At 73.1% G+C, this 111,754-nt stretch carries 110 protein-coding genes, 1 pseudogene and 2 riboswitches (2 of these 113 running past the window's edge); of the genes and pseudogenes, 36 read left to right on the forward strand and 75 right to left on the reverse strand.

The window, feature by feature from the left end:
* Positions 1-54, reverse strand: the 5' portion of a protein-coding gene (locus HNR61_RS13630; RefSeq protein WP_182843501.1) for a WS/DGAT/MGAT family O-acyltransferase. The gene continues 1,401 nt to the left of window position 1, outside the view; 54 of the gene's 1,455 nt are visible here — the first part of the coding sequence; its start codon is at positions 52-54; its stop codon lies beyond the left edge, outside the window.
* A 263-nt stretch (positions 55-317) separates the two neighbouring features.
* On the opposite strand from HNR61_RS13630, the gene HNR61_RS13635 reads away from it, so the two are divergent.
* Positions 318-992 carry a uracil-DNA glycosylase gene (locus HNR61_RS13635; protein WP_182843502.1) on the forward strand — a complete coding sequence of 225 codons (675 nt, stop codon included), beginning with the start codon at positions 318-320 and terminating at the stop codon, positions 990-992.
* Between the two features lie 26 nt (positions 993-1,018).
* On the opposite strand, the gene HNR61_RS13640 is transcribed toward HNR61_RS13635, so the two are convergent.
* Complete coding sequence (locus HNR61_RS13640; RefSeq protein ID WP_220509303.1) at positions 1,019-1,879, reverse strand: hypothetical protein; 861 nt, start codon at positions 1,877-1,879, stop codon at positions 1,019-1,021.
* 142 nt (positions 1,880-2,021) lie between these two features.
* On the opposite strand from HNR61_RS13640, the gene HNR61_RS13645 reads away from it, so the two are divergent.
* A complete protein-coding gene (locus HNR61_RS13645) occupies positions 2,022-2,801 on the forward strand; it encodes a lysophospholipid acyltransferase family protein (protein ID WP_182843504.1) in 780 nt (259 codons plus the stop codon).
* A 43-nt stretch (positions 2,802-2,844) separates the two neighbouring features.
* A complete protein-coding gene (locus tag HNR61_RS13650) occupies positions 2,845-3,996 on the forward strand; it encodes a DUF5925 domain-containing protein (protein WP_182843505.1) in 1,152 nt (383 codons plus the stop codon).
* 76 nt (positions 3,997-4,072) lie between these two features.
* Here the strand turns inward: HNR61_RS13650 and HNR61_RS13655 are convergent, their stop codons facing one another.
* Positions 4,073-4,663, reverse strand: coding sequence for a helix-turn-helix domain-containing protein (locus HNR61_RS13655; protein WP_312897896.1), 591 nt, complete (start codon positions 4,661-4,663; stop codon positions 4,073-4,075).
* Between the two features lie 112 nt (positions 4,664-4,775).
* Here HNR61_RS13655 and HNR61_RS13660 point away from each other — a divergent pair, with 112 nt between their 5' ends.
* The gene (locus tag HNR61_RS13660) at positions 4,776-6,191 is read left to right on the forward strand and encodes an MFS transporter (RefSeq protein WP_182843506.1); all 1,416 of its coding nucleotides are present in this window, start codon (positions 4,776-4,778) and stop codon (positions 6,189-6,191) included.
* Positions 6,192-6,575: 384 nt separating this feature from the next.
* On the opposite strand, the gene HNR61_RS13665 is transcribed toward HNR61_RS13660, so the two are convergent.
* A complete protein-coding gene (locus tag HNR61_RS13665; RefSeq protein WP_246442657.1) occupies positions 6,576-7,130 on the reverse strand; it encodes a CGNR zinc finger domain-containing protein in 555 nt (184 codons plus the stop codon).
* Between the two features lie 56 nt (positions 7,131-7,186).
* On the opposite strand from HNR61_RS13665, the gene HNR61_RS13670 reads away from it, so the two are divergent.
* A complete protein-coding gene (locus tag HNR61_RS13670; protein ID WP_220509304.1) occupies positions 7,187-8,392 on the forward strand; it encodes an MFS transporter in 1,206 nt (401 codons plus the stop codon).
* Here the strand turns inward: HNR61_RS13670 and HNR61_RS13675 are convergent.
* Complete coding sequence (locus HNR61_RS13675; protein WP_246442658.1) at positions 8,356-9,114, reverse strand: DUF2470 domain-containing protein; 759 nt, start codon at positions 9,112-9,114, stop codon at positions 8,356-8,358. The genes HNR61_RS13670 and HNR61_RS13675 overlap by 37 nt on opposite strands.
* Before the next feature lie 71 nt (positions 9,115-9,185).
* Between HNR61_RS13675 and rpsD the strand changes: the two genes are divergently transcribed.
* Positions 9,186-9,794, forward strand: a complete 609-nt coding sequence (gene rpsD / locus HNR61_RS13680; protein WP_182843509.1) for a 30S ribosomal protein S4 — start codon at positions 9,186-9,188, stop codon at positions 9,792-9,794.
* 120 nt (positions 9,795-9,914) lie between these two features.
* Positions 9,915-10,802 carry a TauD/TfdA dioxygenase family protein gene (locus tag HNR61_RS13685; RefSeq protein ID WP_182843510.1) on the forward strand — a complete coding sequence of 296 codons (888 nt, stop codon included), beginning with the start codon at positions 9,915-9,917 and terminating at the stop codon, positions 10,800-10,802.
* 140 nt (positions 10,803-10,942) lie between these two features.
* On the opposite strand, the gene HNR61_RS13690 is transcribed toward HNR61_RS13685, so the two are convergent.
* From HNR61_RS13690 to HNR61_RS13730, 9 genes are all read right to left on the reverse strand, one after another.
* A complete protein-coding gene (locus HNR61_RS13690; RefSeq protein WP_182843511.1) occupies positions 10,943-11,452 on the reverse strand; it encodes a hypothetical protein in 510 nt (169 codons plus the stop codon).
* Between the two features lie 58 nt (positions 11,453-11,510).
* Positions 11,511-11,954: a MarR family winged helix-turn-helix transcriptional regulator gene (locus HNR61_RS13695; RefSeq protein ID WP_182843512.1), complete on the reverse strand. Its 444-nt coding sequence runs from the start codon at positions 11,952-11,954 to the stop codon at positions 11,511-11,513.
* A 99-nt stretch (positions 11,955-12,053) separates the two neighbouring features.
* Positions 12,054-13,040 (reverse strand): hypothetical protein, encoded by a 987-nt coding sequence (locus HNR61_RS13700; protein ID WP_182843513.1) that lies wholly within the window; start codon positions 13,038-13,040, stop codon positions 12,054-12,056.
* Between the two features lie 27 nt (positions 13,041-13,067).
* Positions 13,068-14,399 (reverse strand): MCE family protein, encoded by a 1,332-nt coding sequence (locus HNR61_RS13705; protein WP_182843514.1) that lies wholly within the window; start codon positions 14,397-14,399, stop codon positions 13,068-13,070.
* Positions 14,396-15,484, reverse strand: coding sequence for an MlaD family protein (locus HNR61_RS13710; protein ID WP_182843515.1), 1,089 nt, complete (start codon positions 15,482-15,484; stop codon positions 14,396-14,398). The genes HNR61_RS13705 and HNR61_RS13710 overlap by 4 nt, the downstream gene beginning before the upstream one ends.
* Positions 15,481-16,548: an MCE family protein gene (locus HNR61_RS13715; RefSeq protein ID WP_246442660.1), complete on the reverse strand. Its 1,068-nt coding sequence runs from the start codon at positions 16,546-16,548 to the stop codon at positions 15,481-15,483. The genes HNR61_RS13710 and HNR61_RS13715 overlap by 4 nt, the downstream gene beginning before the upstream one ends.
* Complete coding sequence (locus HNR61_RS13720; RefSeq protein WP_182843516.1) at positions 16,548-17,612, reverse strand: MlaD family protein; 1,065 nt, start codon at positions 17,610-17,612, stop codon at positions 16,548-16,550. Before HNR61_RS13720 ends, HNR61_RS13715 begins: the two co-directional genes overlap by 1 nt.
* Positions 17,612-18,700 (reverse strand): MCE family protein, encoded by a 1,089-nt coding sequence (locus HNR61_RS13725; RefSeq protein WP_182843517.1) that lies wholly within the window; start codon positions 18,698-18,700, stop codon positions 17,612-17,614. Before HNR61_RS13725 ends, HNR61_RS13720 begins: the two co-directional genes overlap by 1 nt.
* Entirely contained in the window at positions 18,697-19,773 is a 1,077-nt protein-coding gene (locus HNR61_RS13730; RefSeq protein ID WP_182843518.1) for an MCE family protein, read from the reverse strand. The genes HNR61_RS13725 and HNR61_RS13730 overlap by 4 nt, the downstream gene beginning before the upstream one ends.
* Positions 19,774-19,868: 95 nt before the next feature.
* On the opposite strand from HNR61_RS13730, the gene HNR61_RS13735 reads away from it, so the two are divergent.
* Positions 19,869-21,128, forward strand: a complete 1,260-nt coding sequence (locus tag HNR61_RS13735) for an RNA-guided endonuclease InsQ/TnpB family protein (protein WP_312897897.1) — start codon at positions 19,869-19,871, stop codon at positions 21,126-21,128.
* On the opposite strand, the gene HNR61_RS13740 is transcribed toward HNR61_RS13735, so the two are convergent.
* A complete protein-coding gene (locus tag HNR61_RS13740; protein WP_067810959.1) occupies positions 21,098-21,952 on the reverse strand; it encodes an ABC transporter permease in 855 nt (284 codons plus the stop codon). The two genes, HNR61_RS13735 and HNR61_RS13740, sit on opposite strands and share 31 nt — an antisense overlap.
* Positions 21,952-22,767, reverse strand: a complete 816-nt coding sequence (locus HNR61_RS13745; RefSeq protein ID WP_182843519.1) for an MlaE family ABC transporter permease — start codon at positions 22,765-22,767, stop codon at positions 21,952-21,954. Before HNR61_RS13745 ends, HNR61_RS13740 begins: the two co-directional genes overlap by 1 nt.
* A gap of 254 nt (positions 22,768-23,021) precedes the next feature.
* Between HNR61_RS13745 and HNR61_RS13750 the strand changes: the two genes are divergently transcribed.
* The 3 genes from HNR61_RS13750 (at position 23,022) to HNR61_RS13760 (ending at position 25,075) form a co-directional block, all read left to right on the forward strand.
* The gene (locus HNR61_RS13750; protein WP_312897898.1) at positions 23,022-23,558 is read left to right on the forward strand and encodes a MarR family winged helix-turn-helix transcriptional regulator; all 537 of its coding nucleotides are present in this window, start codon (positions 23,022-23,024) and stop codon (positions 23,556-23,558) included.
* 88 nt (positions 23,559-23,646) lie between these two features.
* Positions 23,647-24,366, forward strand: a complete 720-nt coding sequence (locus tag HNR61_RS13755; protein WP_182843520.1) for an aggregation-promoting factor C-terminal-like domain-containing protein — start codon at positions 23,647-23,649, stop codon at positions 24,364-24,366.
* Positions 24,367-24,439: 73 nt separating this feature from the next.
* Positions 24,440-25,075 (forward strand): TetR/AcrR family transcriptional regulator, encoded by a 636-nt coding sequence (locus HNR61_RS13760; RefSeq protein ID WP_182843521.1) that lies wholly within the window; start codon positions 24,440-24,442, stop codon positions 25,073-25,075.
* Positions 25,076-25,138: 63 nt separating this feature from the next.
* Here HNR61_RS13760 and HNR61_RS13765 read toward each other — a convergent pair whose 3' ends face one another.
* The 3 genes from HNR61_RS13765 to HNR61_RS13775 all read right to left on the reverse strand — a co-directional run bounded on the left by HNR61_RS13765 (position 25,139) and on the right by HNR61_RS13775 (position 29,123).
* A complete protein-coding gene (locus HNR61_RS13765; protein WP_182843522.1) occupies positions 25,139-26,263 on the reverse strand; it encodes a hypothetical protein in 1,125 nt (374 codons plus the stop codon).
* Between the two features lie 171 nt (positions 26,264-26,434).
* Positions 26,435-27,664, reverse strand: coding sequence for a PucR family transcriptional regulator (locus HNR61_RS13770; protein ID WP_220509305.1), 1,230 nt, complete (start codon positions 27,662-27,664; stop codon positions 26,435-26,437).
* A gap of 223 nt (positions 27,665-27,887) precedes the next feature.
* Positions 27,888-29,123 carry a PucR family transcriptional regulator gene (locus tag HNR61_RS13775; RefSeq protein ID WP_182843524.1) on the reverse strand — a complete coding sequence of 412 codons (1,236 nt, stop codon included), beginning with the start codon at positions 29,121-29,123 and terminating at the stop codon, positions 27,888-27,890.
* A gap of 346 nt (positions 29,124-29,469) precedes the next feature.
* Here HNR61_RS13775 and HNR61_RS13780 point away from each other — a divergent pair, with 346 nt between their 5' ends.
* Both HNR61_RS13780 and HNR61_RS13785 read left to right on the forward strand, forming a co-directional pair.
* Entirely contained in the window at positions 29,470-30,345 is an 876-nt protein-coding gene (locus tag HNR61_RS13780) for an RNA polymerase sigma-70 factor (protein ID WP_182843525.1), read from the forward strand.
* 75 nt (positions 30,346-30,420) lie between these two features.
* Complete coding sequence (locus tag HNR61_RS13785; RefSeq protein ID WP_182843526.1) at positions 30,421-31,518, forward strand: NAD(P)/FAD-dependent oxidoreductase; 1,098 nt, start codon at positions 30,421-30,423, stop codon at positions 31,516-31,518.
* On the opposite strand, the gene HNR61_RS13790 is transcribed toward HNR61_RS13785, so the two are convergent.
* From HNR61_RS13790 to HNR61_RS13810, 5 genes are read right to left on the reverse strand one after another with little or no spacing between them, the layout of a single operon-like run.
* Positions 31,460-33,289, reverse strand: a complete 1,830-nt coding sequence (locus tag HNR61_RS13790) for an ABC transporter ATP-binding protein (RefSeq protein ID WP_182843527.1) — start codon at positions 33,287-33,289, stop codon at positions 31,460-31,462. The genes HNR61_RS13785 and HNR61_RS13790 overlap by 59 nt on opposite strands.
* Positions 33,286-33,723, reverse strand: coding sequence for a lasso peptide biosynthesis B2 protein (locus HNR61_RS13795; RefSeq protein WP_182843528.1), 438 nt, complete (start codon positions 33,721-33,723; stop codon positions 33,286-33,288). Before HNR61_RS13795 ends, HNR61_RS13790 begins: the two co-directional genes overlap by 4 nt.
* Positions 33,720-33,977 carry a lasso peptide biosynthesis PqqD family chaperone gene (locus tag HNR61_RS13800; RefSeq protein WP_182843529.1) on the reverse strand — a complete coding sequence of 86 codons (258 nt, stop codon included), beginning with the start codon at positions 33,975-33,977 and terminating at the stop codon, positions 33,720-33,722. The genes HNR61_RS13795 and HNR61_RS13800 overlap by 4 nt, the downstream gene beginning before the upstream one ends.
* On the reverse strand, positions 33,977-35,809 hold the full coding sequence (locus HNR61_RS13805) for an asparagine synthase-related protein (RefSeq protein WP_182843530.1): 1,833 nt from the start codon (positions 35,807-35,809) through the stop codon (positions 33,977-33,979). The genes HNR61_RS13800 and HNR61_RS13805 overlap by 1 nt, the downstream gene beginning before the upstream one ends.
* 23 nt (positions 35,810-35,832) lie before the next feature.
* On the reverse strand, positions 35,833-35,940 hold the full coding sequence (locus HNR61_RS13810) for a keywimysin-related RiPP (protein WP_182843531.1): 108 nt from the start codon (positions 35,938-35,940) through the stop codon (positions 35,833-35,835).
* Between the two features lie 1,089 nt (positions 35,941-37,029).
* On the opposite strand from HNR61_RS13810, the gene HNR61_RS13815 reads away from it, so the two are divergent.
* Entirely contained in the window at positions 37,030-37,401 is a 372-nt protein-coding gene (locus HNR61_RS13815; protein WP_182843532.1) for a nuclear transport factor 2 family protein, read from the forward strand.
* A 47-nt stretch (positions 37,402-37,448) separates the two neighbouring features.
* On the opposite strand, the gene HNR61_RS13820 is transcribed toward HNR61_RS13815, so the two are convergent.
* The 3 genes from HNR61_RS13820 to HNR61_RS13830 form a co-directional block, all read right to left on the reverse strand.
* Entirely contained in the window at positions 37,449-38,147 is a 699-nt protein-coding gene (locus tag HNR61_RS13820; RefSeq protein WP_182843533.1) for a hypothetical protein, read from the reverse strand.
* Between the two features lie 66 nt (positions 38,148-38,213).
* Positions 38,214-38,969 (reverse strand): hypothetical protein, encoded by a 756-nt coding sequence (locus tag HNR61_RS13825; RefSeq protein WP_182843534.1) that lies wholly within the window; start codon positions 38,967-38,969, stop codon positions 38,214-38,216.
* Complete coding sequence (locus HNR61_RS13830) at positions 38,966-39,595, reverse strand: RNA polymerase sigma factor (protein ID WP_182843535.1); 630 nt, start codon at positions 39,593-39,595, stop codon at positions 38,966-38,968. The genes HNR61_RS13825 and HNR61_RS13830 overlap by 4 nt, the downstream gene beginning before the upstream one ends.
* 221 nt (positions 39,596-39,816) lie before the next feature.
* Here HNR61_RS13830 and HNR61_RS13835 point away from each other — a divergent pair, with 221 nt between their 5' ends.
* A complete protein-coding gene (locus HNR61_RS13835; RefSeq protein ID WP_182843536.1) occupies positions 39,817-40,287 on the forward strand; it encodes a hypothetical protein in 471 nt (156 codons plus the stop codon).
* 220 nt (positions 40,288-40,507) lie between these two features.
* Here the strand turns inward: HNR61_RS13835 and HNR61_RS13840 are convergent, their stop codons facing one another.
* The 16 genes from HNR61_RS13840 to HNR61_RS13915 all read right to left on the reverse strand — a co-directional run bounded on the left by HNR61_RS13840 (position 40,508) and on the right by HNR61_RS13915 (position 56,849).
* Positions 40,508-41,329, reverse strand: a complete 822-nt coding sequence (locus HNR61_RS13840; protein ID WP_182843537.1) for a hypothetical protein — start codon at positions 41,327-41,329, stop codon at positions 40,508-40,510.
* A 107-nt stretch (positions 41,330-41,436) separates the two neighbouring features.
* Positions 41,437-43,530, reverse strand: coding sequence for a hypothetical protein (locus tag HNR61_RS13845; RefSeq protein ID WP_182843538.1), 2,094 nt, complete (start codon positions 43,528-43,530; stop codon positions 41,437-41,439).
* A gap of 82 nt (positions 43,531-43,612) precedes the next feature.
* Positions 43,613-44,254 (reverse strand): hypothetical protein, encoded by a 642-nt coding sequence (locus tag HNR61_RS13850; protein WP_182843539.1) that lies wholly within the window; start codon positions 44,252-44,254, stop codon positions 43,613-43,615.
* Between the two features lie 641 nt (positions 44,255-44,895).
* The gene (locus HNR61_RS13855) at positions 44,896-45,426 is read right to left on the reverse strand and encodes a hypothetical protein (protein ID WP_182843540.1); all 531 of its coding nucleotides are present in this window, start codon (positions 45,424-45,426) and stop codon (positions 44,896-44,898) included.
* Between the two features lie 14 nt (positions 45,427-45,440).
* The gene (locus HNR61_RS13860) at positions 45,441-46,091 is read right to left on the reverse strand and encodes a hypothetical protein (RefSeq protein ID WP_220509306.1); all 651 of its coding nucleotides are present in this window, start codon (positions 46,089-46,091) and stop codon (positions 45,441-45,443) included.
* Positions 46,092-46,110: 19 nt separating this feature from the next.
* Positions 46,111-46,689 carry a hypothetical protein gene (locus HNR61_RS13865; protein ID WP_182843541.1) on the reverse strand — a complete coding sequence of 193 codons (579 nt, stop codon included), beginning with the start codon at positions 46,687-46,689 and terminating at the stop codon, positions 46,111-46,113.
* Positions 46,686-47,237 carry a hypothetical protein gene (locus HNR61_RS13870; RefSeq protein WP_182843542.1) on the reverse strand — a complete coding sequence of 184 codons (552 nt, stop codon included), beginning with the start codon at positions 47,235-47,237 and terminating at the stop codon, positions 46,686-46,688. The genes HNR61_RS13865 and HNR61_RS13870 overlap by 4 nt, the downstream gene beginning before the upstream one ends.
* Positions 47,234-48,484 carry an MCE family protein gene (locus HNR61_RS13875; protein WP_182843543.1) on the reverse strand — a complete coding sequence of 417 codons (1,251 nt, stop codon included), beginning with the start codon at positions 48,482-48,484 and terminating at the stop codon, positions 47,234-47,236. The genes HNR61_RS13870 and HNR61_RS13875 overlap by 4 nt, the downstream gene beginning before the upstream one ends.
* 1 nt (position 48,485) lies before the next feature.
* Positions 48,486-49,697: an MCE family protein gene (locus HNR61_RS13880; RefSeq protein WP_182843544.1), complete on the reverse strand. Its 1,212-nt coding sequence runs from the start codon at positions 49,695-49,697 to the stop codon at positions 48,486-48,488.
* On the reverse strand, positions 49,697-50,899 hold the full coding sequence (locus tag HNR61_RS13885; protein ID WP_182843545.1) for an MCE family protein: 1,203 nt from the start codon (positions 50,897-50,899) through the stop codon (positions 49,697-49,699). Before HNR61_RS13885 ends, HNR61_RS13880 begins: the two co-directional genes overlap by 1 nt.
* Positions 50,899-51,933 (reverse strand): MCE family protein, encoded by a 1,035-nt coding sequence (locus tag HNR61_RS13890; protein WP_067826237.1) that lies wholly within the window; start codon positions 51,931-51,933, stop codon positions 50,899-50,901. Before HNR61_RS13890 ends, HNR61_RS13885 begins: the two co-directional genes overlap by 1 nt.
* Positions 51,930-52,988: an MCE family protein gene (locus HNR61_RS13895; RefSeq protein ID WP_182843546.1), complete on the reverse strand. Its 1,059-nt coding sequence runs from the start codon at positions 52,986-52,988 to the stop codon at positions 51,930-51,932. Before HNR61_RS13895 ends, HNR61_RS13890 begins: the two co-directional genes overlap by 4 nt.
* Complete coding sequence (locus tag HNR61_RS13900; RefSeq protein ID WP_182843547.1) at positions 52,985-54,262, reverse strand: MCE family protein; 1,278 nt, start codon at positions 54,260-54,262, stop codon at positions 52,985-52,987. The genes HNR61_RS13895 and HNR61_RS13900 overlap by 4 nt, the downstream gene beginning before the upstream one ends.
* Positions 54,262-55,098 carry an MlaE family ABC transporter permease gene (locus tag HNR61_RS13905; protein WP_067826209.1) on the reverse strand — a complete coding sequence of 279 codons (837 nt, stop codon included), beginning with the start codon at positions 55,096-55,098 and terminating at the stop codon, positions 54,262-54,264. The genes HNR61_RS13900 and HNR61_RS13905 overlap by 1 nt, the downstream gene beginning before the upstream one ends.
* Positions 55,099-55,101: 3 nt before the next feature.
* Positions 55,102-55,890, reverse strand: coding sequence for an MlaE family ABC transporter permease (locus HNR61_RS13910; protein ID WP_067826204.1), 789 nt, complete (start codon positions 55,888-55,890; stop codon positions 55,102-55,104).
* Positions 55,887-56,849 (reverse strand): ABC transporter ATP-binding protein, encoded by a 963-nt coding sequence (locus HNR61_RS13915; protein WP_376770254.1) that lies wholly within the window; start codon positions 56,847-56,849, stop codon positions 55,887-55,889. Before HNR61_RS13915 ends, HNR61_RS13910 begins: the two co-directional genes overlap by 4 nt.
* A gap of 508 nt (positions 56,850-57,357) precedes the next feature.
* Here HNR61_RS13915 and HNR61_RS13920 point away from each other — a divergent pair.
* Complete coding sequence (locus HNR61_RS13920) at positions 57,358-58,629, forward strand: PucR family transcriptional regulator (protein WP_182843549.1); 1,272 nt, start codon at positions 57,358-57,360, stop codon at positions 58,627-58,629.
* Between the two features lie 37 nt (positions 58,630-58,666).
* Here HNR61_RS13920 and HNR61_RS49895 read toward each other — a convergent pair whose 3' ends face one another.
* Positions 58,667-60,262 (reverse strand): lysyl oxidase family protein, encoded by a 1,596-nt coding sequence (locus HNR61_RS49895; RefSeq protein WP_220509307.1) that lies wholly within the window; start codon positions 60,260-60,262, stop codon positions 58,667-58,669.
* Positions 60,263-60,664: 402 nt separating this feature from the next.
* On the opposite strand from HNR61_RS49895, the gene HNR61_RS13930 reads away from it, so the two are divergent.
* Entirely contained in the window at positions 60,665-61,321 is a 657-nt protein-coding gene (locus HNR61_RS13930) for a TetR/AcrR family transcriptional regulator (protein ID WP_067826197.1), read from the forward strand.
* Positions 61,322-61,385: 64 nt separating this feature from the next.
* Here the strand turns inward: HNR61_RS13930 and HNR61_RS13935 are convergent, their stop codons facing one another.
* Positions 61,386-62,846, reverse strand: a complete 1,461-nt coding sequence (locus HNR61_RS13935) for a flavin-containing monooxygenase (protein WP_182843550.1) — start codon at positions 62,844-62,846, stop codon at positions 61,386-61,388.
* Positions 62,847-62,931: 85 nt separating this feature from the next.
* Here HNR61_RS13935 and HNR61_RS13940 point away from each other — a divergent pair, with 85 nt between their 5' ends.
* The gene (locus HNR61_RS13940) at positions 62,932-63,540 is read left to right on the forward strand and encodes a TetR/AcrR family transcriptional regulator (protein WP_245681873.1); all 609 of its coding nucleotides are present in this window, start codon (positions 62,932-62,934) and stop codon (positions 63,538-63,540) included.
* Here the strand turns inward: HNR61_RS13940 and HNR61_RS13945 are convergent, their stop codons facing one another.
* The gene (locus HNR61_RS13945; protein ID WP_182843551.1) at positions 63,541-64,191 is read right to left on the reverse strand and encodes a TetR/AcrR family transcriptional regulator; all 651 of its coding nucleotides are present in this window, start codon (positions 64,189-64,191) and stop codon (positions 63,541-63,543) included. It abuts the gene before it with no gap.
* 110 nt (positions 64,192-64,301) lie between these two features.
* Between HNR61_RS13945 and HNR61_RS13950 the strand changes: the two genes are divergently transcribed.
* Positions 64,302-65,423, forward strand: coding sequence for a ferritin-like domain-containing protein (locus HNR61_RS13950; protein WP_182843552.1), 1,122 nt, complete (start codon positions 64,302-64,304; stop codon positions 65,421-65,423).
* A gap of 32 nt (positions 65,424-65,455) precedes the next feature.
* Positions 65,456-66,319 (forward strand): SDR family NAD(P)-dependent oxidoreductase, encoded by an 864-nt coding sequence (locus tag HNR61_RS13955; protein WP_182843553.1) that lies wholly within the window; start codon positions 65,456-65,458, stop codon positions 66,317-66,319.
* Positions 66,320-66,372: 53 nt separating this feature from the next.
* On the opposite strand, the gene HNR61_RS13960 is transcribed toward HNR61_RS13955, so the two are convergent.
* Positions 66,373-67,044: a 4'-phosphopantetheinyl transferase family protein gene (locus HNR61_RS13960; RefSeq protein ID WP_182843554.1), complete on the reverse strand. Its 672-nt coding sequence runs from the start codon at positions 67,042-67,044 to the stop codon at positions 66,373-66,375.
* A gap of 335 nt (positions 67,045-67,379) precedes the next feature.
* Positions 67,380-68,177 (reverse strand): hypothetical protein, encoded by a 798-nt coding sequence (locus HNR61_RS13965; protein WP_182843555.1) that lies wholly within the window; start codon positions 68,175-68,177, stop codon positions 67,380-67,382.
* A 120-nt stretch (positions 68,178-68,297) separates the two neighbouring features.
* On the opposite strand from HNR61_RS13965, the gene HNR61_RS13970 reads away from it, so the two are divergent.
* Positions 68,298-69,827: an ATP-dependent DNA ligase gene (locus tag HNR61_RS13970; RefSeq protein ID WP_182843556.1), complete on the forward strand. Its 1,530-nt coding sequence runs from the start codon at positions 68,298-68,300 to the stop codon at positions 69,825-69,827.
* A 685-nt stretch (positions 69,828-70,512) separates the two neighbouring features.
* The gene (locus HNR61_RS13975) at positions 70,513-70,710 is read left to right on the forward strand and encodes a hypothetical protein (protein ID WP_182843557.1); all 198 of its coding nucleotides are present in this window, start codon (positions 70,513-70,515) and stop codon (positions 70,708-70,710) included.
* A gap of 9 nt (positions 70,711-70,719) precedes the next feature.
* On the opposite strand, the gene HNR61_RS13980 is transcribed toward HNR61_RS13975, so the two are convergent.
* Both HNR61_RS13980 and HNR61_RS13985 read right to left on the reverse strand, forming a co-directional pair.
* Positions 70,720-71,481, reverse strand: coding sequence for a bestrophin-like domain (locus HNR61_RS13980; protein WP_182843558.1), 762 nt, complete (start codon positions 71,479-71,481; stop codon positions 70,720-70,722).
* A gap of 48 nt (positions 71,482-71,529) precedes the next feature.
* The gene (locus HNR61_RS13985) at positions 71,530-72,411 is read right to left on the reverse strand and encodes a hypothetical protein (RefSeq protein WP_246442663.1); all 882 of its coding nucleotides are present in this window, start codon (positions 72,409-72,411) and stop codon (positions 71,530-71,532) included.
* An 89-nt stretch (positions 72,412-72,500) separates the two neighbouring features.
* Here HNR61_RS13985 and cds1 point away from each other — a divergent pair, with 89 nt between their 5' ends.
* Positions 72,501-73,586, forward strand: coding sequence for an L-cysteine desulfhydrase Cds1 (cds1, locus tag HNR61_RS13990; RefSeq protein WP_376770257.1), 1,086 nt, complete (start codon positions 72,501-72,503; stop codon positions 73,584-73,586).
* A 180-nt stretch (positions 73,587-73,766) separates the two neighbouring features.
* Here the strand turns inward: cds1 and HNR61_RS47660 are convergent, their stop codons facing one another.
* Complete coding sequence (locus tag HNR61_RS47660) at positions 73,767-76,271, reverse strand: AfsR/SARP family transcriptional regulator (RefSeq protein ID WP_182843560.1); 2,505 nt, start codon at positions 76,269-76,271, stop codon at positions 73,767-73,769.
* A 96-nt stretch (positions 76,272-76,367) separates the two neighbouring features.
* Between HNR61_RS47660 and HNR61_RS14000 the strand changes: the two genes are divergently transcribed.
* A complete protein-coding gene (locus tag HNR61_RS14000) occupies positions 76,368-77,849 on the forward strand; it encodes an MFS transporter (protein WP_182843561.1) in 1,482 nt (493 codons plus the stop codon).
* Positions 77,850-77,916: 67 nt separating this feature from the next.
* Here the strand turns inward: HNR61_RS14000 and HNR61_RS14005 are convergent, their stop codons facing one another.
* On the reverse strand, positions 77,917-79,224 hold the full coding sequence (locus HNR61_RS14005; protein WP_182843562.1) for a M50 family metallopeptidase: 1,308 nt from the start codon (positions 79,222-79,224) through the stop codon (positions 77,917-77,919).
* A 138-nt stretch (positions 79,225-79,362) separates the two neighbouring features.
* Complete coding sequence (locus HNR61_RS14010; protein WP_182843563.1) at positions 79,363-80,130, reverse strand: FadR/GntR family transcriptional regulator; 768 nt, start codon at positions 80,128-80,130, stop codon at positions 79,363-79,365.
* 154 nt (positions 80,131-80,284) lie between these two features.
* On the opposite strand from HNR61_RS14010, the gene HNR61_RS14015 reads away from it, so the two are divergent.
* The 4 genes from HNR61_RS14015 to HNR61_RS14030 are packed head-to-tail and all read left to right on the forward strand — an operon-like array spanning position 80,285 to position 85,335.
* On the forward strand, positions 80,285-81,817 hold the full coding sequence (locus HNR61_RS14015) for an amino acid permease (RefSeq protein ID WP_312897900.1): 1,533 nt from the start codon (positions 80,285-80,287) through the stop codon (positions 81,815-81,817).
* An 18-nt stretch (positions 81,818-81,835) separates the two neighbouring features.
* Positions 81,836-83,206, forward strand: coding sequence for a glutamine synthetase family protein (locus HNR61_RS14020; RefSeq protein ID WP_312897901.1), 1,371 nt, complete (start codon positions 81,836-81,838; stop codon positions 83,204-83,206).
* Positions 83,203-84,570: an aldehyde dehydrogenase family protein gene (locus tag HNR61_RS14025; RefSeq protein ID WP_182843564.1), complete on the forward strand. Its 1,368-nt coding sequence runs from the start codon at positions 83,203-83,205 to the stop codon at positions 84,568-84,570. The genes HNR61_RS14020 and HNR61_RS14025 overlap by 4 nt, the downstream gene beginning before the upstream one ends.
* Positions 84,571-85,335, forward strand: a complete 765-nt coding sequence (locus HNR61_RS14030; RefSeq protein ID WP_182843565.1) for a 3-oxoacyl-ACP reductase — start codon at positions 84,571-84,573, stop codon at positions 85,333-85,335.
* A gap of 46 nt (positions 85,336-85,381) precedes the next feature.
* Here HNR61_RS14030 and HNR61_RS14035 read toward each other — a convergent pair whose 3' ends face one another.
* On the reverse strand, positions 85,382-87,160 hold the full coding sequence (locus HNR61_RS14035) for an ABC transporter ATP-binding protein (RefSeq protein ID WP_246442665.1): 1,779 nt from the start codon (positions 87,158-87,160) through the stop codon (positions 85,382-85,384).
* Between the two features lie 74 nt (positions 87,161-87,234).
* Here HNR61_RS14035 and HNR61_RS14040 point away from each other — a divergent pair, with 74 nt between their 5' ends.
* On the forward strand, positions 87,235-87,819 hold the full coding sequence (locus HNR61_RS14040) for a TetR/AcrR family transcriptional regulator (RefSeq protein WP_182843566.1): 585 nt from the start codon (positions 87,235-87,237) through the stop codon (positions 87,817-87,819).
* Between the two features lie 52 nt (positions 87,820-87,871).
* Here the strand turns inward: HNR61_RS14040 and HNR61_RS14045 are convergent, their stop codons facing one another.
* The gene (locus tag HNR61_RS14045) at positions 87,872-89,011 is read right to left on the reverse strand and encodes an alginate lyase family protein (protein WP_182843567.1); all 1,140 of its coding nucleotides are present in this window, start codon (positions 89,009-89,011) and stop codon (positions 87,872-87,874) included.
* A 678-nt stretch (positions 89,012-89,689) separates the two neighbouring features.
* Positions 89,690-89,786: riboswitch (glycine riboswitch) on the forward strand.
* 4 nt (positions 89,787-89,790) lie between these two features.
* Positions 89,791-89,873: riboswitch (glycine riboswitch) on the forward strand.
* Between the two features lie 77 nt (positions 89,874-89,950).
* Between HNR61_RS14045 and gcvT the strand changes: the two genes are divergently transcribed.
* The 4 genes from gcvT to HNR61_RS14065 all read left to right on the forward strand — a co-directional run bounded on the left by gcvT (position 89,951) and on the right by HNR61_RS14065 (position 94,163).
* Positions 89,951-91,045 carry a glycine cleavage system aminomethyltransferase GcvT gene (gene gcvT, locus HNR61_RS14050; protein ID WP_182843568.1) on the forward strand — a complete coding sequence of 365 codons (1,095 nt, stop codon included), beginning with the start codon at positions 89,951-89,953 and terminating at the stop codon, positions 91,043-91,045.
* Positions 91,046-91,066: 21 nt separating this feature from the next.
* Positions 91,067-91,456, forward strand: a complete 390-nt coding sequence (gene gcvH / locus HNR61_RS14055; protein WP_067829343.1) for a glycine cleavage system protein GcvH — start codon at positions 91,067-91,069, stop codon at positions 91,454-91,456.
* Between the two features lie 2 nt (positions 91,457-91,458).
* Positions 91,459-92,715 carry a serine hydroxymethyltransferase gene (glyA, locus tag HNR61_RS14060; protein WP_182843569.1) on the forward strand — a complete coding sequence of 419 codons (1,257 nt, stop codon included), beginning with the start codon at positions 91,459-91,461 and terminating at the stop codon, positions 92,713-92,715.
* A gap of 74 nt (positions 92,716-92,789) precedes the next feature.
* Positions 92,790-94,163, forward strand: a complete 1,374-nt coding sequence (locus HNR61_RS14065) for an L-serine ammonia-lyase (RefSeq protein WP_182843570.1) — start codon at positions 92,790-92,792, stop codon at positions 94,161-94,163.
* 25 nt (positions 94,164-94,188) lie between these two features.
* Here the strand turns inward: HNR61_RS14065 and HNR61_RS14070 are convergent, their stop codons facing one another.
* Complete coding sequence (locus tag HNR61_RS14070; RefSeq protein WP_182843571.1) at positions 94,189-94,467, reverse strand: hypothetical protein; 279 nt, start codon at positions 94,465-94,467, stop codon at positions 94,189-94,191.
* A 353-nt stretch (positions 94,468-94,820) separates the two neighbouring features.
* Between HNR61_RS14070 and HNR61_RS14075 the strand changes: the two genes are divergently transcribed.
* Both HNR61_RS14075 and rox read left to right on the forward strand, forming a co-directional pair.
* Entirely contained in the window at positions 94,821-95,537 is a 717-nt protein-coding gene (locus HNR61_RS14075; protein WP_182843572.1) for an SAM-dependent methyltransferase, read from the forward strand.
* A 199-nt stretch (positions 95,538-95,736) separates the two neighbouring features.
* Entirely contained in the window at positions 95,737-97,164 is a 1,428-nt protein-coding gene (gene rox, locus HNR61_RS14080) for a rifampin monooxygenase (RefSeq protein ID WP_182843573.1), read from the forward strand.
* A gap of 82 nt (positions 97,165-97,246) precedes the next feature.
* Here rox and HNR61_RS14085 read toward each other — a convergent pair whose 3' ends face one another.
* The 4 genes from HNR61_RS14085 to HNR61_RS14100 form a co-directional block, all read right to left on the reverse strand.
* Positions 97,247-98,257, reverse strand: a complete 1,011-nt coding sequence (locus HNR61_RS14085; RefSeq protein ID WP_182843574.1) for an MvdC/MvdD family ATP grasp protein — start codon at positions 98,255-98,257, stop codon at positions 97,247-97,249.
* 3 nt (positions 98,258-98,260) lie between these two features.
* Complete coding sequence (locus HNR61_RS14090) at positions 98,261-98,560, reverse strand: hypothetical protein (RefSeq protein WP_182843575.1); 300 nt, start codon at positions 98,558-98,560, stop codon at positions 98,261-98,263.
* 137 nt (positions 98,561-98,697) lie between these two features.
* The gene (locus HNR61_RS14095) at positions 98,698-99,009 is read right to left on the reverse strand and encodes a hypothetical protein (protein ID WP_157420461.1); all 312 of its coding nucleotides are present in this window, start codon (positions 99,007-99,009) and stop codon (positions 98,698-98,700) included.
* Positions 99,010-99,119: 110 nt separating this feature from the next.
* Positions 99,120-99,596, reverse strand: coding sequence for a MarR family winged helix-turn-helix transcriptional regulator (locus tag HNR61_RS14100; protein WP_182843576.1), 477 nt, complete (start codon positions 99,594-99,596; stop codon positions 99,120-99,122).
* Positions 99,597-99,687: 91 nt separating this feature from the next.
* On the opposite strand from HNR61_RS14100, the gene HNR61_RS14105 reads away from it, so the two are divergent.
* A complete protein-coding gene (locus HNR61_RS14105; RefSeq protein WP_182843577.1) occupies positions 99,688-100,812 on the forward strand; it encodes a GDSL-type esterase/lipase family protein in 1,125 nt (374 codons plus the stop codon).
* Between the two features lie 13 nt (positions 100,813-100,825).
* On the opposite strand, the gene HNR61_RS14110 is transcribed toward HNR61_RS14105, so the two are convergent.
* The 15 genes and pseudogenes from HNR61_RS14110 to HNR61_RS14180 all read right to left on the reverse strand — a co-directional run.
* The gene (locus HNR61_RS14110; protein ID WP_182843578.1) at positions 100,826-101,317 is read right to left on the reverse strand and encodes a carboxymuconolactone decarboxylase family protein; all 492 of its coding nucleotides are present in this window, start codon (positions 101,315-101,317) and stop codon (positions 100,826-100,828) included.
* Entirely contained in the window at positions 101,314-102,387 is a 1,074-nt protein-coding gene (locus tag HNR61_RS14115) for an NAD(P)H-dependent amine dehydrogenase family protein (RefSeq protein ID WP_182843579.1), read from the reverse strand. The genes HNR61_RS14110 and HNR61_RS14115 overlap by 4 nt, the downstream gene beginning before the upstream one ends.
* 25 nt (positions 102,388-102,412) lie before the next feature.
* Positions 102,413-104,044, reverse strand: a complete 1,632-nt coding sequence (gene pgm, locus HNR61_RS14120) for a phosphoglucomutase (alpha-D-glucose-1,6-bisphosphate-dependent) (RefSeq protein WP_182843580.1) — start codon at positions 104,042-104,044, stop codon at positions 102,413-102,415.
* A 53-nt stretch (positions 104,045-104,097) separates the two neighbouring features.
* The gene (locus HNR61_RS14125) at positions 104,098-104,547 is read right to left on the reverse strand and encodes a winged helix-turn-helix transcriptional regulator (RefSeq protein WP_182843581.1); all 450 of its coding nucleotides are present in this window, start codon (positions 104,545-104,547) and stop codon (positions 104,098-104,100) included.
* A 9-nt stretch (positions 104,548-104,556) separates the two neighbouring features.
* Positions 104,557-105,720 (reverse strand): thiolase family protein, encoded by a 1,164-nt coding sequence (locus HNR61_RS14130; RefSeq protein ID WP_182843582.1) that lies wholly within the window; start codon positions 105,718-105,720, stop codon positions 104,557-104,559.
* 398 nt (positions 105,721-106,118) lie between these two features.
* Positions 106,119-106,928, reverse strand: coding sequence for a maleylpyruvate isomerase family mycothiol-dependent enzyme (locus HNR61_RS14135; RefSeq protein ID WP_182843583.1), 810 nt, complete (start codon positions 106,926-106,928; stop codon positions 106,119-106,121).
* 53 nt (positions 106,929-106,981) lie between these two features.
* On the reverse strand, positions 106,982-107,575 hold the full coding sequence (amaP, locus tag HNR61_RS14140) for an alkaline shock response membrane anchor protein AmaP (RefSeq protein WP_182843584.1): 594 nt from the start codon (positions 107,573-107,575) through the stop codon (positions 106,982-106,984).
* Positions 107,576-107,580: 5 nt separating this feature from the next.
* On the reverse strand, positions 107,581-108,180 hold the full coding sequence (locus HNR61_RS14145; protein ID WP_182843585.1) for a DUF6286 domain-containing protein: 600 nt from the start codon (positions 108,178-108,180) through the stop codon (positions 107,581-107,583).
* Between the two features lies 1 nt (position 108,181).
* Complete coding sequence (locus tag HNR61_RS14150; protein ID WP_182843586.1) at positions 108,182-108,565, reverse strand: Asp23/Gls24 family envelope stress response protein; 384 nt, start codon at positions 108,563-108,565, stop codon at positions 108,182-108,184.
* The gene (locus HNR61_RS14155; protein ID WP_182843587.1) at positions 108,562-108,777 is read right to left on the reverse strand and encodes a hypothetical protein; all 216 of its coding nucleotides are present in this window, start codon (positions 108,775-108,777) and stop codon (positions 108,562-108,564) included. Before HNR61_RS14155 ends, HNR61_RS14150 begins: the two co-directional genes overlap by 4 nt.
* A 34-nt stretch (positions 108,778-108,811) precedes the next feature.
* Positions 108,812-109,057, reverse strand: a complete 246-nt coding sequence (locus HNR61_RS14160; RefSeq protein ID WP_182843588.1) for a hypothetical protein — start codon at positions 109,055-109,057, stop codon at positions 108,812-108,814.
* The gene (locus HNR61_RS46815; RefSeq protein WP_220509309.1) at positions 109,050-109,478 is read right to left on the reverse strand and encodes a hypothetical protein; all 429 of its coding nucleotides are present in this window, start codon (positions 109,476-109,478) and stop codon (positions 109,050-109,052) included. The genes HNR61_RS14160 and HNR61_RS46815 overlap by 8 nt, the downstream gene beginning before the upstream one ends.
* A gap of 107 nt (positions 109,479-109,585) precedes the next feature.
* Positions 109,586-110,008 (reverse strand): annotated as a pseudogene (locus HNR61_RS47665) (Asp23/Gls24 family envelope stress response protein); the annotation flags it as partial.
* Between the two features lie 322 nt (positions 110,009-110,330).
* Positions 110,331-111,071, reverse strand: a complete 741-nt coding sequence (locus HNR61_RS14175; RefSeq protein WP_220509310.1) for a response regulator — start codon at positions 111,069-111,071, stop codon at positions 110,331-110,333.
* Positions 111,068-111,754, reverse strand: the final stretch of a protein-coding gene (locus HNR61_RS14180) for a sensor histidine kinase (protein ID WP_182843590.1). It continues 960 nt past the right edge of the window; 687 of the gene's 1,647 nt are visible here — the last part of the coding sequence; its start codon lies beyond the right edge, outside the window; it ends in the stop codon at positions 111,068-111,070. Before HNR61_RS14180 ends, HNR61_RS14175 begins: the two co-directional genes overlap by 4 nt.

The raw sequence follows: 111,754 nt of genomic DNA on the forward strand, positions 1-111,754 counted from the left end.
GGTGGGCGTCTCGGCGTTCAGGAAGGTCGCGTCCACGGTCGTCAGCTGGCTCATCTCGTCCCGCTCTCGCTGCTCTGGGTGCTCTTCGCCTACCTCTCTAGGAGTTACGGACTACGGCACGGTAGGTCAACGGAGGTGGTGAGGAAGTAACGCGGACTTAACAGGACGTTCCGGGCACCCAGACAGCACGTTTCCCCGGTTTCGTACAAAATTTTCCAACCGACAAACGTCCCATATCGGTCAAGACCTTCCGTCCGGAACGTTCCATGAGTAAGAGGGCCGCGCCCTGTCGGCCCGGCGGCGTAAGGTAAAGCGCCATGACGGGACGACCACTCTCGGAGATCGTTGAGGCGGGCTGGGCGCAGGCGCTGGAGCCGGTCGCCGACCGCATAGCGGCCATGGGCGAGTTCCTGCGCGCCGAGGTCACGGCGGGCCGCCGCTACCTGCCCGCCGGATCCCACATCCTGCGCGCGTTCCAGCAGCCGTTCAACGAGGTCCGCGTGCTGATCGTCGGCCAGGACCCCTATCCCACACCCGGCCACCCGGTGGGTCTGAGCTTCTCGGTGGCCCCCGGCGTCCGGCCCCCGGAAAGCCTGATCAACATCTACCGGGAGATGCGCGTCGACCTGGACCTGCCCTGGCCGACCAGCGGCGACCTCACACCGTGGACGCACCAGGGCGTCCTGCTGCTCAACAGGGTGCTGACGGTCGAGCCGCGCAGGTCCGGCTCGCACCGGGGCAAGGGCTGGGAGGAGGTCACCGAGCAGGCCATCCGCGCCCTCGCCGCCCGCGACAAGCCCCTGGTGGCGATCCTGTGGGGCCGCGACGCCCGCAACCTGCGGCCGCTGCTGGGCAGCGTCCCGGCGATCGAGTCGGCCCACCCGAGCCCCCGCTCGGCCGACAAGGGGTTCTTCGGATCCCGCCCGTTCAGCCGGGCCAACGCCCTGCTGGAGCAGCAGGGCGCCGCCCCGATCGACTGGAAGCTGCCCTGAGGCGCCCGCCGCGCTAGCCCTCCGCGTCAGCCCTCCGCGGGCAGGCGGCGCAGCAGCGCGGCGAACTCGCCGGACCCGTCCGGTCCGGCGTCCGGCCGCAACGGCGTCAGCCGCCGCCGCTCGTGCCCCCAGTACACGCCGGGGGCGCACGGGTCGTCGGCGTCGGCGTGCATCTCGGCGACCACGTCGGCGAACACCGGCAGCACCTCCGCCACCGACCGCGACGCGATCGGGTACAGCAGCAGCGTGCTGTGGCACGGCGCGCCCACCAGCGCCCCGTGGACGTTGTCGGCGGGCAGGAACTGGTGGATCTCGCTGAGCAGCGCCGACACGTAGCGGCTGCCCGGCTTGGTGATCACCCGCACGTTCCGGCCCGGCAGCAGCGGCTGGTCGCGGACCTGCACGTCGGCCAGCTCGCGGTCATGGGTGTTGGTCATGACGTACCCGAGCCGGTGCAGCCCCAGCAGCCCCGCGCGGGCCTTGGTCAGCGGCCCGCCGTACCGGGGGTGCTCGATCATCACCATCGCGTCGAAGTGGTCCCCGGCGGGGACGACCACCAGGCCCTCCCGGTCGCGCGGCGCCAGCTTCGGCACGATCCGCAGCCGCAGCAGCTCCCGGACGTCGCCGAACAGCTCCATCTCGCCGACCGCCCGCACCGCGCGGTCGTCGACCTCGCGCAGCCACTCGTCCACCAGCCGCGGCCACGCCGCCGGGTCGTCGCGCGCGCACCGCTCCAGCACCGTCCAGGTGGAGGCCCGCGCCTCGGACCGCCCCAGCGGCAGCACCACCTCCGAGGTGCCCTCGTCGAACCAGGCCGACGGGACCACCACGGGCAGCAGATCGCGGATGAGCGCGTGCACGTCCCCCGCCGCGTCCAACGGTTCCAACACCCATCCCCTCTCACTCGTCACCGGTTCACGTCCGTCTCCCTACCTTCTCAGAGTTCCGACTAACTGTGTGATCTATCGCCGGTGTTCGTCTCGCCTCGTGCCGGTCGCCGCGAGCGGCGATCCCCAGTACGGTGCACGCATGGCCGAAATCGTGTACCCGCCGGTGATCAAGGCGGCTAAAGGGCTGTTCAAGGCCCTGAACCTGAAGTTCCGCCTGGAGGGAACGGAGAACATCCCCGCCACCGGCGGCGCGGTGCTCGTCAGCAACCACGTCAGCTACCTGGACTTCATCTTCGCCGGGCTCGGGGCGTACCCGGCGGGGCGGCTGGTGCGGTTCATGGCGAAGAAGGAGATCTTCGACAACCGGATCGCCGGGCCGCTGATGCGGGGCATGCACCACATCCCGGTGGACCGCCAGGCGGGCGCGGCCTCCTACAAGGCGGCGCTGAACGCGTTGAAGTCCGGCGAGGTCATCGGGGTGTTCGCCGAGGCGACGATCAGCCGGTCGTTCACGGTGAAGGACATCAAGAGCGGCGCGGTGCGGATGGCGGTGGCGGCGAACGTCCCGCTGGTCCCGATGGCGATCTGGGGGCCGCAGCGGCTGTGGACCAAGGGGCGGCCGCGCCGGCTGTTCCAGCGGGGCGTGCCCATCACGATCCTGGTCGGCGAGCCCATGCACCCCAAGCGCGGCGACGACTACGACCAGGTCACCAAGGAGCTGCGGCAGCGGATCTCGGACCTGCTGGAGAAGGCGCAGCGCGAGTACCCCGACATCCCGGCGGCCGACGAGAAGTGGTGGCAGCCCGCCTACCTGGACGGCGCCGCCCCGACGCCGGAGGAGGCCGAGGCCCTCGACGCGGCCGAGGCCGAGGAGCGCGCCGCCCGCCGGGCCGCCCGCGAGGCGCGGGAGCAGGGGTAAATTCGATGGACTCCGGCGGGACCACGGGCTGATCATCGAAGGCATGACCACGTCACGGCGCCCGCCGGAGATCCTGCAGCTCGTTCCGGCGCCGGAGGTCCCCGAGGCCGATCCGAGCCCGTCGATCCTGCCCGTCGTCTTCAACCTCGACGAGAACAGCACGCCCGGCGAGGTGCTGGAGGTGCTGGCGCTGCGGCCGTTCGCGTCGGGCGAGCAGCCCTGGGCGCGGTCCACCCGGCTGGAGCACGTCAAGCCGGACGCCCCGCTGCGCCCCCCGGGCGCGCGGCTGGTCCGGTCGGCCCGCGAACGCGGCCAGGAGACGGTGCTGGCGACCGGGGACGGCTGGACGCTGCTGGTCAACCGGTGGAAGGGCGGCGGCGCCTACGTCGCGGTCACCGCCACCGCCGAGGACCTCGCCGAGGAGATCTTCGAGGAGTCGGTCCGGGACGCGACCGACCCGCCCCAGACCGACGACACCAACGTCGAGATGGGCTTCTGGCACCTGTCCGCCCGCGGCCCGCAGCGCAACGAGCGCGCGATCTCCGCCGACCACTGGTCCGACATCCGCCGCAACTACTCGGCCCCGGTCGCCACCGCCCTGGAACGGATCATGACGCTGTCCCCGGACGACGTCTCGGGCCGCCTGCTGCTGCACGGCCCGCCCGGCACCGGCAAGACGACGGCGCTGCGCGCGCTGGCGCGGGCGTGGAAGGACTGGTGCGACGCCGACTGCGTGCTGGACCCCGAGTCGCTGTTCGGGGCGCCGAGCTACCTGATGGAGGTGGCCGTCGGCGACGACGACGAGGAGAAGCGCCGCTGGCGGCTGCTGATCCTGGAGGACTGCGACGAGCTGATCCGCGGCGAGGCCAAGCAGTCGGCGGGGCAGGGCCTGTCGCGCCTGCTGAACCTGACCGACGGGATGCTGGGCCAGGGCCGCGACGTCCTGGTGGCGATCACCACGAACGAGGACCTGACCCGGCTGCACCCGGCGGTGGTGCGGCCGGGACGCTGCCTGGCGCAGGTCGAGGTGGGGCCGCTGACGCAGGCGGAGTCGGCGGCGTGGCTGGCCGAGGCGGGCGCGGAGGCGGAGGTCGGCCCGGACGGCGCGACGCTGGCCGAGCTGGTGGCGCTGTCGAAGGGCGAGCGGCCCGCCGCCGACCGCCCGTCCGGCACCGCCACCGGTTTCTACCTCTAGTCCGTGCTTCGCAGCCCTGGCCCGCGGGTCGGACGACGCGCTCGCGTGCGTGGCGAGGCCCACGTCGGAACGGGCCCTAGTCCTGGTGGCCGGGTGGGCCCTCCGGGCGTGCCCGCACGCGGGCCTTGTCGCCCTGCGGGCCGAAGATGTGCAGGATCTCCACGGGGCGGTCGCCGTTCGGGCCGAACCAGTGCGGCTCGGCCGTGTCGAACTCGGCCACCTCGCCGGGCCCCAGCGTGATCTCGCGTTCCCCGAGGACGAGCAGCAGCTCCCCGGCCAGCACGAACAGCCACTCGTAACCGTCGTGGGCGACGAGCCTGCGGGGGCAGGGCGCGATCACCTGCTTGAAGACCCGCAGGCGGCCCGGGTACCGCGTCAGCGGCACCAGGACGCTGCCCGCGCGGCGCCGCAGCGGGGTGAGGTGGACGCGCGGGTCGCCGGTCGCCGGGGCGGCGATGAGCTGGTCGAGCGCGACGCGGTGGGCGCGGGCGATCGGGATCAGCAGTTCGAGGGTGGGGCGCCGCAGTCCCGACTCGAGCCGGGACAGGCCGCTGACCGAGATGCCGGTCGCCTCCGACAGCGCCGCCAGGGTCATGCCGCGGTCGCGGCGCAGCGAGCGCAGCCGGGGTCCGATGGCGGCGAGCAGTTCTTCCATTTCGGCGTCCACGCCCGCCAGTCTGGCCTGGCCCGGGATTTTTTGCAGTCTTCGCAAATCTCCTGGCCGGGCGGGTTTCGGCGGCCCGACAGTGTTGCTCCCTCGACCATGCGAAGGAGTGACGATGGACAGACGCTGGACGGTGCTGGCGACCTGCTGCCTGAGCCTGTTCCTGGTGGGCCTGGACACGACGGCCGTGAACGTCGCCCTGCCCGCGATCGGCGCCGGGCTGGACGTCGGGACCCGCGGCCTGGAGTGGACGGTCGACGCCTACACGCTCGTGCTGGCGAGCCTGCTGATCACGTCCGGCGCGCTGGCCGACCGGTTCGGGCGGCGCCGCGTGTTCCGGCTCGGGCTGGTCGTCTTCGGCGTCGCGTCGGTCGCCTGCGCGCTCGCGCCGACCGCCGGCGTCCTGGTCGCGGCCCGCGCGGCGCAGGGCGTCGGCGGGGCGATGCTCAGCCCGGTGGCGCTCGCGATCGTCGTCAACGTGATCACCGAGCCGCGGCGGCGGGCGCGGGCGATCGGCGTGTGGGCGGCGGTCTTCGGCGCCAGCATGGCCGCCGGGCCGCTGGTGGGCGGCGTCCTCGTCGCGGAGGCGGGCTGGCGTTCGGTCTTCTGGATCAACGTGCCGGTGGTGGTCGCGGCGCTGGTGCTGACCGCGGTGTTCGTGCCGGAGTCGCGGGCGGAGCGGCCGCGGCGGCTCGACGGGTGGGGGCAGCTGCTGCTGGCCGTCGTGGTCGGCGGCGCGGTCGCCGTGCTGATCGAGGGGCCGCACCTCGGGTGGGGCTCGCCCGCGATGGTGGCCGGCTACGCCGTGGTGGCGGTGGCGCTGGGCGCGTTCGCCGGGGTGGAGGCGCGCCGGGAGGAGCCGCTGGTGGACCCCCGGCTGTTCCGCCGCCCGCCGTTCCTCGCCGCCGCCGTGGGCGCGGTCGCGGTGTTCGTCGCCCTCGGCGCGACGCTGCTGCTCACCACCCTCTACCTCCAGCACGCCCGGGGCATGTCCCCGATGGCCGTCGGGCTCGTCACGCTGCCGATGGCGATCGCCGCGACCGTGTGCGCCCCGCTCTCGGGCGTGCTCGTCGGCCGCTTCGGCGCGCGCCCGCCCCTGCTGCTCGCCGGTGCCTTCCTCGCGGCGGGCGGCCTCGGCGCCGTGGGCATCGGCCCGCACCCCGACGTCCGGCTGCTGTCGTCGGCCCTGCTGCTGATCGGTGTCGGGTTCGGGTTCGCGAACGCGCCGATCACCAACACCGCCGTCAGCGGCCTGCCGCCGGCCCGCGCCGGGGTCGCCGGGGCGATCACCTCCACCGCCCGCCAGCTCGGCTCGGCCCTGGGCGTCGCCGCCGCGGGCGGCTTCCTCGCCGGCGCCGCCCCCGCCCGGCTGGCCGAGGCGTCCCGCCCCGGCTGGTCCCTGGTGGCCGCCTGCGGCCTGCTGGTACTGACCACGGCCCTGGCCGCCCCCACGGCCGCCCCCCGCCGCAAGCCACCGATGAACGACCCGAAGACGGAACCGAACGAACAACGCCTGACCCCCCACCGATGAACGCCGGAGACCGGCGAGCGGCGGCCCGCCCGACACAACGATCAGCCGTCCGGCTCCAGGGGCTCCGCCCGACCGGGCATAGGAGCAGCGGACCACTGAACGGCGCGGACCGGAGAGGCTGGCGAGGTCCTTGCGCGGACGGACCCCAGCCATCACGCGAGGCGATACCGGACGCAGCCACGGCGCGGAGCGCCAGCCGGGCACCGGGTCGGGCGCGGTGGTCAGATGCAGCGGCGGGTGGCCGCCTGGAGTCCGGCGCAGAAGGGGGGCTCGGCCGTCTCCCGGCCGGAGGCGGGCTCCCCCTGCTGGTCGCCCGGCGATGCCACGCTCGACCGGCATGGTCGCGGTATGGGCTGTTGGTTGGGCGGCGAGGCGGGTGCGGTGTCAGGGGTGGGTGCGGCGGTGGGTGGCTACCCGTTCTCGGGTGGCGCAGCGGCGGGAGCAGTAGCGGCGGGGCGGGCCACCGCCGGTGGCCAGGAAGACGTTCTGGCAGGTGCTTGAGGCGCACACGCCGCCGGGCGGGCGCTGGGTGTCCCACAGCAGGATGGTCAGGGCCAGGGCGGAGGAGGTCAGGAACCACTCCGGCCACGGGGCGTCGTCGTGGCCGTCCAGGTGGGGGTGCCACGGGCCGGTGCCGTCGTGGGAGGTCAGACGCAGGGGGCCGGGGGCCTGGCGGAGGAGGGCGTTCAGGGCGGGTGCGGCCCGGTCCACGTGGGCGGCCTCGAAGACCTCGCGCAGCGTCCGCGCGGCGGCCCGCATCTCCCGGACCTCGGCGTCGGTCACGGTCACCGGGTCCGCCTCGCCGTGCTCCCGCAGGATCCGGGCGATCTCGGCGGGGGCCGGGTCGCCGGTGGTCAGGGCGTTGACCAGCGCGACGGTGCGGTGCGCCATGGCCTGCACCGAGTGCCGGGTGGACCATTCACGGCCGGGAGAGGGCATGGCGGCAATGTAACGCATCTGGCGCTGTTTTGCGTTACCTGTGTAACGTGCCGGGCATGTTAAAGCGTTACCGCATGGAGGGATACCTCGCCGGAGCGGCCGCGGCGCGGACCGGGGACGAGATGTCGGGTCCCGCGCTGCTGCTGGCCGGGCTGGCCGTCACCGGCTCGGAGACCGCCGCTTCGACGCTGCTGGCGGGGCTCATGGTCGCCGCCGCCGTCGGCGGGCCCGTCTTCGGGGCGCTGCTGGACCGGGCCAGGCGGCCGGGCAGGCTGCTGGCCTGGGCCCTCGCGGTCTACGCGGGCGCGCTCCTGCTCATCCTGGCGGTCCTGGGACGTCTGCCCCTCGCCGTCGTCGTGGCGATCGCGGTCGGCGCGGGCCTGCTGGGTCCCGCGCTGGCCGGGGGATGGACCTCCCAGTTGCCGCGCGTCGTCGGGCCGGAACGGCTCCCCCGCGCCAACGCGCTGGACGCCATGACGTTCAACGCCGCCGGACTGGCGGGCCCCGCCCTGGCCGGAACGATCGCGGCGCTGGCGGGCGCGCCGGCGGGGATGGTCGTGGCGGCCGTCCTCATCCTCGCGGCCCTTCCGGTCGCGTGGACGCTCCCCGCGACGCGGACGCCGCCCGCCGGGGGACGGGCCGTCCGGTCCTTCGGGCGGGACCTGGCCGCCGGGGTGGGGGCCATCGTCCGCGTCCGGGCGCTGGCCGCCGCGACGGCGGTCTCCGTGGTCTCCTGCGTGGGGCAGGGCGTCCTGCTCGCCTGCGCTCCGCTGCTCGGGGCGCGCGTCTTCGGCTCGGCCGACCGCGGGGCACTGCTGCTGTCGGGTGTCGCCGCCGCGGCGCTCGCGGCCAACGCCGTCCTCGCGCGCCGTCCCGGGCTGCTGCGCCCGGACACCGTCGTGTGGGGCAGCGCCCTGGTGCTGGCCGTCGCGCTCCTGCTGGCCGCCACGGAACGACCGGCGCTGGTCGCGGTGGCGGCGCTCGTGGCCGGGGCGGGCGAGGGGCCCCAGCTGACCGCGCTGTTCGCGGTCAGGCACCGGGAGGCCCCGGAACGCCTGCGGGGCCAGGTCTTCACCACCGGCGCCAGCCTGAAGATCACCGGTTACGCGGTCGGGGCGGGGGCCGCCGGGCCGCTCGCCGCCTGGTCGCTCCCCGGAGCGCTGGCGGTCGCCGCGGCCGTCCAGGTCGCGGCGGCCTCGTGCGCGCTGATCGGCGCCGGGCCGCGTCAGGAACGCGTCGCGCCGGCGAACAGCCGCCGGTAGACGCAGCGCAGGCCGTCCATGTCGTCCACCGGCTCGGCGAACGCCACCCGCAGCGCGAACGGGCCCGGGTCCTCCGTGCCGGGGACGGTGATGTGCAGCCACATCCCGTACCGGTCCAGCGCCAGGGGGCGGACCACCGTCGTCTCCGACGGGAAGTGGCCCAGGTTCTTCAGCAGGAGGTGGAGCTCGTCCCGGTGGGCGCCGTCCAGGTGGGTCAGGACGCCCGCCTCCACCGCCGTGAACGGGTCGGGCGCCCCCGCCGCGTACTCCTCCGGCTCCAGGGTCGCCGTCCCCCACGGGTCCTCGATCTCCACCTCCGCGACCTCCAGGGCCAGGAGGGTCCACTCCTCGCCCAGGTCCAGCAGTTCGGAGCGCGGGTGCAGGCGCGACAGGCGGAGGGCCGCCGCGCGGCGTTCGGACTCCGGGACCTCCGTCAGCCAGCCGTGCAGCCACGCCCGGCCCCGCACCCGGTCCGGCAGCGCCACCGGGGCGACGTCGCTCAGCCGCAGCGTGGCGGGCAGGTCCGGCTCGCCCGCCAGCGCCGCCACGACCGGGGAACCGGCGGGCATGAGGAGCAGGGGGCGGCCGTTCTCGTCGGTGATGTGGGCGGAGACCGGCGCGTACGGGACGCCCGGCGCGACCAGGACGCCGTCCGCCACCCCGTAGGCCAACGTGCGCGCCCGCTCCGCCGCGGTGGGCCGTCCCGTGGTGCCCTCGCTCATCATCCACCCTCCTTGACGTTGTAGGTTAGGCTAACCTAACTAAGCCTTACCTAACCACAGCGAGGTGCGTTTTGAACAACTCCCGCCCCAAGGTCCGACTGTCCCGAGCGCTCGGCATCCCGCTGACGCCCAAGAGCGTGAAGTACTTCGAGGCCCGGCCCTACCCGCCGGGCGTGCACGGCCGCGCCCGCAAGAACGAGTCCGACTACAAGGTCCGGCTGCGCGAGAAGCAGCGGCTGCGCGCGCAGTACAACATCCGCGAGACCCAGCTGCGCAACGCCTTCGCCAAGGCCGCCAAGGTCAAGGGCGCCAAGACCGGCGAGGCCCTGATCGTGGACCTGGAGCGCCGGCTCGACGCGCTGGTGCTGCGCGCCGGGTTCGCCCGCACGATCTACCAGGCCCGCCAGTTCGTCGTGCACCGCCACATCCTGGTGAACGGCAAGCGCGTCGACCGGCCCTCCTTCCGCCTGCGCCCGGGCGACGTGATCCAGGTCGCCGAGCGCAGCCGCCAGATGACGCCGTTCCAGGTCGCCGCCACCGGGGCCCACACCGAGAACGTCCCGGGCTACCTGGACGTGCGGCACGAGGCGCTGGTCGCGCAGTTCACGCGGCTGCCCGAGCGCAGCGAGATCCCGGTGATCTGCGACGAGCAGCTCGTCGTCGAGCACTACTCGCGCTGAGGCTCGTCCGGCGCGCACAACCGCATACGGCCCGGGGCGGGTCTGGACAGGTGTCCACCTCCATCGGATACAGTCAACCTAGCGATTGCTTGGCCAGTACTCCGATGGAGGCCCCCGGACATGATCGAATTCCACCCCATGACCCGGAACATCGGTGCCGAGGTCACCGGCGTCGACATCAGCAAGCCCCTCGACGGGGAGCAGGTCCAGCAGATCCGCGACGGCCTGCTCACGCACATGGTGCTGTTCTTCCGCGACCAGCACATCACCGACGAGGAGCACGTGGCGTTCGCCAAGCAGTTCGGCACCGCCAACCTGCCGCCGATGGACACCTCCGGCAGCGCCGTGCACGTGCTGGACCAGACCGACCCCAAGGGCGAGGGCGGCGACCAGTGGCACAGCGACAACACATTCATGAAGACCCCGCCGATGGGGTCGCTGCTGCGCGCGGTCATCCTCCCCGAGGTCGGCGGCGACACCCTCTGGGCCAACATGTACATGGCCTACGACTCGCTCGCGCCCTGGCTCCGGCGGCTCTGCGACGAGCTGTACGCCGAGCACGACCTGACCATGTCGGTCACCAAGGCCATCGACAAGGGCCACCGGATGGACCTGCGCGCGATGCAGGAGAAGAACCCGCCGGTCGTCCACCCGGTCGTCCGCGTCCATCCCGAGACCGGCCGCAAGGCCCTCTACGTGAACCGCTCCTCGGTCACCCGCCTCATCGGCCTGTCCCGCCGGGAGAACGAGGCGATCCTGCCGCTGCTGTTCGACGCGGTCCGCGACCCGCAGTTCCAGGTGCGGCTGAAGTGGCGGGTCGGCACGCTGGCGTTCTGGGACAACCGCCCGACCCAGCACTACGCGGTCGCCGACTACACCCAGCGCCGCAAGATGCACCGCGTCACCATCAACTGCCCGGCCGACATCGACGACGGCGTTCCCAAGGGCCCCGACGGCGTGACCGGCGCCGACGCCCCCGCCGAGGCCGCCGCCGCCCGCTACCTGTAGGCCGTGTTCCAAAGCCCCGGCCCACGGCGCCCGCCCGGGGGCCCGCTTCTCACCAGGTCGTGCGCGGCTGGGGCCCACTCTGGAACAGGCCCCGGTACGCGCGGGGCCCGGTGGCGGCGCCCCGCGCGTCCCCGGCGCGCTCAGAAACCGTCGTCGATCTCGACCGGCTCTCCGGGCTCCCGGAAGCCCACCTCGAAGTCCACCTGGTTGTTGTTGTTCATGTAGAGGAACTCGCTGAGCAACGTGGTCAGGCAGGAGACGCGCGTGTCCAGGTCGTCCGGCGCGGGCCCGCCGGGCGACAGCGCCAGCCGCGCGGTGTGCCCCTCCCGCGCGCGCACCAGCAGGTGGACCTCGTCCTCCAGTACCGGGGTCAGGAACCCCAGCGCCTGCTCGGCGCTCTCGTCGGGGAACCCGGCTTCGGCGCGCTGCGCGCCGAACATCAGGTCCTCCTCGATCGGAAAGCGCTCGACGGCCACCGGATGACGGGTCCCGCCGAACGCCCCGTACCGGGCCACCCGCTCCGGCGACGGCGGCGTCCCCGCCCAGTCCTCGTCGAGCGCGCGCGGCGCCTCATCGCGCACGATCTCCGCCCGGACGCCGGGCAGCCAGCGTTCCAGCAGCCATGCCGCCGCCGACAGGGGATCGTTCATCACCGCTCCTCCCAATTGATCATCGGGAGCCTAGAGGCGGCCGCCGACAGATCCCGGGTCAGCGCAGTGAGCCCAGCTCCTCGCGGGCGTGGGCGCGCAGGGTGCGCAGGGACTCGACCATCGCGCGCAGCTCGTCCTCCTTCAGCGGGGCCGCGAAGTGGCGGCGCAGCGTCTCGGCGTGCACGGTCAGCGCCTCGGCCAGCCTCGCCTCGCCCGCCTCCGTCAGGCGCACGATCTGGCGGCGCCGGTCCCCCTCGGCCGCGTGCCGCGTCACCAGGTCCGCCGTCTCCATCCGGTCGATCAGCCGGGTCGCCCCGCCGCTGGTCAGGATCAGCGACGCCGCCAGGTCCCCCATCGACACCGGCCCGTCCTTCAGCCGCAGCAGCGCCTCGAACACCGCGTGCCGGATCCCGCACCGCCGTTCCAGCTCGCGGCCCGCGATCCTCTCCAGCGCCGCCGCCGCGCCCAGCAACGTCCCGAACTCCCCGACCAGAGGATCCACGCCCGTCCTTCCCTCCCGAACCCGAAAGTCCCGGCCCCCAGCACAGCACAGCGCGCCCCATCCGGCGTCCACCGGGTGGGGCGCGCACGGTCCGGGCCGTCAGTTCTTGGGCTTGGTGTCCTTCTCCTTGCCCTTGTCGGTGCCGGTGCCGCCGCCCGGAACGGCCAGCCCGCCGTCGTCGCAGCCGCGCTTCTGCTGGTTGTTGCCGGAGGCGAACTGCTGGGTGACCTTCCAGTCGCCGCCGACCTTCGACAGCGACAGCCGGATCAGGTTGGCCGGAACGTCGGTGTTGAGGGTCTTGCTGCGCACGGTCACGTCCACCGACACGGTCGCGGTGGCGAACCGCTCGTCCACGCTGCCCACGAACGTCTGCGCCGTCTTCGACGTCAGCGCCAGCTCGGGCTGCTCCTTGAACGTGTTGCCCAGGTTCGGCAGCGTGCACTGCTTGAAGTTGTCCAGCAGGTCGCCCGCCATGAGCTTCTGGGCCTTGTCCATCTGGGACTGGTAGTTGGCGGCGTTGTAGTTGAGGGCGGCGTTGCCGTAGGCGGCGGCGACCTTCTCGACGGACCTGCGGTCCTGCTCGGCCGACGACAGGGACGACGCGCTGGTCCACTGCCAGATCGCCAGGCTCGCCAGCGCCGCGACCAGCACGACCGTCACGACCGCGGCGGTGCGGGTCATGCCGAACGCCGACCCCGCCGGGGCCGCGTCCACGTTGACCGGCGCGGGACGCGCCTTCTTCCCGCGGGGAGCCGCGGACTCGGCGTCCTCGGAGTCCTCGGAGTCCTCGGAGTCGTCGTCGGTGTCCGCCTCGACCGGCTCGGCCGGCTTCGGGCGCGGCCGGGCGGCGGGCTTGGGCTTCGGCCTGGGCTCGCGCCGCTCCTCCTCCTCGACCGACTTCAGCACGTCGTCCAGGTCGAGGTCGTCATCGTCGTCGTCGATGACCTCGATCACCCGCACCCGGCGCTTGCGCCTGGCCGGGCGGGACGCCTCCCCGCCCGCCGCGTCCTCGCCGGGGGCCTCGACCTCCGCGGCCGGCGCCTCCTCGGCGTCCTCGGTGACGTCCTTGGGGGTCCTGGCTGTCACTTCGGGTACTCCTCCGGGGGTTGGGGATCAGTCCTCGCGCCGGCGGCGCGAACGCGGGCGGGGCAGGCGCGAGAGCACGGGCACCGAGCCCGCCATCACCCTGATCAGCACCATCAGGGCCAGGACCGGGGGAACGTACACTAGCCAAACCGGGGGTCCGGCAGAAGAGTCGCGCGCGTTCTCCGCGGCCTTGCGCGCCGCCAGCGGATCGGGCACGGTGCCGGGCGGGTTGGGCTTGTTGTGGGCCGGGTCGTGGGCGGGCCTCGTGTCACCGGGGTTCTTGCCCTGGTACGACGCCTGCCTGGTGGTGATCGGGTCCCGGCCGCCCGGGCAGCGCAGCATCGGGTTGACCGCCGGCTGCGGCAGCGGGTGCTTGAACTCCAGCGTCGCCTGCTTGCGGAGCGTGACCAGGAAGACCACGTTCAGCACCGGCTTGCCCTGGTCCTGGCCGATCACGTTGTCCAGCACGACCTTCAGCGACGGCGACAGCCGCAGCGTGCGGCGCAGGTCGGCGAGGGCGTCGGGGTTGTAGCGGGTGATGCCGAGGTCGGCCAGCGACCCGACGGCGCACTCGAAGTCGGGGCCGGTCTTGTCCAGCAGCCTGTTGACGGTGCTGAGCAGTTCGGGGCCGTCGTCGCGCAGCACCTTCAGCTCGCCGCGCACCTGCCGCAGGGCGCCGGTGAGGGCGGCGAGGTTGTCGATGCCCGCGCCGAGGTCGCCGCGGTTGGCGTTGAGCACGCTCGCGATCCGGCCGAGGTCGGAGGTGAGGCCGTCGAGCAGCTCGGTGTTGTCGGCGAACGTCTGGGTGAGCTGGTCACCGCCCTGGATGATCTGCCGCAGCGAGCCCTCGCGGCCCGACCAGCCCTCGGCGAGCTCGTGGGTGAGGACCCGGGCGTCGTTGGGGTCGATGGCCTTGAGCGTCTTGATGACCGCGCCGAACAGGTCGCCGTAGCGGGGCGGCACCTTGGTCTTCGACACCGGGATCACGGCGCCGGGCCGCATCGTCGGGCCGCGCGCCGCGCCGGGCTCGGGGGTGATCTCGACGACCGGCTCGCCGACGGCGGACTTGCGGGCGGCGGCGGCCGTGACGTTCGCCGGGATCCGCGTCCCCCGCTCGATGTCGAGCCGCACCACCACCTTGGACTTCTCCAGCCGCACCGAGTCGATCTTGCCGATGCGCACGCCCAGGTAGTCCACCTCGAAGCCCGGGTGCAGGCCCGGTGACGACTCGAACTCGACGGTGACGCGGTAGGGCCGGTCGATGAAGTCGAACCGCACGACGCTGGTGAACGCCCAGACCGTCATCAGCACGGCCAGCGCCGCGAAGACGCCGAGGTTGATCGTGAGTCGCCTGGTCATCGCCGCGGCTCCAGGATGTCGTCCAGGTCGGGCAGGGCCCCGCGCAACCGCCCGGGGAGTCGCTGTCCGGTCTTCTTGGGCTGCCCGGCGCCCTGGCCGCCGCCGCCCTGCCCCGGGATCACCGGCGTGCCGTCCGGCCAGACGATCCGCAGCAGCGGGTACAGCAGCAGCTGGCCGTCGTAGCTGGCGCGCGGCAGTTTCTGCTCGAACGTGACCAGCCCGTTGACCAGGTTGGTGAGGCGGGTCCGGTTGTTGCCGAGCTGGGCCAGGACCGGGTCCAGGTCGCGCAGCAGCCGCCGGAAGCGGGCGACGCGGCCCTCCAGGACCTTGTCGTTGAGCTCGGCGGCCATCCTGGTGAGCTTGTCGACGGTCGACAGGATGCGGTGCTTGTTCTCGTTGAGCAGCCGGGTCGTCTTCTCCAGCTCGCCGGGGGCCCGGCTCAGCTCGTCCTCGCCCCGGGCGAGCGCGCGGCCGAACCGGGCGAACTCGTCGACCGCGCGGCCGAGCTCCGCCCGCTGCTCGGCGAAGATCTTCAGCAGGTCGCCGGACTTGGCGATGGTGGAGTTGAGCTTCTTCCCGTTGCCGTCCAGGGCGGTGGCCCCGGCGTTGACGACGGTGGCGACGTCGTTGCCGGCCAGCGCCTTGAGCAGCGGGCCGGCCTGCCCGACGACCTGCTCGAACGCGGGCTGCACGCTCGTCTGCCGGATCGCCGCGCCCTTGGTCAGGAACGGTCCCCGGTCCATGCTGCCGCCCGGCGGCAGGGCCAGGTCCACGTAGTTCTCGCCCAGCAGCGACGTCACCCTGATCTCGGCGCTGGTGCCCTGCGGCAGCCGGATCCCGTCCTTGATCGACAGGGTGGTCCGGGCCCGGTACCCCTCGGCCAGCTCGACCTTGGTGACGCTGCCGACGTTGACGTCGGACATCTTGACGCTGTGCCCGGCGACCAGGCCCTGCGCGTCGTCGAACGTCGCGGTCAGCGTCAGCTCGCCGCGGTCGCCCCCGGCGGTGCGGAACGAGCAGGCGGTGACCGTCGCCGTCAGCGACAGCGTCACCGCGACCGCGACCCCTCTCGCCAGATGTCTCATGGACGGCCTCCGTTCTGGCCGGCGCCCTCGCGTTCCATCCAGGGGCAGTTGGAGTTCGGCCTGGGCAGCGGGCAGGGCACGTACTCCCGGTTGAGGATCGTCCGCAGCCAGGTCCGCAGGAAGTTGTCGGTGGCGAAGCGGATCTGCAGCGACTTGTTCCGCGGGTTGTAGCCGTTGATGAGGGCCTCGTTGATGCCCGGCAGCGCCCGCAGGAGCTGCGCGAGCGACTGGGCGTTGCCCTTCAGCACCAGCGCGGTCTTGGTGAGCACCGCCAGGTCGTAGGGGAGCTGTCCCTTGTACTTGTCCAGCAGCCTGTCGCCGTGCCGCGACAGGTCGACGATGCCGCGCACCAGCTCCTGGAGCTCGCCGCGTTCGGCGCTGAGCACGCGGGTGGCCTCGCCGAAGTTGCGGATCATCTGGCCGAGGACCTGCTCGCGGCCCCGCACCACCCCGGCGAGCCGGTCGAGGTTGCGGGCGACCTCGATGAGCTCCTTGTCCTGCCCGGCGATGTTCTCCACCAGGCGGCCCGACTCCTCCAGGGTGGCGTTGAACGCCTTGCCGTTGCCGTTGAAGGAGTCGGCGGCGTCGCCGAGCGCCTTCTGCATCTTGGTCGGGTCCAGCGCGTTGGCCAGGTTCGTGAACGACGACAGCGCGTCGTCCACCTCGACCGGGACGTGGGTGCGCTCGATCGGGATGACGTTGCCCGTCTCCTTCGGCTCGCCGGGCCGCCACGCCGGGTGCAGCACCAGGTTGCGCTCGCCGACCAGGTTGAGCGGCACGATCGACGCCTGCACGCCCCGGGGCAGCGGCACGTCCCGGTCGATGTGGAACGTCACCTTGATGCGGTCGCCCATGTTGACGACCTCGTCGACCAGCCCGACGTCGGCGCCCATCACCTTGACCTTGGACTCCTTGTAGAAGGAGCGGGCCTTCGGCACGTACACCGTCATGCGGCGCTGGCCGAGGCCGTCGCCGCCGACCAGGGCGCAGCCGCCGAGCGACGCCAGCAGCGCCCCGGCCAGCGCCACCGCCGCCAGCCGGGGGCGTCTCGCGACCATCCTCATCAGTTGCCTCCCCCTCGCCGGTCGGACGCCGGCCGGTTGCCGCCGGAGTCGGCGGGCGGCCATCCGCTGGAGATCGGCCCGGTCGGCTGGAGCGGGCCGAGGCCGGTGATGACGCCCTCCACCCACCGGCCGTTGCCGCGCACGGCGGCGACGCGGCTGAACGTCGGGCCGAGCAGCGAGAAGTCGGTGTTGAGGGCGTCCATGTTGGGCGCCAGCCGGGTGGTCAGCAGGTGCAGGTTGTCCAGCAGCCGGTTCAGCTCGCGCTCGTTGCGGGCGATGACGTTGGACAGGGTGCGCACGGTGCGGCTGCCCTGGCCGATGGTGGCGGCCAGCTCGTTGCGCCGCCGCACCAGCGTGTCCAGCAGCACCTGCGAGGAGTTGATGATCTGGGTGAGCTTCCGGTCCTTGGCGGCCAGCGTCCCGGTGATCGACCTGCTGTTCTCGATCAGCTTCTCGATCTCGGGGGCGGAGTCGTTGAGCGTGCGGGACACCCGCTGCACGTTCGTCAGGATCTCCTTGAGCTTGGCCGCGCTCGGCGACTCGATCCTCCCGACCTCGGTGAGCAGCTTGTCGATGCTCCTCTGGTCGAGCTTGCCGACGATGTTCTGCGCGCCCTCCAGCGCGTCGGGCACCGTGAACGGCACGCTGGTGCGGTTGAGCGGGATGCGCCGCCGCGGGTCGGGCAGCGTCGCCAGGTAGGGGCGGGCGACCGGACCCGACAGCCGCACGTAGCGGCCGCCCAGCAGCGTCGTGGTCTGGATCTCGGCGCGGGTGTCGACGCCGAGGTCGATACCCGCGTTGACATGCATCTTCACCAGGATCCGGCCGCGGGCGAAGTCGGGTTCGACGGAGGTGACGCGCCCGGACTTGACGCCCGCGACCCGCACGTCCTGGCCCGCCTTCAGCCCGGCGGTGTCGGAGAACTCGGCGGTGACGGTGTAGCCGCGGTCCAGCAGGTGCAGCTGCCCGATCGCGAACGCGAACACGCACGTCGCGGCGAGCAGGCTCAGGAAGACGACCGCGACGACGCGGTGGTTGACGTCGCGCAGCGACTTGAGCGCCATCAGCTCCCCCCTTGCAGCATCCGCCGGAGCTTTTCCAGCTCGTCGGGCTTGGGCGCGTTCTCCGGGGCGGTGCGGCCCGACTGCGGGGGCAGCCGCATCGGGAACGGGCACGGGCCCTGCTGGATGTTGAGGCAGACCACGTTGGTGCGCAGGAAGTTGCCGCCGTTGCCCGCCGCGAAGAGCTGCCGCAGCGTCACCGGCAGGTTCCGCACCATGCGCTCCAGCTGGTCCACGTTGAGGCGGAAGGTCTCGGAGAACTCGCCGAGGTTGTCGATGATGCGGGCGAGCTGCTCGTCGTTGCCGCCGAGCACCTGGTTGAGGTTGGTGGTGACGCCCGCGACCTCCACGACCGCGTCCTCCAGCAGCCTGTGGTTGTCGGCGAACACCTTCGACAGCTCGGCGAGGTTGTCGACGCTGGCGGCGATCTGCCGGTCGCGGGTGGCGACGGCCCCGCTGACGACCTCGTAGTTCTTGATCATGTCCCGGATCGTGCCCCGGCGGGCCTCGAAGGTGCGCAGCAGCACGTCCAGGTTCCGGACCATCACGTTGATGTTGTCCTCGTTGCCCTCCAGCGCCTGGGACAGCGAGAACAGGATCTTGTTGAGCTGGTTGGGGTCCAGGTTGCGGGTGAGCGGGCCGAGCGCGTTGACGACCTCGCCGAGGTCCACCACCGAGCGGGTGTGCGGGACGCGCGAGCCGGGCGCGAGCTTCGTAGGGCTCTGGCCGGGCTCCAGGTAGACGACGCGCTGGCCGACGACGTTGCGCCAGCGGACCGCCGCGGTGGAGTCGGCGGGAACGCGGACCTCCCGGTCGATCTCCATGCCGACCACGGCCTTGCCCTGCCTCACCCGGATCGAGGTGACCTGCCCGACCGGCGTTCCGGCGATCTTGACGACATCGTTCTCCAGCAGCCCGGTGACATCGTCGAAGATGGCGGTGATCTTGTAGCGCGCGTTGAAGCTGGTGGCCAGGATCTGCTGCCCGATGAAGAACGTCAGCACCCCCGTCAGCAGCACGAACGCGCCGAACTTGGCGGTCACCGCGTACTGCGGCCCGCGGCCCGGACGGCCGCGGAGACGTCCGGTCATGGCCGCACCACCATCGTCGGCCCGCCCTTCACCTTCTGGTCGAAGGCCGTCCGGGTCGGCCGCGTCGGGCAGATGTCGACCAGCGTCTGGCAGATGTCCAGCGGCAGCGTGTCGACCGCCTGCGCGAGCAGCGTCCCGTTCGGGCCGGGCACGCGGATGATCTGCGACAGCAGGTTGAAGAAGCCGTTGAGGGTGTCCAGCAGCGTCGGGATGTGCCGCCGCTCCTGCGCCAGCACCGACGCCACGTCCCCGGCGTCGTCGACGAGCTCGCCCAGGTCACGGCCCCGGCGCCGCAGCGTGCCGCCGACCGTGTCGGCCAGGTCCCCGCCCTCGGCCAGCAGTTGCTGCACCTTGTCGGGACGCTCGTAAACAACGGGACCGACCTGGTTGAAGTCACCGGTGAACCGCGTCCAGGTGTCACCGCGCGAACCCAGCGTCCCCGAGATCCCCGACACGTCGCTGATGAGCCGGCTGATGACGGCGCGCCTGGCGTGCGTGGCGTCGATGACCTTGGAGCCGTTGTCGATGGTGCGGCGCAGCGCGGGCCCCTGCCCGTTCAGCCCGGCCGCGAACGTCCGCAGCACGGTCGCCAGCTCGTCGGGGTTGATCGCCCGGGTGAGCCGGTAGGTGGGCCAGGCGGTCTCCGACAGCTCCTGCGGGTCCCGGGTCTGGGCGATCCGCCCGCCGGCGGGCAGGAAGGGCCCGCTCAGCTCGTTCCGCCCCAGGTCCAGCACCAGGTCCTTGGGCCCGAACACCGACAGCGGCTCGATCCGCGCGGCGGTCGTGGTGGGCACCCTCACCCCCCGGTCCAGCCGCAGCCGCACCTCGACCCTCCCGTCCCGGCCGAGCGCGACCCGGTCGACGGTGCCGACGGTGATGCCCCGGATCTTCACGTCGGACTTGCCGGGGTCCAGCCCCTGCCCGGCCCGGGAGAACGCGGCCCGGTAGTAGGTGGACCCCGCCGTGTCGGGCGTCGCGCCGAGCGCCACCACCGTGGCCGCCCCGACGATGACCCCGGCACCGACCAGCCCGAACATCACACGAGAACGCGAGGAGAGGGGTTCGTCGCTCATCGGATACCTCCGAGGAGACTTCCGCCCGAAGGCGGAGGAAGGGAGATTCGGCGTTCACCCGTTGCGCTCACACGATCACGCCTAGTTTGTGGGGCGTGACCTCTGCTGTCGTGAAGAGGGCGTTCAAGTACCGCTTCCATCCGACGCCCGCGCAGGCGGCCGAGCTGGTGCGGACGTTCGGATGCGTGCGCAAGGTCTACAACCTGGCGCTGGCCGTCCGCGCCGAAGCATGGTCCCGGCACCGCGAACGGATCGGCTACAACGCCACCTCGGCGATGCTGACCGCCTGGAAGAGGACCGACGAACTGGCCTACCTCAACGAGGTGTCCTCGGTTCCGCTGCAGCAGACGCTGCGCCATCTGCAGGCCGCTTTCACCAACTTCTTCGCCGGACGCGCCCGCCACCCGCGGTTCAAGTCCAAGCGCAGGTCCCGCGCCTCGGCCGAATACACCGCCTCGGCGTTCCGCTACCGGGACGGCCGGCTGACGCTGGCCAAGATGGACCGGCCGTTGGACATCGTGTGGTCGCGGCCTCTGCCTGACGGGGCCGCGCCGTCCACCGTGACGGTCTCCCGGGACCGTGCGGGACGCTGGTTCGTGTCGCTGGTGTGCGAGGACCCCGGCGTCCGGCCGTTCCCGGTGACCGGCACGGCGGTCGGCGTCGACCTCGGCCTGGACCGTCTGGTGACCCTGTCGACCGGGGAGAAGATCCTCAATCCCCGGCATGAACGGAGGGACCGGACGCGGCTGGCCAGGGCGCAGCGGGAGCTGACGCGCAGGACGCGGGGGTCGGCCAACCGGCGCAGGGCCGCGCTGAGGGTCGCCCGCGTCCATGCCCGGATCGCCGACCGGCGGCGGGACTTCCTGCACAAACTGACCACTCGGCTCGTTCGTGAGAACCAAACGATCGCGGTCGAGGACCTGGCCGTGCGCAACATGGTCAGGAACAGGCGTCTGGCTCGCGGCGTCTCCGACGCGGCCTGGCGCGAGGCGCGCTCCATGCTGGAGTACAAGGCCGCCTGGTACGGGCGCGAAGTGGTCGTCGTCGACCGTTTCCTTCCCTCGTCCAGGCTGTGCTCGGTCTGCGGCGCGCTGCGTGGCGAGATGTCCCTGGACGTACGCGTCTGGAGATGCGGCTGCGGCGCGGTCCACGACCGTGACGTGAACGCCGCCCGCAACATCCTGGCCGCCGGGCTGGCGGTGTCGGCCTGTGGAGCCGGTGTAAGACCTCAACGGGAGTCCTCCCGAGCGGGGCGGTCGGCGGTGAAGCAGGAAACCCTGCGGCGTGAGCGGCGGGAGTCCCCTTGCTTGCGAGGCGGAGGAAGTCAACCGGTCAACCTCACTGTGCTGCCGTGACCCCAGAAGACGTACGACAGGACCAGGTTCATCAGGATCATCAGGATGGTGGACTCGCGGATGGCCCGGCCGGCGGCGACGCCGACGCCGACGGGGCCGCCCGCCGCGTAGTAGCCGCGGTAGCAGTGGACGAACATGATGATGAACGCGAACACCGCGACCTTGATGACGCTGTAGAACACGTCGATGGGCGGCAGGTACAGGTGGAAGTAGTAGTCGTAGATGCCGGGCGACAGGCCGTAGTACTCGATGGAGATGAACCGGGTCGCGAAGAACGCCATGAACAGTGACACCAGGTACAGCGGCACCAGGGCGATGACGCCGGCGGCGACGCGGGTGCACACCAGGTAGGCCAGGGAGTTGATGCCCATGACCTCCAGGGCGTCGATCTCCTCGGAGATGCGCATGGCGCCGATCTCGGCGGTGAAGCCGGTGCCGACCTGGGCGACCAGGGCGACGCCCGCGATGATGGGGGTGACCTCGCGGACGTTGGAGTAGGAGGCGACCAGGCCGGTGAACGCCTCGGCGCCGATGCGTTCCAGGCCGGGGTAGCCCTGGAGGCCGACCATGGCGCCGGTGGCCAGCGACATGGTCGCGATCACGAAGATCATGCCGCCGCCGATGACCAGGGCGCCGACGCCGACGGTGATGTCGGAGACCTGTTTGAGCAGGGTCTTGCCGTACTTGCGGCGCAGGATGATGTCGAACAGCAGGTGGTACAGCACCCGGCCGAGGAAGACCGGGAGGTCGGCGGAGGCGGCCAGGCCGGCCGTTCGGGTCCGCACCGCCCGCCCGAACCTGCGTACGGGGGAAATGGCGACCATCAAAACCTCGGGGGGACGAGAACCTGGTAGAGCATCGTGATCACGTAGTTGGTCAGGAAGACCACGATCGAGGTGACCACGACCGCCTGGTTGACCGCGCGGCCCACGCCGACCGGCCCGTAGTCGCAGTTCATGCCCATGTAGCAGGCGACGGCGGCGGCGATGAACCCGAACATCCACGCCTTGAACAGGGTGATGAGCAGGTCGGAGAACTGGAGCAGGGTGGTGGCCCCGTCGAAGAACGCGCCGGGGCTGACGCCCTGCTGGATGACGTTGAAGTAGTAGCCGCCCAGGACGCCCGCCAGGATGACCACCGAGCACAGCAGGGCGGAGACGGTGCTGGCCGCCCACAGCCTGGGGGTGACCAGGCGGTGGATGGGGTTGATGCCCATGACCTCCATGGCCGCGAGTTCGTCGCGGATGTTGCGGGCGCCCATGTCGGAGGTGATGGCCGAGCCGCCGACGCCCGAGACCAGCAGGGCCGCCGCCAGCGGCGCGACCTGCTGGATCATGGCGGCGACCAGCAGGGCTCCGGTGCCCGACTGCGCGCCGAGCTGCCGGGCGATGTCGCCGACCTGGAGGGAGATGGTCGCGCCGAGCGGGACGGCGATCAGCATGACCGGGATGCTGGTGACGCGGGCCAGGAACCAGCACTGCTCGATGAACTCGCCCCACCACTGGCGCACGTCCCAGGTGCGGCGCAGGCCCTCCAGGAGGGTCACGCACAGCAGCCCGGTCTCGTCCAGTGCCTTCTCGGCGCGGCGTCTGGCCAGGTCGGGGGCTTTGGACAGGGTTCCCTGAAGGCTCAGGGCCATCAGCCGGAGACCTCCCCCTCGGGGGCAGGGGCACGGGTCATTCCAGCCTCCTTCGCTTCTCGGACGTCGGCGCCCATCCGATGCTCCGGATCTCCGGCGCGCGGGGGGCGCCCGTCGGAGGATCCGGGATCACAGTGGTCCCGGCGGCGTTCGGGGAACACGCCGGCACCACCTGTGATCTGGAGCACTCTATTGGAAGTTGTTCTAAGAAGCGAGTACTTACATCTGCATTTGTCGGAAGATACGATCACCCGGTGCAGACCGAGATCGAACAGGGTGCGCAACGCGCCGTCAACCCTCCGGTGGACCCTCTGGTGACCGGGATCCGCGACCGCTGGGGCGACCAGGGGATGCCCGGCGAGCCCTGGCCGTTCATGGCCATCTGCTCGCTCGGCCGCCTCCACAGCCTGGTCACCAAGGCGCTGGAGAACGAGGTGAAGCGGCACGGTCTCGGCCGCACGGGGTACTTCCTGCTCACCACGCTCGCGCTGACCGCCGAGGGCCGGGCGCGGCTCAGCACGCTCGGCCGGATCCTGATGATGCACCCCACGTCGGTGAAGCTGACGGCGGACCAGCTGGAGGCGGCGGGCCTGGTGACGCGGACGCCGCATCCGCGCGACCGGCGGGCGACCTACGTGTACATCACCGAGGAGGGCCGGGAGCGCGCCCGCGCGGTGAACGCCGCCCTGGAGTCCCCCGACGGCGAGCTGGCCGCGCTCGGCGGCCTGCACCGGCAGGTGTTCGAGGCGTTGCAGCCCGCCCGGCTGGCCTTCGACGACCACGAGCTGTGAACGCGGGGTGTCGAACCCCGGGTGACCGCGCGTGCGTACCCGGTCAAGACGGCACTTCCATCCCGCGAGGTAAGGCACTCTTTCTCTCATGCCACGCAGTCACGGCACCCACAGTCGCAAGTCGCCGCAGGATCCGTCGCGTGCCCGGAGCCGGAGGCTCTGGCGGGTCCTGACCCACAACGTCACCATCACCGCCGTCGCGGTGGGGGTGCTGGCCGGGGGCGTGGTGCTGGTGGACCTGGACGCGGTCGGCGGCGACGCCAAGCCCCCGCCCGGGGCCGGGGACCTGTCCACCAACGACATGCTGGCGAGGCTCCAGGCGTCCGACATGGACCCGGTCGTGGCGGGCGCGGTCGCCGAGGCCAAGAAGCGCGCCCATGAGCAGCACGAACGCGAGATGAGGGCGCTGCGGGAGAAGGCGAGGCGCGACGCCAGGGCCGCCGCGGAGCTGAAGCGGAGGCAGGAGGCCGAGCGCGAGCGCGAACGCCTCGCCACGTCCAACCCGTCGTCCGTGGAGAACCAGCGCTACGGCCGCAAGATGGCGGCGCTGCGGGGCTGGGACCGCTGCTGGCCGTCCCTGAAGATCCTGTGGACGAAGGAGAGCGGCTGGAACGAGCGCGCCGAGAACCCCTCCAGCGGCGCGTACGGCATCCCGCAGGCGCTCCCGGCGGAGAAGCTGGCCACCGCGGGCAAGGACTGGCGGACCAGCTCCCCCACGCAGATCGCCTGGGGCCTGAACTACATCAGGGCCCGGTACAAGGATCCGTGCGGCGCGTGGGCCTGGTGGCAGTCGCACCACTGGTACTGAGCCGGTGGTGCCGAGCCGGTTCCGGTCGCGTCCCGGCTTGGTGGCGCGGCCCGGTCGGCGGCACCATGTGGGGATGCGAACCAGCAGGACCCGGCAGGACGGCGAGGCGGGCGGCGAGGGCGGCGGCGGTGGACGGCAGTGGGCGCGGGCGGACGCCACCCGGCAGGCGCTGCTGAGCGCCGCGCTGGAGGTGTTCGCCGACCGGGGCTACGCCGACGCGGGCATCGCCGAGATCGTGGAGCGTTCCGGGATCAGCGTCGGCAGCCTCTACCACCACTACGGCGGCAAGGCCGGGCTGTACCTGGCGCTGTACGAGGAGCTGTCGGGCGAGCAGGAGGGCCGGGCCGCGCAGGCGGTGGCCGCGGCGCGGGCGGCGGGCGAGCGCGACCCGATCGCGTTGTTCGTGGCGGGCGCCCGCGCCTACCTGGAGGTGTGCTGGGAACGCCGGGAGGCCGCGCGGCTGTTCCACGGCGGGGAGGGCCCGTCGGGGTTCTCGCTGATGCGGCGCAAGCGCGCCCAGAAGTGGATCGGGCAGAACACCAAGCTGCTGCGCGGCCACGGCGGCGACCGCGCCACCCAGGTGCTGAGCCTGGTGCTGACTACGGTCATCGGCGAGGCCGGGCGGGAGATCGCGCTGGCCGACGACGCGGCCGAGGCGCACGAGATCCTCGACGAGGTGGTCCGCATCCTCATCCGGCTGGCCCGCTGAGGGCCGCGGGCGTTCGGGCCCTCCCGTCCGGACGGGGGCACGTGGCGGACGGGAGGGCCGGGCTCACAGGCGGACGGCGCGGTGGGCCCGCACCGGGATCCACAGCCGGGTCCGGGCGGGGCGCGGCGGCAGGGCGCGCAGCCGGGCCCGGGTGACGCGCTTGCCCTGCAGCCGGAGCTGGAGCAGGTCGGCGCGGCGGACCGGGGGCAGCCCGCGGCGGCCGACGCGCCGCCACAGCAGCACGAGCATCAGCGACGTCCCGCCCGCCGCCAGCGTGCCCGCGGCCACCGCCGCCGCGTCGTCGACGGGCGAGGTCTCCTCGTGCGCGGCGCGCAGCCGTCCCTGGAACACCATCGTCAGCGGCTGTCCCGCGAGCTGCGGCCCGGCGACCGGCGGCATCGCCACCTGCGGCCCTTTCATGGTCCCCAGCGGGTTGGCGGTGGAGGGGTCGGGGGTGATCGGGGGCACGTCGGGCGGCAGGGACGACGGGCCGAGGCCCGCCGGCAGCTCGCCCTTCGGGCCGACGATGACGATCGAGTACGTCTGGGAGCGGGCGGCGGCCCTGGCGGCGGACACGCTCACGGTCAGCCTGGCGATGCCGGGCCTGGCGTTCCCGGGGACCGACAGCAGCGCGAGCGCGGACCGTCCCCCGGCGTCCACGCCGCCGAGCGCCTGGCTGCCGGGGCTGACCGACGCGCGGGTGGCCGACATCCGCAGGACGGTGCCGGACGCGGTCGCGGTCGCCGACGCGACGCGGGCGGTGATGGTGACCGTCCCGCCGGGCCGGACCGTCGCCGACGATACCGACACGCCCAGGGACAGCACGGGGCGGCCGGGCTCGGTAGGTGTGGGGTCGGTCGGCCGGGGCTCGGTGGGCTTCGGGTCGGTCGGCGTGGGCTGGGTGGGCGTCGGGTCCGTGGGCTTCGGGTCCGTGGGCTTCGGGTCGGTGGGGGTGGGATCGGTCGGCTTCGGATCGGTGGGCGTGGGATCGGTCGGCTTGGGATCCGTCGGCTTGGGATCGGTGGGCGTCGGATCGGGCGTCGGATCGGGCGTCGGGGTGGGTTCCGGGTTCGGGCTGGGGCTGGGCTCCGGCTCGGACGTCGTGGTGCTCGGGTCGGGGGTCGGGTCGGCGAGCACCGGCGGCGCGCCGACCGCGAGGACCGCCGCCGCACCGAGCCCCGCCAGCACGGGAATTCCTGCCTTCCGGACGCGCACCTGCCACCTGCCTTCCCTGTCCGCGAGGGCCGCGAGAACGCGCGACGAAAGGGATCGAAACACGGGCCGAACAACCGGAGCAAGGCCGCCGGTGAAGGTCATCGCCAAGTGATTATCCGCGCCTCGCGACAATGGCCGGGATTATCATCCGATGACATTTCCGGAAGGCTCGGGCGGGACGTCGGCGCGCTCCCGCAGCCACAGCGCGCGCAGCACCACCTCGATCGCGAACCGCGACTCGGGGTCGGTGAGCCGGTCGCCGAGCACGTTCTCCAGCTGCCGCATCCGGTAGCGCACCGTCTGCGGGTGGACGTGCAGCTCCTCGGCGATCGTGGCGGCCGTCCCGCGCGTCGTCAACCACACCCGCAGGGTCTCCAGCAGCCGGTCCCGCTGGGCCTCCGGCAACGACATCAGCCCCGCCAGGTGCCGCCGGGCGAGCCGTTCGGTGAGCGCGCGGTCCGCCAGCAGCCACAGCGTGACCAGGTGGTCGTCGCAGCGCGTCACCGGGCCGTCCCCCAGCACCCCCGACTCGACCAGCAGCAGCGCCTGGCGCGCCCAGCGCAGCGAGTCGGCGGCCTGCGCCACCGGCACCGTCGGCCCGGCCACCACCCGGCCCTCCGGCAGCGCCTCGGTCAGCATCCGCTCCCGGTCGGCGGTCAGCTCGCCGGGCACCAGCAGGTACGGCTCGTCGGCGGTGAGGTCGACCAGCAGGTCGTCGTCCAGGGCGGCGCGGCGGCAGCGCGCGTCGGCGGGCACCGCGACCAGCGTCGCCTCCTCCGGCGGCGGCCACTCCGCCAGCGCGGCGATCTCGGCGACCGCGCGCCGCGACGGGGCGGGCACCCGCACCAGCAGGGCCAGCAGCCGCCGCCGGTGCGTCTGGGTCTCCCCCTCCCGCCGCTCCTCCAGGAACCCCTCCTGCGCGAGCGCGGCCAGCTCGTCCAGGTAGGAGAACAGGGTGTCGGCGAGCTGCGCCATCACGATCGACGGCAGCCGGTACCGGGGGGCGATCTTCATGACCCGCCGCCAGGCGACCTGCGTGCCGATCCGGAACGCCGACTGGAGGGTGTCCAGCGACCGCCCCTCCTGCGCCTCGAACCGGCCGAGCCTGCGGTAGGTCTCGTCGTGCCGTTCGCGGGGCGCGCCCGGGTCGGCGATCTGCTCCACGAAGTGCAGCAGGGCGCGTTCGACGCCGATGCGCAGCGCCTCCAGGTAGGCGACGTTGGCCTGGTTGCCGTACTCGGGGACGTTGCGGCGGATCTCCTCGATCATCTCGACGGCGAGGCTGGGCAGCTCCGGCCGCATGAGCTCGGCCACCCCGCGGGGCAACCGGTCGGGCCGGCGTTCGATCTCGCCCAGGTCGAACGTCTGCGTCAACGGTGACACCTCCCGGAGCACCGCCGTCACGGGGTGGATGGGGACCGGGCGGGGCGTCCGGCCTCGTGACGGGCGGCGGTCGAGCATTCGACCCGGCAGGGCGCGCCGAGCGGGGACCCCTGCGCGCCACCGAGCTGTGTGAGCTGAAGCACACCGAAAGCTAGATCAAGAACAGAAGCGTTTCCGTAAAGAAACCTTAAAATCACCAGTGATGATGGCCCTCTCACCCACCGTCATGACCGATACGATTTCGGTCCACCTCCATCGGATGGTCCAAAAGGCGGCTCGCCCGTAGCGTCGCCTCCAGCGCGAACCTCCCCGCCGGTTCGGTGAGGCGTTCCCCCAACACGCCGTTGATCTGCCGCATCCGGTAGCGGATGGTCTGGGGATGGACGTCGAGCCGCCGCGCCGCGGCCACCGCGTTGCCGTCCGTCTCCAGCCACGCGGCGAGCGTCTCCGCGACGCGAACCCGTTGCGCGTGGCCCAAATCGGCCAGTTCCGCGAAACGCCTGCGCGCGATCTGGTCGAGCAGCGCGCCGTCGGCCAGCAGCCACAGGTCCAGCAGATGGTCCTCGCACCGGGTGGGCCCGCGGTCCTCCAGCACCCCGGCCTCGACCAGCGCGAGCGCCCGCCGCGCCCACCGCAGCGAGTCGGCCGCGGCGGCGAGCGGCACGGTGATCCCCACGGCGGCCCGCCGGTCGGGCAGCGCGGCGGCGAGCATCTCCTCCCGGCCCCGGTCGAACGCGCCGGGGATCAGCAGGTGGGGCTCGGCGGCGTCCAGGTCGGCCAGCACGTCGGCGGCCAGGGCCCGCGCCTCGCACGGCGTTCCGGCCGGGAGGGCGACCATCGTGACCTCGGCGGGCACGTCCCATCCGGCCTCGACGGCGACCTCGGCCAGCAGCGTCCGCGCGGCCCCGGGGCGCAGCAGGGTCCGCAGCAGGAGGCGGTGGCGTTCGGCGCGCGTCCCGTCGTCGCGGCCCCGCGCCTCCAGGTAGCCCTGCACCGACAGCGAGGCCAGCTCGTCGATGTAGGCGAACAGCGCGTCGGCGATCACCGACATGACCGCCGGCGACACCTGGTGCCGCCGCCCCGTCTCGGCCAGCCGCCGCCAGGCGATCCGCGCCCCGACCCGGTAGGCGGCCTGGAGCGCGTCCAGCGCCCGCCCGTCCCGCGCCTCGCCGCGCCCCATCGCCCGGCACAGCTCGTCGCGGTACTCGTGCGGGGCGCCGGACCCGCCGAGCCGGTCGACGAACGCGGCGATGGCCTGCTCGACGATGACCCGGAACGCGGGCCGGTAGGAGGTCTCGACGGGCTCGGCGTAGGCGGGGACGGCCTCCCGGATCCCGGCGATGACCTCGTCGGCCAGGGTGGCGGACTCGGCCCGCAGGGCCGCGACCACCTCGGCCGGGACCACGACCGTCCCCGCCGTCCCCGCCGCGGCCACCGTGTCCCGCGCCATCGCCACCTCCCTCCACGAGAGAGCACCCACGCCGTTCCGAAGAAATGCCAGAGAAACCGTAACTCAGGCCATCGGAAAATGCATCATTGATCACGTACTTTCACGCGGAGGACTCGCGGTCGCACGCAGCGGAGCGAACGGTGACCCCTTCTCCTCACTCAGTGACAACCCTTCCCTGACCTGCTCCTCACCGAGTGACAAGAATGGCATTTGACAAGCCTGGAACTTTTCTTCCGAAGTGACGACCCGGCTCTTCGGCAATTCACGCGTCCACCCCGGCGGAACTATCAGCCGTTGACAAACCCCGCCGCCGAGGTCGCGTCGCCCACGTCCTAGCATCGGCGGCGTGGAAGCCGCGGTGGAGACGTTCCTGGAGCAGCGGCCCCGGCTGCTGGGCCTGGCCTACCGGATGCTGGGGTCGGCGGCCGAGGCCGAGGACGTCGTCCAGGACGCCTACCTGAGGTGGAGCCGGTCCGGGCCGGTCGAGGTCCCGGCGGCGTGGCTCACCACCGTGGTCACCCACCTGTGCCTCAACCGGCTGGCCTCGGCGCGGAACCGCCGGGAGCGCTACGTCGGGCCCTGGCTCCCCGAGCCGGTGCTCACCGGCGGCGGCGCGCTGGGACCGCTGGAGACCGCCGAGCAGCGGGAGTCGGTGTCGATGGGCGTGCTGGTGCTGCTGGAACGGCTCACCCCGGCCGAACGCGCCGTGCTCATCCTGCGCGAGGCGTTCGGGCACCCCCACCGGGAGATCGCCCGGGTGCTCGGCGTCGACGAGGCGCACTCCCGGCAGCTTCACCGCAGGGCCCGCGCCCGGGTCGGCGAGCCCCGGCGGCGGTACGAGGCCGACCGCGAGCACCACCGCCGCGTCGTCGAGCGCTTCCTCGCCGCCGCCGGAGACGGGGACGTCGCGGCGCTGGAACGGCTGCTGGCCGAGGACGTGACGGTGTGGGCCGACGGCGGCGGGGGCCGCGCCGCGCGGCGGCCGGTCGAGGGCCGGGACCGGGTGGCGCGCTACCTGCGCGGGATGTGGAGCCGCGTGGAGGCGGCCCGGGCGCGCTTCGAGACCGCCGAGGTCAACGGGGAGACCGCCGTCCTCGTGTGGCACGGGTCCGCGCTGACGGCGGTCCTGGCCGTGGAGGTCGCCGGCGGGCGGATCGACGCGGTGCGGTTCGTCCTCAACCCGGACAAGCTGGCCTACGCCGCCGCGCAGGCCGCCATGTGAGCCGTGTCATACGCGCTCCCTGTCACGGACGGACGGGCCATCCGGTTCAACCCGCGAACTCATCCGGGAGGGGACATGACACACCGCATCGTGGTACTGGGCGCGGGATACGCGGGGCTCGGCGCGGCCGGGCGCGCCGCGCGGCTGCTGGGCGACCGCGCCCGCGTGACCCTGGTCAACGCGGCCGACCACTTCGTCGAACGGGTCCGGCTGCACCAGCTCGCGGCGGGCCAGGCGCTGCCCGCGCCGCCGCTGGCGGACCTGCTGGAGGGGACCGGCGTCGAACTCGTCGTCGCGCGGGCCACCGGCATCGACCTCGACGCCAAAGTGCTGCGCGTGGACGCCGCGCCGGGCGCGCTGCCCTATGACGTCCTGGTCTACGCCCCGGGGAGCGGGGCCGAGCTGGACACCGTGCCGGGCGTGCGCGAGCACGCGTTGACCGTGGCGCAGGCCGACGACGCGCGGCGGCTGCGCTCCCTGCTCCCCGAACTGTCCTCGGTCACGGTCGTCGGCGGCGGGCTGACGGGGCTGGAGACCGCCGCCGAACTCGCCGCCGCCCACCCCCGCCTCCGCGTCGAGCTGGTCACCGCCGGGCGGATCGGCGCGGGCCTGTCCGGGCGCGCGCGGCGGCACCTTCACGACGCGTTCGGCCGCCTGGCGGTCCGGGTGCGCGAGCACTCCCCCGTCGCCGAGGTCGGGGACGGCGGGCTGCTGCTGGCCGACGGCCGCAGGGCGCCCGCCGACGCGGTGGTCTGGACGGCCGGGTTCCGCGTCCCGGACCTGGCCGCCGCGTCCGGCCTGGCCGTCGACGGGACCGGGCGGGTGGCCGTCGACGCGACGCTGCGCTCGGTGTCGCATCCCGACGTCCTCGCCGTCGGGGACGCCGCCGACGTGGGCGGGCGGTCCCGCATGTCGTGCCAGACGGCCCTGCCGATGGGGCGGTACGCGGGACGCGCGGTCGCCGACCTGCTCGCCGGGCGCACGCCGCGGCCGCACCGCGTCCGTTACCTCTGGACGAACATCAGCCTGGGCCGCCACGACGGCGTCACGCAGTTCGCCAGGGCCGATGACGCTCCCCTTCCGGCGGTGCTCACCGGACGGGCGTCGGCCCTGTTCAAGGAGGCGGTGACCAGGGGCACGGTGGTCCGCCTGCGGCACCCCGGCCGTCGCTGACGGCGGTGTTCCGGCGGTCGGTGGAGCGGAGGGCGTTCCCGTGGGCGGGAGGGGTGTCGGCGAGCCATCCGTCGGCCAGGGCGCGATAGTGGTCGCTGGTGGCCAGCAGGTGGTCATGGGTGCCGGCGGCCACGATGCCGCCCTCGTCCAGGACGAGGATGTGGGCGGCGGCGCGGATCGTGGTGAAGCGGTGGGCGATCACCAGCAGCGCGCAGTGGGCGGCGGCCCGGTCGATGGCGTGGCGCAGGGCCCGTTCGTTGGCGGCGTCCAGATGGGAGGTCGGCTCGTCGAGCAGCAGCAGGTCGGGGCGGGCCAGCAGGGCGCGGGCCAGGGCGACGCGCTGGCGCTCGCCGCCCGACAGACGGCAGCCGTGCTCCCCCACCGGGGAGTCCAGCCCGCCGGGCAGGCGGGCGACCAGGCCGGCGAGGTTGGTGAGGGCCAGCACCTCCCGCAGGTCGGCGTCGTCGGCGTCGGGCGCGGCGTAGAGGAGGTTGTCCCGCAGCGTGCCGTGCAGGACGGGGCAGTCCTGCTCCACCAGGCCGACGCGGGCGCGGTACCCGGCGCGGTCCAGGGAGCGCACGTCGGCGCCGCGGAACAGGATCCGCCCGCCGTCGGGGTCGTGGAACCGCTCGATGAGCGCGAACGTGGTGGACTTCCCCGCCCCCGAGCGCCCGACCAGCGCGACGTGCCCGCGTTCGGGGACCCGGAACGACACGCCGCGCAGGACCGGCCGCCGGGGCTGGTAGCCGAACCACACGTCCCGCAGCTCCAGCAGGGGGACGTCGGGACGCGCCGCCGGGACCGGGGCCGAGCCCGATGCCTCCTCGCGGGGCAGGCGCAGCGCCTCGTCGATGCGGTGCACGGCGCCGCTGCCCTGCTGGAGGGTGCTGAACGCCTCGAACAGCGCCCCCAGCGGCGCGGTCAGGTACAGCAGGTACAGCAGGAACGCGACCAGTTCGGCGACGGAGGTCGTGCCGTTCGCCACGCGCAGGCCGCCCACCAGCAGGACCGTGAGGAACGAGCCGGTGACGGCCAGTTCGGTCGCGGGCGCGGCGAGGGCGTCGTAGCGGGCCATGCGCAGGCTGGCGTCGTAGGCCCCGTCGGCGTGCCCGGTGACGCGCCGGATCTCGCGGGGTTCGGCCCGCGCCGCGCGGACGGTGCGCAGGGCCGACAGGGCCCGTTCCAGGTCTGCGGCCATGGCGCCGACGGCGCGCTGGGCGTCCAGGGAGGCGGCGCGCATCCGGCGCAGGGCGAACGCCAGCGCCGCCGCCGCGACCGCGACCAGCAGCGCGACGGCCGTGAACAGCACCCAGTCCAGCCACAGCATCAGCGCCACGGCGGCGGTCAGCCCCAGGCAGCCGGTGACCGCGTCGGTGCAGGCGTTGCCGACCAGGTGCCGCAGGGTGACGGTGTCGGTGCCGGTGCGGGAGATCAGGTCACCGGACCGGAGCCGGTCGTAGGCCGGCGCCGACAGGCGCAGCAGCCGGTCGGCCAGGGCGTGCCGGACGCCGCGCACGACGCGTTCGCCGGTGCGGGCCACCAGGTAGCGGACCCCGGCCTGGGTCAGGGCGGCGGCGGCGAACAGTCCCACCAGGGCGGCCGCCGGCGCCCAGGCCACCCCGCCCCGCCCCGCGTCCTCGATCATCGTCTTGACGACCAGGGGCTGGGCCAGCGCCAGGCCGGACGAGAGCAGGGTGAGCGCGACGGTGGCCGCGATCGCCCCGTGGTGTCCCCGGGCCAGCCGCAGCAGGCTCCGCACTCCGGCGGTCATCGGGGGGACGCTCCGGGGTGGGGCGGGACGGTGATGAGCGTGGTGAAGTAGCCCTCGGGAACGCCCTCGCCGACGAGACGGCCCTCGGCCTCGACCCAGGCGTGGGCGCCGAACGGCGGGGTGACGCGCACGCCGACGCACCAGGTCGGCCAGCGTCCCGCCATGCGGCACAGCAGGACCGTGGCCAGTGACCGGGGCAGGCAGCCCTGCGGTCCCAGGCAGGTCAGGCTGACGGTGGTGACCGCCTGGCGGGCGGCCGCGGCGTGGGCGTGACCGGCGGGCGCCGCGCCACGGCGCAGCAGGGTCAGCACGGTGCGCAGGCGGTGCGGCGGCAGCAGCGTCAGCGGGCGGGCCAGTCCCACCGCCGCCAGGGCGGCGGCCCGGCGGACGGGCGGGAGCGCGGCGCGGTCGTCGAGGGCGGCGGGAGTGGTCACGACACCACCAGCCCGGCCGCCCGCAACCGGTCGAGCAGAGCGGTCACGTCGTCGAGCGCCCGTTCGGCGGTGACGTCGAACTCCTCGGCCACCGCCTCGGCGGCCTGCCGCGGCGTGCCGCCGTCCAGCAGCGACCGGACGATGAGCGACCCGGTGGCGTTGAGCTGCCAGTACTGGCCGCCGTGTTCGTCGAGGACGACCGTGCCGTAGTCGGTGTCGGCCGTCGACACCCCGGGACGCAGGCGCAGGCTCATCAGGTCTCCTTCACGCGGGAACGGGCGCGGAGCCAGACCTCGCACGCCAGGGTGGAGTACAGGATCGGGCCGCGCAGGCGGGGGTCGTCGGGACGGCCGGTCAGGGCGCGCAGGCGGTCGGCGTCGACCAGGCCCAGGCGGGCCAGGCGGGACGACTCCCACAGGGCGTCCAGCTCGGCGGCGTGACGGCGCAGGCCCTGCACCGCGTCGGTGGCGGCCGTGGCCTTGTTGGTGCGGGCCAGGCAGACGTCGGGCACGACGCCGCGCATGGCCGCGACCAGCGAGGGCTTGTACCGCCAGGGGGTGACGCGGTCCTCGGGCCGCACCGCCAGGAACGCCTCGATGACCCGGTCGTCGAAGAACGGGTGGGCGGCCGGGAGCCCCGCGCGGTCGCAGGCCCGGTCCCACTGCCGCACGATGCGGGTGGTGGCGTGGATCGCCGCCAGGTCGGCGTGCGCGCCGCGGTCGGGGGCGAGCGGGCGGGCCGTGGCGGCGGTCCGGCGCAGCAGCGCGGCGACGGCGCGTGCGGCGTCCGGGGTGACCCAGTCGAACATCCGGGGCGGCGCTCCCCAGCCGAGCGCGCCGATCACCGGGGACGGCTCGGGACGGCGCAGGTCGGCGGCGGCGTCGGCGAGCCAGCGGCCGTAGGACCGGGTGTCGGCCAGGGCCACCGCCATCGGGCCCGGCGACCAGGTGAACAGGGCGCGGAAGCCGCGCAGGCGTCGCGCCGCCAGCAGCGGTCGGCGACGCAGCAGCCGGTGGTAGTGGGCCTCGGAGCACCAGGCGACGTGGTCGCCGCCGATGCCGGTCAGGTGCAGGCGGCTGCCCTTGGCCGCCAGCGCCGGGACGTGGCTGAGGACGCGGGCGTGGTCCATCACGCCGATGGTCGGCTCGTCGAGGACGTCGTCGATGTCGGGCAGCCCGGCGTAGACCAGCGGGCTGCGTTCGACGGGCCAGACGACGTGTTCGACGTCGGGCAGGTGGGCGGCGGCGCGGCGGGCCCATTCCAGGTCCTCGTCGGCGGGGTCCAGGCCCGGCCAGGTGCTGGCGACGACGTGGGCCGGGCCACGGGCGGCCAGCGCGCACACCGACGTGGAGTCCAGGCCGCCGGACAGGTCGCAGCTCACCGTGCCGCCGCCCCGGGTACGGGCGTCGACGGCGTCGGCGAGGGCCGCGCGGATGTCGTCGGCGGCGTCGGCCAGCGGCCGTTCCGGGCGGGGCGGCGCCCACCAGCGGCCGGTGCGGGCCGTCCGGCCGTCGGCGTCGACGGTGAGGTGGTGGCCGGGCTCGACGCCGTGGACGCCGCGCCACACCGGCGTGACCTCGATCGGATGCGGCACCGGCCACAGCAGGCGGGCGGCGAGCCGGGTCTGGTCGAGGTCGGCCCCGGTCAGCTCCGCCAGGACGTCGGCGCGGTCGGCCGCGACCGTGACGTCGTCCACGCGGGCGTGGAAGACCAGCCGCAGCCCCGAGGCGCTGCCCTGCACGCGCAGCCGTCCCCCGAGCGCGGCCACCAGGTGGAAGGAGCCCGGCAGCGACCGCGCCAGCCGCGACAGGTCCGACAGGTCGGTCAGGCGGGCGGCCCGCCGGGTGAGGAGGTCGGGATCGACCGCGCACTGCCCCACCACCGCCAGGCGGACGTCCCCGGCGTGGACCGCGGTGACCTCGCCGTCGGCCCAGGAGCCGACCAGCCAGGGGCGGCCGGAGGCGTAGGTGACGGTGCGCGGGTCCGGTGCGTTCAGCCGCCGGGCCACGGCGAGCGCGGCCTCGCGGTCGGGAAGGACCGCGAAGAACGTCTCGCCGTGGCCCGGCTTCTCGCTGTGATCAGCCATCAGAGGTGATCAGTCCCCGGTCGTCAGTTCTTCGACAGGATGAGCCGGTCGTTGCCGCGGAACTGCAGGAGGCCGGTGCGCTTCCGGAAGGAGCCGGCCGCGGTCAGGGCCGGAGTCTCGTACCGCTTCATCGTGACGTCCTTTCTCGGGTTCCTGCGATGTGTGGGCAATGGTTCGGGATCCCTTTCCGGCGCCGCCCACGAACGAATCGTTACCCGCATGAAAGAGCGTTACCACCCCCTTCGACTTTGTGCACTATTTGAAACACGACAAATGTTCGCGTCCCGCCTCCAAAGTCCGACAAACCGCCCGATAATCCCGCGCCTCCCCGACCCTCTCCGCCATGTCGCATTCACTTTGAGGTGACAAACGACTCGCCATACCGCAAGCCCTCTCCGCCCGGAACCCAGGCGGTGGAGAAAGAGAGATCCGGCCGATTAAGCCCTTCTGAACGAGCTCGGTCAGGAAATGGTCCACAGTTTGGCTCCCCAAAAATCCCGGGGAGGGAACCAAGCGCGGCGGCGTCCCGCCGAACGAGTTTCGGGCAACGCCTCTCGCGTTTACATTCCCACCTGACAGATGTTCGGTCGACGCTCAACGCACCGTGAGGTGGACGGTCCGGCCGTCCAGCTCAGCGCCCCGCGGGAGAAGATCACGGGCGCCGGCTCCCCCGCCCCCCTTTTGAAGAAAGGTGACCTGGGCCTGATCGAAGACTATTGGCAGGGCCGGGAGACCTTCCTCCGAGTCCAGACCGACCGCTTCCTCCGAAGGAATCTCGATGGCGCCGGGCGTCTACGGTCCCTGAGGCCAGGACGCGACGCCTTCAGAAGGGTCGCCTGCTTCATTTCTCGTGCGGCGATGGGCAACACCGCCGGACGACGACGGCCGCTCCTCGCCCGGAATCATTCGGCAAAGGCGTGTCGCGCGGAGTCCGAGCCGGAATAACGTCCACCCACAAGGACGGCATGCCATGGCGGAGAAACGATGACGAGAAGAGCCGCCGAGGCGCGAGGCCATATCGCAGCCCGACTCAGGACACCCCTCCCCTCGGGCGACCGGCGTCCGACGTCCCGGCCCGGCGGCCCCGGTCGCCGACGGCATGATCGAACCCGACGAACGTTGGGGTCGCCATCAATCGTCGCTCCATCCCCACCGGTCCGGCCGGAGCGGTGTCAACGCCGGCATCGCCAATGTTGGCGACCCCAACGAAATGAGGAGTCATGCCCGAGCCGACCTCCCCGATGGACCGCTGGCTGGACGACCACCGGTTCGGCTGGCGGGACGACCGCCGCTACGCCGGCGCCGACCGCTTCTACACCCCCGACGTCGTCCTGCGCAGCCCGCGCGGCACCGCGCACGGCCTCACCGAACTGGTCGACCACCTGCGCCGCGTCGGCGACGACGCCGACCACAGCCAGCACGTGACCTCCGACGTGCTGATCGACCTGAACGGGGACAAGGCGGAGGTCACCGCCTACGGCGTCGTGTACTCCCACCGCCCCGACGACGGCCTGGTCCGCACCGCCGGCCTGCGCGCGGCCTACACCACGTGCGCACCCCCGACGGCTGGCGCCTGGCCGGTATCGAGATGACCCCCCTGTGGCGCCGCGCCGCCTGAGGCGGCCGCCACAGGTGTCGCTCAGCAGCGGGCGTCGAAGCGCCGGCGCAGCGGCTCGTGGTCGTGTCCGGGCAGGATCTCCGGAAGGGCGCCGAGCATCCGCTCCAGGTCCGCGACGGTGTGGGGGTTCACCTCGCGCCGCAGGTTCACGTCCGCGAAGAGGTACTGCCATCCGTGGGCGCCCACGGTGAGCAGTACCCCTTCGAGGTAACCGGCGTAGTCGACGTCCAGCCGTTCGAGCCGGTGCTCACCGGCGTCGAAGTACCAGATCTCCGCGTCCGCCCCGACGGACAGCGGGCGTTCCCCGTCGTCCAGGGAGATCCCGGTGACCGACCCCGAGCCCGAGCGCGGCTCGTAGTCGATGACGCTGAGCTCGCCCAGCCGGTCGCTCTCCTCGCCGGAGAGCGTCCAGTCGTCGGGGCCCCAGCCGTCCGCCGACCACCGCGCGATGTTCTGGAGGCAGAACTCGCCGCCGGTCGTCGTGTCCGCCGTCAGCCGCCAGGCGACGTGCAGTTCGGCGGGCGCGAAGTAGAGGGCACGGAAGGCGTCGTCCAGGTGGACGTCGGAATCCTTGGCCAGCTCCGCGAACACGACGTCGGCCCCGGCCCCTCCCCGTACCCCCGCGCCGGACGCCCGATGGGTGACGGAGACGAGCGGGCTCCGCACGAGCCGCTCGACGACACGGGCGTAGCGTTCGTGGAATGCGGTGAAGCCGTTCATCGTGTCCCTTCGATCCCGGTCGCGGCCAAGCGTCACCGCACTCTGGCAGACGAACGCCCCGGCCCGTCAGCGGCCGTTCGCGAAGGCGACGTAACCGCCGCTGTCCATGAGCATCACCGCGCCGTCCCCCTTTCCGTCCTTCGGGGCGGCCGGCGGAGGCTGCTTCCGCGGCGCCGGCCGGTAACGGCACGGAACGACCCGTCCGGTGACCAGGAAGGTGCCGGTGGAGGTCGCGGAGCCGACACGTCGGCGGTCCTGGTCGAACATGCCGCTGGTGGTCAGCGTCCAGACCATGAACTGGCCGGGCCTGAACCGGCCCGGGTCGATCGTCATCTGCCAGCCCCCGTCCGGCCGTGGCAGGTCCCTCGGCAGGGTGTAGAGGCCGCCCGGCATGTCGTACACGTTGGGCGGCAGGGTCACCGTCCTTGCATGGGGCTGCGGGCACACCTGACCCTCCGGGATGGAGAACACGACCGCCGGGACGCCCAGCGAGCGCAGCTCGCGCGAGAGCGCGTCGGCGTTCCGCGAGTTCAGGATCTCTTCGGTGACCTTGACGGTGACCAGGCCGGACGCGTCCCGGGTCACCGCGTAGGCGGGCTGGGTGCCTCCCGGCCAGGCCAGCACCCCGGCGGCGGTCGCGCACGCCACCCCGGCGGCGGCCCACACCGACCGCCGACGGGCCCGCCCCGCGCGGCGCGGCGTCCGGACCGCCGACGCGCGCGCGCCCCGTTCCGTCCCGGCGACGACCGCCGCGGTCAGCTCGGCCAGCCGCCGTTCCTGGTAACCCGCGAGCGGGGCGTCGTCGGTGGAGGTGCTGCTCATGGGGAGGCTCCCTTCATCACGGGGGACGGCAGGTCGGTGGTCGGCCGGGCGGGTTCCGCCCGGTCCTGCGGGGAGGCGTCCTTCAGCCGCTTCCGGGCCCGGTGCAGCCGGACCCGGGCGGTGCTGTCGCGGACGCCCAGCGCCGCGGCCGCCTCGGCCGGCGTCAGGCCGTCCAGGTCGACGAGCTCGACGACACCGCGCAGCCGTCGCGGCAGCACGGCCAGCCGCGCGTGGAGCGTCCGGGCCGCCCGCTCGGCGTCGATCTGCTCCTCCAGCCGGGCGATGTCGTCACCGTCCAGATGACGGCGGCCACCGGCCCGCCGTGCCTTGTCGAGCTCACCGGCGTGGCGCCGCCACTCGGCGGCCACCACGTTCCGGGCGATGCCCAGCAGCCACGCCCGCGGGCTCCCCCTGCCGGTCCGGTACCGCTCGGCCGCGTCGATCGCGGCCAGGAACACCTCGGTGGTCAGATCGTCGACCGTATGCGGGTCGGCGACCCGGCGCGCCACGAAGCGGGTCACGTCCGCGACGTGCCGCCGGTAGAACACCTCCAGCGCCGCCGGATCGCGCCCGATCGCGGTGACGTCCTCCGGATCCGCGTCCGGGGACGGCTTCGTCTCTCCCATCCAGTGGCCTCCCGCCCTGTGCCGTTTGCACTTCCTGGCACGGGCGGCTCCACGCGTTACATCACAGGGTCCCACCGGCCGGGATGGTGCCTGGAGGCCAGTCGCGGTGGGCGGAGATGGCCCCGTGGGCTCTGGTCCGGCGTCCGTCGCGGGAGCCAGAATCCTCGGCGGTGCGGTCGCCGGCCGCACGCTTCCCGGCCCTTCGAGAAGAGAACACCTTCATGCGTCGAACGCTCACCCTCTCCGCCGCCGGCCTGTTCGCCGCGGCGTCGCTCGCCACCGCCGCCCCGGCCCAGGCCGCGGCCCCCGTCCCGGCCCAGGCCCCGGTCCCGGCCGCGGCCGACGGCTGGACCAAGTGGAAGACCGGCAAGATCAAGAAGCCGGTCCGCGGCGCCGCCGTCAAGTGGAAGTACCGCACGCGCTGGGAGATGGGCGAGAAGCAGCTCCAGATCCGCTACGAGCTCACCGACACCGCGAGCGACAAGCGCCACCCCGTCGCGATCGTCACCTGGAAGACCTGGGAGGGCGTCGAGAACTCCTTCAACATCAGCGGGGCCCACAAGAAGACGAAGGTCTACTGGTGGAAGGGGACGCCCCGGTCGATCAAGGTCAGGGCGTGCGTGAAGGGCACCGTCTGGGGCTCCACGTGCGACAAGAAGTACACCCCGGTCTACGACCGCAAGTGGAAGTAGCCGGCGTCCCGTCACGCCGCGCGTGACGGGAGCCCCGCCGGGGATGGGGACGGTCAGGCCGAACGCCCCGGGAGCGGATCGGGGTGGGCCGTGCCCGCGGGTGGTCCTTCGCGAGCACGGCCCGGCTCAGGAGCCCGCGGACCCGGCGCCGTGACCGGCCCTTCCGGGCAGGAACGGGCCGCGCCCGCGAAGGCGGGGCGCGGCCCGTGACGGCGGTGTCCTACGGCAGCCTGGTGTAGGGCATCTGGCCGATGTACTCGTTGAACACCATCTGGCTCTGGCCCGCCGCGGCGGGCACCCCGGCCTGGCCGTTCACGATGTGGTTGACCAGGCCCACGTTGAGGGCGCAGCCCTTGGCGCCCGGCACCGCGAAGGTGTTGTCCACGTGCGTCGCCGAACGGATCACGAAGGGGTCCCGCTGGATGATCGTCGGCGTCTTGCCGGTGATCGGCGGGGTCGGCGCCGGCGGGGCGGTCGTGCCGGTCGTCAGGTTCAGCACGATCGGGTTGGTGCTGCTGCCGATCAGGCAGGCGCCGCCCAGGAACGGGTTGGTCAGGCGGATCTGGAGGCCCAGCTTGATCGGGAACCCGAGCCCGGTCGGCTGGTCGAAGACGCCCGCGTACTCGGGCTTGGCGTACACGGCCGTCAGGATCGGGTCACCGAAGATGCCGGGCCGCACCACCATCTTCTCGGAGTGCATCTTGCCGAAGATGGCCGTGTAGGTGTCGGTCTCGGGGTCGAGCGCGTTGGCGAAGGTCATCCGGACCGGCGAGGTGAGCTGCTGGTCGAACTTGCCGAGCTTGAACTGCCCGCTGGTCACCACGACCTCGAAGCAGGTCGAGCCGAGTCTGGCGTACTTGGTGGGCAGCGTCGGACAGTCCTTGAAGTCGAACGCCGGCACCGGATCGGCGGCCCGCTGCACGGGCGCGGCGGGCTTCGCCGGGGCGGCCTGCGCGGCGGTGGCGCCCGTCAGCGCCAGGGCGACCCCTGCCGCGGGTACGAGGGTTCGCGCGGCCCATCCGGCCTGGGAGATTTTCTTCACGGTTTTCCCTTTCAGCTCACTGCTCACGTCTCCGGCGGAGACGTGACATCTGGACAGAGAATCCGGCTCATCCCCGCGTGAGGCTCGGACGAAGGTGACATCCACCGCTAGGGGCTGGTGATCTTCTGTGGCGGGCTCATTTCGAGGTCCCCGCTCGTGGCCGGCAGGTAGTCCTCCGGGCCGAAGCCCGGAACCCCGGACGGGCAGTCGGTCCTCGGCGTGATGCCGATGTTGCCGGAGCCGGCGAAGACGACGCCCTGGATGTCCTTCGGCGAACTCGCGAGATAGCTGCCGAAGACCTCCATCGGGCGCTCGGTCTCGGTGTCCTCGAAGTTGGGCTCGTTGCCGAACCGCAGTTCGCAGCGCCTGCCGTCGACGGTCGCGACGGCGCTGATGACGAGCCCGCCGAACCGGACGGACATCGTCCCGTCGGTCATGACGTTGTTGACGCTGACGTTGACGGTCGAGTCCGAGGAGACCTTCACGGGGGTCTCCCCCGAAGGGGTCGTCAGTTTGCAGCCCTGGAAGCTCGCCCCCTTCGCCGTGGCGAAGAAGAAGCGCTGCTGCCAGCGTCCCGCCTTGAAGGCGGGCCTCAGGCTCCAGGAGTCGCACGTGATGCTGCTGGTCATGTCGGCCGAGGAGATGGCGAACGACTTCGCGGTGATGGTTGACCTGCCGCCGGGGCTGATGGTCAGGGTCTGCGGCTCGTCCGCCTCGCCGCACAGCTGCGGGTTGCGGGCGCTGCACCAGCGTCCGGTCTCCAGGCGCACCTGGTTGCCGCTCCCGGAGATGCTGGCGGTGAGCAGCGGGCTGAGGTCCTCCCCCACGCCGCATCCGGTGAAGTCGGGAACCGTGACCTCTCCGGTGAAGGTGCTTCCCGAGGTGATGAAGACCCGGCCCGTCCGGACGTTGCCCAGGAAGGAGTAGATCTTCAGCGGTGTCGGTCCCGTTCCGCATTTCGTGCCGAGCGGGAGCCGTACGCCGTTGACGTCCACGTCACCGACGCGCATGGCGACGTAGGACCTGCCCCACGCCTCGTCGTCGCGCGGGCTTCCGATCTGGCCGTTGGTCGCCACCGCGTTACGGAGGTTGCCGGTGACGGGGTACGGGCGCCCGTTCGCGTCCCGGCCCGGCGGCCGGACCTGCTCCACGTGGGCGACCGCCCGGGTGGGCATGAACCCGAAGCCGAGCATCGAGGCGGTGGAGGGGACCGCGTGGGTCGTGAAGTAGCTGTACTGCTCGGAGTAGTTGACGGACCGCTCGGGGTCGGCGTTCCGCATCCCCTTGACGCCGCGCCTGAGCAGGGTCTGCGCGCCGATGGGGGTGGCGGCGCCCAGCTTCCGGACGTTGGCGAACCCCGCCGCCCTGATGCAGTACGGAAGGTTGCGCGGCGCGTCGAACGTCTCCCACCTGCCCGGTGGCGGAGGTGGCTTCCTGAACACCTCCCACAGGTACGGGTGCTCGTTGAGCGCGTGGTCCGGGTCCGTCCCGGGGGCGGGGATCTCCCGGCAGTCCACGTCGGCCGCGGGGGTCGTGTTCTCACCGGCCCGCGGGGAACGGCGTGGCGACGGGGCCGCGTCCGCGCGGACGAGGATCCGACCGAGCGTCACGGGCTTCTCCGGGGCGCAGCGGATCGCCTGGCGCCGGCCCGCCGTTCCGCCGTCCGTGAGGGAGAGGACCAGCTCGCCCGCGGCCAGCGTCACGGTCCCCGGGGAGCCCGGGACGAGCGACGGGGCCTTCACCTTTCCGGTCATCTTCACCGGCCGCTGCCTCCCCCCGTCCCCCTCCGGGGAGAGCCGGTCGCCCGAGACGGCGAAGGGCGGCCAGGACAGGTCGGCGGAGCGCGCGCCCTGCACGACGCTCACGCCGAGAAGGGCCGTTCCGGAGACCGGGACGCCCACGGCGCCCGCGGGGGCCTCGCCCGCCGTCTCCCCCAGGAAGTCCCGCACCGCGTCGCCGGGGACCGTGAGCGCCACCGCCACGTCGCCGATCCTGATCTGCTGACCGGTCCGGCCGGGCCCCGCCTTCGCCGCCGCCACCTCGACGCCGATCCGGTGCGTGCCGACCGGGGTGATGCACAGGTACGGCACGTCCGCCCCGATGTCCGCGAGAGCGGGCGGGATACCGGCGGCCAGGCCGGCGAGGGTCACGCTTCCGGTGACCACCGCCGTCCAACCGGCGCGGCGAGGCGTCCATCGCATGGCAGTCGTTTCCTTTACGGCCGTGGGGACCACCCCGCGCGGGAGCGGGGCGGTCCAGGTCAGGGGGTGGGTCCCCCGCGGATCACGGGCTGGTGACGGTGAGGATCGGGCTGATCTTGTACTTGCCGGACAGCGTGATCGGGTCGCCGGCGTTGATCAGGGTGGGGTCGCAGTCGGCGTCCACGGTGGCGACCCGCAGGTTGCCGCCGCTCACCGAGAGCACGCCGGTGGAGTTGGTGTAGGTGCCGCTGATCGTGCCGGGGCCGCCGCTGGGCCCGGTGATGGTGGCGTCACATTCGTCGCTGCCGTGGATCGTGGCCTTGACGCCGGTGAGCGTGCCGGTGGTCACGCCCGCCGAGTAGCTGGTGCCGTTGAACTTCCACGGCAGACCGGTCGCCGTCACCTGCACGACGATGCCGGCGGGGCCGCTGCACCAGCCGTTCGGGTTGGTCGGCGTGGAGAACGCGACGCTGTTGAGCGAGGCCAGGCCCGTCCCGGACAGACCGGTCCCGTTCACGGCCGTGCCCGAGGCGGTCGACTTGGAGCAGTTGACGGTCGCCCCGGTGGCCGTGTCCTTGGCGATGAGGCTGGTGGTGTTGGCGCCGCTGATGCTGGTACCGCCGCTGACGGTCCAGGTGGCGGCCCAGGCGGGGGTGCTGGTGACGCCGAGCGCGACGACGGTGGCGGCACCGGCGGTGAGAACGTTACGGGTCAGCTTTCGCATGTCAGTTCTGTTTCCCTTCCCGGGGTGGTTTCTGTGACTAGTAGGGACACTGACCGTGCGATTCGAGCAGGGGCGACTCCTCCGAAGTCTGGGGGTGTGACGGGACCTCGCCGAAAGCGTCCCAGCGGGTTCTTCCGGCTCCAGGACCACCCTGTCCCGCCGTGTCGTCTAGACGGACGATATGCTGTCGGTCACATCAGATCAATGGTGTGGACAGGGCAATTTCCGCCATTTTTCAAGCATGCTCGTTTTTGTCATTCGATTAGCTTTTGATCTTCGCCTGACTGTCATCGGAAGACAAATGCCGACCGCTCCTTGTCATGGATCACCACCACGCCGAGGACTGGTCACCGTCCGTTTCGGTGAAACCTTGCACCCGCCCGTCACGGAGCGCTTGTCGCCGGGCTCAGCAGCGTCGGGCCGCACCCCTCGTCCAGGCTCGCGACCGCCGGCCGTTCGCGTTGGCGGGCGTCGCGAATGTGATTCCGTTGATGACCGCCAGATCGACGGGAGAAAGGCCTGAGCCGGATTCGGCGACCGAGACGGCATTGGACGGAGTGCAGGAGGTGACGGCCACACCGGTCGGGGCGGCGGCTGTGAACGGGCTCCGGATCGACTTGCGCATTCCCGGACCTTTCCGTTCACTGTGCGTTTCCGAGGGTGTCGATTTCGGTGATCTTCCATTTGCCGCCGACGAGGATCGCGTCCACCGCGAAGACGGCCGCCGAATACGCGGTCTTTCCCTTGTCGGTGCGGGTGTTGCGCTGGTCGGCGAAGATCAGGAGGCGGGCCCGGTCCCTGGACAGGGTCTTCACGGCCGACTCGGTGACCGTGGTGGTGAGGATCTGCCTCTGCTGCGGCGCCTGCTGCCGGACCAGGGCGAACATCTGGTTGTACTGCTGGACCGCCTTGCCGGTCAGCAGCTCCTGGGCGGCCTTCTCGGTCTTGGCCACATCGGCGTAGTTGTAGGAGAACGCCGTGTTCACCGCGTTGGTGATCTGGCCCTTGACCTCGCTGGTGCGGGCGTTGTCGCTGAGCGCGCCGTTCCGCGCCGACGGGCTGCCGGTCAGGTCGCCCGCCCGCGCCGCCGACCAGGCCGCCGTTCCGCCGAGGGCGACGGTCAGGGCTCCGAGGAACGCCACCAGGCGGATCCGGGTGATCTTCTTTTTCATCGTCGTCCCCCTGTTCAGCCCGTCGCCCCGGAGGGGGCCTGGCCCAGCGACGACAGCTTCCAGCCCGCCGCGGTGCGGGTGAGCTGCCCGGTCAGGCGGCGGGTCTGGATCGCGGGCCTGCCGTCGGCGGCGGTGATGGTGATCCGGACGGCGACGGCCACGCTCGCCTTGCCCGCGTGGGCGTCCAGCTCGGTGAGGCCCGATTCGAGGATCGTGGCGGTGCTCGTCGTCCTCGCCTTCTCCACGTCCTGCTTGAGGCGGTCGCGGCCCTGCACGATCTGGTCGTAGAGATCGGCGGTCGTCGAGTCCTGCCAGATCTTCAGCCCGGCGTCGGCGTTGCGATGGTCCAGGGTGTTGAGGTTCACGACCGCCTGCTCGGCGGCGCGCAGCGCCTCGTCGCGCTGGCGGGCGAACGCGAGCCCGTCGTCGCCGGAGGCCGCGTGGTACGACCAGCCGAACCAGGCCGCCGCGACCGCGGCGGCCGCGGCCAGCGCGACGGCCACCCTGACCAGGGGGTCCTTGCGGAGGGACGGGCCCGTGGGCCGGTCCTTGGGCGGCTCCTCGGGCGTGGCCCCGGGTTCCTTCCCGGCGGGCCGCCCGGTGTCCTTCGCCTCCGGCTCCGAGGTCTCCGGTTCGGACTTCTCGGCGGTCTTGGTATCGCTCACCTGGGTTCCATCCTTGTCGTCAGGCGGCCCGGAGGTCGCTGATCCGCCAGCCGTCGTCGTCGCGTGCGGTCACGACGAGCTGGGCGGCGACCGGCGGTCCGGTCGGCCGGCCCGCCCGGGTGGCCGTCTGGTCGAGGAACACGATCAGGACCGCGGCGCCGTCGGCGGTCCGCCGGACGACCCCGGCCCGCGTCACCCTGGTGGTCAGCGACAGCCGCTGGGTCGGCGCGCTCTGCCTGACCTGGCCGAACAGGGTCCGGTACTGGGCGGCCGCGGTGCCGGTCAGGACGCGGGACGCCGCGCGTTCGGTCGCGGCCGGGTCGCCGTGGCTGTAGGTGAAGATCTGGGCGATCGAGGCGGACAGCTCCCTGATCAGCTCGGCGTCGCCGGACCTGTCGACGAGGGCCCGGTTGACGGCCGGTGAGCCCGCCTCGCGGCGCTCGGCCCACGCGCCGACGGCCAGGCCGGTGAGGGCGAGGGCGGCGGCGAGGGCCAGCGGCCACAGCAGGAGCAGCCACCTGCGCCACAGCGGGGGGCGCGGGGCCTTCTTCGGGACGCGGACGCGGGGCGTCCGCCTGCCGTGCTCGGTCACGCTCACGGGACGCTCCCCCCGGTCGCCGGGCCCGCTGGGTTGAGGGCGGTCAGGGTGTTGACCTTCCAGCCGCCCGCGACGCGCCGCATCTCGACCTGGTAGCGCTTGCGCTGCTCGCTCTCGGGCGTGGCGGCGCCGGGCTCCCCGATCCGGACGCGCACGGAGGCGATGACCGTCGCGGTGCCCGCCTTCGCGTTCAGGTCGGTGACGGCCAGGGCCGTCACCTGCCCGCGCGCGGGGCTGTCCTGCTTGGCGAACCTGGCCCGCGCCGTCGTCATGTCGCGTTGCAGCACCTCCCGGAACGGGCCGGTGGCCTCCTCCATCCACTGGCCCATGTCCAGGTCGGCGCGCTTGGGGTCGATGCTGTTGAACATCGTCATCTGCCGGACGGCCGTGCGCGCCAGCTCGTCGCGCTCGGCGGCCAGGTCGTGGTCGGCGCCCCGGCCCGACTGGGCCAGCGACCAGCAGGAGAACGCCAGGTGGGCGGCGGCCGGGACGCACAGCGCGAACCCCAGCGGGCGCAGCCAGCGGACCGACCAGAGGTTGCGGATCATCGGGCACCGCCCAGGCCGAGCAGGCCGCGCAGGTCCGTGGCGGCCGGTTGGCCGAGGACCGGCAGGCCGGCGGCCCCCAGCAGCTCGCGGACCCGGGGATCGTCGCGGAGCGTGCCGGGCCGCGCCGGGGCCGGGACACCGCCGCGCGGGGCGTTGGCCGCGCCGCGCACGTTGATCCCGGTGCCGGGGGCCTCGGTGCAGCGCGCGTCGGCGTTGAGGCCCCGGGCGGGCGAGGTGTCCAGGCCGTTGCGGTACGGGGTGCGGCCGTAGCCGCGGGTGCAGGGCTGCGGGTTGAAGAACGTGTTGACCAGGCCGAGCCGCAGCCGCCCGTCCTGGACGATCGCCGGGCCGATCGCGGCGGCCTGCGGCAGGTTGGCGAACAGGTCCCCCAGCCCGTCCAGGCGCGCGTCGGTGAGGCGGGCGACGGTGATCAGGTTGGCCAGCAGCTCCGGCAGTCCCGGGTCGAGCTCGCGGATCAGGTCGCGGACCTCGCGGGCGGCCCCCGGACCGTCCGCGATGATCTTCCGGATGTCGCCGTCGGCCGAGCGCAGCGTCCGCGCCAGCAGCCTGGAGTTGGCGGCGAACGCCTTGAACGAGCCCATCTCCTCGTTCTGCGTCCGCAGCACGACCGTGCCGTTGTGGATGAGGCTCCGGGTCTCGGGGAAGCTCGCGTCGGACGCCGCCACGAACCGGCTGCTGGTGTCCAGGAGCGTCTGCAGGTGCGGTCCCTGCCCGGCGAAGGCCTGGCCCAGCTCGTCGACGAGCGTGCGCAGGTCGTTCAGCGGCAGCGAGGCGGCCAGGTCGTTGACGCTCTTGAGGGTCACGTGGACCGGCTGGGGGATCGTGGTCGCGCTGCGCGGGATCTGGGAGCCGTGCTCCAGGTAGGGCCGGGAGTCGGACGCGGGCCGCAGGTCCACGTACTGCTCGCCGACCGCCGAGCGGTTGGCGACGACCGCCTGGAGCGCGCTCGGGATGCGCGGCGCGTCGTCCTCGATCCGCAGTTCGGCCCGGACGCCGTCGCGGGTGAGGTCGAGCCGGCCGACCTTGCCGACCGTGACGCCCCGGTAGGAGACGGCCGACCCCTGGAACAGGCCGCCGGTCGCGGGCAGGTCGAGGCGGACCACGTAGTGGCCGCGCATCCCGACGTAGCGGCCGAGGTCGGCGTAGGCGGACCCGAGGTAGCCGAGCACGGCGACCGCGAGGACCACGAACACGACGATCTTGGTGCGGATCGCGAAGGTCAGCATCTCAGTTCCCCTCGTCGATCGTGGGCAGGGGCAGCGCCGGGCGGTCGTCCCGGACGGGGGCCCGGGGGTCCGCCGGCGTGGTCGGGGTGGTGGCCGTCGGCGTGGGGGTCGGTGTCGAGGGGTTGCTGACCGACGGGCAGGGCACCGGCAGCGGTCCCTGCGGAGGGAGCGCCTTGACGCTGAGCCTCTTCAGGTCCTCCTTCGGGTTGCCCGGCTTGACCGGCGGGATCACGCAGTCGTTGCCCCTGGACGCGACCACCGTCAGGTAGCCGTTGAGGTAGTCGCCCTTGACGCCCTTCAGCACCTCGTCGGTGAACGGGTACGTCAGCAGCACCTCCAGCGAGCGCGGCAGGTCCCGCCCGGCGTCGGACAGCTTGCGCAGGATGACCGCCAGGTCGCGGAAGTTGGCGACCGTGTCGTCCTGGCTCGCGCGGATCGTCCGCACCGCGATGTCGGACAGCTCCTCCAGGCGGCGCAGCATCCGCACGAGCCGGCCGCGCTGGTCCTCCAGCACCTTCAGGCCGGGCGACAGGTCGGTGAGGACGGTGTCGACCTGGCCGCGCCGGGCCGCGACGGTGGAGGACAGGCGGTTGAGGCCGTCGAGGGCGTCCACGATCGACCGGCGGTTGCGGTTGAGGGTGCCGGTCAGGTGGCTCAGGTTCCGCAGCGACTGGCGGACCTTGTCCTCGCGGCCGTTGAGGGCCTTGTTCAGCTCCTGGTTGATGGTGCGGATCTGCGGCAGGCCGCCGCCGGACAGCAGCATCGACAGCGCGCCGAACACCTCCTCGGTGTCGGCGTTGCGGGTGGTGCGCGCCAGGGGGATGGTCGCGCCGTCGGCGAGGCGCTCGGCGGCGGGGTTGGCGGCGGGGGCCGCGAGGCGGATGTACTTCTCCCCCAGCAGGCTGGACTGCTCCAGGTTCGCGACGGCGTTGGCGGGGAGCCTGACGTCGCCGTTGATGAGGAGGGTGACCTCGGCGTTCCAGGAGTCGCGGGGCAGCGACACCTTCTGCACGCGGCCCACCGGGACGTCGTTGACGCGGACGGCGGCCTGCGGGACGAGGTTCAGCGCGTCCTCGAACTGCACCTTCACCGTGTACGGGTGGTCGCCGAGCTTCGCGCCGCCCGGCAGCGGGATCTCCTCCAGCGACACCGACGAGCAGCCCGCCGCCAGCAGCGCGGCCAGTCCGGCGGCGACGGCTCTGAGCCCGCGCATCAGCGGCCTCCCTTCGGGGCGGTGCCGGTGTAGCGGGAACCGGCGGGCGGCAGCGGCAGCGGCGGCGCGTCGTCGGGGGCCGACGGCGGCGCGGCGGTGAGGCCGGAGGTGCGCAGCCGCTCGCACTGGGCGCGCAGCCCCGGGGTCGCCGAGCCGGCGGCGGCGCAGACCGGGCGGGTGTCGGTGGCGACCGGGTCCACGCCCGGCTGGGAGGTGCCGCCGAACGCCTTGGTGATCTCCAGCAGGTTGCCGCGGCTCATCAGCGACCGGGTCCCCGGGTCGTAGGCGTTGATGGCGTTCTGGGCCAGCAGCGGGGCGTTGTCGAGGGTCTCGGCGAGGGCGGCGCGCTGGTCCACCAGGACCTGGGTGATGTCGGCGAGCTTGTCGACGTTCTTCTTCAGCAGCCTGCGGTTGTCGACGATGAACTCCTTCACCTCGCCGAGCGCGCGGGCCAGGTTCGCCAGCGCGGCGGCCAGTTCCTCGCGGTCGGCGGCCAGGTAGCCGCTGACGTCGGCGAGGCGGCGTTCGGCCTCGCGGATGCGGCCGTCGTTGGCGCGCAGCATCTCGCTGAAGCGGTTGAGGTGCCCGACGGTCGCGTACAGGTCGTCGCTGGAGTCGGCGAGCGTCGTGGACGCCTTGCCCATCTCGGCGATCGTGGTGTTCAGCAGCCTGCCGTTGCCGCCGAGGTTGGCCGCGCCGACGCGGATGACCTCCGACAGCGCGCCCCGCGCGTTCACGCCCTGCGGGCCGAGGTCGGTGGTGAACTTGCGGACCGCGTCGTAGAGCTGGTCCAGCTCCATGGGGGTGGCGGTGCGGTCGGTGTCGATGACCGCGCCGGACGCCAGCTTCGCGCCGCCGTTGTAGGCGGGGGCGAGCTGGACGTAGCGGTCGGAGACCAGGTTGGGGGCGATGACGACGGCGCGGGCGTCGGCGGGGACGTCGACCTCGCGGTCCACGTCCATCACCACCCTGATCCTGCCGCCCTGCGGTTCCACCGAGTCGATGGAGCCGACCCTCACGCCCAGCACGCGGACGTCGGAGCCGGGGTAGACGCCGATCGCGGTGGTGAAGTAGGCGGTGACCTTGCGGCCCGCCGGCCCGGCCAGCACGGCGACCAGGCCGACGGCGACCAGCAGGACGAACACCAGCAGCAGCGCTTCCAGGACGCGGGCGCGGTTGTCGCGCAGCGGGGCGAGCACCATCAGCGGCCTCCGGTCAGGTGCGGCGGCCGGCAGCCGACGACGGGCGGCTTCCAGCGGCCGTTCTCCAGGTACTCCTTGGGGACGGTGCCGCACAGGTAGCCGTCCACCCAGCGGCCGTTGCCGGTGGCGTTGGCGACCAGGCGGGTGTAGGGGGCGGCGACCCGCAGCGCGCGGTCCAGGTTGCGCTGGTTGCGTTCCAGCAGGGCGGTGACCTGGTCCAGGGAGGCCAGCATGGGCCGGATCGGGCCGTCCAGCTCGTCGATCAGTTCGATGATCTCCTGGGCGAGGCGGCGGGTGCCGACCAGCAGGGCGTGCACCGCCTCGCGGCGGCGGCTCAGCTCGGCCAGCAGCACGTTGCCGTCCTTGAACAGGGTCTCGAACTGGGAGTTCTGGTCGGCGAGGGTGGCCGACAGCCGCTTGGTCCCGGCCAGCAGCTGCGCCAGCTCGGCGTCGCGGGAGGCGATCGTGCGGGACAGCGCCGACAGCCCGGTCAGCGCGGTCCGCACGCTCGGGGCGGTGTTCTCGAACGTCTTGGAGATCGTCGTCAGGCTCGACGACAGCCGCTCGGTGTCGAGCCGCTCGAACGTCCTGCCGAGGTCCTCGAACGCGGTGGTGACGTCGTAGGGCGCGACCGTGCGGTTCAGCCCGATCGGCCTGCGCGGGTCCTGCCGGTTCGCGCCGAGCGGGTCCAGCGCCAGGTACTTCGACCCGAGCAGCGTCTTGATCATGATGGTGGCGGTGGTGGCGTCGCCGATCCAGGTGTCCTTCACCCGGAACGTGACCGCGACCTTGTTCCCGGCCAGCCTCACGGAGGTGACCTTGCCGACCTTCACGCCCGCGACGCGGACCTCCTGGCCGTCCTTGAGCCCGGCGGCCTCGGAGAAGTGCGCGGTGTAGGCGGTGCCGCCGCCGACGACCGGCAGCTCGTCGGCGCGGAACGCGACCGCGCCGAGCAGCAGCAGCGCGAGCAGGCCGACCAGCGCCACCGCGATCGGGTTGCGGTCGCGCACCGGCTTGAGCCTCGGCGCCCTCATCCGCGGCACCTCGCGTCCTTCAGCGGGAGGCCGGTGGGCGGCGGACGCTTGTCGACGTCGGAACCGGCATAGGTGACGCCGATCAACTTGACCTCGCACTGGTAGAAGTTCATCCACGACCCGTAGGAGCCGAGGCGGGCGAGCGTCTCGGTCTTGTGCGGCAGGCGCCGCAGGAACCGCTCGACCAGCGGTTCGTCGCGGTTGAGGTTGTCGCTGAGCCGGTGCAGCCCGACGACGCTGTCCCGCAGCGGCCGGCGGCCGACGTGCAGCAGGTCGGCGGTGGCGTCGCCCAGGTCGCCGACCGCCTGGAACGCGTCCAGGATCGGCCGGCGGTCGGCGGCCAGCCCGGAGGTGAACCGCCGCACCGTGGTGATCATGTCGACGAGCTGGGCGTCGCGGGCGTTGACGGTCCGCACCACGGTGTTGAGGTTGGTGATGACCTGCCCGATCACCCGGTCGCGGCTCGCGATGGTGGACGACAGCTCGCCGACGGTGCGCAGCAGGCTCTCGACCGTGCCGCCCTCGCCCTGGAGCACCTTCACGATCGACTCCGACAGGCGGTTGGCGTCGCCGGGCGACAGCGCCTGCATGAGGGGCTGGAAGCCCTGGAACAGCTGGGTCAGGTTGAGCGGGCCGGTGGTGCGTTCGGCGGGGATGGTGCCGCCGCGCCGCAGCGCCTGGCCGGGGGTGGCGGCTCCCTGGCCGAGCGCGACGTAGCGCCCGCCGACCAGGTTGAGGTACCGCACCGAGGCGGTGACCCCGGCGGGCAGCTCCCGGTCGCGGTCCACCGAGAACCGCACCAGCGCCAGCCGCCGGTCCGTCACCCTGATCTCCTCGACCTGGCCGACCCGGACGCCCGCGATGCGCACGCCGTGGCCCGGGTGCAGCCCGGCGACGTCGGTGAACTTGGCGTAGTAGGAGACGCGGTCGCCGCTGCTGGTGTCGGTGATGCCGGCCGCCAGCAGCCCGGTGGCCAGCACCGTCACGACGATGAAGACGACCGAGTTGACCAGGGGGAACCCCAGGCCCTTCAGGCCCTGTCCGGACAGCCTCACTTCACCTTCACCTCCGCGCCCCGGTAGATCGGGCCGAGCAGCACGCTCGACCAGTCCGGCAACGACTGCGGGACCTCGTCGAGGGCGGGGCCCGCCAGCTCGTTGACCAGGTCGTTCTCGGACGGGGAGTTGGCGGGGCCGAGGCCGCTGCCGGGGGTCGCGCCGGCCTGCACCGGGTTGCCGCCCGCCGGGATCACCCGGCCGCCCGAGGACGCCAGGTAGGGGACGCTGGGGCAGCGCGGCCCGCCGCCCCCGTCGTAGCGGGGCCGGTCCCGGCCGGGCAGGTAGCGGCCCTTGTGCGGGACGGTCACGACGGTGGCGTGCACGCCCGGCCGGTCGGTGCCCTTGCCGAGGGCCCGGTCCATCTTCGGGACGAAGTCGGCCATCGTCCGGAACAGGCAGGGCGCGGCGGGCGCGTACCGGCGGCCCAGCGCCAGCGAGCCGCGGCTCGTCTCCGCCAGCTCGATGATGTTGCCGGAGTTGCGGCGCAGGAAGTCGGTGAGGTCGGCCGCCATGCCGCCGGTCGCCTCGTACAGCTCGGCCAGGCCCTGGCGCTGCTCGGCGATGGTGCGGCTGGTGACGGTGAAGTCGGTGAGGGCGTCCAGCAGGTCCGGCGAGGCGTCGGCGAGGCCGTGGGAGAAGCGCGCGAGCTGCCGGAGGTTCTCCGCCAGCGCCGGGACCTCGGGGTTCAGCTTGCGCAGGTAGGACTCCAGCTGCACGAAGTTGGCGCCGAGCTGGTCGCCCCTGCCCCGCAGGGCGGTGGACATCGCGTTCAGCGTCGCCGACAGCTTGGCGGGCTGGAGGGTGTTGAGCAGCCGCATCGTGTTGTTGAGGACCTCCGACAGCTCGACGGCGTTCTGGCTGCGGTCCTCGGTGATGACGGCGTGGCGCGCGATCGGGCGGCCGGTGCCGTTCGGCGGCGGGACCAGCGACACGAACCGGGCCCCGAACACCGTCGTCGGCAGCAGCTGCGCGGTGACGTCGGACGGGATCAGCCGCACCTGGTCCGGGTCCAGGGCCAGCAGCAGGCGGGCCCCGCCGCCGTCGGCGGTGATGGAGCGGACCTCGCCGACCACCACGCCGCGCACCTTCACGTCGGCCTGGCGGTGCATCTCGTGCCCGGCCGTGCCGGTGCGCAGCGTCACCATGACGGCGTCGGTGAACCGCTTCTGGTAGATCGCGATCGACAGCCAGATGAGCAGGGCGGGCACCAGCAGGAACGCCACGCCCGTCAGCCTCCGGCCGACGACGGTCATCGTGGTGTCGCGCGCCATCAGCCGGTCACCTTCACCGTGGTCGTGGCGCCCCAGATCGCCAGGCTGACGAAGAAGTCGGTGACGCTGATCAGCACGATCGCGGTGCGGACCGCGCGGCCCACCGCCACGCCCACGCCCGCCGGGCCGCCGACGGCGCGGTAGCCGTAGTAGCAGTGCGCCAGGATCACCATCACGCTGAAGATCAGGACCTTGACGAACGACAGCACCACGTCCTCGGGCGCGAGGAAGATGTTGAAGTAGTGGTCGTAGGTCCCGGCGGACTGGTCGTTGAACCAGAGCGTGACCTGGCGCGAGGCCAGGTAGGAGCTGAGCAGGCCGATGCCGTACAGCGGGATGATCGCGACGGTCCCGGCGATGATGCGGGTGGTGACCAGGTAGGGCAGGGAGTGGATGCCCATGCCCTCCAGCGCGTCGATCTCCTCGTTGATGCGCATCGCGCCGAGCTGCGCGGTGAAGCCCGCGCCGACGGTCGCCGACAGCGCCAGCCCCGACACCAGCGGGGCGATCTCGCGGGTGTTGAAGTACGCCGACACGAAGCCGGTGAACGCCGAGGAGCCGATCTGGTCGAGGGCCGCGTACCCCTGGAGGCCGACGACCACGCCCGTGAAGATCGTCATGCCGAACATGACGCCGACCGTCCCGCCGATCACCGCCAGCGCGCCGGAGCCGAACGCGACCTCGCTGAGCAGCCGGATCGCCTCGCGCGGGTAGCGGCGCAGGGCGCGCGGCGTCCACAGCAGCGCCCGGACGTAGAAGCCGAGCTGGTCACCCGGCTGGTCCAGCCAGGACACCAGGTGGGCCGGGCGCGCTCGGCGCACACCGGACAGGGCCATGCGTCACGCTCCCTTCGGCGGGACGACCTGGAGGTAGACCGCCGTGAGCACGAGGTTGACGAAGAACAGCAGCAGGAACGTGATGACGACCGACTGGTTGACGGCGTCGCCGACACCCTTGGGGCCGGGGCTGGGGTTCAGGCCCCGGTAGGAGGCGACGACCCCGGCGATGAAGCCGAACAGCAGCGCCTTCAGCTCCGACACGTACAGGTCGGGGAGCTGCGCCAGGGCGGAGAACGACGCCAGGTACGCGCCGGGGGTGCCGTCCTGCATCATCACGTTGAAGAAGTAGCCGCCCGCGACGCCGACGACCGAGACCAGGCCGTTGAGCAGGACCGCGACGGCGGTGCAGGCCAGGACGCGGGGCACGACCAGGCGCTGGACGGGCGAGACGCCCATGACCTCCATCGCGGCCATCTCCTCGCGGATGGTGCGCGAGCCGAGGTCGGCGCAGATCGCCGATCCGGCCGCGCCCGAGATGAGCAGCGCGACGATCAGGGGGCTGGCCTGCTGGACGACGGCCAGCACGCTGGCGCCGCCGGTGAGCGACTGCGCGCCGAGCTGCTTGGCGAGCGAGCCGACCTGCAGGGCGATGACCGCGCCGAACGGGATCGACACCAGCGCGGTGGGCAGGATCGCGACCGAGGCGATGAACCAGAACTGCTGGACCAGCTCGCGGACCTGGAAGGGGCGGCGGAACGTCATCGCCAGCACGGTCGCGGCCAGCGCGAACAACCGTCCGACCTGGCGGAGCGCGCCCGCGCCGGGTGCGGCGGCCTGGGGGGTGGTCATGGGCGGTCTCCATGGGGGTGGGAGGCGGCGCCGAGCGGCGCGTGGCGTCGGTTCTCGCGGATGGCGTGCTGGGCGGCGGGCGGCAGGGTGTGCAGCATCGCGTCGACGCGGGCGGCGTGGCGTTCCTCGGCCCGGCGAGGCGGCACGCCCGCGGACGGCCGCAGTTGCGGCGGGATCTCCACGCGGCGGCGGACGCGGGTGGCGCCGACGGCCAGTTCCTCGGCGCGCAGGGCGGCCCGCTCGGCGGCCATCGTGGCGGCGTCCTTCTCCTCCGACATGCCGATCGGGCCGTGCCGGTCGCCGTGCAGGAACTGGGTGACCACGGGTTCCTCGCTGGTCAGCAGCGCCTCGCGGGGGCCGAACGCCACCAGGTCGCGGCGGTAGAGCATCCCGATGTTGTCGGGGACGGTCGCGGCGATCTCCAGGTTGTGGGTGACGATCAGCATGGTCGCGTCGATCCGGGCGTTGACGTCGATGAGCACCTGGGACAGGAACGCGGTGCGGACCGGGTCCAGGCCGGAGTCGGGCTCGTCGCACAGGATGATCTGCGGGTCGAGGACCAGCGCGCGGGCGAGGCCGGCGCGCTTGCGCATGCCGCCCGACAGCTGGCCGGGCAGCTTGCGCTCCTCCCCCGCCAGGCCGACCATCTCCATGCGGTCCAGCACGATGCGGCGGATCTCGGCCTCGGTCCGGCGGGTGTGCTCACGCAGCGGGAACGCGATGTTGTCATACAGCGTCATCGAGCCGAACAGCGCGCCGTCCTGGAACATCAGTCCGAACATCCGGCGGGCCGGGTAGACCTTGCGGTCAGGATCGTTGACCATGTCGACGCCGTCCACCAGGACGCGCCCCTTCTCGGGTTTGATCAGCCCGATCAGCGACTTGAGGAACACCGTTTTGCCGGTGCCCGACGGCCCCAGCATGACGCTGACCTCGCCCGCGGGAAGAGTGAGCGTCACATCCCGCCAAATGGTCTGGGAGCCGAACGATTTCGTCAGCCCCTCCACCGTTACCTCAATTCCCACAGCACCACTCCAGCCTGCCGAAAGCCCAGTTCAGCAGGGCTTCCATGGGTCGTGGCCCGGTGGCCCGCAATGGTCCGCGTCGACGCTGACGCCACGGCCGCACCATCGGCCCAGGTCGTACGCGAGGACGTTACGGCGCGGATCACCGGCAACTCAATAGGCCGGACGGAAATTTCCGGAGGATTCGCCGATGGGGACCCGGTTTTGTCACCGACTCAGTGGTTGATCATGGATATTTCTCACTTGGTGAGTACCGGCGGGTAACGCTCCGGGGGATGCTTGCGGATGGAACGACTATCACTTGGTTAGTACCGGGCGGACATCTCTGTTATCTGGCGAGTAAATGAGGGCCGAACGGCGGGGCCGGCTTGTCAGGGGCTTTCGGCCACTTTATGTTCTCGGTGTTCTCGCCCGGCTCCGGCCCGTCGCGGAGGTGCCGCCCTTGTCCCAGACACGGCTGTCCCAGACACGGTCGCCCTCGCCGCCGCCGTCCCGGGCGCTCGACCTCACCGGCCCGGACCCGGCGCCCGTCCCCGCCCGGCTGGCCGATCTGATGCGCGCCCAGCTGCCGGAGGTGGTCGCCGACGTCGTCGCGGAGATCCGCCGCACGATCCCCGAGTACGACCGGCCCGAGAACTCGACCTACGACCAGGTGCTGCGGCTGGCCGCCGAGACGCTGACCGCCTCGTTCGTCGAGAAGATCGCCGACCCGGCGGCCTCGTCGGCCGAGCGCGACGAGACCTGCCGCTCGCTCGGCCACTTCGAGGCGGTCGAGGGGCGGTCGCTGGACCATCTGCAGGCGGCCTACCGGACGGCGTTCCACGTCGCCTGGCGGCACACCGTCACCGTCGCCGAACGCGAGGAGATCCCCTCCGGCGTCGTCGCCTCGGTGGTGGAGGCGATGCTGCTGTACGTCGACGACGCCATCGCGCTGGCGCGGGCGGGGCACCGGCAGGCGCAGGAGCACGCCGACACGCGCCGCCGCGAGCAGCGCACCGAGCTGCTGCGGCTGCTGCTGCGGCGCCCCCCGGTCGCCGTCGGCGCCCTGGAGGAGCCGGCGCGGGCGGCGGGCTGGTGGCCGCTGCCCGTCGAGGCCACGATGGTCGCGGTGCACCCCGACGCGCCCTGCACGCGGTCGGCGCTGGACTCCGACGTGCTCACCGACCTGGACGCCGCCGAGCCGTGCCTGCTGGTGCCGGGCCCGCTGACGGAGGCGCGGCGGACGATGCTGCGGTCGGCGCTGGCGGACGCCAGCTCGGTGATGGGGCTGACGGTCCCGCTGGAACGCGCCGCGCACTCGCTGCGCTGGGCCCGCCGCACGCTGGCGCTGGCCGAGGAGGGCGTCATCCGCGACGGCTCGCTCGTCCCGTGCGAGGAGCACCTGGTGACGATGTGGCTGCTGTCGGACGTCCCGCTGGTGGAGGAGCTGGCGCGGCGGCACCTGGCGCCGCTGGAGGACCTGTCGGGCGGGGCGCGGCGCAAGCTGACCGAGACGCTGGCGGCGTGGGTGACGACGCGGGGCACCGCGATCGAGATCGGCGAGCGCCTGAACGTCCACGCCCAGACGGTGCGCTACCGGCTGCGCCAGCTGGAGGCCCATCTGGGGGACGCGCTGGAGGACGCCGACGCGCGCTTCTCGCTGGAGGCGACGCTGCGGGCCGCGACGCTGAACCGCAGGCGGGCGCTGGGGAGGCGCGGGACACCCGGCTCGTGACGGGTGCCCCGCGCTCTGTCGTCGGTGACCGGACGGATCAGGGACCGGACTGGGGCGGGCGGGGCGAGGCCGGCGGCGGGGTCTCCTTGACCAGGCCGACCTGGGGCACCGTCACGGTGCGCTTGCCGGCGGTGCCGCCGATGACCACCTTGCGGTAGGACACGTTGTTACCGGTGTCCAGCTCGTGCAGGCGGCGCACCGGGTTGGCGGTGACCTTGATGTGGTAGGTGCCGTTCTTGATGCCGGTCAGGTCGAACGCCTGACCCGGCAGGAACTGGTCGTAGGTGTCGCCGGAGCCGACCTCCAGCACCTCGCGGATCGACGCCGACCACTGGGAGCCGCAGGCGGTGGACAGGTCGGTGTTGCTGGGCCGCCACTTGGCGTAGGGGATCGTGTAGTCGACCGCGTCGGTGTTGGCCAGGCAGAACGACTCCTTCTGGCTCTTGACGACGTGCTTCCTGGCGGCGTCGGTCAGGCTGTAGTTGGCGAAGTCCAGGAAGTGCCAGTGGATGTGGCCGGGGCGCGGGTCCCACTGGAAGTCGCCGGTGCGGACGTGGCCGACCTCGTTGCCCTTGGCGTCGAAGAAGTACTGGTAGGCGTCCATCGTGTCCTTGCCGGGACGCCGGAACCCGTCCACCACCAGCGGCGAGGTGCCGCCGTTCCACACGGTGGCGGCGAACGTCAGGTAGTCGCGCTTGACCTTCGGCTTCTTCGGGTCCGGCGCGATCCGCTGGACGACGATGTTGAACGCCGGGAGCGAGCGCAGGTCCGGGCGCGGCCCGGCGGCCGGCGTGCGGCCCGCGCCCTTCGGCGGCGCGGCCTTGGGCTTGGCGACGTTGGCGGGCGGGCGCTTGGCCAGCTCGTCCCCCTTGCCCTGGACGCGCAGCCAGTGCGCCAGGTGCCCGCCGGCGGGGACGCGGGAGCGGGCCCGCTGCTCGGCCGACCGGGCGCGGGGGTCCTGCCGCTTCACCGTCAGCTTGACGGTCTTGGCGCCGCCCGTGATGCCGAACGCGTCCCGGTACCTCTTCGCGATCTCGACCTTGGCGGTGTACCTGCCCGGCGGCAGCTTGACCGGCGCCACGTACCCGCCGTCCTGGACGTTGGCGGCCCATCCTCCCTCGACGCCCAGCACCGTGCCGAGCGCGAACGCCTTGGCCGGGCCCTCCGGGCAGGCGGTCGGGTACCCGCTCCGCGTCGGGGCGTCGGGCCGCAGGCGGCTGGGCTCGTAGGTGTTGGGGCAGAACGCCGTGCTCTGGTCCACGACCTTCTTGCCCTTGGCGTCGGTGACGGTCGTGCGGACCATGTCGGGGAAGCCGGTGAAGTCGTTCACCAGGCCGTTCGGCAGCCTGCGCTGCTTGACCCGGCCGCCGTGCCGGATGATCTGCGTGGCGGTGATGGGCTCGTGGTAGGACCTCCGGTTCAGCCGCACCTCGAACGGCGCCCGGTCGGCGGCCAGGTAGGCGCCGATGGTGAGGTTGACGTTGTTCTGCCGGTCGCTGTCCAGGACGGCGCTCGGCGAGACCGTCATCAGCCGCAGCGAGCCGGGCGCCGCCTCCTCCGCCTGCGCGGGCAGGCCCACGAGGATGTAGCCGGCGGCGGCCGCGGCGGCCGTCAGGACGACGGTGGTGCGCACGCCGTTGCGTGTGATGGCGATGGTGCCACCTCCATGTTCCGCGCCGCGGCGTCGCGGCGCGCCCGGCGTCCGAGCGGGGACGGGGCCGGGGTTCCGTTGGGGGGTGACCACGGACCGCCTCAGTCCGCATCCGCTCGCTCCTTCGGATACGGACGCCCCTGAGCCGAGGCGGTCCCGTACGTGGTCGCATGGGTAGATGTCCGGACAGGACCAAAAAGTTGCACCAGTGGCGCGGGTTTTTTCTGACGTCTCCCGTGACGGGGCCGTCCCGCACGGCTCTGACAGAATCCGTGCGCGACCCGGCGGTGCGCCGGATACCCTGATCATCAGGTCAGACCGGGCGGCGCTGCGCTCCCCTTCGGAGCGTCCCCGGCCCAAGGCAGGACGGAGCAACCCACTCCCATGCCCACGTCGACGTGGTTCAGGCTGAACGTCGCCAAGCGCGAGCGCGTGCTGGAGGCGGCGATGCGCGAGTTCGGGGAACACGGCTACTCGACCGGCAGCCTCAACACCATCGCCCGCGAGGCGGGGATCGCCAAGGGCTCGCTGTTCCAGTACTTCACCGACAAGCTGGAGTTCTTCGCGTTCGTGTGCGACGAGACGTCGCGGCGGATGCGCGAGGAGATGGAACGCCGCATCGTGCGGCTCGACTTCGACCAGACGCTGGACGAGTGGCTGGTCGACGTGCTGTGCGAGTGGACCGAGTACATCGCCGAGCACCCCCTGGAGCGCGCGGTCACCGCCGCCACCAACTTCGAGCTGGACAACAACGTGCGCTCGGTGGTGCGCGACACCGCCAACCAGCACTATCTCCAGGTCATCCATCCCACGTTGAAGCTGTGGAAGGAACGCGGGGAGATCCGCCCCGACTCCGACGTCGACGTGCTGGCGACGCTGCTGCTGATGCTGCTGCCGCACCTGGCGCTCGCGCCGTACTACGACGGGCTGGACCCGGTGCTGGGGCTGCGGGGGCGCACCCCGGCCGAGCAGCGGCCGATCATCCGGCAGATCATCGCGGGCATCCGCCCGCTGTTCGCCCCCGACCTCCAGGGCGGCTGACGGCGGGGACGCGGGCGGGGGCCGTCGCCGGCGGCGAGGCCCCCGCGGGGAACGACGGGCGTCGTCAGCGGACGAGGTACTCCTCTTCCCTGACCTTGCGGCTGCCCGCCCAGAACTCGAAGGTGTGGCCCGGCCACAGCGTGCGGTTGACGCCGTTCTCGTCCAGGTACCAGGAGTGGCAGCCGCCCTCGTTCCAGACGGCGCGGCGCAGGCGGCGCTGGAGGCGGTCGTTGAAGCGGCGCGCCGCCTCGGGCCGGGGCTCGATGGTGTCGGCGCCCCTGCGCTGGAGAAGGCGCAGGCAGCCCAGCACGTGCTGGATCTGCACCTCGATCATGAACACGACCGAGTTGTGGCCGAGGCCGGTGTTGGGGCCGAGCAGCATGAAGAAGTTCGGCATGTGGGGGACGGTCGTGCCGTGGTGGGCCTCGATGCCGTCGGCCCACACCTCCTGGATCTTGATGCCGTTCCGGCCGGTCACCCGCAGCTCCGACAGCGCGTCGGTCACCTTGAAGCCGGTGCCGTAGATGATGCAGTCGACCTCGTGCTCCACGCCGTCGGCGGTGACGATGGAGTTCTCCTTCACCTCGGCGATGGCGGAGGTCTCCAGGGTGACGTTGGGCCTGGTCAGGGCCGGGTAGTAGTCGTTGGACAGCAGGACGCGCTTGCAGCCGATGGTGTAGTCGGGGGTCAGCTTGGCGCGCAGCTCCGGGTCGCGGACCTGCTTGTTGAGCTGGTGCAGGGCCAGCCTGCGCATGGCCCCCGACAGGCGCGGGTCGATGGTGAAGCCGACCGCGCGGGCCTCCAGCGTCCAGTAGATGCCGTTGCGGAACGCGCGGGCCGCGCCGGGCACCGTCGCGAACATCCGGCGGACGGCGGCCGGGATCCTCTTGTCGGGCTTCGGCTGGATCCACGGCGGGGTGCGCTGGAACAGCACCAGCCTCTCGGCCTTCTCGGCGACCTTCGGCACGAACTGGATCGCCGACGCGCCCGTCCCGACGACGGCGACGCGCTTGCCGGTCAGGTCCTGGTCGTGGTCCCACTCGGCGGAGTGGAACGCCGCGCCCCGGAACCGCTCGGCGCCGGGCAGGTCCGGGTAGGACGGGATGTGCAGCGCGCCGATGCCGGAGACGATCGCCCTGGGGGTGAGCGTGGCGCCGTCGGCGAGGCTGACGGTCCAGCGGGCCGTCTCGTCGTTCCACTCCATCGCCTCGACGTGGCTGTGGAAGCGGATGTGGTCGCGCACGGCGTACTTGTCGGCGGTGCGCTCCATGTAGGCGCGGATCTCCGGCTGCGGGGCGAACATCCGCGACCAGTGCGGGTTCAGCTCGAACGAGAACGAGTACATGTGCGACGGCACGTCGCAGGCGCACCCGGGATAGGTGTTGTCGTGCCAGGTGCCGCCCAGGGCCTCGCTCTTCTCCAGGACGACGAAGTCGTGGAAGCCGTTCTTCTTGAGCTGGATCGCCATCCCGAGCCCGGCGAAGCCGGAGCCGATGATGACGATGGCCGGGGATCGCTCGCTCATGCCGTGCCCTCTCACCGATAACCTACTCCCAGTAAGTTACTTCGAGTAGGTTACTGACGGTAGATCCAATAGATAGGATTTTCGTGTGAGTGGCACCACACCGCGCCGCAGGCGGATGTCACGGCCCGAACGCGAACGGCAGATGCTCGACGTCGCCGAGCGGGTGTTCGGCGAGCGCGGGTACCAGGGCGCCTCCATGGACGAGATCGCCGAGCGGTGCGGCGTGTCCAAGCCGATGATCTACGAGTACTTCGGCTCCAAGGAGGGGCTGCTCCAGGCGTGCCTCGACCGCTCCAAGGCCGAGCTGTTCGAGGTCACGCAGAAGGCGATGGCCGGGGCGACCGATCCCGAGGACATCCTGTGGCGCGGGATGCGGGCCTACTTCGGGTTCATCGACTCGCACAGCCTGACGTTCGCGATGCTGCTGCGCCAGCCGCTGTCGGTGCCGCAGCAGGGCGTGGACGCGGTGGAGGCGGCGCGGCGGCAGCAGAGCGAGCTGATCGCGGCCACGCTGGCGGCGTTCGCCCCGCACGCCCCCGAGGCGGTCGTCACCGCCTACACCGAGATCATCATCGGCGCGTCCGAGCGGCTGGCGCTGTGGCGCACCGGCCATCCGGAGGTGACGGTGGACGAGGCCGCGCGCTACATGACGGACTTCTGCTGGCGCGGGCTGTCCCCGTACGTCGCGGAGTGATCAGCGGGGCAGGTTCCGCACGGCCGCGATCAGCAGGTCCAGGCCGAACTCGAAGTCGGACTCGGCGTCGTTGCGGGTCAGCTCCGGGGCGAGCGCGATGACGTGCGGGAACTCCGCCGGGTCCAGCGTCGCGAACGACTCGGTCGGGTCGCCCGGCAGGCGGTCGAGCATCTTCGCCATGCCGACCTCGCGCATCTGCGCGCCCAGCGCGTAGGCCATCAGCGCCCGCATGATCCGCACGGAGGTGGGCCCGTCGAAGCCCGCCTCGGCGGCCAGGGCCAGGGCGCGTTCGGCGGGGCGCATCCCCATCGGGAAGTCGATCCTGTGGCTGAGCACGACCGTCATGCAGCGCGGATGGTCGTGGGCGACCTTCCGGAACGCGCGCACCAGGGCACGGGCGCGGTCGGCCCAGTCCTCGGCCGGGTCGCCGCCCAGGTCGATGCCCGACACCACGTGCTCGGCGACGCCCTGCAACAGCGCGGCCTTGCCGGGGACGTGGTTGTAGAGGGACATCACCGCGACGCCGAGCTCGGCGGCGACGGCGCGCATGGACAGCGCGTCGGGGCCCTCGCGCTCGATCAGGTCGACGGCGGCGCGCACGATGCGGGCGCGGGTGAGGGCCGGGCGCGGCTCCGCCGTTCCGGGGTCCATGAGGTCTCTCCTTCGCACCGTTGACACTGTAAGTGACGCATGACACGGTACGTACAACGTACGTCGAACGTACACCGTACGTCCGCCCGCGTCCTCGCCGTGGAGGCCCCGTGTCGACCCATGAGCTGTACACCCGACCCGCGCCCACGTCCACCTGGAACGTCCCCCTGACCGGCGACGCCCGTTTCACCTGGGAGTACGACGACGGCCGCGACCGGCTGCTGGCCCTGTACCAGAAGGGCAAGGACCGGCAGTGGGACTCGGTGAAACGCATCGACTGGGACCTGGAGGTGGACCCGCACGACGTGCTGGGCGTCCCCGACCAGGCGCTCGCGATCTACGGGACGCCGTACTGGGACAGGATGGGCGAACGCGACCGGGGCGAGCTGCGGCGGCACTCGGCGTCGTGGCAGTTCTCCCAGTTCGTGCACGGCGAGCAGGGCGCGATGGTCACCGCCGCGCGGATCGTGGAGTCGGTGCCGGACCTGGACGCCAAGTTCTACTCGGCGACGCAGACGATGGACGAGGCCCGGCACGTCGAGGTCTTCTCGAAGTTCCTCCAGGAGAAGATCGGGATGGTCTACCCGATCAACACCAACCTCCAGGGCCTGCTGGACGAGACCCTCCGCGACTCCCGGTGGGACATGCCCTACCTGGGGATGCAGGTGCTCATCGAGGGGCTGGCGCTGGCGGCGTTCGGCGTGATGCGCGACATGACGACCAAGCCGCTGCCCAAGCAGATCCTCGCGTACGTGATGCAGGACGAGGCGCGGCACGTGGCGTTCGGGCGGCTGGCGCTGCGCGACTACTACAGGGAGCTGTCGGCCCCGGAGCTGAAGGAGCGCGAGGACTTCGTCGTCGAGGGCTGCTACCTGATGCGCGACCGCATCCGGGGCCGCGAGATCTGGGAGAACTTCGGCGTCCCGGTCGCCGAGGTGGACGAGATGGTGCGGAACTCGCCGTACATGCGGGCGTTCCAGAGCCTGCTGTTCAGCCGGATCGTGCCGTGCGTGAAGGACATCGGGCTGTGGAGCGACCGGATCCAGGCGACGTTCGAGGAGATGGGCGCGCTGGACGCCGCCCGGTCCGACCTGGACGCGCTGATGCGCCAGGACGAGGAGATCGCCGAGCGGCTCGACGCCGAGCGCTTCGCCGCCGAGGAGGCCGAGCGCAAGGCGGAGGTGGACGCGGTGATCGCCGATGAGATCGCCCAGGGGGCGGCTTCCTCGTAGGCTGAGGCGACCCCCACCCCCTGGAGGTCGTCATGCCCCTCGCGCACTTCGACGGCGCCCTCGCCGTCATCACCGGCGCCGGCTCCGGCATCGGCCGCGCCACCGCGCTGGCCCTGGCCGAGAACGGAGCCACGGTCGTCGCCGCCGACCCCGACCTCGCCTCCGCCGAACGCACGGTCGTCCTCGCCGAGGCGCTCGGCGCGAAGGGCGCGGCCTACCGCGTGGACGTGGCCGACGGGGCGGCGATGGAGGCGTTCGCGGCGGAGGTGAGGAACGCCCACCGCACGCCCGACATCGTGGTCAACAACGCGGAGATCGTGATGGTCGGGCCGTTCCTGAGGCACTCCGCGGAGGACTGGGAGCGCGTCATCGGCGTGAACCTGTGGGGGGTGATCCACGGCTCGCGCCTGTTCGGCGGGCAGATGAGGGCGCGGGTGGCGGCGCTGCCGGCCAAGCCGGAGAAGCCCAACTTCGGCGGCCACATCGTGAACGTGGCGTCGGCGTCGGCGTTCGCCCCCTCGTCCGCCCGGCCCGCCTACTGCACGACGAAGGCGGCGGTCCTGATGCTGTCGGAGTGCCTGCGCGCGGAGCTGGCGTCCTCCCGCATCGGCGTGACGGCGGTCTGCCCCGGCCTCGTCACCACGGGCATCGCGCGGCACGCGGTGCCGCCGGGCGCCGACGAGGCGCGGGCGCGGTTCGTCGCCCGCGCCGAACGCCTCCTGCGCCTGCGCTCCCACCCGCCGGAGAGGGTCGCCGACCAGATCGTCAGGGCGATCATCAAGAACCGGCCGGTGGTGACGGTGAACGCCGAGGGCAAGGCCCTGCGCGCCGTCTCCCGCACGGCCCCGCCCCTGCTCCGCCTCCTGGCCCGCCACTCCCCGGCCCCCCAGCCCTGACCGCTCCCCCGGGCCGGTGGGGCGCCGCGCTCGCCGGGGCGTCCCGGTCCTCGTCAGAGGAGGTCGGTGGTGGGGCGTTCCCTGAGGGGGGCCGTCCCGGGATGGTCCAGCAGGGCCAGGGCCGCCGGGTGGGTGTCGTCCGGGGTCAGGGTGCGCAGGGTGAAGCGGGACGGCAGGTCCGGGCGCTTCTTCCAGGCCAGCAGGCGCGGAGGGGCGTCGGGGGGCGAGACGTGCAGGTCGGTCATGGGGACGCGCAGGCCGTCGCCGGTCGCCTTCAGCAGGGCCTCCTTGCGGACCCAGTAGGTGAGCAGGGCCTGCTCGGTGGGGGCGTGCTCGTCCTCCGACAGGACGTGGGGGGTCACGTCCAGGCCCAGGCGGCGGGTGCTCTGCTCCACGTCCACGCCCAGCGGGCCGTGGGGGGAGATCGCCACGGCCACCAGGTCCCCCGAGTGGGAGACCGACAGGTGGGGGCCGTCCGGGAGCCGCGGGGGGCCGTGCGGCTCGTCGCAGTCGGGGCAGGTCCGGGTCAACGGAACGTGTTCTGGCGCCGTGCCGAGCAGCTCCGCCAGGGCCAGGCGGGTGGTCACCACGCCCATGAGGAAGCGGGCCCTGTCCTCCTCGCGCAGATAGCGGGCGTGGCGGGCGCGTTCGGTCGGGTTCAGCAGGGACAGCAGGGCGGGGGTGGCGGAAGATCGGAAGGCCCACCAAACGGTAACTGGTTCCACTTCTCTCCATTCGTCCCGGAGCGCGGATTGGCACATTAACCGACGGCTCGTTCCGCGCAATTCCCGGTCCTGACACGGCACGGGCCGCGGAGCGTAAGCCCCGCGGCCCTCTCGGTCGGGAGTTCCCTCCCCCTCGTCCGGGACTAACGCACCCAGGACACTCCAGCCCGTTGTGCGGACACTGGCGTCGACCTCCTCCTCAGGCGTTCGCCACACCGGTCACCCATGCTCTCACGGGTCACGCCCGGCGTCTCCCTCCCCTTTACTGAAACACCATAGAAGGGATTGACAGCGCATATGGCATGATCGGCCAACGTCGGTCAAGGAGGTGTCGTTCAGCGGAACTCTCCGAGCACTTCCCGGGCCACCTGCGTGGCCTTGGCGAGACAGCCGCGTTCGCGTTCCTCGGCCTCGCCCTTGCCGGGGGCCTGCTCGCTGTAGCTGACCGTGACGACGACGTTCCGGACGCGGGCGGTGACCTGGCCGACCGCCGTCGGCTGGCCCCGGTCGACCTTGAACTGACGGTAGGCCTCGTCGCCCAGTCCCCGCTGGGGTTCCAGCGTCCTGGTCTCGGCCTGGGCGTCGTTGCGGGCCTGGGTCTGCTGGGCGCTGTAGTAGCGCCGGGCGTCCTCCAGCGGGGCCGCGTGGTCGCCGGGGCTGTAGAGCCGCGCCTCCACCCACAGCCATCGGAACCGGCCACCGGTGGAGGTGTAGGTGCAGGTCGCGAGGATCGGGTTGGCGCTCTCGGAGCGGCGGGCCGAGGGGACCAGGCGCCGCACGGTCGCGGCGGCCACCATCCCGCACGGCGCGGGCAGCCTGGTGATCGGCGCCGCCTGGGACGGGGGCGCCGGGGGGCGGCTCGTCGTCGGGGCCGGGCGGCTCGGAGCCGGGCCACTCGGGGCGGGGCCGCTCGGGGCGGGGTCGGTCTCCGGCGGCGCGGTCGCGGACGGACGTCCCGGCGCCGCCGTCGGGCTCTCGCCGCGGGATCCCAGCCAGAACACCGCGCCCGCGGCCAGCACGAACGACACCACCGCCACCAGCAGCGCCACCAGCCGAGGGCGGCGGGCGGGCGACGGCGGCTCCGGAGCCGAGTAGACCCGTCGGAACGGCTCCGACGGACGCGGCAGGCCCACTCCCGCACTCCTCACTCCCCCGACGGCCCCTATATCCCTCGAAAAGGTAATCAGCACGGCGCTTCGGGCGCCAGGGGCCCGGTGGTCTGGAATGTCAGACCCGATGGTCAGAATGGGAACGTGCAGCTCATCGAGATCGCCCGCACGTCGGCGGCGGTGGCCGGGAACTCCGCGCGCAAGGCCAAGGTCACGGCCCTGGCCGCGTGCCTGCGCGACGCCGGGCCCGGCGAGGCCCCGACCGTGGTCGCCTACCTCTCCGGGGAACTGCCGCAACGCCAGATCGGCGTCGGATACGCGGCGCTGCGCGACCTGCCGCCGCCCGCCGGGGAGCCGTCGCTGACCGTCGCGGAGGTGGACGCGGCGTTCACCGGGATCGGCGCGGTGGCGGGGAAGGGCTCGGTCGCGCGGCGGCGCGAGCTGCTGGGCGCGGTGCTGGCGCGGGCCACCGCCGAGGAGCAGGAGTTCCTGGTGCGGCTGCTGTCGGGCGAGCTGCGGCAGGGCGCGCTGGACGGGGTGATGGCCGAGGCCGTCGCGGCGGCGGCCGAGGTCCCGGCGGCGAAGGTGCGGCGCGCGGTGATGCTGCGCGGCGCGCTCGGGCCGGTCGCGGCGGCGGCGCTGGCCGAGGGCGCGGCGGGGCTGGCGGCGTTCACGCTGGAGGTCGGGCGGCCGGTCAGGCCGATGCTGGCGGCGTCGGCGCCGTCGGTGGAGGAGGCGTTCGCCAAGCTCGCCGGGCCCGCCGCCGTGGAGTGGAAGCTCGACGGCGTCCGCGCGCAGATCCATGTGGCCGACGGCGAGGTCCGCGTCTTCACGCGGACGCTGGACGAGATCACGGCGCGGCTGCCGGAGGTGGTGGCGGCCGTGCGGGACCTGCCGGTGCGGGACGCGGTGTTCGACGGCGAGCTGATCGCGTTGCGGGACGACGGGCGGCCGCACCCGTTCCAGGTGACGGCGGCGCGGACCGCGACCCGCACCCGGCGCGACGGCGACGGGCAGGTGCCGCTGTCGCTGCTGCTGTTCGACGTGCTGCACCTGGACGGCGTCGACCTGCTGGACGCGCCCGGCGCGAAGCGCCACGACGCCCTCGCCGAGGTCGTCCCCGAGGGCCTGCGCATGCCCCGCGTCGTGACCGCCGACCCCGCCGAGGCCAAGGAGTTCTTCGACGCGGCCGTGGCGTACGGGCACGAGGGCGTGCTGGTGAAGTCCCTGGACACCCCCTACACGGCGGGCCGCCGGGGCGCGGGCTGGATCAAGGTGAAGCCCCGGCACACCCTGGACCTGGTCGTGCTGGCCGTCGAGTGGGGCCACGGCCGCCGCCGCGGCTACCTGTCGAACCTGCACCTGGGCGCGCGCGACCCCGAGACCGGCGGGTTCGTGATGCTGGGCAAGACGTTCAAGGGCCTGACCGACGAGCTGCTGGCCTGGCAGACCGAACGGCTGCGCGCGCTGGCCGTCCGCGAGGACGACTGGACGGTGCACGTCCGCCCCGAGCTGGTCGTGGAGATCGCGTTCGACGGGGTGCAGCGGAGCCCGCGCTATCCGGGCGGCCTGGCGCTGCGCTTCGCCCGCGTCCTGCGCTACCGCCCCGACAAGTCGGCGGCGGAGGCCGACACGATCGACACCGTCCGGGCCGTGGCGCCCGTGCTGGACTGACGCGCCGGACCGGCCCCGCCACGGGCCTTACCCGCGCTTTGCCGTGTCGACGGCCCGGCCGCCCGCCCCCGCCACCACAATGATCCCTCGGCGCGATCGGGGGGTGGCGATGGGAGTTCCGGCACATCTGCCCGCGGCCTTCGCCGCGGCGGCCGTGGGCGCCCTGGCCATGGCGCAACCGGCGTCACTCGCCCCCGGGACACCGCCCTCCCACCACCGCATGACCTTCACCTCACCACCCGGCCTCACCGGTACCCCTCCCAGGACAACGGCGGTCACCGCCAACGTGCTCACCGCTTCTGTTTCGTCCACCGTGGCCGGTGGGAGTCGCCGTTCCGTCGCCGGTCCCGACCCCGTGGAGACGGGCGGGAGCGCCGGGGCGCTCGGGGCCGCCGTCGGGGTCGGCCTTCCGCTCTGTGGTGATCTTCCTTCGACCCTGCGGTTCGGCGGGGGCGAGGGGTGGCCGGCCGTTCCCTGCCAGGTGGAGGCGGGGGCCGGGATCGTGCTCCGGCGGGAAACGGTGATCGTGGGGAGGCCGGGCCCTCGGCCGTCGGTGTCCGGCGGTCCGCGGGTTCCGCGTGGTGGTGTTCGACCGCGGGCGTCCGGGCGGGCCGCCGCCGCCCCGTCCCCGGCCCCGGCCCCGGCCCCGGCACGGGTCCGGGGCGTGCGGCGGGGGTCGGCCCCGGTGAGCGGGAAGGGCGCCATCAAGGCGGCCGCCGCCCAGCCCGCGCCCGGTCCGGACTACGTCGGGCGTCCCGTCAGGGCCGCCCGGGTCCTGGTCCCCTTCCGGCGCGACCCGCTCAAGCAGGTCCTCGGGCTGGTCGTCGTCTCGACGGTGGTGGCGGGCTTCACCAACGCGCTGTTCGTCGGCCGCCGCGGCTGAGCGTCCCGGTCACGGGATGCGCGCGACCTCCGCCAGCGCGTCGGTGTAGGCGTCCGGTCTCACCGTGAACGAGCCGCCGAACAGGTTGTTCAGGTCGAGGCACAGGGAGAGGCTCACCCCGAGCACGGCCGCCATGACGCCCAGCAGCACCAGCGGCATGCCGGCGGGGCGCGCGCCCGCCAGCCACGGGAAAACGATCATCAGGAGGCCGGTCAGGATAGTGAGGACCAGGACCGAGGCGGGCAGGACGTCGCCGAGGTTGGCGGCGGTCTGGCGGCGGGCGGAGTAGACCTCGCGGACGCGTTCCACGGCGTCGTCGCGGGCGTCCTTCATCTGCTCGTCGGTGGTCCGCACCCCGGCCAGGCGGGTCCGCAGCGCGTCCAGGCGGCGCCAGCCCTCGGCGTCCAGGGAGTCGGCGCCGTCCGCCAGCCGGGGCCACTCGCGGTCCCGGACGTACCGCAGGTAGCCCCGGATCTCCTCGCGGACCGGGCCTCGGTCGGCCGCCGGCAGCAGGGTCGTGTCCCAGTAGGCCTCCACCAGCGACTGCGCGGCGGCCGCGTTGGTCTTGGTCTCCTCGTCGGAGGAGGTCCACGGCACGATCAGCGCGATGGCGAAGAAGATCAGGAACAGCGCCGACAGCATCGCCCCGGCGTGCCCAGCGGTCGCGCCCTCGGGCTCCCCGTCGGCCCGGCCGAACCGCCGGAACGTCACGGCGGCCAGGACCACCAGGGCGATCGCCGCCAGCGCGGCGACGACGGAACTGACGAGCACGGCGCCCTCCGGGACAGGATGCGTTCACACGGGCACGGGGAGTGAGCGCTATTCAATCCCGGATCGGCCGCCGGAGGGGCCTGACACACCCGGATCCTCGCGATCGGATGCGTGCGGGACGCGTTCCTGGCGCGACGCGGTGGCGTGGCGGCCGGGCCGCAGCACCGGCGGCAGGCGGTCGTGGCGGCCCGCGATGAACTCCTGGAGCCAGATCTTGGCCCGGATCAGGGGGCGGCGCAGCCGTTCCTCCCGCCAGACCGCGCGCCGGTACCGGTAGCTGCCGGGGCGGTAGCGCCAGCGCGCCCACGGCGACGACGGCCGGGCCAGCCGCACCGCGCCCAGCCACAGCAGGAACGGCACGAACAGCCCGATCAGCCCCGTCCAGATCTTGCCCTTGAGCAGCACGACCACCGCCAGCACCAGGTTGGCGACCAGGGTGGTCACATAGATCCCGATCCCGACGGCGCGGCCGAACTCGGCGCTCTCGGTGGACAGGTCCTCGAACCCGACCGGCCGGATGCCGAGCAGCAGCAGCCCGGTCAGCGCGAGGGCGACGAACACCGCGTCCACGGACGTGCGGCCCCGCTCGGTCCAGTACACGTCCTCCAGGTGCAGGATCAGCGCGAACTCGTCCAGCACCAGCGCCGCGCCCACCCCGAACAGGGCGGCGGAGGCCACGGTCAGGTTGTCGGCCAGGGCCGGGGCGGCGATGCCCAGCACGCCGCCGACCAGCATCAGGATCACGCCGAACACGACGTGGTGGATGTGCACGTCGCCGGCCTTGACGTTCTTGAACCACCACTTGGCGTCGGCCCGGATCAGCCGCACGTTGATGCGGGTCAGCACGAACGTGGCGATGAACGCGACGAAGAAGAAGAACAGCGGCAGCCGCCCCGTCTCCACGATGCGCGTGTGGAAGAAATCCCCCATGTACCCCCCGTAGTCCGTTCATGCCCAGCGTGTGGCGGGGATATCGTGCGAAGCAGGACGATCAAGGGGGGACCTGCGTGAACCGTATCGTGGACCGGTGCGATCCGGCCTGCCGGGCCTGGATCGCGGAGGCCATCCGGATCGTGGAGGCCGACGCCAACCGCAGTGCCGACACCCACCTCCATGTGTTCCCGCTGCCGCCCGAGTGGGGCATCGACCTTTACCTCAAGGACGAGTCGGTCCACCCGACGGGTTCCCTGAAGCACCGGCTGGCGCGGTCGCTGTTCCTGTACGGGCTGGCCAACGGCTGGATCCGCGAGGGGACCACGATCATCGAGGCGAGCAGCGGCTCGACGGCGGTGTCGGAGGCGTACTTCGCGCGGATGCTGGGGCTGCCGTTCGTGGCGGTGATGCCCGCCTCCACCAGCCCGGAGAAGATCGAGCTGATCGAGTTCTACGGGGGCCGCCCGCACCTGGTGGACGACCCGACGGCGATCTACGACGAGTCACGGCGGCTGGCGGCCGAGTGCGGCGGCCACTTCATGGACCAGTTCACCTACGCCGAACGGGCCACCGACTGGCGCGGCAACAACAACATCGCCGAGTCGATCTTCGAGCAGCTTCGGCTGGAGCGGTATCCCGAGCCGGCCTGGGTGGTGGTCGGGGCCGGAACGGGCGGCACCTCCGCCACCCTCGGGCGTTATGTCCGGTACCGGCGGTTCCAGACGCGGGTGGCGGTCGTGGACCCGGAGGGGTCGGCGTTCTTCGACGCGTTCGCGCACGAGCAGTTCGACCGCACCGCGAAGGGCTCGCGGATCGAGGGGATCGGGCGGCCCCGCGTGGAGCCGTCGTTCCTGCCTACCGTGATCGACCGGATGGTCCGGGTGCCGGACGCGGCGTCGGTCGCGGCGATGCGCTGGACCACCGAGGTCACCGGCCGCAGCGTCGGCGGCTCCACCGGGACGAACATGTGGGGCGTGGCGCACCTGATCGCGGAGATGCGGCGGACCGGGCAGCGCGGCAGCGTGGTCACGCTGATCTGCGACGGCGGCGAGCGGTACGCCCACACCTACCTGTCGGACGCGTGGCTGGCCGAGCAGGGGTGGGAGGTCGGCCCGTACCTGGAGACGCTGCGGGCGTTCCACAAGACCGGCGACATGCCCGCCGAGTTCTAGACTGTGTTTCAAGAGCCCTGGCCCACGGCGCTCGCCCCGGGGGCTCGCACCTCACCAGGTCTCGGCGAGCGCGGCATCGCTTCGCGATCTGACCCGCGGGCCCTCGCCTGCGGCGTCGGGCCCGCAGGTCAGGTAACGCGCTCGCGTGTGGGCTGAGGCCCACCTTGAAACAGCCAGCCCCTAGACGGCGACCTCGCCCACGGCGGCCAGCAGGCGGCGGGCCGCCGCCACGTCCCCGCGCAGGGCCCAGTACCAGGCCAGGGAGCTGGTCAGGCGCAGGGCCAGGCGGGCGTCGCCGTGGCGGGCGGTGTTCTCCAGGGCCGAGCGCAGGTTGGCGGTCTCGGCGTCGAGGCGGGCCAGCCAGCGTTCCCGCGAGCTGCCCCGCTTCCACGCGGACTCGGCGCACTCGACGACCGAGGTGTAGTAGACGGCGTGGCGGAGCCGGACGGCGGGGGTCTCGGCGGCCTCGTCCAGGCGTTCCAGGCAGTAGGCGGCGACCGACTCCAGCAGGCGGTACCGCTCCCCCGCCCGGACCACCAGCGACCGGTCCACCAGGCGGGCCAGCAGGTCGGCGACGTCGGCGGGGTCCACCCCGTCGCCGCCGCAGGTCTGCTCGGCCGCCTCCAGCGTGAACCCGCCCGCGTGGACGGCCAGCCGCCGCAGGACGGCGCGTTCGGAGTCGGTGAGCAGCTCCCAGCTCCAGTCCATCACCGCGCGCAGCGTCCGCTGCCGGGCGGGGGCGGCGCGGCGGCCCGAGGCCAGCAGGCGGAACCGGTCGTCCAGGCGCTCGGCGAGCCGGTGGACGCCGAACGCCCGCACCCGCGCCGCCGCCAGCTCCAACGCGAGCGGAACGCCGTCCAGCCGGCGGCAGAGGGTCGCCACGGCCTCGGCGTTGCCGTCGTCCAGCGCGAACTCCGGCGCGGCGGCGCGGGCCCGCGCCTCGAACAGCCGCACCGCGGGCGACTCCCGGACCTCCCCCGGACCGGCCCCCGCCCCGGGGACCTCCAGCGGGGCGACGGGCCACACGTGCTCCCCCGCGATCCCCAGCGGCTCCCGGCTGGTGGCGAGCACGCGCGGGCCGGGGCCGGACCGCAGCAGCGTGTCCACGAACTTGGCGACCGGCTCGATCACATGCTCGCAGTTGTCGAGGACGAGCAGGACGCGGGCGCCCCCCAGAGCCGCCCCCGGATCGCCGGACACCCCCAACGCGCCCGCGACCGCCTCGGCGACCTTCTCAGCGGAGTCGGCACCGGGCGGCAGCGCCGCCAGCTCCACCAACGCGACCCCATCAGGGAACATCCCAGCCCCGCCCACCACCTGAGCGGCGACGCCGGGGACCTGGGACGAGTCCGCACCCCATGCCGGGGCCACTTCACCGCGAGCCCCCTCCACAGCGCGGGCCGCCGCCCCGTCCGCCCCCACGGCAGGCCCGCCGTCCCAGGACGTCACCGCCGCCGTCCCATCCGCTTCGCCACAAGATTCCGCCGCAGCGCCAACCGCTGCCCCGCCCGCCGACTGCCCGGCGGTGCCGCTGGCCTGGGGCGAGTCCACATCCCAGGCCGGGGCCACTTCACCGCGAGGTCCCGCCGTCGCCTCGGCCGTCCTCGTGGCAGGCCCGCCGTTCCAGGACGTCACCGCCGCCGTCTTCGCAGTGGAGTCGCCCCCGGCCGCTTCACCGCATGCTGGTGTCGCTGGTTGCGGAGTCGTCTCGGTCGCGCAGGTCGGTCCGGGGAGAGGGGGCGGTTCGGTGGGGAAGCCTCCGGTGGCGTGGGCGGCGGCTTCCAGGGCCAGGCGGGTCTTGCCCACGCCGCCGGGGCCGGTGAGGGTGATCAGGCGGGTCCCGGCCAGCAGGGCGCGGATCGCCTCGACGTCGGTGTCGCGGCCGATCAGGTCGGTGACCGGGACGGGGAGGCGGGTGCGGAGCACCGGGGCGGGCGGCTCCCGCAGGGACGGGTCGTGGTTGAGGATCGCCCGGTGGAGGGCCTGGATCTCCGGGCCTGGGTCCAGGCCGAGGTCGTCGCGCAGGCGGGCGCGGAGGCGGTGGTGGACCTCCAGGGCCTCGGGCTGGCGGCCCGCGCGGTACAGGGCGCGCATGAGGGCGGCCTGGAGGCGTTCGCGGAGGGGGTGGCGTTCGGCCGGGCCGGCGAGTTCGGCGGTGAGGGCGTGGTGGTCGCCCAGGCGGAGGCGGGCCTCGGCCAGGTCCTCCAGGGCGGTGAGCCGCTGCTCCTCCAGGCCCGACGCCGGGCCGCGGGCGAACGGCTCGTCCGCGAAGTCCGCGAACGCCGGGCCCCGCCACAGGTCGAGGGCCCGGGTGAGCAGGGTCGCGCGGGCCCGGTCGTCCGCCAGGTGGCGGGCCTGGTCCAGCAGGTCCCCGAAGCGGTGGACGTCGGTCCGGTCGGTGCTCAGGGCGTAGCCGGGCGGGCGGGACTCCACCAGGGCGCGGGCGCCGGGTTCGGCGTCGGCCAGCGCGCGGCGGAGCTGGGAGACCTTGACGCGCAGCGCGGCCACCGGGTCGGCGGGCGGGGTGCCGTTCCACAGGTCCTCGACCAGGCGCTCGGCGGACACCGGACGGCCCTCGTGCGCGATCAGGTCGCACAGCAGCGCGCGGACCTTGGCCTCGACGATCCGCACGGCGCGGCCGTCGTCGGTGGTGACCTGGAGGGGACCGAGCACACCGAAGCGCATGACCCCACGGTAGCGGCGTCGAAAGCGGATCCGAATCCCGTCATAACGCCCGCGCCGGAGGCTGGGTCTCCCGACGAGGATGAGGGAGACGAGCGCATGTCGGTGATCGTGGAGACGGAAGGGCCGCCCCGGGCGGGGCGGCGGGAGTGGGCGGGGCTGGCGGTGCTGGCCCTGCCGGTGCTGCTGCTGGCCCTGGACAACAGCGTGCTGTTCCTGGCGCTGCCCCGGCTGGGCGCGGATCTGGCGCCCAGCGCGACCCAGATGCTGTGGATCATAGATGTCTACGGGTTCCTGATGGCGGGGTTCCTGGTGACGATGGGCGCGGTCGGCGACCGGGTCGGGCGGCGCCGGCTGCTGCTGGTCGGGTCGGTGGCGTTCGGGGGCGCGTCGGTGCTGGCGGCCTACGCCCCGTCGGCCGGGGCGCTGATCGTGGCGCGGGCGCTGCTGGGGCTGGCGGCGGCGACGCTGCTGCCGTCCACGCTGGCGCTGGTCACCGTGCTGTTCCGGGACGCCCGGCAGCGCGCGTTCGCGATCGGCGTGTTCAGCGCCTGCTTCATGGGCGGCGCGGCGCTGGGGCCGGTGATCGGCGGATTGCTGCTGGAGGCGTTCTGGTGGGGGTCGGTGTTCCTGATGGCGGTGCCGGTGATGGTGCTGCTGCTGGTCGCCGCGCCGCTGCTGCTGCCGGCGGACGGGGAGCGCGGGAACGGGCGCATCGATCCGGTGAGCGTGGTGCTGTCGCTGGCGGCGGTGCTGCCGTTGGTGTACGGGCTCAAGGAGGCCGCCGCGGAACCCGGCCGGGTCACCGCCTACGCGGCGATGGCCGCCGGGCTGGTGTTCGGGGTCCTGTTCGTGCGGCGGCAGCGGGCGGCGGCCGACCCGATGCTGGACGTGGCGCTGTTCCGGGACCGGACGTTCTCGACGGCGCTGGGGATCCTGGTGGTCGGGACGATCGTGCAGAGCGGGGTCTACCTGTTCGTCAGCCAGTACCTGCAACTGGTCGAGGGGATGGCCCCGCTGCGGGCCGGGCTGTGGATGGCGCCCCCGGCGCTGGCGCTGGTGGCGGGCTCGCTGGCGACCCCGCTGGTGGCGCGGCGGGTGCGGCCGGGGATCGTGGTGGCGACCGGGCTGGTGCTCACGGCGGCCGGGTTCGGGGCGGCGATGTGGACCGACTCCCCGGCGACGATGACGGTCGCCGTCACCGTCGGCTTCCTCGGGGCCTCGCCGCTCGGCGTGCTGGGCATGGACCTGGTGGTGGGGTCCGCGCCCCGGGAACGCGCCGGTTCCGCGTCGGCGGTGGCCGAGATGTCCGGGGAGTTCGGGGTGGCGCTGGGCGTGGCGACGCTCGGCAGCCTCGGGGCCGCGGTCTACCGGGCCTCCGCCCCGGAGGAGGGGGGCGCGTCGCTGGGCGAGGCGGCCGCCGCGCGGCTCCCGGCCGAGGCGATGGAACGCGCCCGCGAGGCGTTCATGGACGGCCTGGCCGCCGTGGCGGGCGTCAGCGCCGCGCTGGTCCTCGTGCTGGCGGTGGTCGGCGCGGCGCTGCTGCGGCACCTGCGGCCGATCGGGGAGAAGCGGGGGTGAGCCGGGTGAGCGGCCGGGCGGTCATGGCGGATGGAAGGTGACCGCCCGGCCGCTCACCACGGGGCCCCTAGCCGGACAGCCGGATGGGGTTGACCAGGTCGGCGTAGATCAGCAGGCCGCCCATCACGACCAGGACGGCGGCCATCGCGTACGTCAGCGGCAGCGCCTTGGCGACGTCCACCGGGCCGGGGTCGGGGCGGCGCAGCAGCCGGGCGAACCCCTTCTTGACCGCCTCCAGCAGCGCCCCGGCCATGTGGCCGCCGTCCAGCGGCAGCAGCGGGATCAGGTTGAACAGGGCGACGGCCAGGTTCACCGAGCCGAGCAGGCTGATGAACGCGGCCAGCTTCTGCTGGTTGGACAGCTCGTCGGAGGCGGCGACCTCGCCGCCGATGCGGCTGACGCCGACCACGCCGATGGGGCCGTTGGGGTCGCGCTTCTGGTCGCCGAAGGCCGCGTTCCAGACGCCGACCATCTTCTCCGGCATCCGCAGCAGCGACTCGCCGGTCCGCTTGGTCAGGTCGACCATGGTGGTGGCGACCACGCCGGGGCCCTGCCGCTCGAACGCCTGGGTCGGGGTGATGCCGAGGAACCCGACGTTGACGACCTTCTTGGGGTCCTTGAGGTCGCGCATCTCGTTGCGGGTGACCGGGACCTGGAGGTTCAGCGTCTGGTCGCCGCGCCGCACCGTCATCGGCACGGTCCGCCCGCCGGCGTCGCGGATCGCCGTCTGGAGCTGCGGGTACGACTCGATCCTCTTGCCCGCGAACGCGGTGATCCGGTCGCCCGGCCTCAGCCCGACCTGCATCGCCGGGGTCTGCTTGGCGTCGGTGGGGCACTCGTCCCGGCGGATCTGGGCGGCCTGGCTCGCCGGGACCATGCACTTCTCCACGGTGCTGATCACCGGCTGCGGCGTCTCCTTACCGATGCCCATCAGCAGGATGCCGAAGAACAGCACGGCCAGGACCAGGTTCATCGCGGGCCCGGCGAACATGATGATCAGCTTCTGCCACCACTTCTTGGCGTAGAAGACGCGGTCGCCGTCGTCGGGCCTGACCTCCTCCAGCGCCGCGCCGCGGGCCGACTCGATCAGTCCCTGCCAGGGGCCGGTGCTGAGGTTGCGGATCTGGCCGGGCGCGTCGCCCCTGCGCGGCGGCAGCATCCCGATCATGCGGATGTAGCCGCCGAGCGGGATCCACTTGATCCCGTACTCGGTCTCCCCCTTGGTCCTCGACCACATCGTGGGACCGAATCCGACCATGAACTGGGTCGTCCGCACACCGAAGAGCTTGGCGAAGCTGAAGTGGCCCAGCTCATGCAGCGCGATCGACACCAGCAGGCCGAAGAACAGGATCAGCACGCCCGCCAGCCAGACCATGCGTTAACGCCCCTCCGTGATCACCAGCAACCCACCCAAGGTTACGTCATGCCCAACGAACGTCACCGCGTACAAATCCACGACGGGACGGGCGCTTCGGCCTTACCGATCCTTTACGGCGGGCAGGTCGCCGGGGGTTCAGCCCAGGAACCCGCGCAGCAGCGCGGCGGTGCCCTCCAGGTGCTCGGCGACCGCGCGGCCCGCCGCCTCCGGGTCGCCCGCCAGGATCGCCTCGACGATCGCGGCGTGCTGGACGGCGGCGTGCTCGATGTTGGGCCGCAGGATCGGGATGGCGTTGAGCAGGTCGGTCACGCGCATCCGGGCGTCGGCGCAGGCGGCGGCCAGCAGCCGGGAGCCGGTCAGCTCGGCGATCGTCAGGTGGAAGAGGGTGTCCAGGCGGCGGTAGTCGTCGGGACCGGCCGCGGTCAGCTCGTCCAGGCGGGCCCGCAGCAGCGCGCCGCGGCCGTCGGACAGGTCCGCGCCCGCCAGGATCCGCGCGGCCCCGGTCTCCACGGCCAGCCGGAACGTGAGGGTGTCGGCCAGGTCGTCGCCCATCTCGGCCACCGCGCGGCGCAGGTCGGCCCGGCCGGGGCGGGGGCGCCGGTAGGTGACGAACGTCCCGCCCGCGCGGCCCCGCCGGGACTCCACGTAGCCCTCCTGCGCCAGGGCGCGGATCGCCTCGCGGAGGGTGACGCGGCTGACGCCGAGCAGCGGGGCCAGCTCGCGTTCGGGCGGCAGGCGGTCGCCGCGCGCGACGACGCCGAGTTTGATCGCCTGGAGCAGGCGCTCGACGGTCTCCTCGAACGCGTTGCCGCCCCGGACCGGCCGGAACACCGCGGCGGCGCCGAGGTCACCGGAGGCCGCGGGGAGCGCGCCCGCGAGGTCGGTACCGGTCGTTCCGGGCATGGCCGCCTCTCCACATCGGGGACGAGGTCCACGTTACGTCTTCGTTTCGCGACCGCCGCCCCCTTGACGGGACGGGCCCGGGAAACATTAATGGTCTGACATTAGCCCGTTAAAGGCGCGTCAACGGCCCGGCCCCGATCGTAGGGAGGCGCTCGTGAGCACCGACGAGCGACAGGCGTCCGTTCCCCCACCCCCGTCCGACGACGAGAAACGGCTGCACGAGCTGGGCTACGCCCAGGAGCTGCGGCGGTCGATGTCCGGCTTCTCCAACTTCGCGGTGTCGTTCACCATCATCTCGGTGCTGAGCGGCTGCCTGACCTCCTACACCATCGGCCTGAACGGCGGCGGCCCCGTCGTGATCACGTGGGGGTGGCTGTTCGTCGGCGTGATGACGCTGACGGTCGCGCTCGCCATGGCCGAGGTGTGCTCCAGCTACCCGACGGCGGGCGGGCTGTACTACTGGGCGGCCAAGCTCGCCCGGCGCAACGGGGCCGCGTGGTCCTGGTTCACCGGATGGTTCAACTTCGTGGGGCAGGTCGCGGTCACGGCGGCGATCGTCTACGGGTCGGCGGCGTTCCTGAACCCGCTGCTGGACGCCCAGTTCGGGTACTCGGTGACGCTCGGGCACACGTTCCTGCTGTTCACGGTCATCCTGGCGGTGCACGCGCTGCTCAACCAGTTCGGCGTGAAGCTGGTGGCGGTCCTCGGCGACATCAGCGTGTGGTGGCACGTGGTCGGCGTCGCGGTCGTCGTCGGGGTGCTGGTCGTGAAGCCCGCCGAGCACCAGTCGCCGGGGTTCGTGTTCGGGGAGTTCGTCAACGGGACCGGCTGGCAGTACGGCTGGTACGCGGCGCTGATCGGGCTGCTGCTGTCGCAGTACACGATGACCGGCTACGACGCCTCGGCGCACATGACCGAGGAGACGCGCGACGCGGCGCGCAGCGGGCCGAGGGGCATCGTCAACTCGGTGCTGGTGTCGGTGATCGCGGGCTGGGTCCTGCTGGTCGGGGTCACCTTCGCGATCCAGGACTACGGCGCGGCGGCCAAGGACGGCCCGGCGCAGATCTTCCTGTCGGCGGCCGGGGAGACCACCGGCAAGCTGCTGATCCTGGTCTCGTTCGTGGCGCAGTTCTTCTGCGGGATGGCGTCGGTGACGGCGAACTCCCGGATGATCTACGCGTTCTCGCGGGACGGGGCGCTGCCGTTCTCCCGGTTCTGGCACTCGATCAACAAGCGGACCCGCACGCCCACCAACGCGATCTGGCTGGCGGCGGGCGGCGCGTGGCTGCTGGCGCTCCCGGCGATCTGGAACAAGACGGCCTACCTGGCGGTGACCTCGGTCGCGGTGGTCGGCCTGTACATCGCGTACGTGATCCCGACGTTCCTGCGGCTGCGGCAGGGGGACGCGTTCCGGCGCGGCCCCTGGCACCTGGGCCGGTGGAGCCGCCCGGTCGGGATCGTCGCGGTGGCGTGGGTGGCGTTCATCTCGGTGCTGTTCATGCTGCCGCCCGCCAGCCCGATCACCAGGGACACCTTCAACTACTCGCCGGTGGCCGTGCTGGTGGTGCTCGGCGGCGCGGGCCTGTGGTGGCTGCTGTCGGCCCGCCGGTGGTTCACCGGGCCGAAGGTGCAGGGCAGCGCGGCGGAGCTGGCCGCGATCGAGAACGAGCTGAAGTCGATCAACTGACCGGAAGGCGGTATCCCCGTGCCCCCATCGCCCGCGTCCCCATCGCTCAGCCTGGACGGGCTGCGCGCCGAGGCCGAGGCCGGACGGCTCGACACCGTGATCATCGCGATCACCGACATGCAGGGCCGGTTGCAGGGCAAGCGGCTGTCGGCCCGCTTCTTCCTCGACGAGATCGCCGCGCACGGCGCGGAGGGCTGCAACTACCTGCTCGCCGTGGACGTCGACATGAACACCGTGGACGGCTACGCCATGTCGTCCTGGGACACCGGCTACGGCGACTTCGTGATGCGGCCGGACCTGGGGACGCTGCGGCGCGTCCCGTGGGAGGAGGGCGCGGCGCTCGTCCACGCCGACGTCGCCTGGGAGGACGGGGCGGACGTGGCCGCCTCGCCCCGGCAGGTGCTGCGGCGGCAGCTCGCCCGGCTCGCCGACCGGGGCTGGGCCGCCTACGTGGGGACCGAGCTGGAGTTCGTCGTCTACCAGGACTCCTACGAGGAGGCGTGGCGGCGGGCCTACCGGGACCTGACGCCCGCCAACCAGTACAACGTGGACTACTCGCTGCTCGGCGGGGCACGGGTGGAGCCGCTGCTGCGGAGGATCCGCAACGGGATGGCCGGGGCCGGGATGTACGTCGAGTCGGCCAAGGGCGAGTGCAACCTCGGCCAGCACGAGATCGCGTTCCGGTTCGCCGAGGCCCTGGCCACCTGCGACAACCACGCCCTCTACAAGACCGGCGCCAAGCAGATCGCCGCCCAGGAGGGCATGTCGATCACGTTCATGGCCAAGCCGAACGAGCGGGAGGGCAACTCCTGCCACATCCACCTCTCGCTGCGCGACGGCGACGGGCGGCCGGTGCTCGCCGGGGACGGGCCGCACGGCCTGTCGAGGATCGGCGAGCACTTCATCGCGGGACAGCTCGCGTGCCTGCGGGACTTCACGCTGATGTACGCGCCGAACGTCAACTCCTACAAGCGGTACCAGCCGGGCTCGTTCGCGCCCACCGCGATCAGGTGGGGCGTGGACAACCGGACGTGCGCGCTGCGGCTGGTCGGCCACGGCCCGTCGCTGCGGATCGAGAACCGGGTGCCGGGCGGCGACGTGAACCCCTACCTGGCGGTCGCGGCGCTGGTCGCGTCCGGGCTCCACGGCATCGACAACGAGCTGCCGCTGGAGGAGCCCTTCCGGGGCAACGCCTACGCCGCCGAGGCCGAGACGGTGGTGGGGTCGCTGCGGGACGCGGCGGCGGACTGGGCGTCCAGCGCGCTGGCGGGCGAGGCGTTCGGCAAGGAGGTGGTCGAGCACTACGCCAACCACGCGCGGGTGGAGCTGGCGGCGTTCGACCGGGCGGTGACCGACTGGGAGATGTTCCGGGGGTTCGAGAGGCTGTGACCGAGTTCAAGGTGATCGATCCGGCGACCGAGCAGGTCGTGGAGAGGGTCGCGCCGGCGTCGGCCGAGGAGACCGACGCGGCGGTGGAACGCGCCGGGCGGGCGTTCGAGGGATGGCGGTCGGTGGCGCCGGGCGACCGGGCGCGGCTGCTGCGGGCGTTCGCGGCGATGGTCGACGCGCACGCCGAGGAGCTGGCGGCGCTGGAGGTCCGCAACGCCGGGCATCCGCTCGGGCAGGCCCGCTGGGAGGCGGGGAACCTGCGCGACGTGCTGGAGTACTACGCCGGCGCGCCGGAACGGGCGTGCGGGCGGCAGATCCCGGTGGCGGGCGGGCTGGACGTGACGTTCGCCGAGCCGCTGGGGGTCGTCGGGGTGATCGTCCCGTGGAACTTCCCGATGCCGATCATGGGGTGGGGGCTGGCGCCCGCGCTGGCGGCCGGGAACACCGTGATCGTCAAGCCCGCCGAGCTGACGCCGCTGACCGCGCTGCGGGTGGGCGAGCTGGCGCTGGAGGCCGGGCTGCCCGAGGGCGTCGTCCAGGTGCTGCCGGGGGCCGGGCCGGTCGCCGGGCGGCGGCTGGTCGACCACCCCGGCGTCGCCAAGATCGTGTTCACCGGGTCCACCCGGGTCGGCAAGGAGATCATGGCGGCGTGCGCGCCCGGCGTGAAGCGGCTGACGCTGGAGCTGGGCGGCAAGAGCTCCAACATCGTCTTCGCCGACGCCGACCTGGAGAGGGCGGCGGCGACCGCGCCCTACGCGGTGTTCGACAACGCCGGGCAGGACTGCTGCGCGCGGTCGCGGATCCTGGTCCAGCGGCCCGTCTACGACCGGTTCCTGGAGCTGCTGGAACCCGCCGTGCGCGGGCTGCGGGTGGGCGACCCGGGCGACGCGAAGACCGAGATGGGGCCGCTGATCAGCGCCGCCCACCGGGAGCGGGTCGCCTCCTACGTCCCGGACGGCGCGCCGGTCGCGTTCCGGGGGCCGGCGCCCGGGGGGCCGGGCTTCTGGTTCCCGCCGACCGTGCTGGCCACGCCGGGCTTCGCGGCCCTGCCCGCCTGGAACGAGGAGGTGTTCGGGCCGGTGGTGACGGTCGCGCCGTTCGAGGACGAGGACGACGCGGTGCGGCTGGCCAACGACACCGTCTACGGCCTGTCCGGGTCGATCTGGACCCGCGACCTGGGCCGGGGACTGCGGATGGCGCGCGCCGTCGAGGCGGGGAACCTGTCGGTCAACTCGCACTCGTCGGTCCGCTACTGGACGCCGTTCGGCGGGTTCAAGCAGTCGGGGCTGGGCCGGGAGCTCGGCCCGGACGCCCTGGACGCGTTCACCGACGTCAAGAACGTCTTCATCGCAACGGAGGAATGAGTGCAGCGTCTTGAGGACCGCGTGGCCGTCGTCACCGGCGGCGCGAGCGGGATCGGGCTGGCGACCGTCCGGCGGCTGGCGCGGGAGGGCGCGCGCGTCGTGGTCGCCGACCTGGACGAGACCGGCGGCAAGGCGGCGGCCGGGGAGGTCGGCGGGCTGTTCGTGAAGGTGGACGTCACCTCCGAGGAGGAGGTGCGGGCGCTGTACGAGGCCGCGCACCGCGCCTACGGGCGGATCGACGTGGCGTTCAACAACGCCGGGATCTCGCCGCCGGACGACGACTCGATCCTGGAGACGGGGCTGGAGGCGTGGCGGCGCGTCCAGGACGTGAACCTCACCAGCGTCTACCTGTGCTGCAAGCACGTGATCCCGTACATGCGGGAGCGGGGCAAGGGATCGATCATCAACACCGCGTCGTTCGTGGCGGTGATGGGGGCGGCGACCTCGCAGATCTCCTACACCGCCTCCAAGGGCGGCGTGCTGGCGATGTCGCGGGAGCTGGGGGTGCAGTTCGCGCGCGAGGGGATCCGCGTGAACGCGCTGTGCCCGGGACCGGTCGCGACGCCGCTGCTCATGGAGTTGTTCGCCAAGGACGCCGAGCGTGCGGCCCGGAGGCTCGTCCACATCCCGATGGGGCGTTTCGCCGAGGCCGCCGAGATCGCGGCGGCGGTCGCGTTCCTGGCCTCCGACGACTCCAGCTTCATCACCGCGTCGGAGTTCCTGGTGGACGGCGGGATCTCGGGCGCGTACGTGACCCCGCTGTAGGGCGCGTGGGGCGTCCGGCAGGCGGACGCCCCACGGACTCCGCCGCTCACGCGGGGACGGTGGTCCCCGCGGTGCCGGTCACGTTGGCGATGCGGAGCGCCTCCACCAGCTCGCGGTACAGGGAGTCGCGTTCCAGGAGTTCCCCGTGGGTGCCCTGGGCGCGGACGCGGCCCGCCTCCATCAGCACGATCGTGTCGGCGTCGATCACCGTGGAGAGGCGGTGGGCGATCGTCACGACCGCGCCGGTCGCGGCCCGTTCGCGGACGCAGCGGTGGATGGCGTCCTCGGTGAGGCCGTCGAGCTGGGCCGTGGCCTCGTCCAGCAGCAGCACCTCGGGGGTGCGCAGCAGGGCGCGGGCGAGCGCGATGCGCTGGCGTTCGCCGCCGGACACCGAGGTGGAGGTCAGCGGCGTGTCCAGGCCCTCGTCCAGGGTGTCGACCTTGTCGGCGAGGCGGATCGCGCGCAGCACCCCGGCGACCTCGTCGTCGGTGGCGTCGGGGGCGGCGTAGCGGACGTTCTCGCCGATGGTGCCGGGCACGATCGGGGTGTCCTGCTCCACGTAGGCGAGGCGGGACCGGATCTCGGCGTGCGTGAGGTCGCGGTAGGGCGTGCCGTCGAGGCGCAGCTCGCCCTCCTGCGGTTCCAGGAAGCGCAGGATCAGGGACAGCAGCGTCGTCTTGCCCGCGCCGGACGGGCCGACGATCGCCAGGTGGCCGCGGCGCGGGACGGTCAGGGTGACGTCCCGGACGGCCGGGGGCAGGCCGGGGCCGTAGGCGGCGGTGACGTTCCGGATCTCCAGGACCGGGCCGCCGTCGGGGCGCGGGCGCGCGGCGGCGGCCGGGCCGGGGGCGGGCTCGACCTCCAGGTCCTCGATCTCGCGGATGCGCTCGGCGGCGGCGATGCCGTTCTGGAGGGTCGTCATGCTCTGGCTCAGCTCCATGATCGGCTCCATCAGGCCGAACGCGTAGAGCAGGAACGCGATCAGGCTGGACACCGCCAGCTCGCCGCCGCCGACCCGCCAGGCGCCCAGCCCGAGGATCATGATGATCGCCAGTTGCAGGCCGGACCAGGCGATCACCCAGGCGATCGCCTCGCGGCGCAGGGCGCGCACGCCGTGCGCGGCGGAGGCGCGGGCATCGTCGATGATCTTCTCGGCCTGGCGGTCCTCGGCGCCGCTGACCTTGACGGTGCGGATCGCGCGCAGCGCGCCCTCCAGGACGCCGCCGAGCCGTCCGATGGTGTCCTGGGCGCGGACCTGCGCCTTGGCGATCCCCGGCATCAGCAGCGCGAACAGCACCACCACCACGACCGTGGCCGCCACGGTCACGCCGAGCAGCGGCAGGTCGAGCACGCCCATCAGCACGAGCGTGCCGACCAGCATGACCAGCCCGTTCACCAGGCCGACCAGGCTGGTGGCGGCGGCCTCGCGCAGCAGGAGGGTGTCGGAGGTGACGCGGGTGACCAGCTCGCCGGTGGAACGGCGGGCCAGCGCGGGCACCGTGGCCCGCAGCATCCGCCGGACCAGGGACTCGCGGGCCTCCAGCACGACGCGCTCGCCGAGCGTGCCGAGCAGCACCCACTGCCGGTAGGTGATCACCAGGCCGACCACGAGCAGCACCAGCATCGCGACGATCGGGCCGAGCAGGGAGGACCGGGCGGAGAGGCTGTCCAGGACCCATTTGGTGACCATCGGCGTGGCCAGGCCCAGCGCGGACGAGACCAGCGACATCGCCAGGCCCACCGCGAGGGTGCCGCGGTGCGGGCGGGTGAACGACCACAGCACGCGCAGCCGCGGCAGGTTCATCGAAGGCTTCGGATCATCCATGTTCTCCAGTGGAACAGCAATGTTCCATCGGTGTCAAATGTGTTTCATTGCGGACGGCGCGTTACCGTATGCACATGGCACAGAAGCAGGCGGAACCCTCGACCGAGAGCAGAGCACGGGCCCGGACGCGGAACGCCATCATCGACGCCGCCATCGCGACCCTGCGCGAGAACCCGGCCGCGTCCCTCGGCGACGTGGCCGCCGCCGCCGGGGTGGGGCGCACCACCGTGCACCGCTACTTCCCCGAGCGCGCCGACCTGCTGAACGCCATCGGCGCCCGCGTCCTCGAACAGATCCAGCTCGCCACCGAGCGCGCCCGCCCCCACGACGGCCCGGCGCCGGCCGCCCTGGACCGGCTCTGCCAGGAGTACTTCGAGGTCGGTGACGGGCTGTCGCTGATGTTCGAGAACCCGCAGCTCATCGCCTGGGAGGGCTGGCAGGAGGAGACGCCCGCCGACCGGGCGCTGCTGGACCTGCTGCGCCGGGGCCGCCGGGCGGGCGCCTTCGACCCCGAGATGTCACCCGAGTGGATCGTTCAGGCGCTCTGGGCGCTGCTGTTCGCGGCGTGGTCGCACGCCCGGGAGGACGGCGTCACCCGGCACACCGCGCTGACCATGTGCCTGCGCTCGCTCCACAAGATGGTCGCGACGGCCCCGTGAAACGCGACGGCGGCGCACGGGAACGCACCCGTACGCCGCCGGTCGCGACCCGTCACGGACTCGCGGTGCGCGAAAGGACCTCCCAGCCGCCCGCCGCCTGCCGGCCCGCCACCGCCCGCCCGGTGAACGGCAGCTTCACGCCGAGCCGCCGGTAGGAGTCGTGGCCGACCTCCAGCACCGGGCCCAGCGAGCCCTTCGACCCGCCCCGGCAGAGCCGCGCCGGGTTCCGGGCGTGCAGCTCCAGCGCGGCCGTCAGGCGGGGGCGGGCCTCCCCGTACAGGTCGACGCCCTGGAGGCGCGCGGTCGCCGCGACGTCGAGCGCCGCCGCCAGCCCCTGCCCCGCGTACTCCAGGCTCCGGCAGGTCTCCTGGGTGAGGCCGTCCGCCAGCCTGGCCGGGTTGTGCCAGAACCTCGCGGCCGCGACGGCCGCCGGGGCCTGCGGGGCCGGACCGTCGGAACGCAGGTAGACGTACTGCGGCAGGCGCTTGCGCCACAGCCCCACCGCCCGGTCGAACGCGGCCCGGTCGTCGAGGTGGACGGCGATGGCGGAGGCGGCGTTCAGGGTGGTGAGCTCGACGTTGCCGTTGACCTGCGGGTAGGGCCGGTCGACCAGCGGCAGGTACAGTCGCCGCAGGGTGTCGGCGAACCGCTGCTGCCCCGCCCAGCGCCCGTGCCCGTGCTTGATCAGCTCGGCGGCGCGGACGAAGTCCATGCCCGCCCGCGCGGCCTGGAGCGGGGCGCGCGCGCCGGTGTGCTCGCGCAGCCGCGCCGACCACGCGTCCATGATCGCCATGGCCTTGCGGGCGTGGCGCTCGTCGCGCGACAGGTACCAGCTCAGGGCGTGGACGTAGGCGGCGGTGGCGTCCCGGCGTTCGGCGGCGCACCCCCGGTCGGCGGAGCCGGGGACACCGCACGCCACGACGCCCTGGGCCCGGGGCCGCCAGGTCAGCGCCGCGAACTCGCTGCCGCGCAGGGCGGTGTAGGCGTTCCGCCACGGCTGCCGCCCCGCCCTGATCCTGGTCCGGGCCGCGTCCAGCTCGGCCGCCCCGGTGATCACCCCCGGGTGCTGGAAGGCGGGGGGCGGCCGGTGGGCGGGCGCGGGCGCGCCGGAGTCCCCGCCGCCCGCGTTCCCGGTCCCGAGCGTGGCCGCGACGACGGCCGCCGACGCGGCCACGGCGACGACCCCGCTCACCACGGTCGCCCGTACCCGCGTCCGCCGCCTCCTCCCCGCTCCCCCGGACGCCGCACCCTCACCCGAAGATCCGCCCCCACCCGGCGACACGCCCTCAAGCGCCGCCCCCTCACGGGACAGCGCCCCCTCACGAGATGAAGCCCCCTCACGGGGCGACGCACCCCCGTGGGACGGCGCACCATCCTGGAACGGCGTGCTCTCGTGGAGTGGCCTGTCTTCGTGTGGTGGTGTGCCGTGGTGGGGTGGGGCTGTTTGGGGGAACGGTCCATCCCCGCTGGGTGGCGTGCCCTCGGGGAGGGGCGTGTTCGCGGGGGGTAGCGCGTTCCGGCGGGGGCGTTCGGCTCCTTCCGGTGGTTCTGGTCGGGATGACGGTGGGGAACCGCGTCTCGCGGTCCGGGGGTTGGTGGTCTGGTCCGGCTTCCCGCCGGTGCCGTCGCTACGGTCTCCGCCCCGGGCGGCGCGGCGTCGGAGCGCGGCGACGACGATCGCGGTGACCACGATGGCCAGGACCCAGTTCCGGGCGCGGCCGAGCCTCATCGAATTTCCGTCTCCCTCACACGACCTCAGACCGGATCATGTAACCAGACGCGCGCGGCATCGCGTGGCGAACCGGCTCAGATCAGGGCGTTCCGTCGGCTGGTCGCAGGTCATCGGCGCTGCTAGATTGGCCTCAGCCGTTGATCCCGTGCGGGAGAGTGCCCTGGTCGCCAGTCAGGGACGCCGAAGGAGCAAATCCTCCCCGGAACCTCTCAGGCCCACGGACCGCGCGGACCAGGCGACCTCTGGAAAGCGGGGACCCGCCGGTCCCCCGCCGAAGGTGAAAGCCCCACGGGGTGAAGCTCTCAGGCGCCGATGACAGAGGGGGAGGCACCGACCACGCCCGGTGCGCGAGTGGGACGATTGTGCCTGCCTGCGCCCGCGACGAAGGAGCCGACCCGAATGTCCGCCGAGAACGCCCCGAAGAAGACGCCGCTGCACGACGTTCATGCCGAGCTCGGCGCGAACCTCGTGGATTTCGCGGGATACCTGATGCCGCTGCGGTACTCCAGCGAGACCGCCGAGCACAGGGCCGTCCGCACCGCCGCCGGGCTGTTCGACCTGTCCCACATGGGGGAGATCTTCGTCTCGGGCCCGCGGGCCGCCGCGGCCCTCGACCACGCGCTGGTCGGCAACATCTCGCCGATGGCCGTGGGCAAGGCCCGCTACACCATGATCTGCGCCCATGACGGCGGCGTGCTGGACGACCTGATCGTGTACCGGCTGGCCGACGAGACCTACCTGGTCGTCGCCAACGCCGCGAACGTCGCCGTCGTCCGCGAGGCCCTGGTCGAGCGGGCCGCCGGGTTCGAGGCCGCCGTGGAGGACCGCAGCGACTCCTACGCGCTGATCGCGCTGCAGGGGCCGGACGCGCAGGAGATCCTGAGCCGGTTCACCGACGCGCCGCTGCCCGGGCTGAAGTACTACGCGATCATGGCGGACGAGGTCGCCGGGATCGACGCGCTCATCGCCCGGACCGGCTACACCGGCGAGGACGGGTTCGAGCTCTTCGTGGACGCCGCCGACGCCGTCGCGCTCTGGCGGGCCCTGGCCGCGGTCGAGGGCGTGGTCCCCTGCGGCCTGTCGGCGCGCGACACCCTCCGCCTGGAGGCGGGCATGCCGCTGTACGGCAACGAGCTCACGGCCGAGACCACCCCGTTCGAGGCGGGGCTGGGCCGGGTCGTGAAGTTCGAGAAGGAGGGGGACTTCGTCGGCCGGTCCGCGCTGGAGGCGGCCGCGCAGACCCCCGCAGGCCGTAGGCTCGTGGGGCTGGTCGCGCGGGGGCGTCGCGCGCCCCGCAGGGGGTACGACGTCGTCACGTCCGACGGCACGCCGTGCGGGGTCGTGACCAGTGGCGCTCCGTCGCCCACACTGGGCAGGCCGATCGCCATGGCCTACCTCGACAGCGGTGTCGGGGAGACCGAGCTCGCGGTGGACGTCCGTGGCCGGCGCGAGCCGGTCGACGTGGTCGCCCTGCCGTTCTACAAGCGTTCCTGAGACCTGGAGAGAGAAACAATCGTGAGTGTTCCGGAGCAGCTCCGTTACAGCGAGGAGCACGAGTGGGTCGCCGGCCTCGACAACGAGGACGGCATCGTCACCATCGGCATCACCGCGCACGCCGCCGACTCGCTCGGCGAGATCGTCTTCATCGAGCTTCAGGCGAACGAGGGTGACACCGTCGAGTCCGGCGAGACCTTCGGCGAGGTGGAGTCCACCAAGTCGGTCTCCGACCTGTACGCCCCGGTCAACGGCGAGGTCGTCGCGGTCAACCAGGCCGTGATCGACGAGCCGAAGGTCATCAACGACGACCCCTACGGCGAGGGCTGGATCGTCAAGGTCCGCGTCAGCGAGGAGCCGGGCGACCTGCTGGACGCCGAGGCCTACGCCAAGCTGGTCGAGGAGGCCTGAGGGTGCAGCTCAACGACTCCCTCGCCGCCGCCGACCCCGAGGTCGCCAAGGCCATCGCCGACGAGCTGCACCGCCAGCAGTCGACCCTGGAGATGATCGCCTCCGAGAACTTCGCCCCCGTGGCGGTCCTGGAGGCCCAGGGCTCGGTGATGACCAACAAGTACGCCGAGGGGTACCCGGGCCGGCGGTACTACGGCGGCTGCGAGTACGTGGACGTCACCGAGCAGCTCGCCATCGACCGGGCCAAGGAGCTGTTCGGGGCCGAGCACGCCAACGTGCAGCCCCACTCGGGCGCGCAGGCCAACACGGCGGTGTACTTCGCGCTGCTCCAGCACGGCGACACCATCCTCGGCCTGGACCTGGCGCACGGCGGCCACCTCACCCACGGCATGCGGCTGAACTACTCGGGCAAGACGCTGAACGTGGTGCCCTACCACGTGCGCGCCGAGGACGGCCTGGTGGACATGGACGAGGTCGCCGCGCTGGCCGCCGAGCACCGGCCCAAGATGATCGTCGCGGGCTGGTCGGCGTACCCGCGGCAGCTCGACTTCGCGGCGTTCCGGGAGATCGCCGACTCGGTCGGGGCGCTGCTGATGGTGGACATGGCCCACTTCGCGGGCCTGGTCGCGGCGGGGCTGCACCCGTCGCCCGTGCCGCACGCCGACATCGTCACCACGACCACGCACAAGACCCTCGGCGGTCCGCGCGGCGGTCTGATCCTGGCGAAGGAGGAGTACGGCAAGAAGATCAACTCTGCCGTCTTCCCGGGCATGCAGGGCGGTCCGCTGGAGCACGTCATCGCGGCCAAGGCCGTGGCGCTGAGGTTCGCGGCGTCCGAGGAGTTCAGGGACCGGCAGCAGCGGACCCTGGACGGCGCGCGGATCCTGGCCGAGCGGCTGCTGGCCGAGGACGCCGCCAAGGCGGGCGTGAAGGTGCTGACCGGCGGCACCGACGTGCACCTGGTCCTGGTGGACCTGGTGGACTCGGAGCTGACCGGGCGCGACGCCGAGGACCGCCTGCACGAGATCGGCATCACGGTCAACCGCAACGCGGTGCCCAACGACCCGCGCCCCCCGATGGTCACCTCCGGCCTGCGGATCGGCACCCCGGCCCTGGCCACCCGCGGCTTCCGGGACGAGGACTTCGCCGAGGTCGCCGACATCATCGCGCTGGCCCTGCAGCCGTCGTTCGACAAGGACGCGCTGGCGGGCCGTGTGCGGGCGCTGGCCGACCGGCACCCGCTGTATCCCCACCTGTAACTCCCCGGCCCCCTCCGCGTGATCCGCGCCCGCGCGGGCATACGGAGGGGGCTCGCTACAACGAGGTAGCACCCATGGCTATCAGTGTTTTCGACCTCTTCAAGATCGGCATCGGCCCGTCGTCGTCCCACACGGGCGGTCCGATGGCGGCGGCGCACCGCTTCGCGCGGGGCCTGCACGATGACGGCCTGCTGGAGAAGACGGCCTCCGTCCGGGCGGTCCTGTACGGCTCGCTCGGCCTGACCGGCAAGGGCCACGGCTCCGACAAGGCCGTGATGCTCGGGCTGGAGGGCGACAAGCCGGAGCTGGTGGACGTGGACGCGGTCGACGCCCGCCTGGCGAGGATCCGCGAGACGGAGCGGCTGACGGTCTTCGGCGAGGTGGAGGTCCCGTTCGTCGTCGGGGAGCACCTCGTCTTCGAGCGCAAGCAGTCGCTGCCGGGGCACCCGAACGGGATGCGCTTCGCGGCGTTCGACGCCGACGGCAACGAGCTGCGCTCCAAGGTCTACTACTCGGTGGGCGGCGGTTTCGTCGTCGACGAGAACGCCACCGGCGCCGACCGCATCAAGGCCGACGACACCGAGCTGCCGCACCGCTTCGACACGGCCGCCGAGCTGCTGGAGCGCTGCCGCGAGACGGGCCTGTCGATCTCCGGCCTGATGATGGAGAACGAGCAGGCGTTCGGCCGCACCGAGCGGGAGATCCGCGACGGCCTGGTCGAGCTGTGGCAGGTCATGCGGTCCTGCGTGCAGCGCGGCTGCACCCGCGAGGGCCTGCTGCCGGGCGGGCTGAAGGTCCGGCGCCGCGCTCCCCAGCTGCACCGCCAGCTGTCGTCGGAGTCCCCGAGCGACCCGCTCCACGCGATGGACTGGGTGACGCTGTTCGCGCTGGCGGTGAACGAGGAGAACGCCGCGGGCGGCCGGATCGTGACGGCCCCCACCAACGGCGCGGCGGGCATCATCCCGGCGGTCCTGCACTACTACGACAGGTTCGTCCCCGGCGCCGACGACGAGGGCGTGGTGCGCTTCCTGCTGACGGCGGGCGCGATCGGCGTCCTGTTCAAGCAGAACGCCTCCATCTCCGGCGCCGAGGTCGGCTGCCAGGGCGAGGTCGGGTCGGCCTGCTCGATGGCGGCGGCGGGCCTGACGGAGGTCCTGGGCGGCACCCCCGAGCAGGTGGAGAACGCCGCCGAGATCGGCATCGAGCACAACCTGGGCCTGACCTGCGACCCGGTGGGCGGGCTGGTGCAGGTCCCGTGCATCGAGCGCAACGCGGTGGGCGCGATCAAGGCGATCAGCGCCACCCGCATCGCCCTGCGCGGCGACGGCCGCCACTTCGTGTCCCTGGACAAGGCGATCAAGACCATGCGGGACACCGGGCGCGACATGCTCGACAAGTACAAGGAGACGTCCCGGGGCGGCCTGGCCGTCAACGTCATCGAGTGCTGAGGGGGCCCGCCGTTCCGGTGGGCCGTCAGGCGCGGGTGAGCGACAGGGTGCGGAGGCACTCGCCGCACTCGTGGACGAGGGTGAGCGTGTAGGCGGGTCCGGCGGGGTCGCCGGCGAGCAGCGCGGCCACGAGCAGCACCGCCTCGTCCAGGTCCAGTCCCCCGGCCACCACGGGGCCGGGGGCCTCCCGCACGACCACCCCGTCCCGGCGCACGGGCAGGGCGTGCTCGACGCACGGTTCGCGCAGGTCGGGCGCCAGGGTGAGGGTGAGGTCGGGAACGGAGGGACCACTGCCGGTGGTCACCGGGCGGCTCCCTTCGGCAGGCGACGTCGGAGGCGGACCCGCCGTCCCCTCCGGGGGCGGCGGGTCCGCTCGCATGTTGTTCGCCGTTCCGCCGCCGTTCCTTCCACCGGGTGCGTCGCGACGGTGGATCCGGGAACGAGCGGACTGCCGCCGGTCATCACCGGGCAGCTCCCTTCGGCAGGCGACATGGGAGGCGAGCCCGCCGTCCCGGCCGGGACCGCGTTCCCCCTTACCTGTTCTTGTCGGTTCGCCCTCTTTTCTTTCACCGCGCCCCGATGATCGTCCGGTGTCGAAGTGATCAAGGTTGTGTTCGGGGGGTGGCCGCGGGGGCCGCGGGCGGTTTGGTTGGAGGCATGGAGGGTGTCTTCGGAGACGACTGGGTGCACTTCTTCGGGGAGCTGCTCGACCGCGGCAGCGACTCGGAGACGGATCTGATCTGGCGGCTGCTCGACGTGGAGCCCGGCATGGAGGTCCTCGACCTCGGGTGCGGGTACGGGCGGATCGCCAACCATCTCGCCGGGCGCGGGTGCCGGGTCACGGGGCTGGACGTGGTGCCGGCCCTCCTGGACCGGGCGCGCCGGGACGCCCGCGAGCAGGGGCTCGACGTGGCCTATGTCGAGGGCGACATGCGGAACCTGGAGTGGACCGGACGGTTCGACCGGGTGGTCTGCTGGTTCACGACGTTCGGCTACTTCGACGACGAGGGCAACCGGCGCGTGCTGCGGGAGGTGGCGCGGGCGCTGCGGCCGGGCGGGCGGCTCCTGCTGGAGACGATGAACCGGGACTGGCTGCTCGGGCGGTTCCAGCACGCGAGCGTGGTGGAGCGGGACGGGGACCGCATCGTGGACCGGCACCGGTGGGAGCCGCTGACCGGGCGCCTGGTGACCGAGCGGACCCTGATCCGCGACGGGCGCGTGAAGGAGCTGGAGTACTTCCTGCGGCTGTTCCCCTTCACCGAGCTGCGGGACTGGCTGCTGGAGGCGGGCTTCACCGCGGTCGACGGGTTGGACGAGGGCGGCGACCCGCTGACGCTGGAGAGCAGCCGGATGATCGTCGTCGCGACGCGGTAGCGCCGGGAGGGGTCCGTTCGGAGCGGAAGGAACGAAGGAGGGGAGACCGTGCGCTCCCCTCCATTTTCAACTTATAGCGCGACCGGGGGCTTGCGGCAAGACCCGGGGCATGGCGCACAATCTCCAGCCGAAGCCGGGACCTGCGGGGACCGGGGGCTCGCGAGGGACGTGCGCCCCCACCGGCGAACGGGGGGATTCCATGATCGACGTGATCGTCGCCGGGGGCGGGCCGACCGGGTTGACGCTGGCGAGCGAGCTGCGGCTGCACGGCGTGCGCGTGGTCGTGCTGGAGAGGCTGGCCGAGCCGACCGGGCAGTCCCGGGGGCAGGGCCTGCACGCGCGCAGCGTCGAGCTGATGGACCAGCGCGGCCTGCTGGACCGGTTCCTCGCGGTCAGCAGGAAGTTCCAGGTGGGCGGCCTGTTCGGCGGCGTCATCAAGCCGTGGCCGGGCGGTCTGGACACGGCGCACCCGTACGGCCTCGCCGTACCGCAGCCGGTCACCGAACGGCTCCTCAACGAGCGCGCCCTCGAACTCGGCGCCGAGATCCGGCGCGGAAGCGAGCTGGTCGGGCTGAGCCAGGACGAGCACGGGGTGACCGCCGGGCTGGCCGACGGCACCGAGCTGCGCTCGCGCTACCTGGTCGGCTGCGACGGCGGCCGCAGCACGGTGCGCGGGCTGCTCGGCGTCGGCTTCCCCGGCGAGCCCTCCCGGGTCGAGACGCTGCTGGGCGTGATGGAGGCGACCGAGGACCCGGAGACGGTCGCCGCCGTCGTCGAGGAGGTCCACAGGACCCAGCCGCGGTTCGGCGCCACTCCCCTGGGGGACGGGGTGTACCGCGTCGTCGTGCCCGCCGAGGGGGTGGCCGAGGACCGCGCGGCCGCGCCGACCATCGAGGAGTTCCGGCGGCGGCTGCGGGCCGTCGCGGGCACCGACTTCGGCGTGCACTCGCCGCGCTGGCTGTCCCGGTTCGGCGACGCCACCCGGCAGGCCGAGCGCTACCGGGTCGGCCGGGCGCTGCTGGCCGGCGACGCGGCGCACGTCCACCCGCCGACCGGCGGGCAGGGGCTCAACCTCGGCGTCCAGGACGCGTTCAACCTCGGCTGGAAGCTGGCCGCCGAGGTCAACGGCTGGGCGCCGGAGGGGCTGCTGGACAGCTACCACGCCGAACGGCACCCGGTGGGCGCCCGCGTGCTGGACAACAGCCGCGCGCAGATGGCGCTGCTGGGGTCCGATCCGGGCGCGACCGCGCTGCGGGGGCTGTTCTCGACGCTGATGGACTTCGAGGAGGTGAACCGGTACGTGACCGGGATGATCACCGCGGTCGCGGTCCGCTACGACCTCGGCGAGGGCCACGAGCTGCTCGGCCGGCGGCTGCGGGACGTGCGGCTGGAGCGGGGGCGCCTGTACGAGCTGACGCACGGCGGCCGCGGGCTGCTGCTCGACCGGACCGGCCGGCTCTCGGTGGAGGGCTGGGCGGACCGGGTCGACCACGTCGTCGACGCCTGCGAGGAGCTGGACGTGCCCGCGGTGCTGCTGCGGCCGGACGGCCACGTGGCGTGGGCCGGCGCGGACCAGCGGGACCTGCTCGCCCATCTGCCCCGGTGGTTCGGCGCCGCCGCCGGCTGAGCGCGGACCGGCCGCCCCGGCGGGCGACGGGAGCCGCCGCGGCTCGGCGCGCGGCGGCTCCACGGCGGGGACGGGGCGTCCCCTAGTAGCCGATCTGCTCCACCTCGCCGCGGTGGAACGGCTCCCCCTTCATCAGGAGGTCGGCGAGCGTGTCCGCCATCGGCACCCCGAGGTCGTTCTCCATCCAGAGGAACTGGCCGCACGGGTTGCTTTCGAGGAAGACGTACTCGCCCTCGGGCGTGACGATGAAGTCCAGCGCCCCGTACACGATCCCGAGCTCGTCCATCAGGACCTGGACCTGCTTGACGAGTTCCTCCGGGAGCGGCTGGTAGTCGCCGTACCGCATCTCCATGTCGGCCCGCCAGTCGACCCTGGTCGACTCGGTGCCCTGCGAGTCGACCACCACCGGGAAGAAGGTGTTGCCGATGACGGTGAGCCGCACCTCGTGGGACTTCTCGATGTACTCCTGGAACTGGCAGATGGTGTGCCGCACCCGCCCGGCCTTCTCCTTGAGCTCGTCGCCGACGACGCTGGTGAGCAGGCCGGAGGGGAAGGCGCCGGGATAGTGGATCACCCCGCCGGTCAGCGACTTGTAGACCAAGCCGTCGTCGACCCGGCCGAGGAGCCGCTCGACCTCGGCGGGATCGTTGGTCAGCAGCGTCTTCGGCACCCGCATGCCGGCCTGCTTGGCGAGCTTGAGCTGGCGCGGCTTCAGCTCGGCGATCGCGTCGACGTCGGGGCGGTTGACCCACAGGCAGTCGGTGTTGCGCAGGATGCCGCCCACGCCGTGCAGCGCCTCGTTCCGCGCGAACTCGCGTTCGGCCTCGCCCATCTCCTCGCCGAAGTCGAACGCGGTCGGCCGGCGGAACCACACGCCCGACAGCCGCCGCAGGTCCACCTCGCGGTCGCGGTGCCGCATGACGGCCCGCTCCCCGTCGAAGTCGGAGGTGGTGAGGGTGATCTCGCGGGGGAAGTCGCTGATGTCGGCCCGGACGACCCGGGCGCCCTTGGCCGTGAGGCTGCGGACGACCGGGTCGGCGGTGGGGTCGAAATCCTGCGTGAGGATCAGGACCTCAGGTAGTTCGTTGGGCATGTGTCAGGCGCAGATGTCGTCGAGGTAGCGGTCGTCGTTGTAGATGCCGGTCCTGGTCCAGGACGAGTAGCCGGCCTCGATCGGCTTGCCGTCGGGGCCGAGCCAGGTCTGGGTCTCCTGGTCGTAGGCGCCGGCCTGCGGGTCGGGGCCGGGGCGCTTGCTCAGCGGCGTCGAGTAGGCGTAGCCGAGGGGCCGCTGGTCGCCGTCGGCGGTCGGGAGGGTCGCGGGGTCGGCCGCCGCGTGGTCGGGCGAGATGAACGCGCGGGCGGTGCGGAGCGGGGTGCTCACGAGCACACTGGGCATGCTGACGCCTTCCTTGGTACGGGTTCGTTCGGGAGTGACCTGGTACGGGAACGGCGGGTCCGGGGACCCGCCCCGGTCACGACGCGGCGGGGTCGGCCGTCACGGGGTGACGGATCGGCCCTTCGCTCCCCGGTGTCTCATGACGTGGTGGGCTCCGTGATCCCCACGAGGCCCCGGACGTCACCGGAGAAGACCCAGACCTGACGGTCCGCGTCGTAGTGGCCGGCGGACATCCTCACCGTGCTCTCGGGCTCGAACTCGTCCTCGGGCTCGTAGAGGTAGGCGAGCGGGACCGCCGGACTGGTGCGGGTACGCGCGCGCGACTGCGTCGGTCTGGCCCGGATCACCATTTCGTCACCGTCGAGCTCGGGACGGTCGAAGCGGAGGAACGTGGGCCAGCGGTGCGGAACGGAACGGATGGACGCGGTGGATTCCGGCTTCCGGGTCATGCTGGGGGCCCTCCCGAAGATCACCGGTAACCCTCCGGATCAAGGTGACACGGGCCACGATGATCGACAAGTCCGTGATCATGGCCGTATCCGGCCATGATCACGAGGTTTCAGGGGGTCCGGGCGGTGGCCGCGGGGTTGGTCCGATCCCGGATGACGCGGAGTGATCTCAGGAACGCGTCCAGCTCCTCGGGCGGCAGGAGGCCCGTGAGCCAGCGGTCGACCGCCGCCAGGTAGGTGGGCAGGACCTCGCGCAGGCGCTCCTCGCCCTCGGGGGTGAGGGTCGCGAACGTCGCGCGGCGGTCGTCCGGGCTGGTGTCGCGGCGGACCAGGCCCGCGCGGGCGAGGCGGTCGACCAGGCGGGTCACGCCGCTGGTGGACAGGGCCGTCTGGGTGGCCAGGTCGGTCATGCGCAGGCGGCGGCCGGGCGAGCGGCCGAGCCGGAGCAGCGCGTTGAGGTCCAGGCCGGACAGGCCGTGGTCGCGCCAGGCCGGTTCCAGGCGGGAGACCAGGCCCTGGTGCGCCTCGAACAGCAGGCCCGCCGCGGTGAGGCGGGGGTCGTCGAGCGGGTCGTCGGTCGCTGCCATGCGGGAATCCTACCAATAGTTGACATGAGGAATTTCCTCAGTGTAGATATTTGCTCAAGCAATATTCCTCACGGCAACTAAGGGGTGTCCGATGGGCGACTGGGTGGCGGGGTTCCGCGGAGCGGTGATCAGCCCGTACGAGGAGTTCCGCATCAGCGAGCCGCGCGGCTTCCGCGACCAGACGGTGCGGCAGGTGCTGCGGATGGCGGGCGGCGGCGAACGGCTGCGGGTGCGGCTCAGCAACCGGTACGGGCGCGCGCCGCTGACGGTCGGCGCGGCGCGGGTCGCCGGGCGCGGGAGCGGCGGCGCGATCGTCGAGGGGAGCGACCTCGCGGTGCGGTTCGGCGGCGCGGAGCAGGTGACCGTCCCCGCCGGGGAGGAGGTCGTCAGCGACCCCGTGGACCGGGCCGTGGCGGCCGGCGAGGACCTGGTGCTCAGCCTGTACCTGCCGGACGAGACCGGTCCGGCGACCTTCCAGCAGTTCCCGATGGAGACCGCCTACGTCGGGGCGGGCGACCAGGTCTCCGCGCCGGAGCTGGCCGGGGCCGAGGAGGTGGGCTCACGGTTCTACGTGACCGGGGTGGACGTGTTCGCCGACGCGCGGATCGCCGTGGCGTTCGGGGACTCGTGGTTCGAGGGCGTGGGATCGACGGTGGGCGCCGACCGCCGTTCCGTGGACGGCCTCAACGAACGGCTCGACCGCGGCTGGGTCGTCAACCAGGGCCTGGCCGGCAACCGGCTGCTGACCGACGAGGTCGGCGAGCACGGCCTGGCCCGGTTCGACCGCGACGTGCTGGCGGTGCCGGGCGTGTCCCACGTGCTGCTCCACCTCGGCATCAACGACCTGCTGATCCCGGGCATGGTCGGCCGCCCGCCGGCCCGGGCCGAGGACCTGGCCGCCGGGTACACCGAGCTGGCCCGGCGCGCCCGCGAGGCCGGGCTGACCGTGCTCGGCGCGACGGTCGGGCCGATCGGCGGCGCGGTCTACCCCGGGGCCGTCACGCCCGAGGCCCTGGCCGAGCGGCGGCGCGTGAACGAGTGGCTGCGCTCCAGCGACGTGTTCGACTCGCTCTTCGACGTCGCGCTGGCCGTCGGGGACCCGGACGACCCCGAGCGCATCCGTCCCGAGTTCGTCGACCCCGACGGCATGCACCTCAACGACGCCGGGGCGCGCGCCATGGCCGGGTCCGTCGACCTGGCGGCGTTGAAGCTGTGAGGGGGCGCGGGTGTCAGGGGCCGGACGGCGGAGGGGTGAGCACGCACCGGGTGTCCAGGCCCAGCACGCGGTTCAGGCGGCCGAACGCCAGCCACGAGCCCAGGCACATCGTCAGTTCGGCGATCTCCCGCTGGGTGTAGTGCGCGGTCATGCGCGTCCAGAAGTCCTCGTCGAGGCCGTGGTGGTCCAGGACGTAGCGTTCGGCGTACTCGGCGGCCAGGCGGGCACGGTCGTCGAACGCGCCGGTGGTGCGCCATTCGGTGACCGCGTCGAGGAAGCCGGGCTCGACCTTCTCGCCGTCGCGCTCGGTGCGCCAGTCCAGGCAGAAGACGCAGCCGTTGAGCTGCGCGACGCGCAGCCGCGCCGCCTCGAACTCGCGCAGGCCGAGGGTGGTGTGGGCGTAGACCGCCAGGGAGAACCCCGCGGCGGCGGGGCCGATGCCGGGGACGAGCTCGCCCCACACGTACTCGATGGGGTCCCGGCCCTCGGGGACGTCGATGTTCACGGCTTCCTCCCGAGTCGGCCGACGGCGGGGCGCAGGGGGACGTCGAGGGCGTCGTACAGGCCGGGCGGGGACGCCGCCAGCCAGTCGATCGCGTTCACCAGGCGGCCGACGGCGGTGGCGTTGCCGCCCTCGGCGTGGTTGCCGTTCTCGGTGGCCTGCACGGTGACCTCGATGCGCGGGCGCCCCTCGACGATCACGCGGTGCGCGCCGTCGCCGGCGGGCGGGGCGGGCCAGTCGGGGGCGCAGGACGGGTGGATGCGGGTGACGTGCTCGACGATCAGGCGGGGCTCGCCGCCGACGATCCCCTGCACCTCGAAGCGGACCGCGCCCTGCGTCCCGGCCGCGAACTCCCCCATCCGGGCCGTGGTGACGGCGGCGTCGAGCGGGCGGCGGTCGACGGTCTCGCGGATCTCCTCGACCGCGACGCCCAGGGCGCGGGCCAGCAGCCGGATCTGGCCGCCCCACACCAGGGACGGGACGGTCGGCGCGAGCATCGGCGGCTCGTAGTCGAGCGGGTGGCCCATGCCGACCAGGTGCCGGACCGAGTCCTCCTGGTCGTAGCTGGTGTAGTCGAAGACCTCCTGGCAGCGGATCGCGTCGATGTCCCGGCCCAGGCCGCTGACCAGCGAGGGCAGCACGTCGTTGCCCCAGCCGGGATCGACGCCGGACACGAACAGCGACCCGCCGCCCTCGGCGACCGCCTTCAGCACCGGCTCGCGGGCCTCCGGCGGGGCCGAACGGTGGTCGTAGAGGGCGTACAGGGCGGGCGTGACGACGACGGCCCCGGCGCGGACCGCCCGGACGACGTCGGCCAGCGCGTCGTCCGGGCGCAGCTCGCCGGAGGCGGCGTACACCACGGCGCGGGGGCGGGCGTCCAGGACGGCGGCGACGTCGTCGGTCGCCGCGACCCCGAGGGCGCGGTCGAGTCCGGCGAGGTCGCCGGCGTCCCGGCCGGCCTTGCGGGGATCGTGCACGAGGACGGCGGTGAGGTCCAGGTCCGGGTGGGCGGCGACGGCGCGGACGGCCAGCCGGCCGACGTTGCCGGTGCCCCAGACGACCGTGGGAATCATGCCCGGACGTTACCAAGCGCTTGCTTTAGGCGCCAGGGGCCGCCGCCAGCGCCGCCGCGACCACGGCCCGCGCCTCCTCCTGCACCCGCGCCAGGTGGTCCGGGCCCCGGAACGACTCGGCGTAGATCTTGTAGACGTCCTCGGTGCCGGACGGGCGCGCCGCGAACCAGGCGGCGTCCGTGGTCACCTTCAGGCCGCCGATCGGGGCCTTGTTGCCGGGGGCCTCGGTCAGGATCGCCGTGATCGGGTCGCCCGCCAGGGCGTCGGCCGTCACGTCGCCCGGCGACAGCCTCTTCAGCACGTCCTTCTCGTCCGGGGTCGCGGGCGCGTCCACCCGGGCGTAGGCCGGTTCGCCGTGCTCCTCGGCCAGCGTCGCGTACAGGCGGCTCGGGGACCCGCCGGTGACGGCCGTGATCTCGGCGGCCAGCAGCGCCATGACGATGCCGTCCTTGTCGGTGGTCCACACCGAGCCGTCGCGGCGCAGGAACGACGCCCCCGCGCTCTCCTCCCCGCCGAACGCCAGCGTCCCGTCCAGCAGCCCCGGCACGAACCACTTGAACCCGACCGGCACCTCCAGCAGGTCGCGGCCCAGCCCCGCCGCCACGCGGTCGATCATGCCGCTGCTCACCAGGGTCTTGCCGACGGCGACCGACCCCGGCCAGTCCGGGCGGTGCCGGTACAGGTAGGCGATCGCGGCGGCCAGGAAGTGGTTGGGGTTCATCAGGCCCGCGTCGGGGGTGACGATGCCGTGCCGGTCGGCGTCGGCGTCGTTGCCGGTGGCCACGTCGTACGCCGCGCGGTTGTCGATCAGCGACGCCATCGCGTGCGGCGAGGAGCAGTCCATGCGGATCCTGCCGTCCCAGTCCAGCGTCATGAACCGCCAGGTCGGGTCCACCTCCGGGGTCACCACCGTCAGGTCCAGCCGGTGCCGCTCGGCGATCTCGGCCCAGTAGGCGACGCTCGCGCCGCCCAGCGGGTCGGCGCCGATCCGCACCCCGGCCGACCGGATCGCGTCCAGGTCGACGACCGAGGGCAGGTCGTCCACGTACGCGCCCAGGAAGTCGTAGCGGGCCGCCTCCGCCAGCGCCCGCTCGTGGGGGACGCGGCGGACGCCCTTCAGCCCGCCGGCGATCAGCGCGTTGGCGCGGTCCTGGATCCAGGACGTCGCGTCGGTCCCGGCGGGGCCGCCGTTGGGCGGGTTGTACTTGAAGCCGCCGTCGCGGGGCGGGTTGTGGGAGGGCGTCACCACGACGCCGTCGGCCGTGCCGGAGGAGCGGGCCCGGTTGTGGGTGAGGATCGCGTGCGAGACGGCGGGGGTCGGGACGTACCCGTCCCGGGCGTCGATCATCACCTGGACGCCGTTGGCCGCGAACACCTCCAGCGCCGAGGCCAGCGCGGGCGCCGACAGCGCGTGGGTGTCGGCGCCCAGGAACAGGGGGCCGGTCACGTTCCGCTCGGCGCGGTACTCGCAGATCGCCTGGCTGGTCGCCAGGATGTGCTCCTCGTTGAACGCCCCGTCCAGCGCCGACCCCCGGTGCCCGGAGGTCCCGAACGCCACCGGGCGCTCGGCCCGCCGGACGTAGTAGGCCGTGACCAGGCGCGGCACGTCGACAAGGTCCTCAGACCGGGCGGGCTGCCCGGCGCGCGCGTCCACCATGCAAGAACTCCTCGCTCGTCGGTGCCGGGATCGTTCCCCGTCGGCGGCCGAATTCACGGACCGGACGGGTCCGCGCCGCGCCCGGTGGGGTTGCCGGAGTGCCGGGCGGGCCCGCCGCAGTGGGCGCACACGACCTCGGGCTCCAGGGTCTCCCCGCAGGAGTGCTCCCAGCGCACCGGCGGGTCCTCGGGGTTGAGGTGGCGGTCGCCCCAGGCCATCAGCGCCAGCAGCACGTCGCCGAGCTCCCGGCCCGCCGGGGTGAGGTGGTACTCGTGGCGGGCCGGGTGCTCCTGGTACCGCTCGCGGCGGAGGATCCCGGCCGCCTCCAGCTTGCGGAGGCGGGCGGTGAGGATGTCGCGGGACGCGCCGGTCCGGCGGGCGATCCCGTCGAACCGGCGGACGCCGTGGAACAGCTCCCGCACCACCAGCAGGCTCCACCGCTCGCCGACGACCTCCAGGGTGTCGGCGATGGAGCAGGGGCGGGGATCGGCGTCCTTGGGCATGTCCGCAGCCTAGAGGCGTTCGATGACGGTCGCGTTCGCCTGGCCGCCCGCCTCGCACATGGTCTGGAGCCCGTAGCGCAGGCCCCGGTCCTCCAGGTTGTGCAGCAGGGTCGTCATCAGCCGGGCCCCGCTCGCGCCGAGGGGGTGGCCGATGGCGATGGCGCCGCCGCGCACGTTCACCCGGGCGGGGTCGGCGCCGGTCTCGCGCTGCCAGGCCAGCACGACGGGCGCGAACGCCTCGTTCACCTCGAACAGGTCGATGTCGTCCAGCGCCAGCCCGGCGCGGCCCAGGACCCTCGCGGTCGCGGGGATGATCGCGGTGAGCATCAGCAGCGGGTCGTCGCCGACGACGGCGAAGGAGTGGAAGCGGGCGCGCGGGCGCAGCCCCAGGCGGGCGGCGGCCTCGGCGGACATCACCAGGACGGCGGCGGCCCCGTCGTTGATCGGGGAGGCGTTCCCCGCGGTGATCCGCCAGGTGATCTCGGGGAAGCGCTCGGCCATGGCCGGGTCGAGGTAGGCGGGGCGGAGCCCGGCGAGGACCTCGGGGGTGGTGTCCGGGCGGACGGTCTCGTCGGGCTGCCCGGCCCAGGCGACCTCGCGGTCGAACTCGCCGTTCTTCCACGCCTCGGCGGCGCGGCGGTGCGACTCGTAGGCGAACGCGTCCAGCTCCTCGCGCGGCAGGTCCCAGCGCGCGGCGATCAGTTCGGCGCTGATGCCCTGCCCGACCAGGCCGCCGGGGTAGCGGGCGGCGACGCCGGGGCCGAACGGGTCGCTGCCCGGCAGCACCGCCGACCCCATCGGGACGCGCGACATCGACTCCACGCCGCAGGCGACCGCGATGTCGTAGGCCCCGCTCCGCACGCCCTGCGCGGCGATGTGCAGCGCCTGCTGGGAGGAGCCGCACTGCCGGTCCACGGTCATCGCGGGCACGCTCTCGGGGAACCCGGCGGCCAGCACCGCGCTGCGGGTGACGTTGAGCGCCTGGTCGCCCGCCTGGGTGACGACGCCGCCGACCACGTCGTCGATCAGCGCCGGGTCGATCCCGGCCCGCTCCACGAGCGCGGTCAGGGTGCGGGCCAGCAGGTCGGCCGGGTGCTCCCCGTGCAGCGCTCCGTTCGGCCTGCCCTTGGCCACCGGCGTCCGCACCGCTTCCACGATCACCGCGTCGCGCATGGTCCCTCCTCGGACCTCGTAGGTTGGATTTTCCAACTCACTGGTCGCAGCATGCGCCCTGTCGGTTGGAAAACACAACCCATCGGGGCGTGGAACGCGTCACAGCACGGCTCGGGGGCCGCGGCGGTTGCGCGCCACGGCCCCCGAGGTGCGGGCCACTCAGTGGAAGGGGCCCGTTCCTGTTCTGTCCCTGGTGTCCCTCCTCGCGTCGAAGGGCTCCGCGGCGGAGCCACCCGGTTCTCGTCGACCAAGCAAGCGAGTCCTCCTCTTTCCCTCGACGTTCAGAGCGGTCACTTCGGACAGTAGCCCAGCGACCTGCGGATTTGGGGAGCTCATCCTCCAACAAGCCGCAAAGCCGCCGCCAAGCGGAACCGGGGCCCGGGGGCGCCGCGGACGCCTCAGACGGTGATCCCCATGTGCGCCAGGACCCGGTCGGCCAGGGCGCGGTCGCCGGAGGCCTCCACCGTCACGTCGGCGGGTCCGCAGCGTCCGGCGAGCAGGCGGACGAACGACTCCCAGTCCGTGCGCACCACCGCCGTCGGCCCGCCCTCCAGCGACCCCACGCGGGCGGCGCGGCCGTCGTCGCCCACCAGGACGTGCTCGGTGAACGCCACCGGCCCCGTCACCTCGAACGTCACCGACCGCCCCGGCGCCGCCCCGGCGCGCTTGGCCACGATGACCGGCAGGCCGGGCAGCAGGACGCGGCGCACGCAGTCGGTGGCGGGGGCGTCGAGGTTGCCGGGGCGTCCCACGGCGCGGCGGACGTCCTGCTCGTGGACCCAGCAGTCGAACGCCCGCAGCCCCATCAGCTCGGCGTAGGGCATCTCCCGGCCGGTCGGCGCGACGGCGGGCCGCCCGGGGTCGATGCCCGGCAGCTCGGCCAGGCGCCGCCCGACCACCTCGCGCAGCTCGGCCAGCACCTCCGGGCCGGAGCGGGAGCGCCGCGCGTCCACGGCGGCCTCCAGCCCGCGCCCCATCTCGTTGCGCACGTGCGGCAGGTCCGCGGGCAGGACGTGGCCGGGCGCGGGATCCTCGCCCAGCAGCGTCATCTCGATGCCGACCAGGTGGGAGAACACGTCCCGCACGTTCCAGCCGGGGCACTCGGTCGCCCGCTCCCAGTCCCGCCCGGTGAGGTCCTCGGCGAGGGCCAGGGTCGAGCGCATCGTCTGCTCGAACGCCGCGACGTTGGCGGCCATCACGTCCTTCATGGCCCGTCACGATCCCACAGCGCCCCGGCGGCGCCCACCCCGGGGAACGCGGGTCAGTGCACCGTCCGGCGCTCCTCGGCGGGTTCCCCGCCCCTCACCAGGTGCAGCCGCACCACGGCGGGCACCTGGTCGGCGCCGAGCGCCGCGCGCAGCCGCGGGATCGACCGGTCCCTGATGTCGTCGCGCAGCGCCATGGTGTCGGCGCCGCGGTCGTAGGAGACGTTGAGCTGGACCCGCGGGTGCCTGCGGGGGCCCATCAGCCGGGCCTTCGCCCCCTGGACGCCCGGGAACGCGGCGACGTCGGACTCCAGGGCCTCGGCGACGGCCTTCGACGACAGGCGGGTCTCCCCCTCGTCGGCGTCGGGCTCCATCGTCAGGTTCCCGTGCAGGCGGTGCGAGCGCACCTGCGCCAGCAGCCAGTACAGGCCCAGCAGCGCCAGCACCACCGCGACGCCGGCCACCACGGGCCAGAACCAGGCGTGCTCGGCGGCGTAGCGGCGGACCGGGTCGGTGAGCACCGGCTCGGTCGCGCGGGAGCGTCCCCACACGCCCAGCCCCCGGAGCAGGGCCGGTCCCCCGGCGGCGACCAGGGCCAGCCCGACCAGGGTGAGGCCGACGTGGTTGAGCCGGGATGCGCGGCGGTCCATGGCGGTCACTCCTTCACGCGGACGGACACCGTGTGCGGCGGCACCGGGGCCATCTCGTCGATCCGCCGCTGGGCGGCGTCGCGGACGCGTTCGGCCAGGGCGGGCCCGCCCGCGCCGCGCACGGTCAGCAGGATCCTGCGGCCCTTCACGTGGGCGCCGGCCTTCCCGACGCCGAGCAGCGACTCGGCGGCGTCCGCGGCGGCGTTCGCCAGGTCGCGGCGCGCGACGCCGACCAGCAGGTCGCGGTCCTCGCCGTGCAGCGGGACCAGCTTGGCGCGGCCCGGCAGCAGCCCCGCCCACAGCAGCAGCGCCCCCAGCAGCGTCAGCCCGCCCGCGATGGCGAGGGTCTGCCAGTGGTCCCACCCGTGGGTGGCCGCCCACGTGGTGAGGCGCCCCTGGTCCGCGATCCGCACCGGACGGCCGATCAGCGTGGAGATCACCTGGGTGGCGGCGGCGGCCCCGGCGGCGGTCAGCAGCAGCGCCGCGACCAGGGCGGGCAGGACCCGCCGGGAACGGAACGTGCGGGTCGCCTTCCGGTCGGCCGCGCCGCCCACCTTCGGCGGGCTGGCGGACCGGTGCGAGACGCGCCCGGCGTGCGTGGCCATGTCACCCCTCCCCTTCCTGCCGGGGGACCGCGCGCCGGGGCCCCGGCTGCCGGGGGACCTCCAGCACCGTCACGTCGATGTCCACCCGGCCGACGGTCAGGCCGGTCAGCTCGTGGACGCGGGCGCGCACCTCGTCGCGGACGCGGCGGGTCACCTCCCGCACCGGCTCGGGGTAGGCGACCGCCAGCTCGACGCGCGCGATGACGTGGTCCCCGTGCACCTCGATGTCGGTGCGGGTGCGCCGGCCGCCGACCGGCACGCCGAGCACGGAGCGGCCGACGCCGCCGGTGTCGTCGGCCGCGTCGGCGACGTGCTCGGCGATGCGCGCCACGACCCGGTCGGAGATCCGGGTGACGCCGCGCCCGCCGGCGACGACCGCGGTCATGGCGTGGGCCGCTTCCGCCCGTTGCCGCTGTTGAACTGCGAGACCATCTCGCTCAGGTCGAGTTCGCCCGCCAGGACGCGCCCGACCAGGAAGCCCACGATGCCGAGCAGCGCGACCAGGACGAACGCCCCGAACCCGCCGAACGCCCCGGCGAACCCCAGCGCCGTCCCGTAGACGAGGCCCACCAGGGGAAGAATCGTTTTGCCGTTCATGTCAGTTCCTTTCCGAGGACCCGGCGAGGGGCCCTCACCGCAGGCGGCGGGCCCGCAGGCGCCGCGCCCGCCATCGGCCGATCAGCGCGACCGGCCCCCCGCGCCGCCGGACGGCGACGATCTCGGTGTGCGCCCAGGCGGCGGGCCGCCGCCGTCCCCGCCAGGTCTCCAGCCCGGCCCGGAACGCCTCGGGGTCGCCGCCCAGGTCCGGGTGGTTGGCCCGGAGCCAGGCGCGGTAGGCGGCCCGTTCGTCCGCCGGGCTCGGCCGGGGGTCAGGCATCCGCCTCCTCCGGGGCGGCGGGATCGACCAGGTCGGCGACCAGGACGTGGACGGGGCGTCCGCCGGCCAGCGGGAGGACCGCCGCGCGCACGGCGTCGGCCAGCTCGGGCAGCACCCGCCCGTACTCGGCGACCAGCCCGATCTCCACGTCGGCGTCCCGGAACGCGACGCCCGCGACCGGCGCGCCGATCCGGTAGGTGACCAGCCGTCCGCGCGGCCCGGCGGTGAGCCCGGCGACGCCGTCCACCCCGGCGGCCGCGGCGGCGACGCGTTCGGCGCGTTCGGCCCGGTCGAGCGGCGAGGGTCCGGTGCGGTCGGTGGCGTCGCGCGCGGCGTCGCCGGGCGCGGCGCCCGCCCGCGCGGCCTCCCCGGGGGCGCGTCCGGCGTCGTCGCGCCGCGCCGTGCTCTGCGTCGCGGGCATGGTCACTCGACCCGGCGGTTGGCGGCGGACTCCCCCGAGCCGCCGGCCCGCTCGCGCATCGCCTCCCCGGCGCCGCGGACCTTCTCCTTCGCGCTCTCCAGCGCGCTCCTGGACCCCTCGCCCCCGTCGTCCTCGTCGTCGTCCTCGCCGGGCAGGTGGATGTCGTCCACGGTGATGTTCACCTCGACGACCTCCAGGCCCGTCATGTGCTCGACCTCGTTGATGACGTTCTCGCGGACGGCGGCGGCCAGGTCGGGGATGGCGACCCCGTACTCCACCACCAGGTCCAGGTCCACGGCGGCCTGGCGTTCGCCGACCTCGACCGAGACGCCCTGGGTGATGTTGTCGCTGCCGCCCAGGCGTCCCCGCACGGCCCCGAACGCGCGCGTCATGCCCCGCCCCATGGCGTGCACGCCGCCGATCTCCCGGGCCGCCATGCCCGCGACCTTGGCGACCACGCCGTCGGCGATCCGGGTGCGGCCGTGCTCGGTCTGGAGCACGCTGGAGTCGCCCGACTCCGAGCGGCGCATCTCCCCGCCGGGGCGCCGTTCCTCCTGGCGCCCGCCCTCCTGTCGCTGGTCGCCGCGTTCGGCCCCCGGTCGCGGAGCCTGGTTCGGCAGCGTGCCGACGGCCGGCCTGGTGGACTGTCCGCTGTCCTGGCTCACAACGTCCCCCCGATGCGTGAGTCGACGTGACCGGCCGTGCGCCGATCGATCGATCGTTTGATGCTCCGCCGTTCCCGCCCGGAACCGCCCGGCGGCCATATGAATACGTCAAAATTCCTTTACCGCAACAAAACGGGACCGAGGCCAGAAACGGCCTTCGGTCCCGTCGCGGCCCGTACCGGTCCTCCTACCCGGAAAACTCCGTTTCCCCCTGGTCACCTGCGGAATCAGACCGAGCGGGGTAAAAACGCACCGAGGGACGCCCCACCTGTCCGTAATGCGGGCGGCGCACGGCGAGCCCGTTGTCGGCGAGATATTCCAGATAGCGGCGCGCCGTCACCCGCGACACCCCGGTCCGGTCGGCCGCCGACGCCGCCGACAGCCCGTCGGACGCCTCCGCCAGCACCGCCGCCACCGCCTGCAACGTCGGCTCGCTCATCCCCTTGGGCAGCGTCGAGTCCCCCGGCGTCCGCAGCGCCGCCAGCAGTTCGTCCACCTCGCCCTGCGCGACCGCCTCACCGGACCGCGCCACCCCGCGCCGGAACCGCGCGTACGCCTCCAGCTTGTCGCGCAGCGCCGCGAACGTGAACGGCTTCAGCAGGTACTGCACCACCCCCGCCGACACCGCCGACCCCACCACCGCCAGGTCCCGCGCCGACGTCACCGCGATCACGTCGACGGTGCTGCCCGACGCCCGCAGCGCCCGGCACACCGCCAGCCCGTGCGTGTCGGGCAGGTAGAAGTCCAGCAGCACCAGGTCCACCGGGCGGCCCTCGTCGGCCCGCCGGGCGCAGAACCGCAGCGCCTCGGCCCCCGAGTGGACGACGCCCGCCACCGCGAACCCGGCGACGCGCTCCACGTGCCGCCGGTGCGCCTCGGCCGCCACCTGGTCGTCCTCGACGACCAGCACCTCGATCACGCCGCTCATCCCCCGGCCCCCTCCCCGGACGCGCCGCCCCCGGTGGGCAGCCGGACGGTGACGGTCGCGCCGCCGTTCCCGGCCGCGCCGCCGTCCACCTCGATCGTGCCGCCGTGGCGGCGGACCGCCTGGCCGACCAGGGCCAGGCCCAGGCCGTTGCCGGCCGGCTTGGTCGTCCAGCCGCGCCGGAACATCTCCGGCACCGCCGCCGGGTCCACGCCCGGCCCGCTGTCGGACACCCGGAACACCAGCGCGTCGCCCTCCCCGCGCACCGCGACCGTCACGCGCGGGGAGCGCTCGGCGGCGTTCTCCACGGCGGCGTCCACGGCGTTGTCCACCAGGTTGCCCAGCACCGTCACCAGGTCGCGGGGGTCCAGGCCGCGTGGGTCGGCCATCTGGTCGGCGCCGCCCTCGATGCGCAGCTCCACTCCGCGCTCGGCGGCCTCGGCGGACTTGCCCAGCAGCAGCGCCGCCAGCACCGGCTCCGCCACCGCGCCCACCACCTGGTCGGTGAGCCGCTGCGCGTCGGCCAGCTCGGCGGTCGCGAACTCCACCGCCTGCTCGGGACGGCCCATCTCCACCAGCGACACCACCGTGTGCAGCCGGTTGGCGGCCTCGTGCGCCTGGGCGCGCAGCGACTCGGCGAACCCGCGCACCGAGTCCAGCTCGCCCATCAGCGACTGGAGCTCGGT

This window comes from Actinomadura kijaniata (assembly GCF_014138665.1).
GTDB classification, from domain to species: Bacteria; Actinomycetota; Actinomycetes; order Streptosporangiales; family Streptosporangiaceae; genus Spirillospora; species Spirillospora kijaniata.

Bases quoted from the DNA above. Each gene is read 5' to 3' on its own strand.
- HNR61_RS13935 (WP_182843550.1), bottom strand. From the start codon at position 62,846: ATGAGCGAGCGATCCCCGGCCATCGTCATCATCGGCTCCGGCTTCGCC.
- HNR61_RS13800 (WP_182843529.1), bottom strand. From the start codon at position 33,977: ATGAGCCTGCGCCTGCGTCCCGGGGTGTCGACGGCCGACACCGACTAC.
- HNR61_RS13850 (WP_182843539.1), bottom strand. From the start codon at position 44,254: ATGCGAAAGCTGACCCGTAACGTTCTCACCGCCGGTGCCGCCACCGTC.
- HNR61_RS14135 (WP_182843583.1), bottom strand. From the start codon at position 106,928: ATGAAGGACGTGATGGCCGCCAACGTCGCGGCGTTCGAGCAGACGATG.
- amaP (WP_182843584.1), bottom strand. From the start codon at position 107,575: ATGGACCGCCGCGCATCCCGGCTCAACCACGTCGGCCTCACCCTGGTC.
- HNR61_RS14035 (WP_246442665.1), bottom strand. From the start codon at position 87,160: ATGGATGATCCGAAGCCTTCGATGAACCTGCCGCGGCTGCGCGTGCTG.
- HNR61_RS13785 (WP_182843526.1), top strand. From the start codon at position 30,421: ATGACACACCGCATCGTGGTACTGGGCGCGGGATACGCGGGGCTCGGC.
- HNR61_RS14010 (WP_182843563.1), bottom strand. From the start codon at position 80,130: ATGCCCGGAACGACCGGTACCGACCTCGCGGGCGCGCTCCCCGCGGCC.
- HNR61_RS13675 (WP_246442658.1), bottom strand. From the start codon at position 9,114: ATGAGCGAGGGCACCACGGGACGGCCCACCGCGGCGGAGCGGGCGCGC.
- HNR61_RS14150 (WP_182843586.1), bottom strand. From the start codon at position 108,565: ATGACCGCGGTCGTCGCCGGCGGGCGCGGCGTCACCCGGATCTCCGAC.
- HNR61_RS13730 (WP_182843518.1), bottom strand. From the start codon at position 19,773: ATGAGCGACGAACCCCTCTCCTCGCGTTCTCGTGTGATGTTCGGGCTG.
- HNR61_RS13955 (WP_182843553.1), top strand. From the start codon at position 65,456: ATGCCCCTCGCGCACTTCGACGGCGCCCTCGCCGTCATCACCGGCGCC.
- HNR61_RS13890 (WP_067826237.1), bottom strand. From the start codon at position 51,933: ATGAGGGCGCCGAGGCTCAAGCCGGTGCGCGACCGCAACCCGATCGCG.
- HNR61_RS13945 (WP_182843551.1), bottom strand. From the start codon at position 64,191: ATGGACCCCGGAACGGCGGAGCCGCGCCCGGCCCTCACCCGCGCCCGC.
- HNR61_RS13835 (WP_182843536.1), top strand. From the start codon at position 39,817: ATGCGTCGAACGCTCACCCTCTCCGCCGCCGGCCTGTTCGCCGCGGCG.
- HNR61_RS13710 (WP_182843515.1), bottom strand. From the start codon at position 15,484: ATGAGACATCTGGCGAGAGGGGTCGCGGTCGCGGTGACGCTGTCGCTG.
- HNR61_RS13760 (WP_182843521.1), top strand. From the start codon at position 24,440: ATGCGAACCAGCAGGACCCGGCAGGACGGCGAGGCGGGCGGCGAGGGC.
- HNR61_RS14155 (WP_182843587.1), bottom strand. From the start codon at position 108,777: ATGAACGGCAAAACGATTCTTCCCCTGGTGGGCCTCGTCTACGGGACG.
- HNR61_RS13665 (WP_246442657.1), bottom strand. From the start codon at position 7,130: ATGCCCTCTCCCGGCCGTGAATGGTCCACCCGGCACTCGGTGCAGGCC.
- HNR61_RS13645 (WP_182843504.1), top strand. From the start codon at position 2,022: ATGGCCGAAATCGTGTACCCGCCGGTGATCAAGGCGGCTAAAGGGCTG.
- HNR61_RS13905 (WP_067826209.1), bottom strand. From the start codon at position 55,098: ATGGCCCTGTCCGGTGTGCGCCGAGCGCGCCCGGCCCACCTGGTGTCC.
- HNR61_RS13775 (WP_182843524.1), bottom strand. From the start codon at position 29,123: ATGGCGCGGGACACGGTGGCCGCGGCGGGGACGGCGGGGACGGTCGTG.
- HNR61_RS13825 (WP_182843534.1), bottom strand. From the start codon at position 38,969: ATGAGCAGCACCTCCACCGACGACGCCCCGCTCGCGGGTTACCAGGAA.
- HNR61_RS13820 (WP_182843533.1), bottom strand. From the start codon at position 38,147: ATGAACGGCTTCACCGCATTCCACGAACGCTACGCCCGTGTCGTCGAG.
- HNR61_RS13635 (WP_182843502.1), top strand. From the start codon at position 318: ATGACGGGACGACCACTCTCGGAGATCGTTGAGGCGGGCTGGGCGCAG.
- HNR61_RS13745 (WP_182843519.1), bottom strand. From the start codon at position 22,767: ATGGCCCTGAGCCTTCAGGGAACCCTGTCCAAAGCCCCCGACCTGGCC.
- HNR61_RS13855 (WP_182843540.1), bottom strand. From the start codon at position 45,426: ATGAAAAAGAAGATCACCCGGATCCGCCTGGTGGCGTTCCTCGGAGCC.
- HNR61_RS14115 (WP_182843579.1), bottom strand. From the start codon at position 102,387: ATGATTCCCACGGTCGTCTGGGGCACCGGCAACGTCGGCCGGCTGGCC.
- HNR61_RS14175 (WP_220509310.1), bottom strand. From the start codon at position 111,071: ATGAGCGGCGTGATCGAGGTGCTGGTCGTCGAGGACGACCAGGTGGCG.
- HNR61_RS13880 (WP_182843544.1), bottom strand. From the start codon at position 49,697: ATGCGCGGGCTCAGAGCCGTCGCCGCCGGACTGGCCGCGCTGCTGGCG.
- HNR61_RS13715 (WP_246442660.1), bottom strand. From the start codon at position 16,548: ATGAGGATGGTCGCGAGACGCCCCCGGCTGGCGGCGGTGGCGCTGGCC.
- HNR61_RS13805 (WP_182843530.1), bottom strand. From the start codon at position 35,809: ATGGCTGATCACAGCGAGAAGCCGGGCCACGGCGAGACGTTCTTCGCG.
- HNR61_RS13830 (WP_182843535.1), bottom strand. From the start codon at position 39,595: ATGGGAGAGACGAAGCCGTCCCCGGACGCGGATCCGGAGGACGTCACC.
- HNR61_RS13815 (WP_182843532.1), top strand. From the start codon at position 37,030: ATGCCCGAGCCGACCTCCCCGATGGACCGCTGGCTGGACGACCACCGG.
- HNR61_RS14000 (WP_182843561.1), top strand. From the start codon at position 76,368: ATGTCGGTGATCGTGGAGACGGAAGGGCCGCCCCGGGCGGGGCGGCGG.
- HNR61_RS14005 (WP_182843562.1), bottom strand. From the start codon at position 79,224: ATGGTCTGGCTGGCGGGCGTGCTGATCCTGTTCTTCGGCCTGCTGGTG.
- HNR61_RS13755 (WP_182843520.1), top strand. From the start codon at position 23,647: ATGCCACGCAGTCACGGCACCCACAGTCGCAAGTCGCCGCAGGATCCG.
- HNR61_RS46815 (WP_220509309.1), bottom strand. From the start codon at position 109,478: ATGCCCGCGACGCAGAGCACGGCGCGGCGCGACGACGCCGGACGCGCC.
- HNR61_RS13685 (WP_182843510.1), top strand. From the start codon at position 9,915: ATGATCGAATTCCACCCCATGACCCGGAACATCGGTGCCGAGGTCACC.
- HNR61_RS14075 (WP_182843572.1), top strand. From the start codon at position 94,821: ATGGAGGGTGTCTTCGGAGACGACTGGGTGCACTTCTTCGGGGAGCTG.
- HNR61_RS13810 (WP_182843531.1), bottom strand. From the start codon at position 35,940: ATGAAGCGGTACGAGACTCCGGCCCTGACCGCGGCCGGCTCCTTCCGG.
- HNR61_RS47660 (WP_182843560.1), bottom strand. From the start codon at position 76,271: ATGCGCTTCGGTGTGCTCGGTCCCCTCCAGGTCACCACCGACGACGGC.
- HNR61_RS13660 (WP_182843506.1), top strand. From the start codon at position 4,776: ATGGACAGACGCTGGACGGTGCTGGCGACCTGCTGCCTGAGCCTGTTC.
- HNR61_RS13885 (WP_182843545.1), bottom strand. From the start codon at position 50,899: ATGGTGCTCGCCCCGCTGCGCGACAACCGCGCCCGCGTCCTGGAAGCG.
- HNR61_RS14145 (WP_182843585.1), bottom strand. From the start codon at position 108,180: ATGGCCACGCACGCCGGGCGCGTCTCGCACCGGTCCGCCAGCCCGCCG.
- HNR61_RS14065 (WP_182843570.1), top strand. From the start codon at position 92,790: ATGGCTATCAGTGTTTTCGACCTCTTCAAGATCGGCATCGGCCCGTCG.
- HNR61_RS14090 (WP_182843575.1), bottom strand. From the start codon at position 98,560: ATGCCCAGTGTGCTCGTGAGCACCCCGCTCCGCACCGCCCGCGCGTTC.
- HNR61_RS13875 (WP_182843543.1), bottom strand. From the start codon at position 48,484: ATGCTGACCTTCGCGATCCGCACCAAGATCGTCGTGTTCGTGGTCCTC.
- HNR61_RS13720 (WP_182843516.1), bottom strand. From the start codon at position 17,612: ATGGCGCTCAAGTCGCTGCGCGACGTCAACCACCGCGTCGTCGCGGTC.
- HNR61_RS13870 (WP_182843542.1), bottom strand. From the start codon at position 47,237: ATGATCCGCAACCTCTGGTCGGTCCGCTGGCTGCGCCCGCTGGGGTTC.
- HNR61_RS14130 (WP_182843582.1), bottom strand. From the start codon at position 105,720: ATGCGCGACGCGGTGATCGTGGAAGCGGTGCGGACGCCGGTGGCCAAG.
- HNR61_RS14100 (WP_182843576.1), bottom strand. From the start codon at position 99,596: ATGGCAGCGACCGACGACCCGCTCGACGACCCCCGCCTCACCGCGGCG.
- pgm (WP_182843580.1), bottom strand. From the start codon at position 104,044: ATGGTGGACGCGCGCGCCGGGCAGCCCGCCCGGTCTGAGGACCTTGTC.
- HNR61_RS13670 (WP_220509304.1), top strand. From the start codon at position 7,187: ATGTTAAAGCGTTACCGCATGGAGGGATACCTCGCCGGAGCGGCCGCG.
- HNR61_RS13740 (WP_067810959.1), bottom strand. From the start codon at position 21,952: ATGGTCGCCATTTCCCCCGTACGCAGGTTCGGGCGGGCGGTGCGGACC.
- HNR61_RS14125 (WP_182843581.1), bottom strand. From the start codon at position 104,547: ATGCCCAAGGACGCCGATCCCCGCCCCTGCTCCATCGCCGACACCCTG.
- HNR61_RS13790 (WP_182843527.1), bottom strand. From the start codon at position 33,289: ATGACCGCCGGAGTGCGGAGCCTGCTGCGGCTGGCCCGGGGACACCAC.
- HNR61_RS13930 (WP_067826197.1), top strand. From the start codon at position 60,665: ATGCCCACGTCGACGTGGTTCAGGCTGAACGTCGCCAAGCGCGAGCGC.
- HNR61_RS14040 (WP_182843566.1), top strand. From the start codon at position 87,235: ATGGCACAGAAGCAGGCGGAACCCTCGACCGAGAGCAGAGCACGGGCC.
- rox (WP_182843573.1), top strand. From the start codon at position 95,737: ATGATCGACGTGATCGTCGCCGGGGGCGGGCCGACCGGGTTGACGCTG.
- HNR61_RS13725 (WP_182843517.1), bottom strand. From the start codon at position 18,700: ATGACCGGACGTCTCCGCGGCCGTCCGGGCCGCGGGCCGCAGTACGCG.
- gcvT (WP_182843568.1), top strand. From the start codon at position 89,951: ATGTCCGCCGAGAACGCCCCGAAGAAGACGCCGCTGCACGACGTTCAT.
- HNR61_RS13985 (WP_246442663.1), bottom strand. From the start codon at position 72,411: ATGGGGGATTTCTTCCACACGCGCATCGTGGAGACGGGGCGGCTGCCG.
- HNR61_RS13705 (WP_182843514.1), bottom strand. From the start codon at position 14,399: ATGACCAGGCGACTCACGATCAACCTCGGCGTCTTCGCGGCGCTGGCC.
- HNR61_RS13650 (WP_182843505.1), top strand. From the start codon at position 2,845: ATGACCACGTCACGGCGCCCGCCGGAGATCCTGCAGCTCGTTCCGGCG.
- HNR61_RS13910 (WP_067826204.1), bottom strand. From the start codon at position 55,890: ATGACCACCCCCCAGGCCGCCGCACCCGGCGCGGGCGCGCTCCGCCAG.
- HNR61_RS14095 (WP_157420461.1), bottom strand. From the start codon at position 99,009: ATGACCCGGAAGCCGGAATCCACCGCGTCCATCCGTTCCGTTCCGCAC.
- HNR61_RS14085 (WP_182843574.1), bottom strand. From the start codon at position 98,257: ATGCCCAACGAACTACCTGAGGTCCTGATCCTCACGCAGGATTTCGAC.
- HNR61_RS13900 (WP_182843547.1), bottom strand. From the start codon at position 54,262: ATGGCGCGCGACACCACGATGACCGTCGTCGGCCGGAGGCTGACGGGC.
- HNR61_RS14105 (WP_182843577.1), top strand. From the start codon at position 99,688: ATGGGCGACTGGGTGGCGGGGTTCCGCGGAGCGGTGATCAGCCCGTAC.
- HNR61_RS13845 (WP_182843538.1), bottom strand. From the start codon at position 43,530: ATGCGATGGACGCCTCGCCGCGCCGGTTGGACGGCGGTGGTCACCGGA.
- HNR61_RS13690 (WP_182843511.1), bottom strand. From the start codon at position 11,452: ATGAACGATCCCCTGTCGGCGGCGGCATGGCTGCTGGAACGCTGGCTG.
- HNR61_RS14160 (WP_182843588.1), bottom strand. From the start codon at position 109,057: ATGCCTGACCCCCGGCCGAGCCCGGCGGACGAACGGGCCGCCTACCGC.